This window comes from Verrucomicrobiia bacterium, from assembly GCA_035946615.1.
Taxonomy (GTDB): domain Bacteria; phylum Verrucomicrobiota; class Verrucomicrobiia; order Limisphaerales; family UBA8199; genus DASYZB01.
Genome location: DASYZB010000105.1, coordinates 1 through 115,026, shown reverse-complemented (window position 1 = coordinate 115,026; position 115,026 = coordinate 1). Strand labels below are relative to the sequence as shown.

The following is a 115,026-nucleotide window of genomic DNA, read 5'->3' as shown; positions in this document are numbered from 1 at the left end:
CTGCCTCGTCGGCGCATTGGCACTCACCGATTCTCGAATCGGCGGGTTAGTCGATGAGTTCGCGTCGGCAGTCGCCAGCGTGAACCACAGGGTTGCTTGCGGAAAAGACCCTAACGGGGTAATCCAGGAGGACGCTTGCGGGAAAGTCGCGAACACACCCCACTGGAGATCGGCATACCCGTCCGGAAAAGCCTGAGACAATTGGGCGGGGTTATAGGAGGTGATGTTCAGACTCGAACCCTGCGCCATTGCCAGGAAATTCGTTATATTCCCTATGTTGGCCACCATCTCGTACGTCCCTTGGTGGGTTCCTGTCTTTCGAAAAGTGGCCACCAGGTCCCCGGTATAGATGCCAAATACCTGTGCATTTGCTCCATCGCCCCGAGCGAGAATAGCCACCAGAACCACCAAGCTCGACAGGCTACGAAGTTTTCTATAGTTCTTCTTCATGTTAATACGTACCTTCCATGTCCTTGTTTTTGCGCTTTGTTACAGTTCAGTTTGCCGATAAGCTTTCGTAAGGTAACCCAAATGCAATGGTGTGACGGCCTGAGATAGGACACAGGCCATACGCAAACGGACTTTGTAATGGGGAATTGCAACTAGTTTTAAATGAAGTGGATGCATAGGAAACGACGTGAGTGCTGTCAAAGCGTCCTTTGATTATCGATAAACCGTAACAATCGCCGTTCGCTTTGCGACCATTCGTCCGGGAATTGTAACTTGCAGCCACTTGAGCGTCCTGCCAACTTTTGCAGTTCGATGAAGAGAAAATCGTCAAGTGAATACCGACAAGGCAGAAAGCCATGTTCGCCGCTATCGAACAAGCCAGCCACTTCTTCATAGCAAGAGGCCAGCGCGGGGCAAATCCCGCGCTGGCGATTGTGACCGAAAACAAGCCTAAGCCAAAGCTTATTGGGTCGGATAGCCGAAGTCACTGAAGCCTGGCCGATTAGCGACCATCTCGCTCAACGCGATACCACCCGCAGTGGTGTCCGCTGCGTTAAATACCCCGACGAGGTAGGTATTAATCCCGCTCGCCAAATGGCTTTCGACGGTGTTGGCGTCTCCGCTGGGGCTGGGTTGGCCGTAAATGTGCTCATAGCCGAAATACGGATAGAGACCTAGCGTGACCGCCCCAACGCTGTAAGAAACGCCGTTGAGGGTCAAACGGACAGCGCCATTGGCTTCAGCGCCCAACGCGTCGCTGACGCCCATGTAGCCCAAAGCGACGTAGCCTGTGTTCGCCCAATCCAATCCCATATTGCCTGCCACACCGCTACCCGAGTCAAACCCATCACCACTGGGGGTGTTGCCGGGTTGATCGGAGGAATTGGCTGTGATCGCTGCGGCCACTGAGGCATGGGGCGAGCCCGTAAACTTCAGTTGAAGGTTCGGAGAAGTCCCCTGGTAACTTGAGTAAGCAGCCCACTGACTGGAGGGGGCAGGGTAGGTGCCAACGTCGATGAAGGTGTTCTGGTGAGTGCCCGATCCTTTGTTGCGGCCAATCAGCAAGACTGCATCGCCATCAGCCGAATCGCCCGTAAAAAACGAGGCACTGACAGCGCTGGCAACGGCGTATTGAAGCTCCGGCAGCGTCACGTTGTGCAGGTTGTTCCACGAGGAGTCCGGAGTGCTCTCATAGCCTTTATCCCAGGCGAACGTGACTACAGCCACTTGGCCGTACTCATGGGTGAGACTCGGGTCAGGGGTCAATGAACCGGCCCGGGAGGTATCAGCAAAGGCAAGGTCCGCAGTCCGGGGAGTGGCCTCGAATGTTGTCCCGTTACCGGCGGGATCGAGGAATGTGTAGGGAACACCAGGCATGTTCTGAAATGGGTCCGTCGGTCCAGTGCCGCCGGTGGTTTGGCCGGCATAGCCATTCCAGTTCTTTGGCACTTTTACGTTGGCCAGCGAGGTCTTGCCCGCCACATTCGCGATGCCTGCTTCCGAACCGCTCCAGCCGCAGACCAGTTCGTAAGCGACGCCACCAATGTTGCCCTTATAGATGATGTTCCCAGACCCGCTCCCAGCCCCTGTCGGCAGGACGGTCGCCGGTGCGTCGAAGATATCGCTTGTCGCAGTCGCAGCGGTGAAAACGGTGGCCCGGAAGGCAGTGGAGCCTGTGACATAAACAACGTGCTGCGCGCTGGCAGCGGTTATGAAACCCGCAGCGAGCAGAACAGTGATAAACAATGATTTACGATTCATATCGATTCAATTTTTGCTGTCGATGAGATGGATGAACTGAGGTCCAATGAGCCCGATCCTGCGGTGATCTGGCCCAGATCGACAACGTAGTCGTTGGCTGATGTTCCTGAAGTGAAGCCAAGAACGATATCATTCGGATTGGGATTGGATTGCGCCTGGGCAGTCAAGATGCTCAAGGCTACCCCCGCCGGTGCTAATGCAGCTCTTGTGATTTTGTCCATACGTTTTGAGATTTGGTTGCTGTGCTGTGTTACTAACTGCTCAACTTTCTGTTCTTGTTCTTTTTACTCTCTCTTTTGAAAGCCCGGCGACCCGTGGCCCAACGAGGATGACTCTACGGCTTCGATGCATATTGCACGTCCTGAGATAGGACACGGCCTGTTGCTTTTAAGACGTGTTTGGTTGTTGTGTAAGTTGTTAATCCACAGTGCGTTGAAGCGCTAATTCACAGACGGACCAAAGCGAAGGAGAGTTCGACGCGAAAAGGTAACAGGAGAAAAGCTAAAAGGGGGAGGAAAAAGGGGAGGCAGAATCAGGGGAGGGCAGAATCATGCGGAAAGACAGGGGGTTTTGAACCGCGGAATACGCGAAATACGCGGAAAAAAGAGAGGAATTCCGCGTCTGCGTTAAACAGGTAACAGGAACGTAACATTCGCGACATTTAATAGTCACATTGCCTTCTTAGCGTGCGCCGGATGCCGAGCCAATCCAGAATGAACCATACTCAAAAATGCCTTCAGGAGGCGCTGTTTAGGCCATTCTCTGGCCGTCTGATTGGATTGTTCTTCAGTGTGTATCTGGGGCTGGCCGCCACAACAGGAAAATGCGCCGATCCTTCCGATCCCATCCTGAATTTACTGCTGCAAAAGGGCATCGTTACTCAGGACGAGGTCCAAAAGGCCAAAGCCGAGGCGGAGGCCATCCGAACCAACGAGTTTGCGAACGCCATGCCGTCGATGGCGTCCAAATGGAAAATCAGCAACGCCATCAAGAATATCGAATTGTTTGGCGACGCCCGCATTCGCTATGAGTACCGCAAAGCCACCGCGCCGGACGACAGCCGGCTCGAACTCGACCGCGCCCGCTTCGCCCTGCGCGTGGGATTGCGCGGCGAAGCCTTCGATGATTTTTATTACGGACTGAGGCTCGAAACGGCCGCCAACCCGCGCTCGCCGTGGGTGACCATGGGCACCTCCAGCAGCGGCGTTCCTTATCAGGGTCCCTACGGAAAATCGACTTCGATTATTTACCTGGGCCAGGTTTATCTCGGGTGGCGGCCTGGAAACTGGTTTGATATTACTTTGGGCAGGATGCCCAATCCGCTTTATACCACCCCAATGGTCTGGGACTCAGATCTCAACCCGGAAGGAGCAGCGGAACAGTTTAAATATACCATTGGCGAGGCCGATTTCTTCGCGACCTTTGGTCAATTCCTTTACCAGGACACCAATCCAACCTACGCCTCGCCTGGGTATGGGTTTAATGGCTTCCTGGGGCAGCGGACTACCCCGATTTTCCAACTCGCATATGAGGCGGGCATGACCTACCACTTCCCCAAAGACGTCACTGCAAAAATGGCCGCCGCCATTTATCAATATGTTGGCATGCAAACCAACGTCTCTCCGTTTTTCGGCGATCCCTTCGTTGGCGAGGGCGCTTTCACCGGTAACTCCTCCGCCAACCCGATCAATGGCGCCAGCGGTTACGGGACCTCGAATACGCTCCTGGGCAACGAGAGCCTTGGGTTCCCCAACAACCAGGTCGGCCTCAACCACCTGCTCATCCTGGAGATTCCGGCCGAGGTCAATTTCCCGATCTGGAAGCTGAACGGGCGATTGTTCGGCGATTTTGCCTACAACCTCGAAGGCGCTCAGCGTGCTGAGGAAGCCGCCGCTGGCTATGCCAGTTATCTGTCTTTTCAGAATTCGATTGCTCCGGTCTCAGTTAAATCCTTCTCCCCCCAGCGCAACGATGTGAAGGCCTACCAAGTCGGCCTCGGCGTCGGCAACGCCGGGCATGTCTATGGGCCGATGCAGGGCCTGGTCTATGGAACCTCCTCCAAAAAACATAATTGGGAAGTCAGAGCTTACTACCAACACGTCGAACAATACGCCTTGGACCCCAACCTGCTCGACTCGGACTTCTTTGAAGGACGCGGCAACCTCGAAGGTTTTTACACCGCCGTCGCATATAGTCTAACCGACAACGTCATCGGCACTATCCGCTACGGCTATGCCACACGGATCAACGACAAGCTCGGCACCGGCGGCAGCAACCAGGATATTCCCCAGGTCAACCCTATCTCGCGTTACAACCTGATACAATTGGACCTGACACTCAGGTTTTAAGTCGTATATGGATGCCCCACCAACCCGCTAAATCGACGCACACCACAACCGCACAAACCTGCGGGGGCGCTTGGTTTTGCGTCCGCACGCATCCCAAGCGCGAGCACATCGCCGCCGCCCAACTGCGCCACGACGCCGGTATCGATGTGTTCCTGCCCCGAATCCGCTACCGGAGGAAGAGGCGGACGGGTCTTTCCTGGGTAACAGAAGCTCTGTTTCCGAATTACCTTTTTGCCCGCTTTGACCTCGCGGCGTCGCTGCGGCGAATTCAAGGCGCCAGAGGGGTGCGCGGGGTGGTCCATTTCGGTCTGCGCTGGCCGACCATTCCGGAAGCCGCAATTGAGGAACTTCGCGAGGCGATGGGGCTCGAGGAAATCCGTGTGATGCCCACGCGCGTCCAGCCGGGCGATGCCGTCGAGATATCAACGGGCGCGCTCGGCGGCCTGCAAGCGGTAATCTCAAAAGTCATGTCCAACGGCCAGCGCGTTGCGGTTCTCCTGGATTTTTTAGGGCGCCAAACGAGCGTGGAATTACCTGCCGATCAGGTGGTTCCGGAGGAAGGATTCCATCGGCTTAGAGCTATAGGGGAAAAGGCTAAAGGCTGAAGGCTAAAGGCTAAATAAAAACGTAATACTCCATCACTCCGTTTCCCCGTTTCCGCTTTCCGCTTTTTCCTGTTTCCCTTGTGGCTGGTCACTGAATGGTGAGGCGCCGTTTGTGCCTCCGTTGCCCACAAAAGTGCTTCAAAAACCCCCGTTTCCTTCTGTTCCTCTTTCCTCTTTCCGCATGTCCAGAGATCATCGACAGCCCCGATTCAGTCATTGTAACCTCCGGGGCGATTCATGGGCATATCGGATATTCGAAGAGAATACAATCTGGCGGGCCTGCGGCGGCGGGACCTGGACCCGGATGCTATTACCCAGTTCAAAAGGTGGTTTGAACAGGCTACAGGCCAGCAGACGAGCGGACGGGTGCTGAAGTTTCTCATCCGTTTGTACAAATCAGTGATGCTCATCAGCGGCACGGAACAGGTAGATGTGAATGCGATGACATTGGCCACCGCCGACAAGGATGGCCGGCCTTCGGCACGGGTTGTCCTGCTCAAAGGCGTGGATGAGCGCGGGTTTGTTTTCTTCACCAACTATAATAGCCGCAAGGGTCAGGAACTGGCCGAAAATCCCAATGCGGCGCTGGCGTTTTATTGGCCCGAGTTAGAACGGCAGGTTACCGTGTCCGGAAAGGTCGCCAAACTCCCTGCCAGCGAGTCGGATGGTTATTTTAACAGCCGTCCGCGTGGGAGCCGCATCGCTGCCTGGGCTTCCAATCAGAGCGAGGTCATTGGGGACCGCGCGGAGCTCGAAAGGAAATGGCAGGCAATCGAGCGGGAGCACCCCGGGGCGGAGGTGCCGCGGCCACCGCATTGGGGAGGTTATTTGCTGGTTCCAGGCCGTTTGGAATTCTGGCAGGGCCGTCCCAATCGGCTGCATGACCGGTTTCGTTACTCCCGGCAGGCGGATGGCGTCTGGCTCATCGAGCGGCTCGCTCCGTAAAGTTTTTTTGATGCTTTTTAGTTGCTTTCCCGCTCTGAGGGGCGGATGTTCTTAATGCCTGAAGAAGGTCGGGCACATCGCTCGATGCCGGCAGGTAACGGGGAGAAGTTGAGATATGAGAGCAACACCGTCGATAGTGGTCGTTTACGAAGATAAAGAAACGCGGGAACGCGCGGTGGCTTTCTGCGATCATTTGGTTGCTAAGTTCTGGAGCCGGCTTGGCCTCGACGTGAGCTGGTGGTCGTTCGACCTCCTCAACGAATCTGCCCCTTCGGAGCAGTCGGCCAACAAGATCGCCGAGGCGGACGTAGTCGTCTTTGCAACCCGGAGCGATAAAGAACTGCCCCGCCACGTGTGCGCCTGGACGGAGCGCTGGCTTCACCGCAGAGGCAAACGGGAAGGGATGCTCGTCGGATTACTTACGTCCGGGGAGAGCGGCGAGGAAAGCCCCAGCCACCTTTATTTACGGAAAGTGGCGCATCTGGCCGGCATGGACTACCTGACGCAGGTCCCCCAAAGCATCACCGACCCGTTGCCTGAATCGCCTGAGTCCTGCTGCGCCCGGGCCCAGCAGGTCACGAGCGTTCTGGATGAGATTCTGCATCAGGCTGTGGCCCCACCGCACTTGATGAGGTAAGGGGTGCCCGGCCAAAATCTCTCGCCGGTTGGGCTTTTGAAAAGTTTCCGGCAAAGGTGTGAGAGCAGCAGGTTGGAAACTCTTGTCATCACCCTCATTTTTCCACATTTTTCCATGTGCGCATTTAAATGAACTTGCGGCGCCAAGTCCCAAAACCCCCGCTATTTGGCGGAAGGTTGCTCGGCGGCGGCGTCCTCCTGCTGCTCGCTGATGACCGGCGCAATGGCCTGCAGCTTGTCGCTTGCCCCCAGTTCGATGAGCTTTACTCCCTGTGTCACCCGGCCAGTTTGGCGGATGTCCTTTACAAATGTGCGCACCATTTGACCGGCGGTCGTAATGAGCATGATCTCGCTCTCCTCCCGGACCGTCAATGCGCCGACTACTCCGCCGGTTTTTTCGGTTGTTTTCATGGTAATAATGCCCCTGCCGCCTCGGGACTGCAGGCGGTAAACCGGCTCCGTAGTCCCATCCTCCAGGACCATATCGAAGGGCGTCCGCTTCCCGATTCCGTTTTCGCCGGCCACGAGCAGCGTGGCATCGCGCACCACGATGGCCAGGGCCACGACCGCGTCGCCTTTTTCCAGATTGATCCCGCGCACCCCGGCGGCCGGACGGCCCATCGAACGAACGTCTTCCTCGGAAAAGCGGATGCTCATCCCGCCGCGCGTGATGAGCACGACCTGGTCGGCGCCGGAGGTGAGCTTCACATCGATGAGCGTATCCCCCGGATCAATCCCAATGGCGATGATGCCCCCCTTCCGCACGTTGCCAAAGTCGCCCAGCGGCGTCTTTTTGACTGTTCCATGCTGCGTCGCAAAAAACAGGAACCCTTCCTGCCCCCAGGTGGTGTCTTCCTTGTTGGGGCCGGACTTGGCCTCGATGCGGATTAGCGCGGCAATGGTCTCCCCCTGCTTGAGTTCGAGCAAATTGGCGATGCTCCGGCCTTTGGAGGCGCGCCCCATGTCCGGAATCTCATGGACCCGCTCGACATAGGCGCGGCCCATGTTGGTAAAGAACATGAGATAATCGTGGGTGCTGGCGGTGAACAGATGCTCGATGAAATCCTTGTCCTCGTCCGCAGGCCCTTCGCGTGTGGCCATGCCGATGACCCCCTTGCCGCCGCGGCGCTGGGAGCGATAGGAGCTGATATTGGTGCGCTTAATCAGGCCGCCATGGGTCAGCGTAATGATGACCCCTTCGTTAGCGATCAAATCCTCGATGGCCATTTCGCCTTCATCAAATACCAGCTCAGTCAGGCGCGGCGTGGCATACTTTTCTTTAATGGCCAGCAGCTCGCTTTTTATTATAGCCAGCACGCGGGCCTCTTTAGAAAGGATGTCCAACAGGTCCTTAATGCGTTCCAGCAGGTCCCGATACTCGGCTTTGACCTTGTCAATTTCCAGCCCGGTCAACTGGTAGAGGCGCAATTCCAGAATGGCAACCGCCTGGGCCTCACTGAAGGAGTAGCGCCCGCTGCTCAGGCGCGCTTCGCTGCGGATCAAAACCCCAAAGGCCTCGACTTGCGCCCGCGTGAAGTCGAAGGCGAGCAATTTGATTTTGGCCTCCTCGCGTGTTGCGGAATGGCGAATGATGCGAATGAACTCATCCAGGTTGGCCAGGGCGATGAGGTAACCATCGAGCGTTTCGGCCCGCTCCTCGGCTTTGCGCAGCTCGAAACGGGTCCGCCGCACGATAACATCCCGGCGATGCTCGATATAGGCATTGAGAAGCTCTTTAAGGCCGAGGGTTTTGGGCCGCCCGTTGTCGATGGCTAATGCATTGACCGCAAAGCTCGATTCCAACGCCGTGTGTTTGTAGAGGTTGTTGATGACCACCTTGGGAATCGCATCGCGCCGGATTTCGATAACCACCCGGGTGTTTTCGTCCGACTCATCCCGCACACCCGTGATGTCCGTTATGATTTTGTCATTCACCAACGCCGCGATGCGCTCGACCAGCACTGCCCGGTTCACATTGAACGGGATTTCGGTAATAATGATCTGCTCTTTGCCACCTTTGAGTTCTTCGATGCCGACTCTGCCTCGGACCTTGATTGCCCCGCGCCCGCTCTTAAAGTAATGGCCGATGCCCTCCAGCCCGCAAATCATGCAACCGGTGGGAAAATCGGGTCCTTTGACATGCTTCATCAGTTCCCTCAGGGTGATGTTAGGATTATCAATCTGAGCGCAGATGCCATCGATAATCTCACCCAAATTGTGCGGCGGGATGTTGGTGGCCATGCCAACGGCAATGCCGGTGCCGCCGTTGACCAGCAGATTGGGAAACGCTGCGGGGAAAACGGTCGGCTCAGTGAGGCGCTCATCATAGTTCGGGACAAAATCGACGGTGTCCTTTTCCATGTCCTGCATGAGCGTGCCGCCCAGCGGTGATAAGCGGGCCTCGGTGTAACGCATGGCCGCCGGTGGGTCGCCTTCAACCGAACCGAAATTGCCTTGTGGATCGATCAACCGCTCGCGCATGGCCCAGGGTTGGGCCATGTGAACCAGGGTGGGATAAATCACCGCTTCTCCATGGGGGTGATAGTTGCCCGATGTGTCGCCGCATATCTTGGCGCACTTCATATGCTTTCTGGGCGGGTAAAGGCCCAGTTCGTGCATCGCATAAAGGATGCGGCGCTGCGACGGTTTGAGCCCATCGCGCACATCGGGCAGCGCTCGCGAAATGATGACCGACATCGAGTAATCCAGAAACGAGTTCTTGATTTCGTCGGCGACATTGACGTTGGCTATCTTCTCGTTAGCGGCAAATGCAGGGACGCTGCTCGACTGGATGTCGTTGCTTCCCTGTTCGGGTGGAGTGTTCTCTTCAGGCATAGAAAATCAAAAGTGAAAGACTGCGGTATGGGAATGCTGGAGTGTTGGCGTTGCGCTTTATGGTTTTGGGGGCCGGCGATTCGGGCGCTCGTTCAATGCTAGAGCATTCGGCTGTTGCGCCTGCAATTCCGCTATCTTGCGGTTGAGACGGTCGAGGTCGGCGAGCAGTTGCTTTTCATACGGCTCGGTCTGATCGGGCTTAAGGGCCGTGACGCGGTCGTTCTCCCAAATCACGTAGTCGGTGCCGTAACGGCGCGCGCGATAGATTGCATCGAGAGCAGCGTTAGTCGCCGCTCGTTCAACCTGATAATCTTCGAGGTCTAGAAAGGACTCATCCCAAGGCTCAATTCGACTCGTCATAAATGAAGGTCGGCTGCGCGGCAGATAGATTCAAACCTTAACCGATCTCGAACCACGAGCCGGCCCGACTTCTCTACTGCGAGCAAGCGGGGCCCGGACGCGTCATTTTCGAGAAGCTTCCAGCTATGCAGGAGCGGCCGATAAACATCAAAAAAGTTCTGGATGGCTTTCATAAACCGCCGGCGAGATACTTCTTCTCGAATGTTGTGGCCGCCCTCTGTCACCCGTTGGCGCACTCGCTGCATCGCGATTTCAAGGTCGCGCACCCAAAGAAAATACGCCTTCAGCTCATAACCCACCTGGCGCGCCTGCCGCAGCCAGGTCACAGCGGTTTTTCCGCTCAGGGTCGTCTCCCAGGTGAACCCGGCGCGCTGCTCGATGAGTTCGCGGATTCTTCTCAGGGCGATTTTGCCTGCCTCAATGGCAACTGAGTCCGGGTCGTATGGCGATAACCCGCGCGCTATTAAATCCACATTCACAAATTCCAGTTGTTTGGCCTCATCGGGCAGGTAGCGATCTGCAAACGTCGTTTTGCCAACGCCATTCGGCCCAGCAATGATATAAAGGATTGGCATCGGTACCCTTCAGCCCTTGTCACAACATCAAGCAAAATCCCATTCCGCTTATTCACACATCCAGGTTGCGCACGTTCAAGGCATTGTCCTCGATGAACTGGCGGCGCGGCTCGACCTCTTCGCCCATCAGCTTGGTAAACATCTCTTCGGCCTCGACCGCATCAGCCAGGTCGATTCGCAGCAGCTTGCGCCGGACAGGGTTCATCGTGGTTTCAAAGAGTTCTTTGGGGTTCATCTCGCCCAGGCCTTTGAAGCGCTTAATCTGCAACCCGCGCCGGCCGACTTCTTTGATGCTCGAAAGGATTTCCGGGATGGAAAACAGCGGCTTGACCTGCTCCTTGTCGCCTTCGCCCTCGATAATCTCGAAGAGGGGTTTGTCCTGGGCGGAATAGTGCTCGACCTTGAAACCCTTGCGAGCGAGCTTTTCAAGCAACTCCTGGATCGCATGGCTCTCGTAAAGTTCTTCGTGCAGGGCTCGGCGAGTCGTGCCATTCTTGGCTTTTTCGATCAGTGTGGTGTCGCTCTCTTTCTCCCCCGAAAGGCCCAGGTCCAGGTCCGGGTTTTCCTCCGCAAAGACCGCCAGTTCTTCGTTATCATGGAAATAGCGGACGCTCTCTTCATTTCCCTGGCGAATCTTTACCAGGTGCTCAGGCAACTCATGGCTCTGGGGGTGACGATGTTCCAAGTACACAGCAAAATCCCCGCCTTTGCGCCGCAAACCATTGGCGTATTTGTCCAATGCCTCGAGCAACTCCAGGATTTCGCTCAGTTGTTTTTCGGAAAGCTGCTTCGCATCCTCGACGTTGCGCAAGCGGACTTCCTCGGTTCCAAGCTGAATCAAAATCCGGTTTAGCTGCGCGTCATCTTCGACATACTCGACCCGCTTTTTGCGCGCAATTTGGTACAAGGGCGGCTGAGCAATATAAACGTAGCCACGCCGAACCAGCTCGGGCATTTGCCGGTAGAAAAAAGTCAGCAACAGCGTGCGGATGTGGGAACCGTCCACGTCGGCATCGGTCATGATAATGATTTTGTGATAGCGCAGCTTCTGGAGGTTGAACGCCCCTTCGCTATCGCCGTCGCCAATTCCCGTGCCCACAGCGGTAATCATCGTCCGGATTTCATTATTCTGCAGGACTTTGTCCAAGCGGGCCTTCTCGACATTAATCAGTTTGCCGCGAATCGGCAGGATGGCCTGAAATTTCCGATCCCGGCCTTGTTTGGCCGAGCCGCCGGCGGAATCGCCCTCAACGATGTAAAGCTCGGTATTGGCAGGGTCGCGGTCGGAGCAATCGGCCAGTTTGCCCGGCAGCCCCCCGCCAGTGAGCGCCCCTTTGCGGACAGTCTCGCGCGCTTTGCGCGCAGCCTCTCTTGCGCGCGCGGCAAGGAGCCCTTTTTCAATGACCTTTTTGGCCACCGACGGGTTGGCGTCGAAGAGGGTCATCAAGCCGTCGTAAATAACCGAGGAGACCAGCCCGTCGATTTCGGTATTGACGAGTTTGACCTTGGTTTGGGACTCGAACCGGGGATTGGGCAGCTTAATGCTCAACACACAGACTAAACCCTCGCGCACGTCATCACCGGAAATGGCAGGGTCCTTTTCTTTGAGCAACTCGTTCTGTTTTGCGTATTGGTTGATGGCCCGGGTCAGCGCCGAACGGAACCCAGTCAGGTGCGTGCCGCCGTCCGGGTTCGGAATGGAATTGGCAAAACAAAGGATTTGGTCGTTGTAGCTGTCGTTATACTGCATGACGCAATCGACGAAGACCTCGTCCTTTTGCCGGCTGATAACAATCGGCTTGGGATGCAGGACTTGCTTGTTGCGGCCAAGCTGTTTGACAAATTCCTCGATGCCGTCGCGATAAATGAACTTCTCATTCTTTTCGGTCCGCTCATCGGCCAGGACGATCTCAATTCCAGGGTTCAGGAACGCCAACTCGCGCAACCGGTTGGCCAGCAACTCGAACTTAAACTCGGTCGTGATGGTGAAAATCGTCGGGTCAGGCTTGAAGGTGACGAGGGTGCCTGTGCCTCTGGATTTGCCAATGATCTTGAGCTTCTCGGTGGTGACCCCGCGCTCAAACTGCATGGCATACACCTTGCCATCGCGCGAGACCTCAACCTTGAACCAGTCCGAGAGGGCGTTTACGCATTTGGCCCCGACTCCGTGCAACCCACCCGAGTACTTGTAGGCGCCCTGGCCGAATTTCCCGCCGGCATGCAGATTCGTCAGCACCAACTCGACCGCCGGCATGTTCCATTTCGGGTGCATATCGACGGGGATGCCGCGGCCATTGTCGCGAATGGAAACCGACCCATCAACGTGAACGGTCACTTCAATCTTGCTGCAAAAGCCGGCCAGGTGTTCGTCGATGGAATTGTCGAGCACCTCAAAGACGCAATGATGCAAACCGCGCTCATCCGGGTCACCGATATACATCCCCGGTCGTTTGCGCACCGCCTCCAACCCCTCGAGCTTATCGATCTTTGACGCATCATATTTCTCCCCTGCGTCAGGGGTTGGTTTTATGTTCTCAGTTGCATCCAAAACGTGTTCCTCAGGCATAAAAAGCATTCGAAAAAGGCGGAAACTGCCACCGGGTCACCATGCAGGGATTGTAGGAAAAAAGGCTTCCAAACACAACTCCAAATCTGGGTTTGTTCGAAGCGCCAAAACCACAATTAGTTGTGGAACTGACCTGGTCTAAATCCTACAGCTTGGGGCTTTTTCGGGGGTCTCTGCGCTCCGCATAATCTACTTTTTTCCCACCGAAAATCAATCAGTTTTAGGATTTAATATCGCGGGCCTGGAAGGCGGCTACCCCCACCAGAAATGTGGTCAAATTGAAGGCCAGCAGGATGCAGAGCGAGCCCAAAACGCGTGGCCAGGGAATGGGCTCGGCAAAGGTCAGGAGCCAAGCCCGAAAGTGGTATGGGAGAAACCATTCTTCGTAGCGCTCGAAGAAGGGGATGTGCTCCATCACAAGATTGATGAATAGGAAGGAAAGGGCGAGGATCGTGGCGGCGGCTGGTTTCATATTGAAACACGAAAACATGAAAGCCAGCCCCACTACCACCGAGGCGTTGAGGGTCATCAGCAACTGCGCATAGATGTAAAGTTTCAAGCCTTCACCCGCAGTTACCAGGTTAAAGATCGATTCGGGCCACACTGATAATACGAACATGCCGCGCCAGGGAAACCAGAGCCGTGCAAACCCCAATGCTGTGGCTCCCAAGACAAGCACCAGGACCGCAGCGAAGATAACGCCGGCCAGCCATTTCACAAAAAGCAGCCTGAACCGCGAGATGGGCCGGGAGAGAATCATCCGCAGGGTGCCGTCCTCGGCTTCCTTGGCCACGAGGTCGCCCCCGACCAGGGACGCATACAACGGCATGAGCAGCAGGATTTGGGGAATGAGCATGATCAGGGCAACGGTCAGCGCCGAGATGTAATCGCGCGCCAAATAGCCGTTGCCGGCGAGCATGCGTTCCACGTCGCTTTGCCAGCGGGTGAAATGAAAGGCAATCAGGATTGCGTTTTGGGCGACCAGGAATGCGCCAAACCCAATGTAGGTGCGCTTTTTGCCGAACAGCTTATAAAGTTCGTTATGGAGATGGTGAACGAACACGGGTGATTAGGCTCTAAAGCCGTTTGGGCGAAAGGGGCACTACGCTGACTGTGCCGTTTTGCAATATCAGGCTCCCTGACCGGAGATGCAGATCGCGCTGCGGAAAGGGAATCTCTATTTGGTTCGCCTCAAGAGCCCTGTGCATCGCGAAATAGAGGGCGCTTTTAAAGCGCAATGGCTTGTCCAGGGTGATGGTGTTCCACACAGCCAGTTCGAAATTAATCGAACTGTCGCCATAGCCAACAAACAGCAGTTCGGGTTCCGGTGTCTTCAGGATGTCCGGATTCTGGGCCGCCACGTCCAGCAGCAGGCCCCGCAGTTTCTCGATGTCCGTTCCATACGCCACGCCCACCGGCAACCGGGTCCGCACCTTGGGGTCCCCGTGGCTCCAGTTGATGACAGTGCCGGTAATCAGGTTGGAATTGGGAACGATAATGCAAATGTTGTCGTTGGTGATGACTGTGGTGCTGCGCAAGTTGATTTCCGTTACCCGCCCCACTGCGCCGTTGACATCAACCCGGTCCCCGATGGCAATCGGTTGCTCAGCCAGGATGATAAGCCCGCTGACAAAATTACTCACGATGTTTTGAAGCCCGAATCCCACGCCAACGGCTAAGGCGCTGGCCATGAAGGCCAGTGAACTCAGGTTGATGCCAATTGCGCCCAGAGACAGATAGATTCCAAAGGCCAGAAACGTGTAACGGACCACCTGGCGGACGGCGAATTGAACCGAGGGCCGCAGCCGGGTCCGCCCCAGAAGGCGAGTGAGAAAGATGCGCCGCAAAATGACTTCGGCGATGAAAACCAACGCCAGGAGCAAGGCCAATTCGATGACATGGCCCACCGTGAACTGAATCCCCCCTGCCTTAATGAGCGGAAAATCCAGGATGCCTTTCCAGGCGGCAATCACTTCTTTCATGCGACTTTTTTGAAATAACGACTTTTTCTGCTCTGCCATTACGCGCACAATTTGCGGCAAGGATCAATACCGCAGGCGAGAGATTTGAAGTTCCCGCCGATTTTTCAAATAAAACGGCCCCTGGCACGTCTGAATCTCAGAGACCAAATGCTCCGATGAAAGGCCATTTGATTTTATTGTTGATGCTGGCGCTCGGCCCGCTCCAGGCGTCCGAGACCAGGGCAGGCCCCACGACTTATTACGTTCAATTAATTCGTGGCGTCGATTCGGACCAGAGCCCTATGCCCGGATGCAAACGCATAGGACCAGCTCTGGCCAAAAAATTCCATGCCGTTTTCAAGTGGAAGCATTACTGGGAGGTCGCCTCGCGCCGGGTCGAAGTGGCTCCCGGCAACTCGGCTCGAGTCCGTCTGAACACCGAGCGGGAGGTCGAAATAAACCTCACCGACCCGAAGACGCGAACGGTGGCGGCCTATCATAAGGGAACAGTCATGGAGCGGACGATTTGCCCGCGTGGCCAGGCGATGACCTTCATTGGGGGTGACGAACGGAAAAGCGCGTGGTTCATCGTGGTGCGCCGGGATAAGCCGGGCGGGTAGAAAGCGTGGGAGCATGGAGCGTTGGTAGGGGGCCGGTTCGCCGAGCCGCCCGGCCGGTGCAGCGCCCGCGCAGGCGGAACGCAGGGCCGCAGAGGCCGCATAGAGGAGGCACCCGAAGGCCGTTTACGAGGAGCGCCAGTTAGCGCCCGTAACGTCCCCGTCGGAGCCGAGTGGGAGCAAGAGCAGGAGCAAGAGTAAGAGTAAGAGCGAAGACGTGGAGGCAGCGCCAATGACAAGGTCAGTTCCAAACCTTTATAGGAGACGTAAGGAGTCTCTGATCAAGATTGGCCAGGCCGCCTTTGGTTCACCCGGAAGTTGCTGATCAGAGACTCCTTACGTCGTCTCCTACACTCAGGAATGGCGGCTCGTTGCTCCGATTCTGTCATTAGCCCCCCGGACATGGAGGCGGCGCGAGGAATGAGGATGGAATAGCTGGGTCCCTTGCCTACTTTATTTTCTGGGTCATCACCCTATTGGTAATTCTACGGAGCAGTGCCAATTTGAAGCGGGGTTAGTATTGGGGTGGTTGAGGCGGCCCGTTTTGAAGCGGGTCGCCTTTTTTCCCCGCAGCCCAGGGGCGGTGCCAGACAGCGCGTGACTGTGGAACAAAACAGCCGCTTTTTCCTGGGGTGGACAACCCATTGAATGCGAGGAGCCAATGTTAGATTATCCGATTGAAATCAATCCCGTGAGCGCCCACGCCATTCTTCATCTCGAGGACAATCCTGACGATGCGTTTCTTCTGCGCACAGCCGCGGAGTTGGCGCGGCTTCCGGTGGCTTTCTTCCGTGTCCAGGATGTCGAGCAAGCTATTGCCTGGCTGAGGGGCGAGGGGCCGTTCTCCAATCGCGAAGAGTACCCCTTTCCCGTTGCGGTGCTTCTGGATGCCAGGCTCGCCCAGGGCAGCGGATTGGACGTGCTTGCCTGGGCGCGCCGCCAGAAGCAAATGAAGAATCTCCCGATCTTCATTTTGACCGGTTCTGAGAGACCTGGCGAAAAGCAGCGCGCCCAGTCTTTGGGGGCTACCGGTTACGTTCAAAAGCAACCCCTTTACGGGGACCTGCTGGAACTGCTACGCCACAACTTGCCTCCGGAAATCCATATCCCCCAATGAACCGACAGCGCTGACCGTGCCGGAAGCCGAAAAAGATGCCCAGGCCGAGCCCCAAACCCGCCAGAGATGAGGGTTCAGGCACAGGGGTCACGCTCATATTGTCGGCCATAAAGATGGGACCCCAGTCTCCTCCGGTTGGCGGCGCGGCGTCATAATGAACCACAACGCTGTTAAATCCCTGGGGAGCGCTGATGGACAAGGTCGCCGAAGGCCACGTGCCGGGAGGGTCTGCGGTCATAACGCTTGTTCCCACGAAGGCGCTGTCCACATAGGCCGTTACCCTCAGTTGCGCCGAGGAATCGCAAGCATACTCCTCTGGCGCATAGAGGATTGAGAAACCGCTCAGCGCCTGGGAAAAACTCACCTGTAGGTCAGAGGCAAACACGCTGTTGGGATAAATGCAATACCCTGAAAAACCTGTCGGCGTGAACCCAAGACTGTTTGCCTGTTGAATGGAGAACCCCTGGCCCGTTGCAGAGAACTGGGCGGTGACACCGGCCAAAGTGAGGCTGAGCGGCAGGGAGGAGTGCAGCGGAGCGTTATCAAAATCAAACAGCAGAGGTTGGGCGGCCAGGGAACCGGCCAGAGATCCCACACCGGCCATCAACAGCAGGGCTTTCGTTTTCATAGGGTCCTTTCCGAGCGCCAGACCCTGAGCTTCGAGTCCGTCGCTTGGCTTTATTATGTGACATTAGCTAAAGCATGGCAACCTCCATAAGCTAAGTATTATATCTGATTATATGGCCCATTAACTCTTCCTGCCCACACGCAGGGACTTTATTGCCTCCGGCTCTCTCTCAGCGGCCAAATTCCCACCTTCGAGAATAACCAGCGCACTTCGGACCCGCGCGAGGACTGGTCGTTTCAGAAACGGCGGCACCGAGGGAGCGCCCGGGGCGGGCGCGCTCACCGCTGTACTGCGTCAAATCGGTGAATGGTTGAGGGCGTAATCGCACATGGCGCGGAGGTTTTCCGATGTGGTGTCGCGCGGCACTTCACAACCGGCGCCAACAATAAAACGGGGGCCGGCTTGCTGGTGACAATCGGCCACGGCGGCGGTGACGTCCCGCGCACGGCTATTTCGCAAGACAGCCACCGGGTTGAGGTTTCCCAGCAGCACCTGCTCGGGACCCATCTTTCGCCGGGCCTCGGAGAGGGGCGCCAGAGAATCCAAATCGACGATTTCACATTGCAACCTGCCGAGCCCTTCGAGAATCGGGCGCGTGTTGCCGCAGATATGCATCCGGACTTTGGCTCCCAGCGCGTGGATGCCATCCACCAACTTCTTCTCATAGGGCCATACGAATTCGTTGTATATCTGCGGTCCCACCAGCGAGGCGGCGGCATCCCCCACGCCAATTACGTCCGCCCCAGCCTCGATTTGAGCGCGGGCAAACCGGAGTTCCATTTCCACAACGAAAGCAAACAGGTCGCGCACGAACGAGGGGTCATCAAAGAAATCCATCATCACCGTGTTGATGCCGCGCAAATCCGCCGCTTCGGCAATGGGCCCTTCCACCCAGCCTTCGACGATCTTTTCGGCGCCGGCTTTTTCTTTTAAAAGCGCCAGGGCCTTAAGGGCGTTGTGCATGCGCCCGCCAGCGTACGGGTCAGGTACGTTGAGCGAAGCTAACTTGGCTTTGTCGGCCAGGAGCGCCTGGTCTTCAATAATCGCTACCGGCTGATTGTCGAAGTATTCCACCGTAGCCCCGCAATCGGCCGCCTCTCGAGCCGGGTCCGACATCGTATTGACATAATCGAAACCAAAAGTTTCGGCGGTGCGGATTTGGCCTTCGACCAGCAAACGGTAGTCGGTGCAATAATCGCGGTAACGCGCGCCGATAAGGTTTGCGGCGAACATCATGGTGATGGGCATCAGAGGCAGGTGATCGACTGGCTGGCCGGCCAAGTGCGCCAGGACTCGTTCGCGAGAGGTCATAGATGACTGTAAGTTGGCGATGCCAGGCGCCCCTCAGCGCGCCGGGTTTTTGCCAGGACATCTTTCATTGCCGCAATAAAATCGGGTCGTGTGCCGCAGCAACCCCCGATAAAATTCGCGCCCGCCTCGAGCAGGGCCGGGACAAAAGCGGCGAATTCAGCAGGCGATGTATCGTAATGCGCCCTGCCATCGCTAAGCCGCGGCAGACCTGCGTTGGGTTTAATCCAGATTGGGAGCGGGCTGGCCGCGCGCAATTGGCGGCAAACGGGGATGAACCCGCTGATGCCCTGGCCGCAGTTGGCGCCGAGGGCATCGGCGCCGGCTCCTCCAAGCGCGCGCGCAGCCTGCTCAGGAGTTTGGCCCATGATCGTACGGGTTTTGTCCTTGCCGCTGTTGAATACCATCGAGGCAACCACCGGGAGACCCGTCTCTTTGGCCGCGCGCACGGCGACGGACGCCTCTTCGAGGTCGGACAAGCTCTCGACCAGCAATGCGTCAGCGCCCGCTTCGGCAAGGGCTTGTGCTTGTTCGGCAAAGGCGCTTTGCAATTCGCCAGGGTCGATATCACCAGTGACGAGCAGTTTGCCGCTGGGGCCAATCGAGGCAAAAACCAAGGCGCGCTCGCTGGCTGCCATGCGCGAAATCTCCACCCCGCGCCGATTGATCTGTTGCACATCAAAAGGGGCGTTCTGTTCGGCGAGCCTAAGCCGGTTTGCGCCAAAGGTGTTGGTGAGGATAACCTGGCTTCCGGCCGCAACATAAGCGCGAGCCACTTCCCCCACCTGCTCCGGATGCGTCACGTTCCAGGTGTCGGGAAACTCACCCAAACCCAGGCCCCGACACTGCAACTCGGTGCCCCAGGCGCCATCGGTCAGGACCGGGCCGGAAGCGAGGAGCTTTTGAAAAAGCGAATGCATCAAGCGGTAAAACCTGCCTAGGCCTGAGGCGCCGCGACGGCCCTTTTGGCCAATGCCACCGCGCCCACGGCATTTTCAGAGTAGCCATCGGCGCCGATTTCGTGAGCAAATTTCTCCGTCAGCGGCGCGCCTCCCACAAAGACCTTCACCTGCTGGCGCACCCCGGCGCGTTCGAGGGCTTCGATGGTTGTTTTCATCGCCGGCATGGTAGTCGTCAGCAAGGCGGACATGGCGATGATATTGGCGTGCTTCTCCTTGATCGTCTCGATGAATTTCTCGGGCGGCACATTGACGCCGAGATCAATCACCTCGAACCCGCCTCCTTCCAGCAGCGAGGCCACGAGGTTCTTGCCGATGTCGTGCAAGTCACCTCGGACAGTTCCAATGGCGACGCGCCCCACCGGTTGCTCGCCTCGGGCGGCCAGCAGCGGGCGGATCAGTTCCAGGGCGGCTTTCATCGCCCGCGCCGAGATGAGCAGCTCCGGCACAAAATATTCGCTGCACTCGAACCGGCGTCCCACCTCGTCCATGGCGGGCACCATCTGTTCGTTCACAAGCTTGAGCGGGTCGATTCCCTGGGCCAGGGCTTGTTCGGCGGCGCCTCGAGCCAGCAGGGCGTCCCCATTGATGATAGCCTCTTGGAGTTGGTTCAGTTCGGGCATAGGAGCAATTCGGGTCGGCGGTTGCAGCGACCACCCATTTATAACCTGCGCAGGTTTGGAAAGCAAACATTGCCGTGGTGAACGGGCGCGAACTTTTCTGCTGCGGCCATGGCAAAAAATGGTAAGTTGCCCCAAAAGTAAGTTATGAGCGCCCACCAGCCGCATCGTTCTCTGCCGACCCTCGCCGGGATTGCCACTCTGCAAAAAGCCATGAAACCGGGCCTTGCCGTCGAGGAATGCGTCCGCCGGCTGAAACGGTACCATTACGCTTTCAAGCGGCTGCACGGAATCTTCATCGCGCGCATCACGGCCGAGCCGCTCTATGAGCTCAAGATGGGTTTCAGTTATCATGGGCATTTGTGCGCCGAGCACGTCACCGCCTTGCGCCAGCGGGTCGGTGAAATGCGCGAACCCCCGCTCGGGCTCGAGGCTGTCCCGGATGCAAACCTCGAAATTTTTTGGGATGAAATTCTGGGGGCCCCCACGACAGGCGAGCTTCTGGCCGGGTTGTATGAGAAAGCGTTGCCTGCGCTTCAACAGGCGCTCGAACAGCATCTCCAGGACACCAATCCGCTCGCCGATCAGCCCAGCGCCAGGGTGTGCCGCATTGCTTTGATGGATATCGCCGATATGCTTCAATTTGGGGCTCAGTGCGGCGAGGCGCTGGTGGATGCCTCGGGGCGTGAACAAATGAAAGAATGGCTGGGATTGCTGGACACGTGCCTCGATGCGGCAGGTGGACTGGATGGAACGGCCAAGCCCAGCGGCCAGGCTGTAGCGCGCCGGCATTCCGCCGTTCCGTATCGTTACGAGGGGGTGCCCAAACGCGATGAACGTTTTCCTGACCCCTACAACATGGGCGTCAACGCCGAAGTCTTCCTTTATGACGAAAAGTTCCCGCCGCAGCCCAAAACGCTGATGATGTTTTACAAGCGGCTGCGCGAGATCGATGTGCCCGAGATGATGGCCAGCATTATCACAGAGACCAAGAGCAAGCCTTGGGACTATTACCGCGACATGACCCGCCAGCTCTGGGACGAGGCCCGCCACGCCATGATGGGTGAGGTCGGTTTTGCCAACCTCGGAATTGAGTGGCCCCAAAAAGTCATGGTGAACTATACCTGGTCCTTGGCCCTCAATACCCAGCTCAAACCCATTGAACGCCACGCGGTGCTGTACTTTATCGAGCAGGGATTGATGCCCAAAAATGGCAAGCGTTTCGAGTGGGAAGTGGGGCGAGCCTCCCAAAATCCTTTGGCCGCCCTGTTCCAGGATTACGATTGGGCCGATGAAGTCCTTCATGCGCGCATCGGACGCGATTGGTATCTCAAGGAATTCAAGGACCCACAACAAGCCGTCCGCTACGGTGACCAGTGCTGGTCCCGGGTCTTGATGGATTGGGAAACCTGGCGCCGCCAGGGCCTGACTGAACATCGCAATTGGTGGCCGGACCTTTACCGGGCCGCCTGCCAGCGCTGGGGTATCGAGCCCGACCCGGCGGTCCTGGCCTACTCGACCACCTATCAAACCGTTCGCGCCGATCTCAAAGAACTCACCGGCAGCGCATGACCGCGCAAACTCCAGTATGCTTCCACACCCCGTAATAAGAACCCGATTTGAGGCCGCCGAGCAGAAGCCCGATTTCGTAAACCAGCTCTTTGATCGCGGCGCGCAATATTACGATGGCATTGTGTCCTGGGGTTTCCTCAGGAGCGGCAGCAGTTACCGCCGGTGGGCGTTGGGGCGGCAAGGTTTGCGCCCCGGCCAACGGCTGCTGGATGTCGGTTGCGGCACGGGCCTTGTGGCGGTCGAAGCAGCCAGGCTCCTGGGCACCGCGCAGAGCATTACCTGTCTGGACCCGAGCAGCGGTATGCTTTCAGTGGCAAAACGCAAACTCAACGCGCGCTTCCTCCAGGGGCGGGCGGAAGAGATTCCGTTGCCGGACGGGTCGTTCGATTTTCTGACGATGGGTTACGCGCTGAGGCACGTGACCAGCCTGGATCAGGCCTTTCAGGAATACCACCGGGTGCTGGCGAGCGGGGGCAAGGTGCTGCTGCTCGAAATTACCAAGCCGTCCAACCGGCTTGGCGCCGCCCTGTTGAAGACCTACTTCAACTCTTTATACCCCTGGCTCACTCGGATTTTCACCGGAAGCCAAGCCGCACAGGACCTGGTGAAGTATTACTGGGAAACGATCGAAGCTTGCGTGCGCCCCGAGCTGATCCTGGAAACTTTGCGTCGAGCAGGATTCAGAGAGGTAAAACGGGATAGCCGTTTTGGCATACTAAGCGAGTACTCGGCGGTGAAATAGGAACCGGCGAACGCGGCCTCACATTTTGGAGTGCAGCCGCAAACAAAGCACGACGCCGTTTTGGAGTTGACTGGCCGATCCGCGATTTCATTTCCTCATTCGAAATCAGTCGGCCCTGCTCAATGTCGCCCTCTGCCTCCTGAATAGCTGCAAGAAGGGCATCTCGTCCACCACGTCGCGAAAGTCAATGTCGTCGGGCAGGCGCTCCGCGTCCAACAGCGGGCAACAACCTGCATCCGCAAAGCAGCTCGAATTCACGATTGGACGAACGAGTCAGGAGTCTCCGCGAGGGCGGCGTACAAGCATAGCCAAGTCGTGACCCTCCTGCTGCGAATTCTCGATGCGAATTTACACTGTCTTGAATTCAGTCCGGATTCGTTCACACTGACGCCAATGAAATTCAGCCGAAATATCCATCTACTAAGGACATTTATCGCAGCCTTGGCTCTTTCATCGACGGCAAATGCGCAAACCGGCGCAGCCGAACAGCCGCCGGCAGAATCCATGGCCGCCCTGCCCCTGGAAGAATCCGCGAGCCGGGGAATTGTCACGCGCGATCCTTCCGACATCGTAAAGTGCAAGGGTGAATATTGGGTCTTTTACACCGGGCGCGGCGTGCCGTCTTATCATTCCAAGGATTTGGTGAAATGGGAACGCGGGCCTGCGGTATTCAAAACGGCGCCGGAATGGATCGCCAACACGGTTCCCGAAAACCGCCACATGTCCTATTGGGCGCCGGACATCATGAAAGTCGGCGACCGGTATCTGCTCTATTATGCCGTTTCCTCGATGGGAAAAATGACCTCGGCCATCGGGCTGGCCACGAATGCCACCTTAGACCCAAACGACCCGGCGTATCAGTGGACTGATGAAGGTGTCGTGGTGCGGACGCGGGAGGGTGACAACTACAATGCGATCGATCCAACTGTATTTCGTGACACCGACAGCAGCCTGTGGTTGACGTTTGGTTCCTATTGGAGCGGCATCAAGCTGATTCAGCTCGATCCCAAGACCGGCAAACGCATCGCGCCGGATTCGGAGATATATTCACTGGCCTACAATGAATCAATCGAGGCGTCTTATCTGTGCAAGCATGATGGCTACTACTATCTTTTTGTGAACTGGGGTTCTTGCTGTCAGGGCCCCAGGAGCACTTACAACATCCGGATCGGTCGGAGCACGAAGGTCACCGGGCCGTATCTTGACAAAGCCGGTGTGGACATGTTACACGGCGGGGGCAGCGTGTTTTTGGCCACTACCAACGGGCCGTTGATCGGACCGGGCCATGCGGGAACGCTGCTTGCGGAAGGCAGGACTTGGTTCACGTCAGATTTCGAAGGTGACCTTCGGATGAATGGAAAAGCAACCCTTGCGATCATGCCCTTGCGATGGAATCTGGACGGATGGCCGGAGGCAACGGTGATTGATGTCAAACCTCCCAACCTTGCCGAACCTGCGTCGAGGTAAATCCTTTGGGAAAACAGTGCGGTGATTCAGGGGCTAGAAATGCGACTTACGAAGAAAGATACGGGGGACGCAGGGGGAAACGGCACGAATTTCACGAATTAGCACGAACCGGGCTTTCGGAGATTAAGTTCTGCCAGTTTGGGGTTTTTCATGGCGCGGCGACGGCGACATCCGAGATGATGGTCATCGCCGCGTCCAGTGCGGGAGGATAGTTGGGCTCTTATTCCACATATCCGATCAGTAGGCGCCCGTTCGCGGAGTCGCAGAGCAAGGCGGATCTCCACAACACGGTCAACTGCTCATACCGGGTGAGAACATCCCGCCAGTGGATGTTCTCCAGATCGGTTAGCTCGCCCAAGCGATGGGCGGTTTTGGCTGGCAGCTCTCCGCCCTGGTCGGCTAAGAGCGCGAGGAGTGTGTTCATCGAATAGACACGTGTGAGTTCCGCCAAAGCGGCGCTGCGCTCCGGCACATAAAGAAAAAATATCCCGATTTTCCGCAGCTTCTCCGGATCATAGCAGTCGATGAGGTCTGCCCCTTCGCCTCCAGGCACGAACGGGCCAAATAGTCGGTCGAAAGCGCCTCTATCCGAGCGGAGCAGGGCCTCGCGAAACAGGATGTAGTCGTGACCAAAGCACGCTGCCGTAGTCCCATCAATCGCAGGCCCAAGAATCCCGGACAACCCCTCAAAAGCAGGTCCACCACCGGCATGGTATAGCGTGTCGAGAAACGTTTTTGCTTGTGGAACCAGATCATAAGAGCTGCTGTCGCGTAATGCGTTGGCAGGAATCTCCGCCAGGCCTGACGACTGCCATGCTGCCTCCACGGCTCGGGGTGGCGCAAGGATAAGCGAGATGTCAGAAAGGGACATTGCGTGTCGCGGCCCAACGGGCCGGATGACCTACTGCCGCTGAGAATACTGGCGCCCGCATCGCCCCTTCCCTTTCGAAAACCAAGACGCTGGCGGCGGTTAGCTCCGTCCGGTTATTCGGCTCGTCTGGACCAAGCGCGTCGAAGTGGCTGAAACCTGGATGTTGCTGTCAATCAGCTGGGTGACTGCCTGTGCGTCGGCTTCACAGCGTCCGCGACACGCTAAACTCTTTGGAAGCTCGACGGCGCACTCTCGGCACAAACCTCTGCCGCAAGACTTGCAGGTGCCGACCGCTTCTCTGTCTTGGTGATAGAAACAACGCATAAATTTGTGCGACGCTCGATGTGGCTTAACGGTAAAACTCACTCGCGCCGGGCCCCTGGGCTCGGATATGAAACAGAAAGCTCATCGCGGCGTCAGTGAAGTGATTGGTTAGCGCTCATGTGTTGATCTATTCCAGGATTTCTTGCCTTGGGTGGTCGTGCCCGTTTCGGGATTGTGCGCCCGAGCCAATCACTGTCCGCATCCGGATAAGTGACGGCTGTAAAATTCAGGGTTTTCCTGCGCATCGTCTCATGTTGGTCCGCAAATCAGTTTAAATCAAGCGCCCATTACCTCCTCACCAGCACCATCACCTCGGAAATGACCAACTGATACTTGCGACGATGTTCGCGAATCAAAAATGGCAGGTCCACCCGCTTCGCCAGCTTGAACCCGGGGCGCAACAGGGACTGCACCCGGCGGCTGGTGAGCCACTCATTTTTTGGCGTGAATTCCTCGAGCCATGAAAACGGCGAGGCAATCACCAGTTGACCGCCCGGGGCGACCACCCGCTCAAGCTGGGCCAGGAAACGGGCCGGATGCGGCAGCCGGCACAGCAGATTGATACATGCGACAATCTGGAACGGGCCAGCCGCGTAGCGGCTCAAATCCATAGCGTCACCCGCCCGAAATTCCACTGAGCTTTTGCGCAGCCCAGCGGGCAATGTTAATCGGAGCGAGCGGAATTGTTTGCCAGTCTCCTGGAGCCGAATCTGAATCTGACGCTCCGATGCCATCCGGCGGGCGGCGCGAATGAAGCGCCCGGAGAAATCTATCCCCACTGCCTGGTCCGCAAGGCGCCCCAGCTCGAAGGTGAAGCGGCCCACACCGCAGCCCAAATCGAGCGCCGCAATGTGTCCCTTGCGGCGGATTGGCAGCAGGCATTCGGTCCGTATTCTCTTGTGGAATCGCAGCATCTCAGGCGCAAGGCAACCAAAGGCGCGGAGCTGCGGCGCCGTCCCGTAGTGGAACAGGAGATATTCGCTTAAGTAACGGTTGCTCTCGTAAGGATTGGAGGTCACAGAGCGACCTGTTTTACAAAATCGGTGGGCTGATAATCCTTGAGCAAAAGGACCTCCTGTTTGTCCTTGCGCATCCAGAGGCCGTTGAGGTGAATCTCGGGGGTTTTATGAGGGGCAAAGAGGATGTCCTCGTGCGTGGCGTGGCGTTTGTCTTTGAAACGAGCGAGGCCCAAATCACCGCCCAAATGATCATCCCGTCCGGTGGCCAAATGCATGGTGCCGAGAATCTTTTCATCCTGGATATCGGCGCCGGCCACCGGCAAGACCTGCGTGCCCAAACCGAGTTCACCCAACTGGCCCGTAGCCGGGTCCTCTTTGAAAAGCGCCAAGGCGCGCTCGAGACTTTCCGCGTTGCCTTGCAGTAATCTCCCATCCCGAATTCGCCCCCCGCTCACTTCCATCAGAGCCAGAGTGCCGTCTTCTTTTAGTTTCATTGGAAACTGCCCATCAGCGCCCGTAGGGACCCAATAGATTTCCCCTGCCGGCAGGTTAGCAATTTCGCCGGGGGTGCGGCAGAGGCCATGGCTCTTTTGCGCCTCCTGTCCTCCCAATTGGAGCGTCAGACGGTATGTGCCGCCAAGCGTTTCGAATTCAACCAGCACCTCCTCACAGCGGGTCAGGGCCTGGCGAAAGCGCTCGGCTTTGAGCGAGACCTGTTCGTAATCCTTGGCCAGGCCGCTTTGAAGAATAATCGGGTTGCACCCGTGCATGGTGGCGCCGCGAAAGCCCATTTTCCTGGCGAGAGCTGTCAACGGGGCTGTAGCGGAGTAAGTGGAGAAGTACAGCACGATGTCGAGGTGGGCCAGCGCGTCCTCGACCAGCCGCAGCCTGCGGCCCTCCGGATTCACGACGTCAGGCGGCAACTCCAGGTTGCTGCCGCCGGTGGGCTCGTAGGCATAAAATTCGATTGTGGCGAAAGGCAACTCCGCCCGGCGCTGCTGCAGCCCTAAATAAAATACCTCATAGGCAATGCGCTGGGTAATGAACGCCGGGTTTTGCTTGAATTTCCAATTATCGATCTCGGATAATTGGGGCAGGTCGATAAAAACACCCACCCGCTCGGATGCTTTGGGGTGGAACACCGTTTTCATGAGGCGAACCAGATCAAACCCAGGGATTCCCATGGCTCTTAGCATAGCGCGTCTGCAACTTTCCGCAACCCGCCTAATACTTCAGCACCGTTGCCAAGAACCTCCGGCATTGCTCGGTCGTGGGGGAGTCGAACAGCGCCGCGCCTTCGCCCGTCTCGACAATGCGCCCGTCGGCAAGGAACGCGACGCGGTCCGCCACCACCCGCGCAAAGCCCATCTCATGAGTGACCAGCACCAGGTCGGAGCCTTCGGCGCGGAGTTGCCGTATCATATCGAGCACCTCGGCGGTCATCTCCGGGTCCAAAGCCGAGGTTGGCTCATCAAAGAGCAGCACCCGTGCCTTGATAGCCACCGCCCGCGCAATGGCTACCCGCTGGCGTTGGCCCCCGGAGAGGGCGGCCGGTCTCTTGGCCTCATGCGCTTGAAGTTGGAAGCGCCGCAGCAGCCCCCGGGCGGTCTCGATAGCCTCCGCCGCCTCGTAGCCATGCACCTTCTGGAGCGGCAGCGTGATGTTCTCCAATGCGGTTAAGTGCGGGAAGAGGTTGAATGCCTGAAAAACCACACCCACACTGCGGCGATGGCGTAGCAGCGACTCTTCATCGAACCGCACCCGCTCCCCGTTCAATGTGAACTCCCCGGCATCGGGTGTTTCCAAACCGGCCAGGATTCGCAACAGGGTCGTTTTGCCGCCGCCCGATGGCCCCACCAGGACAAGGCTATGGACCCCGGACAACTCGAGCGACACGCCATCCAATGCTCGGTGGGGTCCAAATGCTTTGCTGATATTGCGGATGCTAAGTTTCAAAGCGGAGTCTCTTTTCCAGGGCCCGTGTCCAGAGGGAAATCGGCAAGGTCAAAACCAGGTACCCCAAGGCCAGCGGGATGTAGGATTCGAGGGTGCTGTAAGTGACCGAATTCACATCGCGCGCGGCCTGAGTGAATTCGTTTACAGCAATAATCGAGAGCAGCGACGAATCCTTAATAAGCGAGACGAACTGTCCAACCAGCGGCGGCAGCGTCAAGCGCAGCGCCTGGGGGAAAATGATGTATCCATACGTTTGCGCGCGAGTCAGTCCGATGGCTTTCGCGGATTCGACTTGGGATTGGCCGATGCTCTCGATTCCAGCCCGCACCACCTCGCTGATATAGGCCCCGCTGAAAAAGGACAGTATCAACACACCCGCCACATACCGGTTCTCGATGCGAAAGGCATCCGCCACAATGTAGAAAAAAATCAGAATTTGCACCAGGAGCGGCGTGCCTCGAACCAGTTCGATGTAGAGCTGGCCGAAATAGCGCATGGGCAGGAAACGGGAGCGGCGCACCAGGGCGAAAACCACGCCAATAATGGTGCTGAGGCCCAAGGAGACCAGCGAGATGGCAATCGTCACCAACCACCCCTCCAGGAACGTGCGGCGGTACTTGTAAACGGCGCCCCAATTCCATTGGTAGGCGACCTGGTGGAACGAAAAGTAAAAGACAAAGGCCACCAGCAACAGCGCCAGCAGCAATCCAATAACCCGTGAAGACCACGGCGCCGAGCCGTCGGCCGCGCTAACTGGTGCAAAGAGAATTCTCCTCAAAGGAATCAGAAATAAAATGGTATGCCCAGTTTTTTGAACTCTTCCTTTTGGCCGGGGAGATATTTCTCGCCCAGAGCCTCAAAGCCGCCGTGAGCGCGAAACTCGGACAGGAACCGGTTCACCTGGGTCTTGAGAGCGGCGTCTCCTTTGCGCAGACCGATGGCCCAGGCCTCCTCCTGGAAGGGCTCGAGCAGGGCGCGGGTGGCATCGGGATGCTGCCGCCAATGCTTGAAGACAGACATCTGGTCATAAATGAAGGCCTGCGCTTTATCCTGAACGACCTCCAGCACGCAGGCATCCTCCTTGTCGAACACCAGCACCTGCGCCCGCTTCAGATGGGTTTGGGCATAGAGCTGGCCGGTTGTCCCCTGCTTCACCGCGATATGAAAGCCGGATTCATCCGCGTCGGCAATAGAGCGGATCAGGGCCGACTTGTTGACCAGCAGGCAAAGCCCGGTCCGCAAGTACGGCTCGGAAAAGTCAATCGATTCCGCGCGCTCCGGAGTCTCTGTCATTGAAGAAATAATCAAATCGATCTTGCCGGTCTTGAGCGCCGGAATCAAACCGTCAAAAGGGATGTTTTCAATCCGCACATCGCGTCCCAGAAATTTGCCCAGCGCCCCGGCCATTTCGACGCTGATTCCGAAGGGCTTGCCCTGCGGATCAATCATCTCAAATGGGGGATAGTTGAGTTCCATCCCGACGACAAGTCGTGCCGCAGGGTTGGGAGCGCAGCCCGGGGCGGCAAGGCAAAGAGCCAGCGCCAGCAACCACTTCACAGAAGCAGCCGGTGCGGCGATTGGGCGGTTGTTCATGCGCCCGGCATTGTAGCACGGAGACCGTTTAATACTCCACATTTGCCTTCTTCATATCCCGGGACTAGGTTCTATTCAGGTTTTTTCGCAGTGAACCCAAGACATGCCCAAATTAGCTTTTATGAAAACCATCACTTCTCATCAGCGATCGAAGGCCGGCGCCATTAAGAACCAGCGCGCCTCAACAACCGCCGGTCACGGCAACGGTCACAGCGCAGCGCGTGGAAATGGCCATGGAATCCGGGCGGAGGTGGCGGCCTGGCTGGCTCGCCCCAAACACAACCTTATCGGCGGGCGATGGGCGCCCAGCGCGGCTGGGAAGAGCTTCAACACAGTCAATCCAGCCGACGGTTCGGTGCTCGCCCGGGTGCCCGATAGCGAACGGGAGGACATCAACCGCGCTGTCGCGGCTGCCCGGCGCGCCTTCGAATCGGGGCCTTGGCGCAAAATGACCCCAAGCGAGCGGGGCAAATTGCTATGGCGCATTGGCGACCTGATTCTAGGACATGCGGACGAGCTGGCGGAATTGGAATCGCTCGATAACGGCAAACCGTGCGCGGTGGCGCGTGTCGCCGATGTCCCCCTCGCAGCCGATCTGTTCCACTACATGGCGGGATGGGCCACCAAGATTGAAGGCAATACCATCCCCATTAGCGTCCCCTACGCGCCGGGCGCGCAGTTTCATGCCTTCACGCTGCGCGAACCGCTCGGGGTCGTTGGCCAAATCATTCCGTGGAATTTCCCGCTCCTGATGGCGGCCTGGAAACTGGGCCCTGCCCTGGCGGCCGGCAACTGTGTCGTGCTCAAACCGGCTGAGCAAACCCCGCTTTCGGCATTGCGCCTGGGCGAATTGCTGCTTGAAGCCGGGCTTCCTTCGGGCGTCGTCAACATCGTTACCGGTTTTGGGGAAACCGCCGGAGCCGCCCTGGCAGCCCATGATGATGTGGATAAGGTCGCCTTCACCGGCTCGACCGAGGTCGGCAAGCTCATCGTGCGGGCGGCGGCTGGAAACCTGAAAAAGGTCACGCTGGAACTGGGAGGAAAGTCTCCCAATATAGTGTTTAAAGATGCCGGCGATCTTGAGGCAGCTATAAACGGGGCAGCCAACGCGATCTTTTTCAATCACGGCCAATGCTGTTGCGCCGGTTCCAGGTTATTGGTCGAACGCGAAGTTTTCGATGATGTGGTCTCCGGGATTGCGCAACGCGCCAAGAAGATCAAGCTGGGCTCGGGATTAGCGCCGGAAACCGAGATGGGGCCGCTGGTTTCGGAGGAACAACTGATGCGCGTCACCCGCTATCTGCACCAGGGCAAACAGGACGGCGCCTGCTTTGTCACCGGAGGGGCGCGGGTCGGCGAGCAGGGCTACTTCGTCCAGCCCACCGTGGTCAAAGACGTTAACCCAAAAATGAGCATCGTCCGGGAGGAAATCTTCGGGCCGGTCGTGGTGGCCGAGCCGTTTACGGATGCGGAGGAACTGATGCCGCGCGCCAACGGGACCGAATATGGTCTTGCGGCAGGTGTCTGGACCCGGGACATCGCCAAGGCCCATCGCGTTGCAGCAGCACTCCGAGCCGGCACGGTCTGGATTAATTGCTACAACGTCTTCGATGCCGCTCTGCCGTTCGGCGGATACAAACAATCCGGCTGGGGCCGCGAAATGGGCCACGAGGTCCTGGAACACTATACCGAGACCAAAGCAGTAGTGATTGGTTTGTAAGAAGGAGGACTGGCACAAGAGGGTGCGCCAGCGCTTTGGACTGCGGTAGTCCTCTACCGCTTTGAAAAAAAAGAGAGGCCCGGGTCCTCCAGGCCTCCAGAGATTGACGAAACAGAAATTCAGTAGCGTTCGCGCCGGCCACCGCCACCGCCACCGCCGCCGCCGCCACGAAACTCACGCCGGCCACCGCCGCCGCCGCCGCCGGGGCGCTCTTCACGAGGACGGGCAATATTGACCGTCAAGGCTCGGCCGCCTAGTTCTTTGCCGTGCAACGCGTCGATGGCCTTCTGGGCTTCCTCGGGCGTGCTCATAGTGACAAAGCCAAAACCCCGTGGCCGGCCCGTGGCGCGATCCATCATCAGGTTTGCTTCCAGGACCGTGCCGTGTGCCGCAAAGGCATCCTGCAGGTCGTTTTCCGTAATGTTGAAACTAAGGTTTCCAACAAACAATTTTGCACTCATCTATTAACTATTTCCCTGTCCTTGACTAACTCTTGCTTTCTCCAGACTGTTCCCGCCTATCGGGTTTCAAATCGTCACTGAACCTGTGTTCACCTGAAGATTCACCATGGCCGTGGAAGCGACAAGCTATCTGACAGATTGCCGAACAGTGCGCCCTTTTGGAAAAATTGCAAGCCCTATCGACGAAAAAAGAAGTAGGGTTTAACCCCACTGCGACGCAGTTTGTTCATGCACAGCTATTTACAACTACAAAACCTGGCGGGCAATGGACACATTTTTCAATCCAGCGTCGGGCTTTGACCCCGTTCCAGTTCCAAAAACTCAGTTTACTCAGCAAAGGTCAAATCGGTGAATATCCGAAGGGTCGAACCTTGTTGTGGAGAATTCTATGGTCCATCCAGGGCTGAGGGTGTGGAGGGCGTGTGCCACTCGAGGCGAAATGACAGCTAGGTCTCCGGCCTTAAGCGTGATGGATTCCCGCGCGCCGGACTCGATATCGCCCACAACTAACTTCAGTTCGCCTTGCATGAGATAAATCTGCTCCTCTTTGACTCGATGAAAATGATTCCCGCGCGCACTGCCTGCTTGCAGTTCGACCGCCGCCATGTAGCAGATGCCCTCGGTTCCATCATAAAACTGCGCCAACTCGCCTTGGGACAAAAACAAGCGCTTCAGGCGGGGCGCTTCCGGCCCGGGCCGGCCATGAACGGTAAAAAGCGACTGCACATGGACTTTGCCGGACAAAAGCGTGGATTCAGGCATTTTGGTGGGACCTATAGCACACCGGGTTTGCTTTGGCGAGCATGGTACAAGAGAGCGCGCCAGCGTCTTGGACTGCGGCAGTCCTCTGCCGCTTTTGGATGTCCTCCCGCTCCGACGCCGCCGCCCAAATCCAAGGCCACAGGACGTGGGGACTCGAAACCCATCCACCATACCCCTTGCAACCGAGTCATTATTAGCCTATTCTGGACGGGTGGTGAAAAGACAACCGCGTCAAAATATTTTCATTCTCGAGGGCCAATGCGCCGGGCCGGGCGTTTGCCCCCTGAGCCGGGTCCAGGCGGGCATGACAGTCTGCATCAAACGCCTTTCTACCACTCCAGAAATGAGCGACCGCCTCCGTGAAATGGGTTTTTGCGAGGACCAGCAAATCAAATTAGTTGCGTGCGAATCCAGCTTTATCTGCCAGGTCTGCAACGCGCGGCTTGGCATCAGCAAAAAGCTGGCTGACTCGATCTTTGTTCAGGCTGTGCAGGGCTCGTTCACCGAGGAGTAATTTATGCCGCCGGTTCTTCAGCCCTTGAGTTCTGTCCCTGCAGGCCACTCGGCAACCGTCGCCGAGATCAAGTTGCCGCCGGCCAGGCGTCCGCGCCTTATGGAAATGGGACTGCTCGTCGGAACGAAAGTCGAGCTGGTTCGATTTGCCCCGCTGGGCGACCCAATTGAAATCAAGGTTCGCGGTTACAATCTGACCCTGCGGAAGCACGAGGCCGAGCAGATATTCGTTCAACCCACCGAATAGGCGCTCGGGAGCAGAGGTCAAATGAGTCCCGGAACTCCCAGCGCCCAGGGGCAGCCCGTTTTACCTGTGGCAGCGACCACTGCCTCGCCTGCAGTCGAGCCGTCAGGCGGGGCCTCGAACCTCCATACCGGCATCGCGCCCTCACACGCTGAGCCACCCACCTCTCGACTCTCGGCCAAGCTCCCGTTGTTCATCGTCTTAACCGGCAACCCAAACTCGGGCAAAACAACACTATTCAACGCGCTGACAGGTTTGCGCGCCAAAGTCGGCAACTACGCCGGAGTCACCGTCGAACGCAAGGAGGGGCGGCTGCTGGGCGCCCCTGCGGACTTGAACGCGCGCGTGCTCGATTTGCCCGGCACTTACAGTCTCAGTCCTCAATCGCTCGATGAACAAATCTCGCGCGATGTCCTGCTCAACCGTCTGCCCGAGCTGCCCGCTCCGAGCCTGATTGTTGTGGTAGTCGATGCATCGAATTTGCAGCGCAACCTTTATTACGCAACGCAAGTCATCGAGCTGGGCTATCCCACCATCATCGCCTTGAACATGGTCGATGTAATGGAAAGCAACGGCCTGCTCATCGACATCGAGAAGCTCGGCGCTGAGTTGGGCGTGCCGGTGCTTCCCATTATCGCCAGTGAAGGCAAAGGAATCAGCGACCTCAAACAGCGCATCATTTCGGTAATCCGCCAGAAGCCGGCGGCCCGGGCATCCGCCCTTTTTTGCGACCTGCCTCAAGCCATCGAAAAGGAAACATCGAACCTCGCCGCCCTATTGGGCCGCCTGTTCCCTGAACGGCGGGCGCAGGCAGGCGCCGAGGCCATGCTCATCCTGAACAATGAAAACGCGCTGACATCCAGCGGCGCGCATTACCCGGCCGCTGTGCAGGCCGATGTCCTGGCCGCTCGCGCCCGGCTCGATGCGGCCGGAGTGGATTGGCGCGGCGCAGCCATTGAAGGACGCTATACACGCATCTCGGCCATTCAGCGCGCTGTCACCACCGAGTTGTCGGCTCCCGGCCAGACCTTCAGCGACCGGCTCGACCGGGTGCTGACCCACAAGGTCTGGGGCACAATCATTTTCGTCGCCATCATGCTGGTGATGTTCCAGAGCATCTTCACCTTCGCGCAAATCCCCATGAACGCGCTGCAATCCGCCGTGAACTGGCTGGGTGGCGCCACCAGCCGGCTCATTCCGCCAGGGGACCTCAACAGCCTGCTGGTCGAGGGAATCATCGCCGGGGTAGGGGCGGTCATTGTGTTCCTGCCGCAAATCCTTTTGCTCTTCCTGTTCATTGGCTTTCTCGAAGACACCGGGTACATGGCGCGCGCGGCGTTTCTCATGGACCGCCTCATGAGCAAGGTGGGGTTGCACGGTAAAAGCTTTATTCCAATGCTCAGCTCCTTTGCGTGCGCTATCCCGGGCATCATGGCCACGCGCACCATCGAGAGTCCCAAAGACCGCCTCGTCACCATCCTGGTGTCGCCCTTGATGAGTTGCTCGGCGCGCCTGCCCGTTTACACGCTGCTCATTGCCGCTTGCATCCCCGACATTACCGTCCTTGGATGGCTCAAGCTGGCGGGCCTGACCATGCTCTCGATGTATCTCCTGGGCATTGTCGTCGCGCTGTTGATGGCCTGGCTATTCAAAAAGACCCTGCTCAAAGGCGAAACGCCGCTGTTGATTATGGAGTTGCCCCCCTATAAACGACCGCTGGCGCGCGTCGTGGTGCGGCACATGTGGGACCGCTCGAAGCTCTTTGTGCGCCGCGCCGGCACGGTCATTCTGGGCATCAACATTCTCCTGTGGTTCCTGGCCACTTACCCGCACGACCCCCATATTACCAGCCAATACGCCGCCCGCCGCGCCGCCATTCTACTGGATGCGCGCCAACAACCGGGCGCGTCAGCCGCCATTCCTTCCGCTTCTGCGCAACTGGCCGCCCTGGACACCGAAGAGGCCGGCGCAAAACTGCGGCAGAGTTATGCCGGCCATTTGGGACGGCTGATCGAACCGCTCATTGCCCCGCTCGGTTTTGACTGGAAAATGGGCATCGGCATTGTCTCCTCTTTCGCCGCGCGCGAAGTATTCGTCAGCACCATGTCCACAGTCTATAACGTGGGCAATTACGACCGCTCCGAGTCCAGCATGAACAGCCTGGCAAAGACACTCAAGGCCCAGACCCGCCCGGACGGTTCACCGCTCTACACGCCTCTGTTGGCGATTACCTTGATGGTCTTTTATGTCTTTGCGCTGCAATGCGTCAGCACCGTGGCCATTGTCCGGCGCGAAACCAATTCCTGGAAATGGCCCCTGTTCCAATGGCTGTATATGGGAGTGCTGGCTTGGGGCCTGGCCTTTGTCACCTACCGCCTGGGGCATTTATTTGGGTGGGGGTGACGTTCGATGTTCGACGTTCGCCTGTTGGAGTTCGTTCCGGTCGCAAGTCTCTTTCCCGCAAAGAGATAATTCTCTTGCCTTGTCTCCATTATTTAAACTATATTATCCTGCACAGCCAAGCCTTGCAGAATTGGCGTTCAATGAATTCGGGTCAGTCAATTCGGCGCCGAGGTTTCACGCTCCTCGAGCTCCTGGCGGTAATTGCAACCATTGCGATCCTCGCCGCGCTCCTCTTGCCTATCCTCGGGCGAGCCAAAATGAAAGCGCAGCGTACTGCCTGCTCTTCCAATCTGCGCCAACTCGGCCTGGCGTGGGTCATGTATTACAACGACAACGCCGGCGCCTTGGTTCCCTCTTCGCCCGATAGCCCCGACGTGTGGGTCCAGGGCGACATGTCGATTTCCAACCAGGCCGTGAACCTCGATCTCATTCGCCAGGGCAAGCTCTATCATTACAACCAGAGCCCCTCCATCTACCATTGCCCAGCCGATCAAGGCAAAATCATCGACGGCAACCTGGTTCATGCCGTGCGCAGCTATTCGATGAATTGTTTCATGGGCGCCCGTAACGACCAGACCGTCATTCCGCCTACCGCTGTCGATTACGTCCCGTTCTTTGCTAAAGATGCCGAAATCCGCCGCCCCTCTGAGATGTGGGTGCTGCTCGATGAAGACCAACGCAGCATCAATGACGGCTTCTTCATCACCGACCCCAGCGGCCACATGTGGTTTGATTTCCCCGCCGTCTCCGAGCAGCGCCACAACTTCAGCTACAGCCTCTGTTTTGCCGATGGCCACTCGGAAGTCTGGCGATTCAGCGACCAGCGGTCCTTGTCGGTTAGCTCCAACAACGTCGAGCAATCCGGCAACATGGACCTCGCCCGCCTCGCCCACGCCACCACGGTGCCCAAATAGCGGACGCGTTTTAGAGTTGTTGGAGCCGGCGCGAGAGGGCTCTGATTCTTCCTCCCTTTCATGCAGCCGGTTGCAACCGGCGTGCACGCTCACGTCCCCTACCTCGTTCGCGCCGATTCCTTCAATCTCGCAACCAGGTCTTTGAACTGGCCGCTCTCCGGGGCCACCCTTGCCGCCGCGCTTGCGATAACTAAAGCATCCTTCGGACGGCTCTCCTTAACCAGGAAATCCGAATAGCGGAACACGACTTCCGGGCTGTCGGGACAAATTGCGAAGGCCTCGCGAAAGGCAAAGTCCGCCTCCGCCTCCATGCGCTGTCGCTCTGCGGCGTTATTTGAGTGGGCGACCCGCCACGCATAGACCCCGCCAATCGAACTGCGCAGCTTCGAGGCCCATTTCTTGGCATAATCGTTCCCGACGAACTCCGGGTCGCCCCTGAACCCATGGAAATTCCGGCGGACATCAATGCGGTCCACAAATGAGGCTACTTTGTCCACTGACGTGTTGTCCTCTAACCAATTTCCGAGCATTCCGGCCACCAGGCTGCGCCAATACTCGTGATCCCGGGCCACGATCTCCTCCGGCAACCCCGCCAAGGGCTGGCGGTTGATTCTCAGGATCAGTCCGTGGGGCTCCAAATGCGGATACATCCAGTCCAGTGGAAAGCTTTCCTCGATAAAAAAGTAGCGGGTGGGGTTCCGGTCGAAAATGACCTTGGCAATTAAGGCATTAATACTCATAACGGCGACCTGCCCGGAGACCTGCACTGCCCCATTCTTGACCCTGACGTCTTCTCCCGGTTTGAGCTGATGCTCCTCCAGCCGGTGCTTGGCGTCTTGGAGATATTCATCAAAGCATTTCTGCGAATCGTCTTGCGTGGGGATGTAAAGCTTTGACCCATACATGGCGCGCAGGTACTCCAAATACGTGCCGTCGGCCAGGGCGTTCTGTGTTACCGTGAAAAACGGGTCGCCATCCGCCTGCGACTTGCAAAACGCCGTCGGCACCCCGCGCCCCGGGTCCGTGCCGCCAAAGTAAATGCTGCCGGGAGGAATCGAGTTGATGATGCCATCAGCGAATATCTTGGTGTATTTCGGTTCGCAATTAACGACGTGATCGTAGGCGAGGCAAATCTCCAAAACCGGCGACCAATAAGCGGTGCGAAGTTGCGGGATGGAATTGGCGCCGTTGGCATATTGAGGGTGATGGCGTTTGAAGAATTCGTAACGATTTGTTACCATCCGCCAATCCCCCTTGATGGCTGCCTCGAAAAAGCGCTGAAAGTCCGGAGAAATGGTTTCGCCCGCTATTGCGGCCAAGCGTTCCGATTGCTTCTCCTTTACCGCCGCGAAGGATTCAAGACGCGCAATCTGCTGCTCGCGCAACGTCGAGTTTTCCGCCGCTTCTCGCGCGGTCGTTCCGCTTGTTGCGGCCAGGCAACCCGTCAGGATGCCAAGCAGTCCCAGAACGACTATTGCAGTTATGGGATGAGGCTTGCGCGGGCGCGAGACATCTATGATCGCCTCTATGCGCCCTTGCAATTGCCCCCGGCGCGCCATGGCGATGCCGGTTGCGCATCGCACGGAACGAAAAGTGTTGGCGATGTCGAGCAGTTGCGCGGCATAATCCGAAGGCTTGCAACCGCGGTTGAGGACAAAATCATCGCAAGCCCGCTCGCGTTCGATGCGCATTCGGCGGGCCGCAACCCAAACCAATGGATTGATCCAGAACAGCGCGCACACAATCCGCGTGACCGTTTGCGTCAGGCAATCCCATCGTTTCACGTGCGCTAATTCATGCAGCAAAACCACCCGCCGCCTCTCGATAGCCCACCCCGTGGCCGCCGCCGGCAAAAGCACCACGGGCCGCAAAGCCCCCCACGTCAACGGAATGCAGTTTTCTGCCGATTGCATGATTCGTGGCGCCCGCCGCAAACCCAGCATGGCGCGCGCTTCGTGCAAGACGAAACCCCAATCAGGATTGGACAACACCTTCGATTTTCGCGCCAATCGACCGAGCTGAAGCTCCCCTGCTAATAGGGATACCAGGCCCAGCACAGCTCCACCGGCCCAGGCGAAAAATAGAATGAAGAACCATGACGCGCTGAATCGCGCAGCGATGGGTCGGTCGGCGGTCCGAGCCAATGAATTATCAGAAGCGGAACCCGTTTCCGGCGAGGATGCTGGCAAAGCGGCCTGCCCGCTTTTGCCCAGCGGCGCCAGGCTGAGCGACACAGAAACTTGATTGCCTGAATCAATGCCTGTCGAAACAGACCAAAGTGGTTTCAGCAACATATGTGGCGCCGGACTGAGGCAAAGCAGCAAACCCAGGCAAACAATTGCCGTGAACCAAATGCGATGTTTAGTGCCGGCAGTCGCGCGCCTGCAGAACAGGCAACCTGCAGCCACGACGGCCAGCAGCAGCACACTCTCGATGAGCACTTCAATCAGCAGGCCAGGATAAGAAGAGCGCTGAAGAAATCCCGCAACGGGCTCGAGCCATCCGTTCATCTTACCGGCCATCCTTTCGGGCTTGTTCAATCAGGCGCTTGAGTTGCTCAAACTCGGAATTGGCGAGCCGGGTGTCGGCTGTCTCCAATAACGCCGCCACGGCCTGCGCCACCGAGCCTTCAAAAAAGGTCGAGACCACCCGGCGCAGTGCCGAACGGCGGGCGGTTTCCCGCGATACCTTCGGCTGATACACATAGCGGGCGCCGTCTTTGAAATGTTTCAAATGGCCCTTCGCCTCCAAAATCCGCAGCAGGGCGCGCACGGCGGAGTAGCTGGGCGCCCGAGGCAAAGCCGCCTGCACCTCGGCAGCCGTGGCGCGGCCACTCCGGTGCAAGACATCCATGATCTGCCGCTCGCGTCGGCTGAGGTGTGTTTCGGCGTTCATAATGCTAAAATATTAGCATCAAAACGGAGGGCGTCGATAACAAAATGCTAAAAAGTTAGCACGAAGGAGCCGGTAACTGCTCAGACCGCCTTTCCAAGGCATGAGCTTCACAACAACCCCCCGCACGGCGCGAATACAGAAGGGTAACCCTTGAAACTTTTGACCCCTTCCCGTTCGAGTCGCACGGCCTTGAGAAACGTCTTCTTGATGATCGGTGCCGTCCGGTTGATTTGGCACTTCCATCCTGAACAGAATGGAGCAGGGATCAACGATTTCGATACCACAGGAGCCTCATTCCGGTTGAGGACTTTGACAGTTTTGGACTCATGCCGGTCTGTGGTTTTCAGGCAATCGCGTTTCTGTTTGCCGTTCCTCTTTGCGAGAGCATAATATTTTCCGTTGGGTCGATAGCGGTAAAGGCATTGGCCAACCCTTTTGAAAGGGTTCTGGATTAGCTTGCCGTGGAGTTCACGGCAGCGGGCAGGTTGCCCCCATAGCTCAAATGGATAGAGCTGGCGTTTCCTAAACGTCAGATCCCTGTTCGATTCAGGGTGGGGGTACCAGCCATATTGGTTGTCCCAGGGAGCATGTGTATCATGTCCATCATGCAAACAGATAGTGACGAACTGCATGATATGAATGATATGAATGATGCAGGGCATATCGGGAAGCTCTGGGCAGGCAACATGTTGGGCACCTTGAATACAAATGCTCCTGCGGAAACAGTGATGCAGGCGTGGTTCGATGCTGGCTCCAAGGCTTACACCGCCGGCGAAACAAACCACCTTGTCATCACGTTCCGCGTAGCTGGTTGGCCGGATGCGTTCAGCGAGCATCTCTCGGACGTGAATAATACCCCAGGTACGGGCAACCCCGCCGATATCACGAAGCAGGACCAGACCGTTTTTAACAACCCGTGAGAAAGGCGGCCGTCGCATTATTGGTCCTCGTAGCCAGAGCGGCTTTTGCTGCCGACGGCCCTTCATTCGCTGGGTATCTGAGATTTCAGGTTCCCCCCGACACTGAAATCAAATGGGCTGCGGCAACAAATCAGTTGCCCGCGGCCCTCTGGATTTACAAGGTGGTTCCGCAGCACTTTTCAGCCGCTGCGGTCTCCAACCTGGTGGCTTTAGGGGCATTAACACTGAGGGATGAGCGCCGTCGGCACGGTGGCTTTTCGAACACCAATGAAGACCCGCTGGTGTTCTGCAATAAACAACAGACACGCACGTTGACCGTTGTGCCCTCCCAGGGCTGGATAAAATACCACGACGAATACGCTCCTGCGAACCACTACAACAAAACGAATCACACGTGGGAGCCCGTGAGAGACTTGCCCGGTGGAAAGCGGCTTGAAGATGGTGCACTCAAGTTTGTAGAGCAGTTCGGCATACATCGCTGCGACCTCGTTACGAAGCCATCAAGCACGAACCTTTTGACGTTTGGAATAAAGCGAACGCGAACCTACTTCGACAGGGAGAGGGGACGAGAGGTCAAGGATGAGGAGTTTTATCGCGGCGTCTTCTTCGTGCGACGAATCGCCGGAATAGGCTTTGCAGGCATCGGGACAGGAGCTGGCTGCGAGGTGTGCTTTGGGAATGACGCCAAAATCGCGGATTTTGAACTGGTCTGGCGAAATATGCAACCGGGCGAGCAGCGTTCGGTTGCATCTCCGGCGGAAATCGTTAAGTATGTCCGGGCAGGCGGGGCAGTCATGACGCACCGGGACAGCGTGAACCCACGGGACGTAAAGAAATTGACCATCACAGAGGTCGTCCCGTTCTATATGGGGGCCACTGGCGAAGAAATCCAGTCGCTGGTTTATCCTTTCGCCCAGATTGAGGCCATTGCGAGTTTGGGCAGCACGAATTTGAATGTGCAGCTTTACTGTCCAATTCTTACTCAGAGGGCTTCGGCACAGAAATGATGGTCACGCACCTCAAGGACTACGGAATGCCCGCGTTGGGGTTACAAAAGTGGGTTACAAGGTTCCCCGCCTCATCCTTGGCAAACGCACAGAAACGCAAGCAGGCCAGAATGATTCTGGTCTGGCCCCAGAAAAGGAGCAGAAGTTTCCTAAACCGTAAATCCCGGTTCAATTCCGGGCGGGGGTACCATGTGGAGTGTGGATTATGCACTCGTCTTACGTATGGCACTCAATCAAGAACCACCCGCGATGACCACCCGCTTGGAACGAGAGGAGATGCCGTCAGGCAGGCGAACAGTCCAACGCCGCTCGCTCTGGTCCACGCGAAGTACGATGCTGCCCTCAGAGGGCGGGTGGTCGCTAGGAGCGTCGAGCAGCAGAAAGCCTGGTCCCAGTTGAGCCACAGGAATGGAACGTCCGTTGAGAAGGAGCTCGATTCTAACGTCTGCGGAGTGGCCGCAGTGGCTGCTGGACTGGAAATCAATGAGTGACATTGCTCTGACAAACGCCGCCGCATAGGCCGCCCGCTACCACTGCGGTCGGTCGAACGGCTCGGTTTCGGAATCCACGGCACCGTACACGTGGCCGAGCACGAAGGCAAGCCGGCCAGCTCGCGCAGAGCGGTCAAGGAATGGTTCCCGCTCGAAATTGAAGGTGTCATCCTCCCGCTCCTTGAGTTGGAACAGCCGCACGTAGCGGAAACAATAGCGCGTGGCAGGATGGGGGGATTGCCTCCCGGCAAGGACCCTAATGCAAAGAGGTGGGAGCGTCACTAGAATAAAGCAAGGTAGCGGTTGAGTTTTGTGGTCTCACCCGCGCGCGACTTGGAAAGAGTCGGCCCCAAAAGTCCACGCGTCAGCGTGGGCTTTTCATTTGAGGAAAGACTCTATTGGACTTGAGGCAGCTCGATCCAGAAGCGGCTGCCTTTGCCGGGCTGCGATTCAAAGCCGGTGGCGCCGCCCATGCGCTCGGCGGCTTTTTTGACGATAGCCAGGCCGATGCCCGTGCCTTCGTACTTGGCGCTCAGACGCTGGAAAATCTCGTAAATCCGGTGTTGCGCTTCGGGTTCGATGCCAATCCCGTTGTCTTCAACCCACAGCCGCACCCGGCCATCGATCGGCTGGGTGAAAATGCGCACGCGCGGCCCGACGCCAGGGGCGACGAATTTGACGGCGTTGCTCAAGAGATTGGTCAGGCATTGGTTGAGCGAGGGGGCATGGCCCTGCACGGGCAACAGCGGATGCTCGATATGGATTTGGGTCCCGGCAGACTGAAGCTCGGGGCGTTCGAGGGCTATCTCCGAAACCAACCTGTCCAAATCGACACGGCCCAATTCGATGGGCTGGCGCGAGATGCGGCTGAAGGCCAGCACGTCCTGCATCAACTGCTCCATTCGCCCGGCGGCGCCCAACACTTTGTTGAGCAACTCTGCGGGCTCTGGCGCCAGCGTCGAGCCGTAATCTTCCAGCACGATTTGCGTAAAGTTGCTGATGGCGCGCAACGGCGACCGCAGGTCATGCGAGAGCGTATAGGAAAAAGCCTCCAACTCGGCGACCGTTTCCCGCAGTTGGGCCGTCCGCTCGGCAACCGTTTTTTCCAACCCAGCCGCCTGCTCCGCCAGCAGCCCGCGCGCTTTCTCGAGCTCCGCCTCCGAGCGTTTCCGCTCGCTGATATCCCGCGCGATCTTTGAAGCCCCAATCACCACACCTTTCGCATCCCGGATTGGAGAAATCGTCAGCGATACATCGATGCGCCGCTTGTCTTTAGTAACCCGCACGGTTTCGAAATGCTCGATACGCTGCCCGCGCCGGAGCGATGCCAGGATTTGTGCTTCTTCGGCCTGCAGTTCCGGCGGAATGATGCGCAGAATGGGCTGCCCGATTATCTCCTCCGGCGCATACCCAAAAAGCCTTTGGGCCCCGGCGTTCCAGCTCGTAATGGTTCCCTGCAGATTCTTGCTGATGATCGCGTCTTCCGAGGACTCGACTATTGCCGCCAGCATCGCTTGGGCTGGCGCCGCCAGCTTGGCTGCCCCGGCTTCAACGGCTGGGCGTTCTCTGCTGGATCGCGGCTTTGGGGGTTTGGAATGGCCCATTTCAACACTTGGTCCGCCGGGGACCGGCCCGCCATGGAAACCTCACGCCATTCTCCAGGGCCGGAAGCGCCGACGTTGCGCGCAGCTTACGTAACCCACAACGGGCGATTTGCCAAGTCAAAAGAATCTATTATCATTTCCAAAAGCTAATCTTACCCACCGCCGCCGCTCTCGCTCAAAGCATCCAGAATGTCCGGACCCTTCAAGGGCTCCGGCGTCAGCGCGAAGAGCGAGGGCTGCCACGCAGCGAGTGTAAATTGGAGTCGAGCGGTGTGGCCGAGGTACTTTTGCGCGCGCAGGTCATAGACGTGCATGGGCGTTTTGAGCGTGGCCTCAACGTGTACCGGTTGTTCGAGAGCCTCGTTGCCCCCGGCTTGCTTCAACTCTTCGCTCATTTGGTAATCGATATTGTGTTCGAAAGCGAGGAGCTGGCCTTTGGCAACCCGGAAGCGGTGGATGCGGGCGCGGGCCTCCAATGGGACCAAAACCTGGGGTGCAATCGACCCGAGGCGGGCTTGAATCCAGCGGGCCCATTCGAAATCGGGTTGGGCCTTGAGGCGGTCCTTTAGGCCGGCGCTGATGTCACCCGGTTTGAAGCTGGGCCGCTGCGCTGGGGTCAATGCGAAGCAACTCTGGAGCGGGGCCGTTTCCAGGCCTTGGAACTCCTTTATAGGGGCGAAAGTCCGCAGCTTTCCGTGTTGGTCAAACGCTCCGGGCGGGCCGCCGCTGCCCAACAGTGTGTGGCCATCCGAGAGGAAGGATTGAATCTCCTCCTCCTCCTTTTGTGAGAGGGCCAGCGAACCGGGCAGAGCCAGCACTGCCCCGGGGACCTGGCGCAACTGGCCGGCTTGGATTTGTTCCGAGGAGAGGAACTGCGGGCTGAAACCGAGGTCCTGAAAGGCCTTGAGCCAGCTATCGCGGACCTTGGCCAGGCGATTGTGGTCGCTCTCGAAACTCGAGAAGCGCCGCAGCCAGGTTGGGCCGTCCACAGTGGATTCGAGCAGCCAATCGGCTTGGATACTCGGTTGCGAGTAATGGATAAAGACAGGGTCGCGTACGGGTTGGGCGCGAAGAAACAGGCGCGCCAAAGGGGAGGTCATTTCCTTAAGCACCGGTTCAAGCGCCCGGGCTTTGGGTTTGAGCGCGTACTGCGGACTCTTCCAGTCCAGGCAATCTTCGCTCCACCAAATGATGCAGCCCCGGTCGCCTTCCAGCAACAGATGCCATAGCCTGCGGCGCGCCGGTTTGGTCTCCTTTTCAAAGACGGTGGTGACAATCGGCTGGCCGGGCATAAAGGACCCGAAAATCTCGCGCGAACAGCCGATGTCATAAGGCTCGACCCAATCCAGCGCCTGGGAAAGCCGCCACAGATCGTAGCCGCCAAAGGCGTGAGGCATCTGCGTGCCTTCGATGCCGACGGGGGTCGATGGGTCCGCCTGGTGCGCCGCCTGGCGCAAGCCGTCCAACGTGCGCGCCAATGATATGTCCATGTAGGTGCGGAAATCAGCCCACGGCGAAAAATTCCACCGCGCCGGATTCTGACGCGCCTGGACTGGATCGAAATTGATAGCCGCGACTTCTCCCCAATCCGGCTTGCCGCGTGGGAGCGATTGGCCGCTGGCCATGCGCTCCTTTATCTGGTCTGTTGTGAAAGGCTTGACCTGGTCCCAAGTTTCGAAGCGCGTGTCCCATTCGCTGTTGAGCGCGGCCAAATCCTGGTACTGCGTCTGAAGCCAGCGCCGGAAGCTCTCAAGGGCCAACGGATTGAAATCATAATCAAACGGGTTGGCCGAAAAAGTAACCGAGAGCTCGTCACGAATGTTATATGCAACCGGCTGATGTTCCCTGTTCTTGCGCGCCAGCTTCTGCATCTCGGTTTTGGCCCATCCAGTCCATTCTGGATCGTCCAGGCAATAATCTCGCACCAGGCCCGACTCGGGCCGCCCCGCCTTCGACCAGTCCGTGATGAAGTTATCCCAGTCCCGCACCTTCGAGTTCCATTTGAGGCACAGGCCCCGATTAATCATGTTCTCGACGTAATAAGGGAAATGGTTCTCCAGCAGCGGTTGGAGGTCGCCATCCCCATAAGCCATCGCCGTGTTGACTCCCATCTCCCGCAAGCGCTGAAAAAACAGAGGGAGCTTCTTCGGCTCGTGATACGCGCTGTCGCCCACCCACATGATGGTCCGGTACTCGAGCCAGGGCCGAAGGTGATTGGTCTCGGCGGCACTCAGACCCGGTATGGCCCACAATAGGAAAAGGCCGGCAATGCAGGTGCGACGCATGGACTGATCAGTAAAGAGTGTTGGCAAAACAATCAATAGAAGAGGGAAGAGGAATGAAGGACGAAGGGCCATTTCGTTTTCGTTTCATTCGTCCTCGAGTTTTCAGGGCTTTCGTGAACGAGGACGAATGGCGCAATTCTATTTTTTGAAACAGGCCCTGACTAAGCCAAGTCCCTACGGACGGGGATATTCTTAGCCGGCAGGGGACGAGAGACTTCAGGGGCTTTGCTCATCCAGAGCCAATAGCCACGGAGGGCCTGACTGATCTCGACGAACCGGTCGAAATCGACGGGTTTAACCAGAAACGAATTGGCGCCAAGCTGGTAGGCCAGATTGACATCGCGGATTTCATTAGAGGAAGTCAGCACGACAATGCGCAGGGCCTTCAGACTTGGTTGTTGGCGGACCCAAGTCAGCACATCAAAGCCGCTCTTACCGGGCATCTTGAGGTCCAGCAATACCAACTCCGGCAAAGGAAACTCGAGGCGATTGGCGTATTTGCCTTCGCCCTTGAAATAAGCAATCGCTTCGTCGCCCGAGCGGACGACTTGCAGTGGATTGAGGATGTTGCCCTTGGCGAAGGCCCGCCGTATCAGAATCACGTCGTCCTCTGAATCGTCAACCAGCAGAAAGATGGCATCGTCAGGCATATCTTTATGATTGTCGAAGGTAGGGATTGTTCTTGCTATGGGGTATTCACCCCGGTTATGGAGATAATGGCCGCTGACCTGGAGGATTTTGCAGGCCGAGTCCCCGCGAAACGGCGCAGATACTTGTGCATCCGATCGCCTTACAACTTGGACGGCTCATCATCACCTCCTACGGAGTGATGATGGCGTTGGCTTTTCTGGCCGGAATATGGACTGCTGCCAGGCTGGCGCCATTTGGCGGAATCCCGGGGGAGAAGGTGCTGGACCTTGGACCGTGGCTTATCGTCGGGGGTATTGCAGGGGCGCGTCTGCTGTATGTCATTTCCTATTGGCCCGAACGGTTTGCCGGGCAACCGCTTTGGGAGTTGTTCATGGTGTGGAACGGGGGGTTGGTCTATTATGGGGGATTCATTGGCGCTGCATTGGCTTGCATTGTCTATGCGCGGGTGCGAAAGCTCCCGTTATGGAAATTGGCGGATGTGATGGCGCCCAGTGTGGCCCTGGGCAGTGCTTTTGGACGCATCGGCTGCTTCCTCAATGGCTGTTGTTATGGGCGAGCCTGCCATCTGCCCTGGGCAGTGACGTTTCCTGAAACCGCTCGCGGCGCCCCTCCGGGTGTGCCGCTTCACCCGACGCAGATTTATGATTCGTTGCTGAATCTGGCGTTGTATGGCGGGTTGGCCTGGCTTTATCGCCGAAAGAAATTCGACGGCCAGGTTTTCGCCAGCTACCTGGGCGGCTACGCTTTGCTGCGCTCCTTCGTCGAGGCCTTTCGCGGCGACTACCCGGTTTATCTAAACGGGTGGGCCACACCCGGCCAAAAAGTCAGCCTCGGCATTTTTGCTGCCGGCCTCCTGTTGTGGTGGGGCTTGCCGCGGCTGTCCCTCAGGCAAAAAGCATCCGGAAAGAGATAAGCCATGAGGCAAGAAAACATGGGTTCAGAGCTTCATTGCCGTATCGTGCTGGCAGCGGGGCCGACCGCAATCGGCAAATCGGAGATAGCCCTGCTGTTGGCCGAAAAAATTGGCGGCGAGATCGTCTCGGTCGATTCGATGCAGGTCTATCGCGGCATGGACATTGGCACTGCCAAACCGTCTGCAGCCGAGCGCGGGCGAGTGGCGCATCACTTGATCGATGTCGTGGGCGTAAAGCAGCCTTTCGATGCCGCGCAATTCGTGCGGTTGGCCCAGATTGCCATTGCCGATATCGAGGGGCGCGGGAAAATTCCCATTCTATGCGGCGGGACGGGCCTTTACTTTAAAGCATTATTCGAGGGATTAGGCCAAAGCCCGCCAAGTGACGCGACATTGCGAGCCGAATTGGAGACAACCCCGCTACCCCGGTTACTCGAGGAATTGGAGCAACGCGATCCTGTCTGTTATGGCCGGATTGATCGGCAGAACCTGCGCCGTATCATTCGTGCCGTCGAAGTCATCCGTTTGACAGGCCAGCCCTTCTCTCAACAGCAGTCCGCGTGGGAAAACAACCCCAGCCCGGCTAGGCCGGAGTGGTTGTTTGGCCTGGAGCGGGCGGCAGGCGGCTTGCATCAGCGGATTGAAGCGCGAGTGGAGGCGATGTTCCGCGGTGGGCTGGTCGGCGAAACCCAAGGGTTGCTCGACGCCGGGCTGGGCGAAAACAAGGTTGCCTCACAAGCCCTCGGATACCGACAGGTAATCGAGCATTTGCGGGGCGTCCGCTCGCTGGCCGAAACCGTCGAGCTGGTGAAGATTCGCACACGTCAATTTGCAAAACGCCAAATGACTTGGTTTCGCAGAAAGCTGCGGCTGCGTTGGGTTCGGCTTGGGCCAGAGGAACGCGCAGAGGCCACAGCGGGGCGGTTGGCGTGTTTGTGGAAGGAGTTCATGTGTCTCAAAGAATGACAGGGCTGGATTCTTCCTGGGCTGAGGTTTTCCGTCGCTCATCGTTCACTTTAACGGCACCGTTTTTGCTGATAAAGCGTTGTGTACTTGGACTATTACGGGCTGACGGAGCCGCCATTCGACATCACGCCGAATCCCCGGTTCCTCTTTTATAGCGCCAAGCATCGCGAGGCCTACAACCATTTGCTTTATGGCATTCGCGAGCGCAAAGGCTTTGTCCAGCTCACCGGGGAAGTGGGTGCGGGCAAGACCACCCTTTGCCGGGCGATGCTCGAACAGCTTGATGGCCGCTACGCCACCGCCCTCATCCTCAACCCCGTGATGAGCCCGGATGAGCTGATGAAAGCCATTGCCTTGGAGTTTGGTCTTCCAGTCAATGGGCTGGACCGCCTGGACACCCTGGCTGTCATTAACCAGTTTCTGTTGCAGAAAGTTGAAACCGGGCAGGAGGCGGTGCTGATTATCGACGAGGCGCAGGACCTGACCGAGGAATTGCTCGAACAGGTGCGGCTGCTTTCGAATCTCGAGACAGACAACCGCAAGTTGCTGCAGATTGTGCTGCTGGGCCAGCCCGAACTGCGGGACCGTCTGAATAACCCCAGGCTGCGCCAACTCCGCCAGCGCATCACGGTCCGTTATCACTTGCTCCCGCTTAACCGCAACGAGGTTAAACAGTATGTTCAACACCGGCTTCATCTCTGCGGTGGGAATGGAATTCCTTGTTTTACGCGTCCGGCCTTATGGCGGGTGTTTCATTACACGCAAGGCGTCCCGCGGTTGGTCAACGCGCTATGTGACAAGGCGCTGCTGGCCGGGTTCGTCGAACAACGCTCTGAAATCGATTTCCGCCTCGTCAATCGCGCTGTGCGCGAATTGGAAGGGCACATCCACGCATGAGCCTCATCAATGACGCACTCAAACGCGCCAAGCAGGCGCAACAGCAAGGTCCTTCCGGCGAACTAACCGCTCTACAGCTTCGTCCAGTTGAAGCTTTGTCCTCGGCGCCTCGGCCCTTAAGCCCCGTTCTTCCAATCGCGGTTGTGGTGCTGGTATTGCTTGCATTTGTGCTGGTCTGGATGGCATCACGCCCAGCCGGTTTGCTCGCTTCAAAGCCTCAGATTGCCCCTCTACGAAAAGCTGTGATTGAAACGCCTGGTTCGCCGGCTGGAGTCTCGTCCACGCGCATGCCCGCTGCCTCGGCCCCTGTTACGTCAGCCTCGGTTCCACTCACCAGGGCTGATATGGGCTTTGCCCCCAAGCCGGGGCTCGATAACATGACGGCCACCGTGCCCGCTCCCACGCCTCTCGCCGGGTCCGCCTCCGCTTCGGCCCAAACCGCTATTGCACAGGCCGGCTCAAATCTTACTTCCCAGGCCCAGGCGCCTCCCAAGCCCGCGCTGCTCAAATTGCAGGGGATTACCTATAACCCCCGGCATCCCTCGGCTGTTATCAACGGCAAAACCCTTTTTATCGGTGAGAGGTTAGGCGAATTCCGGGTAAAGGCCATCGGCCCGGACAGCGCCACCCTGGTCAGTGGTGGCCATGCGACCGTGCTGGTGCTGGAGCCGTAACCTTGCCTCACTTTTCGCTTGGCGCGGCAGGCCGCTCTCGGAATGATGGCAGGCCCATGAAGTTTCTCCCCGCTAAATTCGCCGCCTCGCCGGAGTTGGCGCGCATCGCTCCATTCGCAGTCTATGCGGTCCTGACTCCGCTCCAAAGCCAGTTCGGCCCCGAATCGCGTTATTGGGTGTATCTGGCGAAAACGCTGATCGCTGCCTGGATGCTTTGGGAGGTTCGCCCGTTCGTTCCCGAGATGCGTTGGGCCTTCAGTTGGGAGGCGGTTGCCGTGGGCATCGCACTTTGGGCGATTTGGGTCGGGCTCGATGGCTTGTATCCGAGGTTGAGCGCGGTGGGCGCAGGCGCAAACCCCCATCGGGAATTTGGCCAGGCGCTGGCGTGGTTTCATGTGGGTGTTCGCCTGGCAGGTTCTGCCATTGTTGTGCCACCGGTCGAGGAGGTGTTTTATCGCTCCTTCCTTTACCGGTATTTTGTCAAAATTGATTTCCGCGCGATGCCTCTTGGACAGTTTCACGGGTTATCATTTGTAGTCACCTCGGTCATCTTCGGCCTGATGCATCCGGACCGGTGGGTGGCGGGTATTCTGTGCGGCCTGGCCTTTCAATGGCTGGTGATTCGCAAGAACAGGCTCGGCGACGCCATGACAGCCCATGCCATCACGAATTTCCTGCTCGGCCTTTGGGTGATTTACAAGGGGGCTTGGACCTTTTGGTAAGACCCCTTCCAAGCCATACGGAGAGGACGATAATTTCACGAATTAGCACGAAATTTCGTTTGCGTTCTGCTTTGATTGCCCGGTGTTGCCGTGCCTGATTTTTGAAGACGACCATTTGCTGGTGGTGAACAAACCGCCCGGCCTGAATACCCATGCGCCTGCCCCCTTTTCAGGCGAGGGCATTTACGATTGGCTGCGGCACCGGGAGCCGCGCTGGGCTTCCTTAGCTATCATCCACCGGCTGGATAAAGAAACTTCGGGTGTGCTTCTTTTTGCCAAAACTCCCCTTGCCAACCGCTCGTTGACCGAGCAATTCTCCCAGCGCGCTGTCCGCAAAAAATATCTTCTGCTGACGGACGCCCTCGGGCCGGAGCGTGAATTAACCATCAAAACGTCTCTCGTTCGGCTTGGAGCAAAGTACGTGAGCAAGCCGGCAGGCATTGGAGGAGAGTTGGCCATAACCCGCTTCCGGCATTTAGGCGCCCTTGGCTCAGGAGGACCGCCTGCCGGTCTTGAGCGCGCGGGCACTTTTCCAGCGGGTTTGCCCGCGGCGTTTCAGGCCTGTTCTCTGGTCCAAGCCGAGCCGCTGACAGGCCGCACCCACCAGGTTCGCGTCCATGCCGCCAGCAGCGAGTTTCCAATTCTCGGGGACAGCCTCTATGGCGGCTCACCCGCCTCACGCCTCTTTTTACACGCCGCCGAACTGAGCATTAAGCACCCGGTCTCAAATGAGGAAGTGACATTCCGCGCGCCGGTCGATTTTGCGGCAGACCCGCGACTGGCGCTGAGGCGGGCGCTGATCGATCAATCCTCGACCAACGCGTGGCGCCTCATTCACGGCGCCGCTGATGGCCAGCCCGGCTGGTATGTCGAGCGGCTTGGGGAATTCCTCCTCTCTCAAGCCGCGCAGCCGCTGAGCCCCGAACAACGTGAGAAATTACGAGACTGGGTCGAGCGACTCCGATCTCGCGGCGCCTACCATAAACTGTTCATCAGAAATGTTCAGGAGACTGGCTCTCATGCATTGGCTTGTCCGGTCCTTGGCGAGGCTGCCTCCGAGCGGTTTAACATCCGCGAAAACGGCCTGCAGTTCGAGCTTAGTCTCAATGAAGGGTATTCGTTCGGCTTATTTCTCGACCAACGCGACAACCGCCACCGTCTTCTGCGCAGCCATGTCGCGGCGGGTTTTTCGCTTTTCCCCGGACGTGACCCAAGCCGGCCCATGGAAATTCTCAATGCCTTTTCCTATACCTCAGCCTTCTCGGTTTGCGCCGCTGCCGCTGGCCATCGAGTTACGAGTCTCGATTTGTCCCGGAAATATCTCGATTGGGGCAAACGGAATTTCGAACTGAACCGGCTCGACCCTGGCGCCCACGAATTTATTTTCGGCGACGTATTCGATTGGTTCGGGCGCCTGGCGAGAAAGAGGCGCCGCTTCGACGCAATAATTCTAGACCCGCCTACTTTCTCGCGATCAAAAGGCTCGGGGGTGTTCCGGGTTGAAAAAGATTATGGAAAGCTCGTAGCCGCAGCCCTGCCCTTGCTGGCTTCTCCCGGGGTGCTTTTGGCCTCGACCAACGCCGCCGGCTGGCCGGCTGAACAATTCGTCCTTTCGCTGGAAACCTCCATCGAGGGCTCGAAACGAACCATCCTCCAAAAGCATTACGCCCCGCAACCACCCGATTTTCCCGTCACGCGCGCCGAGCCCGCTTACCTTAAGACGGTTTGGTACCGGCTGAAATAATCTTTTGCAGCGCGCGGCAAAGCGCAGCGACGACAGCGCTTTCGGACCCTGCGGCTCTGCGCCCCCTCTGCTGAGCGCATCTTGACACTGCCACCGGGAACTTGTTGTAGCCGCCGCGGAACGTCGGCTTTAGCGGGCAGGGGTGGTGAATTACACACTGCTGCCGGCTGAAGCCGGCGTTCCGGTGGCAGTGTCAAGATGCGCTCCCTTCTGCTCAACGCCTTCCTTGCGACTTGCTCTGCGCGTGGTTGAGAGTTAGAACTTGGTTTTTGCGCGTACAAGAGCGACAGAAGCCCCGTGGAGAGCGCGGAGCGCGGAACTCGGAACTCGACCGCCACTGGGTTTGGCTCGGGTATGTCTTGATTGCAGCGCTTTTGGCGGCCCGTCTCGCCTATATTGCCTCTGGGACCATTGAGTTGAGCACCGACGAAGCTTACCAGTGGCTTTGGTCGAAACACCTCGCGCTTTCCTACTACAGCAAACCTCCCGGCATCGCTTTGATTCAGTTTTGCGGCACTCATCTGTGGGGTGATACGCAATTTGGCGTGCGGTTTTTCTCACCCGTTTTGGCGGCTATTGTGAGCCTGGTTATCCTGCGATTTATGGCGCGCGAAGTCGGCGCGCGCCCGGGTTTTCTTCTGCTGCTGATTATTACGAGCGCGCCGCTTATGAGTGTCGGCGCCGTATTGATGACAATCGATCCTCCGCTGGTGGCCTGCTGGACCCTGGCCATGATTGCAGGATGGAGGGCGCTGCAACGCGATGGGACGACAAGCCAATGGCTGCTTGCAGGGCTGGCGGCCGGCTTGGGGTTCCTTTGCAAGTACAGCGCGCTTTACCTCATCGTCTGTTGGGCGCTGTTCTTTGTCGTCTGGGCGCCGGCGCGCGCGCATCTCAGAAAACCCGGTCCTTATCTTGCCTTGCTGATCATCGCGCTCTGCACGGCGCCCGTAATCATCTGGAATTCCGAGCACGGCTGGATCACCGTCCGCCATGTCGCCGATAGCGCGGGCCTGGGCTCCCCCTGGCATCCCACCTTGAGGTTCTTCAGCGAATTCTTGTTCGAAGAAGTGGCATTGCTGAACCCGATTTTCTTTGCCGGCGCTTTATGGTCCATGGCGGCGCTCTGGAGGGGTTGGCGGGAAAGGCCGCTGGAATTATATTTCTTCTGCACGGGCGGGTTCGTGTTTTTGGGGCACCTCGCGTACTCGCTTCACTCCCGGGTTTTGCCGAACTGGATTGCGCCCGGCGTCCTGCCGATATACTGCCTGATGGTGTGTTATTGGGAAAGGCGCTGGCAGGAAGGCCCGGGGCACATCAAAGGCTGGCTGATCGGCGGCCTGGTCTTTGGGTTGACAGCGGTGATCATACTGCACGACACCGACATCATCGGAACGGTGCTCGGGCGAAGACTGCCAGGTGATGTGGACCCCCTGCGGCGCGTGCGCGGGTATGAGAAAACCGCGGCTTACGTGGAAGGGATGCGAAGGAAGCTCGCCATGGAGGGCAAGCCGGCATTCATCATCTGCGACCACTATGGTATCACAGGTTTGTTTACGTTTTACCTGCCGGCGGCCAGAGCGGGGCTGCCCACCAGGCCACTGGTTTACTACAGGACCTCGCCAACACCGGATAACCAGTTTTTTTTCTGGCCGGAATATCGTTACGAAAATTGGCGCAAGGGGGAGAATGCCATTTATGTGACTGAACCCGGTTCTTGCCGGTTGGAGCCGGATTGGCCCTTGAAATGGCTAATTGGGAGGGCGATACGTTTTGCCAAAGTGCCGCCACCGGTTGCGGCGCCGCCGGTGCTCTTGAAGGAATTCGAGTCTGTTACAGATCTCGGCGTTCAGGAGATCAAGGTCGAGGGCCGCGTCATGAAACGTGTGCAACTGTTTGAGTGTAGCACTCTGCGCTGACACCCATCCCAAGGGCCTCAGGCGCCGGGGAGTCTGTTTCGTTGGCCGCCCAATCCAGCCATTCGCTTAATACCAACAAAGTCCAAAGGGCCCGGGCATGATCGGCCTTTCGCTGACAATGCTCGGAGAACAGGCTCATCGCTCCGGCGGTTTCAATGCCAACGCGTTCGAGACGCCCGCTCACTAAAGTGTCGCAAGCCCATTTGCGCAGTGGGCCGCGCAGCCAGCGGGCGATTGGGACTGAGAGTCCGCGCTTGCGCCGCGTGACGATTGACTCTGGCAGGTAACGCAGAGCGTAACGTTTGAGAAAGACCTTGGTCTTGAATCCCCGGACTCGTTCGGAAACAGGCAGTGATAGGGCCGACTCCATTACGGCGGCATCCAGGAAGGGCGCGCGAAGCTCGAGGGCAGAACTCATGCTCGCGCGATCGCCTTTGGTAAGAAGCCCCTCGGCCAGCAGGGCCTCCAAATCCCACCGCTGCACTCGGTCCAGTAGAAGTCCCTTATCCGTATTGGGGCTTTCCTCGACTGCGGGGAGCAGGCCCAGTCCCGGAAAGAGCGCGGGGGGAATATTCGAGGCCCAGAGCCGGTGACGCGCGAAGCCTTCGAGACCGGCCCCCTGGACAAAACGCTTCAGGAGAAACGAAATCGTCATCTTCTTTTCAGTGAGAGGAAGCGCTTCAACCAATCGACGAATTGTAAATCTGGCCCATCGAGGTAACCGGGCAAAATGCTCGGCCAAGCCCGCGCCAACGTAAGTGGGATAGCCTCCGAAGAGTTCGTCGGCTCCCTCCCCAACCAGAGCAAGCCGAATATCGCGCGCCGCCCGCCGCGCTAAAAGCGCCGCCGGCAACCACGCCGGGTCCGCTAACGGTTCCCCGACCAACCGAACCAGTGTCTTTAATTCCCGTGGCACATCCTCAGGCTGAACCCAAACGGCCACCGGTTCCATGTTCAACTGGCGCGCGACCGTTTCGGCAAACGCTCCTTCATCATAAGATTCCTCTTCGAAGCGAAGAGTGTACGCTTTCAAAGGGCGCTTCGGGTGCAGCGCGCGAGCCACGGCTGAGACCAGGGAAGAATCCAGGCCGCCGCTCAAGAAAACGCCAAAATCCACCTCCACATCACTCTGGCGGGCGACTGCACCGCGAAAAACCTCATCGAAAGCAGCCAGGGAAGGCGGCTGTTTGGCGGTCTCGGCATTTCGCCAGCGCCAGTAAGATTTGTGCTGGATGCCCCCGGCGTCCAACACCACCATTTCGCCAGGGGCGACCTTTTGGATTTGGCTAAAGGGAGTGTTGGGGGAAGGAAAGATGCCGAACTGGAGGTACGTTCGGAGAGCTCTTTGGTCGAGATGAACCGGCAAGCGGCCATGCGAAACCACCGCGGCTATCTCGGTCGCGAAAACGACCCGCCCTTCACGCGCTGCAAAAAACAAGGGACGTTCCCCAGCCCGGTCTCGCGCCAGGACCAGCCGCCGGTTCCGCGGGTCCCACACTGCCAGAGCGAAAGCGCCGGTCAATATGGAAACGAAATCCTCGCCGAGTTCGAGGTAGAGACCGGGGATCACGGCGACATCGGTTTGAGCCTGCACGAGATGCCCGCGTTCTGCCAGCCAGCGGCGCAACTCACGATGATTGTCAATCTCGCCGTTGCAGACTGCGATGACGCCGGTCTGCTGGTCGAGCATCGGCTGGTGGCCGTCTTGCAGACCACGAATGGCAAGGCGGGTCGCGCCCAAGACACCCAAATCCGTGGCGATGCGGCCCGCTGCGTTGGGGCCGCGATGAGAAAGGGCTTGCAGCATGGCATCAACGAGCGCGCGAGTTGCCTCGGGGTCCGGCAGGCCGGAGAAAGCGATGCTACCGCAGATGCCGCACATAATGAGGGGCGCCCTCCGGGGCTGAAAGATGAGCAACGAGGAAATCCGGCGAGAGAGCCCGAACGGCCGTGAGGCGGGAAGCAGCGAGCGTTTCGACCCTCGCGAGATCGGTCCGGCGAAGGATCAGGCAAACCGGCTCTTTTCGCGAGGTCAGCCAATCGTCAAAGTCCGAAAGCGGCACAATTTGCTTCGGCCACTGTTTTTTCTCGAGGGCAGAAATGATGTAGTTGCTGGTCAACTCGCGGCCATCACGAGAAATCACTGTCGCCGTGCGACCCAGGTAAAAGGACAGGCCGTTGGGAAAACATTCGAAGCAGGCTAATTCTGTTCTTCCAGGAAGACCTGAGAGTTGGGAGGCGATTTCCCGGCCAGATTTGGCATCGAAAACAGTATTCAGAACCCCCGTATTGAGGTGAATCAACAGTGGCGGGAAAACTGTCAGACACAAAATGCACAGGGCGGGGCTGCGCCGGTAACGGGCGACCGTTGCTACGAGACTGAATCCGGCAAGCAACAACGCCAGCGGGAGAGCCGATTGGCCAAGCTGCTTCGCCGCAACCACGCTGATGCGCAGCGGTTTAGCCAGCAGGGGCGCGTGGGAAACCCCCAGCGCTGCCACCATTGAAGCCAGCAGGCACATCACCGCAAAAATACTCGTCGCGCGGACCAGCACCCGCGCGGCCCTTCCTTCGGGCGCCGTGAGCGCCGCTTCCAGCAACCGCGCCAAGAGAATCCCGCAAGCAACGGTCACGGTGAGGATATAGCCGGGCAGCTTGGATTGAGAGAGGGAGAAGAAAATAATGACCACAACCGACCAGAGCACGCACAGCCGGTCGGCGGGGTGTTTGGCCCAACGTTCCTTCCAGGTGGCCAGACTTGCTTCGGGTAGCAGAAGGCTCCAGGGGAAAAAAAGCCCGGCTACAATGAACAAATAAAAATAAACCGGCTCGGAGCGATGAAATCTGCTGGCGATGGTAAAGCGGTGGAAAGATTCCTCAACCACGCCGTAATGGAAAAAGTCCCGGTGCGCTAAGCAGAGCCCGATGAACCAAGGCAGAGTGATACCAAAGAACACGGCCAGGTTCAGCGGCGCAAACAACCGTTTCCACGAACCGGTCCGGCCCTCCAGACGATTAAAAAATAGCAACACCAGCACAGGGATCAGGAAACCAATGGGCCCCTTCACCAGCGTAGCCAAACCGGCCGATGCAGCGCCCAACAAATACCAGATTCGCCTTGGCTTGCCCTCAGTCGTCTCGGCCAGGTAGCCGGCGAAAATCGCGCCACAGACAAAAAAAGCCAGCGCGATATCGAAGATAACGGTGCGGGCATTGGCAAAATAAAGGGGCATGGTGGGGACAATGATGGCCGCCAGCAGGCCGCAACGGGTGCTGTGGACTTTTCTGCAAAACGCCAGCACCATCGCCACAAGCCCCACGCCAAATGCGGCGGAGGGGAGTCGCGCAGCGGTTTCATTTTGGCCGAAAATCGCCAATGAAAAGGACACAGCTTTGAAGTAAAACGCCGGCTTGTCGAGGTAATCAACCCCATCATAGGTCGGTACCAGCCAGGCCCCCGACTCCTCCATTTCGCGGCTGACCTCGGCGTTGCGCCCCTCGTCGGGCGCCAGCAATGGCAGATGCCCTAAACGAAAACAAATCGTCGCGAAAATGATCGCCATGGCCAACACGGCCAGGGCGCGGTTCGATGGCATGGAAGACGTTGACGCGCTTTGCTCGATGAAACCATTTTACCAAATGTTCCCCGCGAAGCAACCGGGTTCTCCTTGAGCCAACGCCGTTCGCGCAATTCCGCAATGCTCGCTGACCTTTCCGCTATCAGGCTGGTGTTTCTTTGCGGGGAAACAGGGGAACAGGGGAACCAATGAGATGACCCGCGGGCAGGCGGCCCCATTCGGCGGCGTCCAGTTTGTCCGGCGCTCCGGGCAGACCGAGCTGGGCGTAGATTTTCGATGCGCTCCCGGGCACGAACGGCCAAAGCAGGATGGCGAGCAACCGGCACACCTCCGCCAGATTGTACAAGACCTCGTCCAGGCGCGCGGCCTGCGTGGGGTCTTTGGCCAATTTAAAAGGCGCTGTGTGATCGACATACTGATTGGCACGGGTTACCAGGGACCAAATCGTCAGGAGCGCGCGTTGTAATTGATTTTGCTCGAGCAAGGCGCGGGTTGCAGCAATCGCTTTTGAGGCCTCGGCGGCCAATTCATTCGAGGGTTGAGGCACCCGGCCATTGCGATAGCGCTTGAGCATCGAGAGCGAGCGGTTGACGAGGTTGCCCAGCCCATTGGCCAACTCGGCTGTGTAACGTCCCTGGAACCCGGCATCAGTCCAGTTTCCATCGGCGCCAATGTCCAGTTCGCGCAGGACATAAAAGCGGAAGGCATCCACCCCCCACTCGTCGATGACGGCGACCGGGTCCACCACGTTGCCGGTGCTTTTGCTCATCCGTTCGCCATTCTTTTGCCACCAGCCATGGGCCAGGACTTGTCCGGGCAAGGCGGCGCCCATGGCTTTGAGCATGATCGGCCAGTAAACGGCGTGGAACTTGATGATGTCTTTGCCGATCACGTGGATGTCCGCGGGCCAGACCGGCCATTCCGTGCTGGCGCTGACCCCTTCCGGGAGCAAGGGCTGGGGCACACCGGTGTCGCCCAGAGCCGCCGGGATGCTGATGTAATTGCTCAAGGCATCGAACCAAACGTAGTTGACGTAACTCGCGTCGAAGGGAAGAGGAATGCCCCAATTCAACCGTGCAGCCGGGCGGCTGATGCACAAATCTTCCAGCACATTATTTTTCAGGAAACCAAGGATTTCATTGCGGCGATAGTCCGGAGCGATAAACGATGGATTTGCCTCGATATGATCGATCAACCATTGCTGGTGGTGCTTGAGTTTGAAATAGTAATTCTCCTCTTTCAACCGGATGACCTCGCCCCAAGCCGGGTCAAACGTGCCGTCGGGGCGCCGATCTTTTTCGGTCAGAAAGGTTTCCTCTCTTGTGGAGTAGAATCCTTCGTACAGACCCTTGTAGAAATGGCCTTCCGCGAACAGGCGTGAGAGAATTCGCTGCACAACGGCCTTATGGCGCGGCTCGGTGGTGCGGACAAAATCATCGTTGCTCAAGTCGAGTTTGGCAGCGAACTTTTGCCAGACGACGGCCAGCTCATCGCAATAGGCCTGGGGCGTCTTGCTGTCGGCAAAAGCGGCCTGCTGCACCTTTTGCCCATGCTCGTCCAGTCCCGTCAAAAAGAACGTCTCGATGCCCAGGCTGCGCCGGGCGCGGGCGATCACGTCGGCAATGACTTTTTCGTAGGCATGGCCCAGGTGCGGCTGGCCATTGACATAATCGATGGCGGTGGTGATGTAAAACCGCTTGCTCATGTCCGGCTACTGTGACGGAGGCGCAGCTCATTGGCAACTGGTACGATTGACTGACAGGAATTGCGAGTCACCAACCACTCCGCCGACACGCCTCCCTCTCACCTCTTTCGACCTCGTTGTGTCCCCCCATACGGTGACGCGGCTTCCGCCAGCATAAGGGCCATTTGTTCTTGGGGCATATCTCTTTCCACATTCCCATTCAGCTCGATCTCTATTTCCTGGCCTTTGAACTGGGGATACAGAGCGGCAAGCCGTGGAATCGATTTTTCCACCAGCCGGAAATATTCCGTGTCAATCTCCAGGCCTGTTGAGGCGTAACCGACTGCCTCGGCAGCGGCGACGGTCGAACCGGAACCCATAAACGGGTCTAAGCCCAGGGGGAGCAGCGTACGAACCAGAATCCGCATAAAGTGCTGTGGTTTTAGACATGGATGGTCCGAAATTGCTTCCTCGCGTTTTGGAGTTCGGCCACTGGGAATCGCATCCGGCAACGGCTTGTCAATTGAAAGCCGGCGCAACGCGCCCGTTTTCCACTGCCGGAGGTTCTCCGCGACGGTTTTGGTCTCGATGGGCTTGCGAAAAAGCATCCATGGCTCGTAGGCGCCTTTCGGGCTGACGCACACTTCCGGAAACTCGCTCTCCGCGTTTTTTGGCCGGTCCCCTCCGCGAAAGCTGAAATAAAGCCGCATGATGGCTGGGCGCACCTCGAAACCCGCCTCGACCATCGCACCCTGCACATGATGTTGCAGAATCGGATGCCCCGCGACGCAGACATGGGCTCCAGGAACCAAGACATGCAACAGGAGCTTGCCCCAATCCCGAAAGTATCCCCCCAGGTGCTGTTTCTGTTCCTGGGTCAGGATGGTAAAACGCGGCAAAGGGTCACGGTGACTGCCGCCGACCTTCGGCGGCAGCCGCCAAACACCCCCTCGGCCGGCGCGCAACTTCGTCAACTCTTTTTCCGTAAATTCCAGAATCCCATAGGGCGGGTCGGTGCAAACGGCCTGCAACGAAAGCGCCGGGCACTGCCGCAGCCACTCAAAACAGTCTGCCTTTTCAATCCGGTACACGCATATCCTTTTCAACTATAGGCGGGCAAAGCGATTGGGAGACAAACCCCCTCACGCGCCTCCCTGAGCGCTTGCGGAAGTCGGCCGAGATGTGTGGTCATTGACGTAATCGATGCTTTGCATTCCTATAGACATCGAAGAGTTGTCTAAAGATAGCGGCGCAACGGGCCCGGTTTGAGGCTGCCATACCACTCTGCCTGGATTGACCGCGCAGAAGCTGCGTGGACCTTTGGCCAAAGCGCCATAGGACCAGGACCAAAAAAGCGGTACTTTTCCCTTGACCAAAGAAAAGCAACTCCTTTCACTAATTTCCAGTGGCTTGGTCTCCTCCCGCGGTGTGAGCATTGTGCGCGAGACTCCAAGGTTGCGCCGCTCGGTCGTTTAGGCCGTTATCCCCCGATGCCACCTGTCAACGGCCTCTGCACGGTTCCGCGCCCGAAGCTTCTTGAAAATTCGGCGCTGGAGTTTTCTCATCACGCCGCCACTGATGCGCAATTGTTCCTGAATCTCTTTGTAGAGAAGACCCTGTTCAAAGTAACGCAGCACGCGTTTTTCACGCTCGTCTAAGGTCTGTCGTGGAGTCCGCCAAATTATGGGGGGCGGCGGGGTGATCGGTTCGGTGGTCGATGCCTTTAGCGAAGGGCTAATGGAGGAGATCGGCACCGACAGCGCACTGCCAATAGCTACCGGCTGGCGGACACGTAAGGGGCCGCCTCTGCCCAGCGAGCTGTGTCCTTTGCTTGTCATGGCCGTTCTCACACAAATGTAGTGAATTTCACTCGCCGCGTCAACAGCGAGCTGTGTCCTTGTGTCCTTTTGTGTCCTTTGCTTGTCATGGCCGTTCTCATCGTGTCATCAAGACCGATAACAGAAGACTAAGAAGATTAAACTAAGTCTCCCATGGAACCTTCTTTCACTCCAATTTGCCTGGGTGCGAGTTTGACCCCGTGCTATTGCTCTCCCCGAAAGGGCGAACGCGGGATGCACAGGGGAGCGTGCCTCCGACATGTATGATCGCTGGTCTGACCGCTATCCCTCTCTGAGCCAAGGGGTGGCGCCACTCCCACGTGTCCGCACGTTCAGCGCTGCTGCGGGGGCGGCCGACGCCCTCGCTTGCCCAAAGGTCTGGCCGAGCGGACAATAGGTGCGCCTCGGGATTGCCGCACAAGACTTGCATTGCGTAACCGATGGAATGGGAAATGTCCACCGGTAATCCGGTGCCCCTCGCACGATGCCAGAAACCCAGTGCCAACTCGTAAACGTGGTCGATTGCGTCGTGATGGATGATCCAAAAGGCACTTTCAGAAAGATAGGCCCGGTTTGCGACCCCCTCGCGACGAAATGCGTCGCGCAGTTTGAAGATGGACACCCCACGCCAGGAAACGTCCTCCTGTATCCCTGAGAGGGGGACTTCCAAAGGGACATGCAGGGGGCTTCGCCCAAGCGCTTCAAGCACCTGAGAAGGATTGCGCATGAACAGGCTATCAGCATCGACCCAGATGAAGTAATCAAACGACAGTTTGGTCATTCCCGCTTTCAGGTAGTGCAACTTGAATAGGCCGGCCTCTTTGTCGCACTGACAAGCGTCGTAGCACATGCAGCCCTCCACAGGCCGATCGGCAAGCACGTGAAATTCCTTAAACACCCCAACTCGGCGGGCCGTTTCGACGCACTTCTCCATCAAGGCACCATATGGTCCGTCGCAGAATGACCAGTAGCAGTATGTTGGGTTGCGTGTCAGGCCATGTGAGGTTTTAAGATTAGAAGGTGAGCGCCTCCACCCATTTCTTACGGTGATCTCCAGGGCTGCACAAGGTGTCGCGGGCAAAACAGGAAGCCCGCCGACCCAAAGTCATCCGGCGGGGGTAATTCTCGTATAGTTCGTGAACGGCGGCGTTGAAATCCGAGAACTCCTGGCATATAAAGCCGGTCTCGCCACTGACAATGAAATTCTGGAACTGGTGCCCCGCTGGGACCACGGGGACGCAGCCAGTCAGCATCGCCTCGACGACTGCCCGCCCCCAAGACTCTTTAACACGATGGCCGAGAGGGTAAAGGAAGACATCCAGGCTGTAGAGGAATTTCAAGGCCGGCTCCCTCCTTTCTGACAGAAGTTCCCATTCGGGACCGAAGTGGTGCCATCGATACTGTTTTTCGAGATCTCTGTTCCAGGCCATAACACGATAACGCACATCTCCCAGTCCGAGTTCCTCGTAGAAGACAGGGAAGTCGAGTGGATATTTCTTCGGGTCGGCGCGCGAAAGCCGGCCAAGAGTAAAAGTAGGATTTTGCCGCTGACGGAAGGCGTAATCGTCGGGGTCGATGTAGTTGCCAACATGGAAGGCCGGAACACCTTGGTAGATCTCGGCGAATGCGGCTGCTTGGAACTCGGAGACGAAAAGCACTCGGTCGATAATGCCGTTCCGCGCGGCTTCCGCTTCCCCGTCGAAGGCCCACATCATCTCGTTGGACCAGACGAGCTTTAGTCCACGTCGTTTGATTTCCAGGGATCTCCCAGACGAAAATAGGTCGCGCTCACAGACGGCCAAAGCCACCCCCTCGAGGCGGCCAGGGAGGTCCTTCAGGAGAGAGATGCCGGCCCCGAAAGGCTCGATGAGGCGTCGAACTTCCTTGTCCTTGCAAAAAGCGACGTGCGGCGGAACCACCGTTATCTTGAAGACGTTGGAGAGCAGCCTGATCAAATGCGCCACCTTGGTCGACGCCCCTCCGATGGTTCCGGGGGCGCTGAACAAGTAGAGTGGGAGCCCACCACGGGGCGGTGTGTGGGACATAAGACGCTATTTGGGTTAAAACCAAATCGTTGGCGCATGCCCGGTTACTCGCCTAATGGGCGCGAAACGCAACCCGCGTCAGGGTGCCCGCGGCATGGGCGCTACAAGCACCAGCCGCAGCCCGCCCCTGGGGCCTCGCAGCCGTTCTTGCCGCCATCATAGGGCGCATAACTTCCACAGGTCTCGGTCGAACCGCAGCACCAATAGTAAACAAAGCTAGGGTCGTTGCACACCCTAGCGCAGGATGACGGACAGCCTGGTTGGCCAAACGAGCATGCGCTGACCAACTCACTTGCGAGGGCGTTGACGGCAGAGGCGGCCAGCAGGCCTGTAGCAACCGTGGCTGCCAGGGTCGATGGACTAAACAGTTTCTTCAGTTTGTTCATATGGTCCTTTCTATCGCGGGATCGGTCACATGGGGACGCGAGGTCCAGCGAAATCGTAGCGGCTTAGTCTCATTGCAGGCCGGGCCGTTTGGTGGGGGGTTGGTACCCCCTGTGCCAGTAAAGCTGCCATAGGTTCTCCAATGGCACCAACTGAGCGTGGCCGTCAAAAAAAGAAATGTTGATTGCCCCGGGCAAGCGCTGGTTGGCGGGCCACCAACCTGGCGGCTGGGTTGGCCGATTGCCGTGACGCGCAATGAGGTAGGCGCAGATTCCGGCGTTGCCTGCCCCGTGCTTGATTGCCAGAATGGGTTCGCTAAGATTAAACGGGGGTCCGTCGCTAGCCGCTGGGTTCGCAATGCAGGCTAAGCCGGAATCTCCCAGCACCGGCACGAGCGAGGGTGAAGGAACCGAACTTTCGGAGCCGAAGTACCGGTCGGCAAACCCGAAATCGGCACAGGTGAAAACAGGCGGAGCGAACACAAGCCACAGATTCACCGAATAGCTTGAAGCTAAAAACCTGGGCTTGTTGGGAAGATCCTGGTAACCGCGCAACGTTGTTGCCCAGGGGACTGGGATGCTTGGGGCGCTTCGCCACGGACAAGATACGGACCCGCCGTAGGCGCCGCTCGCTACGGAGTTGGTATTGGACAGGGGTGCATCGGGACAAATCCAGCCCTCTTTCGGCTGGGCCATATGGTAGGCCACCCACTCTCCCACGGACGCTTTTCCGAGGCTATCACCCGTATCCTGATCCAGTGCTTGCCTGTAACTGAGGTAAATTTGCCGTTCGTTGCTGAGGCATTGTATTTGCCTGGCTTTCTCCTTGGCGCGCCCGAGGACCGGCAGCAGCAGCGCCACCAGAACGGTAATGACGGCAATCACGACCAGCAGTTCGATGAGCGTGAAGGCTAGCTCCCGCTCGGGCTCAAAACTGTTAAGTTCACCCTTCATTTTATCGCCCGGATTTCGCCCGTTCGTCCGCGCATGGTGGCATCGAGCCAGCGGATGTCGCGGTTATCTTTCAGCACCCAAAATTGGACAGTCTGCGGCGACGACTTCTCGCGAGCCGGGCGTGTCGCACCCGGCCGAGGGGCTCTACAGGCACCAACCACAGCCATCTCCGGGAGCCTCGCAACCGTTTTTGCCACCATCGTAGGGCACATAGCTCCCGCACGTCTCAGTCGAACCGCAGCACCAGTAGTAGACACCAGACTCATTGCAAACCGTGGCACATGTAGGCGGGCAGTCAGGCTCTCCTCGTTGGCAAGCGCTGACTAGCTCGGTTGCCAGGGCGTTGATGGTCGAGGCGGCGAGCATGCCCGTAGCGACCGTAGCCGCGAACGTGGATGGGCTGAACAGTTTCTTTAGTTTATTCATTTTTTTCCTTTCTCTCGCAGGAATCGCTTGCACGCGGGGCTTGCGATGTCTGTACAGAATCCCCCCTCGTCGGGTGTGCTGATCGCCTGCGAAAATCGCACTGTGGAACATTCATTGCAGTCCAGGCCGCTTGGCAGGGGCCTGGTAGCCCCGGTGCCAGTAAAGCTGCCAAAGGTTCTCCAATGGCACCAGTTGGGCGTGTCCATCAAAAAATGAAATGTTGATTGCACCCGGCATCCGCTGGTTCGCTGGCCAGGGGCCAGGTGGCGGATTCGGCCTGTTGCCGTGCCGGCAGATTAGAAAGGGTTTTATCCCCTCCTTACCCCCGCCGACCATCGCCAGTTCCGGCTCGCTCAGATTAAATGGGGGTCCGTCATCGGCTGCCGGATTGCTATAAAGAGCGGTTCCCGAATCTCCGAGCACCGGGACGAGCGCAGGTAGAGAGACCGCACTCTCGGAGCCAAAGTACCGGTCTGCCAAGCCCAAATATGCAAAGGTGAAAACGGGCGGGTCGAGAACGAGCCATTGGTTTACCGAATAACTTGTCGCTCGAAAAGCTGGCTTATTGGGCAGGTTTTGGTAACCGCTCAGTTTGGTTGTCCATGGGTCCGCGTCCGGGGCCTCTCGCCAGGGGGACGACACAGACCCTACGTACGGCTCCTCATTGGTATTGGACAGGGGTGCATCGGGACAAATCCAGCCCTCTTTCGGCTGGGCCATATGGTACGCGACCCATTCTCCCACAGAGGCCTTACCCAGGCTGTCTCCCGTGTCCAGGTCCAGCGCCTGCCTGTAACTGAGGTAAATCTGCCGCTCGTTGCTTAGACATTGTATTTGCCTCGCCTTCTCTTTGGTCCGCGCGAGGACTGGCAGCAACAATGCGACCAGAATGGTGATGACGGCAATCACCACCAGGAGCTCAATTAGCGTGAAGGCGTCCACGCAGCATTCGTTCGGCTTTAAATTGTTGGGTTCAGCCTTCATGTTGCGGCAGGCTCTCCGGCGGCTGAAGCGGGAACCGTGCTCCGAGGAAGCATGTCGTGGGCGATCTTGAGCATCCAAAGGATCAGACAGTTGCGACCCACCCCAAAAATTGCCGCGTGCCGGCTCGAGTTGAAGATTCCAGTCAGGCCGGTGCAGCCGCATGCCGGCGGGTGAGCCAGGGTCGAGAGGTAGAAAAGGTACGCGGTGAAAATCGACATCATGACTATTGAAAACGTGATCGTATAGCGCAAGTCTATCCCAAAAATCAGGAGAAGGCCGACATAAATCTCTGCCGCCGTGGCAGCAGCGACCATCGGTTCTGCCAGGCCGGTTGGCAGACCGAGTGTTTCCAGCGCCGTCGTTGCCTCTCCTGGGAAGAAGAACTTGAATCCACCTGTGTACAGAAAAAGAAAGCCAAGGAGCACGCGCAGGAGGTTTGGGAAGGAGTGGTGACGCATGGTGGCTTCAAAACATGGTATTTAGATTGAGATGAACGTCGCTGAGCATCCGATTTAGGGCCCAGTTCGCGTCGGGGTCAGACCAGACAAGGGAAATATGAACCGGACCCGGATTAGTCGAAACGTTGGATCGCGCGTAAAAGCTCAGGTTTAGAAACAGTTGGCTGGGGAGCGCCTGATGGCCCGCTGGCGGTCTGTAGTGAAAGCCGGGGTTCAAGGCATCATAGGCAATCGTCATCGACTTGAAAAGCCTGCCGCCGAGCATTGTCGGCACGCTGTTTGTGCTGCTGGTGACGGCTGCGACATTGTCAAGGCACACCGCAGTCAAGCGGGTCGGCCACTTAGTTTTGGTCCCCCTGGCCAGGGCGCCCCAGAGATCTCCCACCGTCTGGCGTGCAGTTATGGAGGGGCTTCTGGCGCCGGCCTTGCCCAAGACGCGAATCGCCCTTGGGGTAAGGTTAAAATCATATCGGAGGTTCTCAGTTTTGAGGCGGTAGTACTCGTTGAGGGACGGGTTGCAAAGGTAAACCAGGATTTGCCTGAGGCGCTCCATTGCGGCCTCCCTCTGCTCTTTTCTCAAATGAAGGGATGCCCAGTTCACTCGGCCGACAAATGCATCTGGGATCTGCTGACCCTGGGCAAACGTCAGCTTCCCCCAAAACGCAAGGAGTTCTTGCGTACGTTGGTCACGGGCTCTTTTCTCCACTTCTCGGCGGTCCCGCTCGTAGTGGCTGCTGAAGGTGAACCGAGCCGAGACGGTGACTAAGGAGACAACCAGCAGCAGATACAGGTGCAGGCGTCTCCGAACGTGGGGCTCGGCGTCTTGACAGGCATCCAACCATTTGCGAGCGCCAAGGACGGCGTTGCTCGCAGCGCGGTGGCTGCTTCCCGGCATAGCACTGGCCTCGGACACAAACTCATAATACGCCTCCGCCAGAACCTTGAGAAGGTACCTAAAAGGCTACCCCCTCACCGATCCTGCGCCGCCAACGACCGTGTAGCAAGGAACCCCGCCCAGCCCGCCCTTTAAAAGAATTGCATGCCCCCCAGGCTGCGAGCTGCGATTAGATGGCCTTCCAATGATAGATATAAGCTGCGCTGGGCCTCGTCCTAACCCTTTCCCTTTGTGGCGCTCAGCAGCGTTTTGTAAGCCGCGTTAATGGCTTTGGCCCATTCCTCAGCCAGTTGCTGGTATTCCTTGCCCGCGCTGGCGAAGCGGTCGGGATGACACTCTTTCATGCGCTTGCGATAAGCCATCAGAGTTCCCTCTGCCCCGAATCTTTTTTCCGCTTGGATACCCCCCGTCGCTGAGGATTCCTTCCCCTCGGTTTCCTCCTGTGCTCTTCGTTCCCTTCGTTTCCTTTTGTAAAAGCCCTTTTGTGCAGCTCAGAGCCTCTCGATGCGGAGATTGCGCCAGCGGCATTGGGTTCCGGTGGGCCACATCGCTTTGCCCCCATGCACCTGCAGGCCAATCGACCCTTCTCGGCCCAGAATCTCAAACACTCTTTCCTTTTTGTATTCGGGCAACGGACAACTCTCCCCGTTCCAATGGCATATCTTCAAATCATTGATCCAAGTGGTGATTTGAGGGTACTTGCCCGTGCATCGAATCCGGGCGGTATTCCAGTCCTTCAGGCGCCAGGTCTTGAGCCATTGCTCGGAGGTGCAGGCATATTCGTAAACGCCGGAGGGCCATTTCTCAGCGCGCGGATCGGGCCGCGTGGTGAAACCAACCGGCGCGCGGTCCGGACCGAGTTTGGCAAAAATCTGAAAGGGTTTCATGGCAAAAGCCCCGGGCATCTCCCCGCGCAGGTGGCCCACATTTCCATTGTTGTGATAATCCACATACATCTGAAAGCCGTACCCCTGGTCTGTGCAGCGGAAAAAAACCCCGCTGTCGGGCCCCCAATCCGGGTCCATCTCGAGTTCCAATTCGAAATCGCCGAATCTTTCGTCTGTGAGGAATATCCCGCCGTTGCCCGACCCGGGCGGGTCTTGCTCGCAAACGAGCAGTCCGTCCCGGACGAACCAATGTCCGCCGGTCCCATGCGAGATGCGTTTGGGCGGTTTGTGCCAACCCTTGAGCGAGCGGCCGTTAAAGAGTGCCTCGGGCTGAGAGGCGGCCCAAGCCGGGGCGCACAACGCGAGGCTGGCGGCGGTGCAGGTCTTGAGAAAGCCGCGGCGCGGTAGGGATTGGCTTTGCAGAATGCCAGCGAGAGAGGCAACAGAATTCTCGATTGGTCCCTTAGGGTGTTTCACAGTCAACGGCTGGCATTGTCCACAGAGCGCCATTTTTGTCAAATCGGTCTCTCTGAAATCCCGGTGAAGCCGTAAAAGGCTTACCTCATTAATTGGCCATCAACCATTCTCCAAATGCCCAGCGGATTGTCGTCTCTGAGGGTAGCCGGGAGCAGGGCAGCCGGAAAATCCTGGTAGCAGACCGGGCGGACAAAACGGTAGAGGGCGGCGGTGCCGACCGAAGTGAAGCGCGCGTCGGTCGTCGAGGGATAGGGACCCCCGTGGTGCATGGACGGACACACCTCGACCCCGGTGGGAAAGCCATTGATAATAAGGCGGCCCGCTTTGCGCTCGAGCAGGCGCAGCAACGGCTGGGCTTGCTTAAGGTCCTCGCCAGTCCCGTGCAAGGTGGCGGTCAATTGTCCCTCCAGACCGCGGGCCACCTCTTCGAGCTCGGGCAACGTGCGCGCAGATATCAGAATAGCAAAAGGCCCGAAAACCTCCTCGGCCAGCTCAGGATGCTCGCGGAAGTTTTGCAGATCGGTCCGCAACACTGCCGCTTCGCCTTGAGTGCTTGTCGGATTCGCCGTTGTCCTGGATTTGGCCAGCGGATTGACACCGTGAACATCTGAGAGACGGGCCAGGCCGTCATGGTAGGAATCGCAGATTCCGGCGTGCAGCATTGTTGCGGGCAAGACCGCCTCGAAAGCGCCGGCTAAAGTTTGCTGAAACTGATCGAATTCGGTCCCTGCCAGGCCGAATACCAGTCCCGGTTTGGTGCAGAACTGGCCCACACCCATGGTAATGGAGCCGCGCAGTCCTTCCGCAATCCGCGCTGCCCGCGTCCGCAGTGCGTCGGGCAGCAGAAACACGGGGTTCAGACTGCTCATTTCGGCGAAAACGGGTATGGGATCGGGCCGCGCGGCGGCAGCATCGAATAAGGCGCGGCCAGCAGCGCGCGAGCCAGTGAACCCGACCGCCCGGGCAAGCGGATGCCGCGTTAACTCCAGGCCGATGACCTTGCCTGAACCCTGGAGCATCGAAAAAACGCCGGGCGAAAGGCCGCAACTTTTAACCGCGCGTGAAAGGGCCGTAGCCACCAGTTCGGAAGTGCCGGGATGCTCGCTGTGCGCCTTAACTACCACGGGATTGCCTGTCGCCAGCGCTGAGGCGGTGTCGCCACCCGCAACCGAGAAGGCGAGTGGAAAATTGCTCGAACCGAAGATTACCACAGGCCCCAGCGGCATCAGCATCCGGCGTATATCGGGTTTTGGGGCCGGCTGCCGGTCGGCAATCGCATGGTCAATCCGGGCATCCACCCACGAGGCGTCCCGGGCGACCTGAGCAAAGAGCTTGAGCTGGTTGACGGTGCGACCGCGCTCGCTGGTGAGACGGGTTTCAGGAAGTCCGGTTTCGAGATGAGCCCGGGCAATCAAATGCTCGCCCAGCGCCAAAATTTCCTCCGCGATCTGTTCCAGAAAAGCGGCGCGCTGAGAACCGGTCGTTTGCCTATAAATCTCGAAGGCCCTCTCTGCCGCCTGCAATGCCTGGTCCACTTCCTTTGCCCCGGCTTTACAGAAGGCGGGCGGCAGCGGCGTGCTGTTCAGCGGGCTAACTGGGCTGAAGGTTTCGCCGGTGCCCCGGCTTAGCTGGTCCCCGATCAGACTTTGGCCATGAAGCGTCATAGGATGAGATGGGCTTGAATGAACTCTTGAGGGGAGATGGGTCGAGGTTTATACCCGGAGCCGTTGAGCGCCGCAAGATGGTGGTCGGTGGTGATGATGTAGTCAGCCTGTGCGGCAATTGCGCAATCAACAAACTTGTTATCGTCCACGAGAACATTCGTGTCGATGCAAACCCTCATCAGCGATAGGGGTGTTCGGCACGCACCTGTGCGATAATCCCCTGAATACGCTCATTGCTGAGCTTCCCCGCCTTGCGGTCCGCGTCGAAAGCCTCGTCAAGATTCGCCGCCAATTCCTCAGCCTCCAGTTGTAGCAGGACGCGATTAAGAAGGCTGAGTTTGCTCACGCTCAGTTGCTCGATCCTCTCGTGCAGAACCTTCTTCAAACTCGGTGCATCGGACGGAATATCCATCGGCTTAACCATGAACCGAAGTTAGCTGGCGACGCTGCTACCCGCAAGCGAGGCGTTGCGGTCGCCCGAGGCAACGATCTGACGGTGCGGGTCGGTGAGCCGATGGATTTCAGCCAGCCAACCGCGCAATTGCTCTTCTAGGGTCACGATGGTTCAGGATAGGCTAAAGCTCGCTCTCTTCAACCGCCACCGCGTACTGTTGACCCGTGGAATTAACTTTACACCACCTGGGCCGTGTTGCGCAAAAGGCCGATGCCGCTAATCGCAACCTCGATCTCGTCGTCTTCCTGCAGGGTGAACAGGTCCGGCGGCACAATGCCGGTTCCCGTCAGCAACACCGCACCGTGGGGAAAGGTCTGACATCGGAACAGAAAACCGGCGAGTTCTTCGAAGCCGCGTTTAATCTGGCCGACCGGCGTTTTCCCCTCGAACACCCGCGTCCCTGCACGGCTTATCGTGAGCTGAATCTCCCAACCCCGGGCTTCCGATTCCGCGGCGCCAAGCCGGACCCAGGGTCCCAGCGCGCAGGACCTGTTGTAAATCTTGGCTTGAGGCAGATACAACAGGTTTTCGCCTTCGATGTCGCGCGCGCTCATATCGTTACCGGCCATGTAACCGGCAATCTGGCCACGAGAGTTCAGGACCAGCGCCAACTCCGGCTCCGGCACGTTCCAGCGAGCATCGCGACGGATGCCCACCGGCTGGCCAGGCCCAACCACTTTCTGCGCCAGCGACTTGAAAAACAGCTCGGGCCGCTCCGCCTCATAAACCCGGTCATAGGCCGTGGCGCTGAAATCCGATTCCTCCATCCGGGCGGTCTTGCTGCGCAGGTAGGTCACCCCGGCCGCCCAGACTTCCTGCTGTTCGACGGGTGCGCACAAGCTGACTTCAGACAACGGAAAGTGCGGCAAATGTTCGGCGGCGAGCCTGTTCAACTCTATGAGCGGGTCTTCTTGCTCGAGCAGCAAGTGCATTTGAGTCACTCCTGCCGCTGTCAAATCCACGAGCAGGTCATCCTCCTTGACGAGCCCTATACAGACTGTGCCTTGAGGCTTCACAAAGCGGCAGAGTTTCATATCGGCTGCGCAGGCTCGAAGTAGTGTCTCACAAATACCCGGTGCGATTTTTTACAGGAGGAACCGGAGAAAGCAGAGTTTTTGGCTCTGTTCCCTCTGTTTTCTCCTGCTCAAATAACTCCCGTTGGCCCGTTTTTAGGCCTTATCGGTGGATTTGGCGTTGTCGCCGGTGCCATGGAGCTTGCTCCACGCGTCAAAGCTGATGTACTGCTTGCTGCCCGGGGGGTCTTCGACCTCACAATTCCTCGGCTCGACGGGTGACATAACGAGAAGTTCATAGATGCGGCCGGGACCCTGCTCGAGGCAGATGACCGCGATCATCGTCGAGCGGGCCAAATCTGCGTTGTCCGTATAGAGGAAGCAGTTACCCACACACTCCGCCTGATAGGGAAAGCCGACCTCATCCCAGTTACGGAGATGCAGGCCGCGAGTATCAAAGCGGTAAAGGAACGGATAGGTATCGTACGCATCTTTACTGTTCAGGCCCGTGCTCAGAAAATACCCATCTTCCTTGTCTTTCTTGACCTGCCAGTTGTAGGCGACCGTTCGCAAAGGGGCCGCGGGCGTATTGGCGAGGTTCTTCAGCGAAGACTGCGCCAACTCCAGGTTCTTGATGAGATGGGGGAGAAACCCACCTCGCTTTCGATAGACGTTGGGGTTGCTGCCAACGCCCCGATAAGCATAGGGATACTTGATACCGAGAGCAGGTGGCGGGGTCCTTCTTGCTTCTTGAGCCAGCCTCAGGAGCGCCAGCTCGTTATCTACCTGTGATTTTTGCGACGAAGAGCCCGTTTCCAGCGGTTTGAGCAGCGGCTTCTCGACCTGGGTTGGGGCGGCCGGCTTCACCAGGGTTATCGGCTTTACCGGCGCAACCGTTTTCACCTTCACTGGGGTGCTTTTCATTGCCGGGGAGCTTGGAGTGGCGCCGGAGGACACTGCTGGCTCCGATTTTAATTTGGCGGCCACTTTCGCACACACCAGGCATTTTCGCCGTCCGTATCCCGGCTCGCCCTCAGGACCAATGCACCAGGCCTTATTGTCCACGCATTTCATTTTCGCGCCTCCATTGCAATCAGGTTTATGTTCGGTTCGTCAGCCGCATCCTTTTCGTCTGCGGGCGCAAAAGCGCCTCTATTGACTTTCGTAAGGTGGGCCACGCGGAAATCTTTAGCCCTTGCGCGGATAATTTCAAGACTTAACACCCTTCATCATCCTTTTCCTTCCGCTCGCTTCCCCCTCGTCAACCCGCCCTTTTTCCGTAAGATTGGCTTGTGCTGTTTTATAGCGACAGACGATTCATTGCGGAATTGCACCAGTTCTTCAGGCGGCACTGGCAGCGGGCGCTGCGGATTCGCGAAAAGTTCCGGTTCAGTGAGCAGGCCTTTCACCTGGTTCTGGCGGGCGGTGTAGGCGTGTTAGGCGGGCTGGTGAACCTGTTTTTTTATTATGCCACCGAATCAATCAAAGACCTTTTCCTGCGGCATCCGGGCCGGCCAGAGGAAGTGGCCGAGATGATGGTGAAGTGGCAGCGAGTCCTGACCCCCACCCTGGGCGGCCTGTGCGCCGGGTGCGTGCTGTATTGGGGTTTGCGTTTGGCCGGAGGGCAGCGCTCGACCAACCTGTTGGAGGTGGTGGTGGCCGGTGATGGCCGATTGCCTTTCCGTAGCGGGCTCGTGAAGTTCTTTTCGTCTCTCATTACGATTGGTTCGGGCGGCTCGATTGGGCGGGAAGGCGGTATCGTGCAATTGTCGGCAAATCTGGCGTCGAAATGGGGACAATTGGCCAAGTGGCATCCGTATCGGCTGCGGTTGCTGGTGGGTTGCGGGGCGGCGGCGGGGATTTCGGCGGCCTATAACGCGCCGATTTCCGGGGCGGTTTTTGCGGCGCTCATTGTCCTGGGCAATTTCTCTATGAGCCTGTTTGCGCCGCTGGTTTTTGCTTCGGTTGTGGCTACGATGGTGTCACGCAGCTTCTTTGGCATTCAACCTTGGTACACCGTGCCGCCCTTTGAGTTCACCAGCGTGACGCAACTGCCCTGGTTCGTATGCCTGGGCGTCCTGAGCGGGGTGATGGGAGCGATGTTTTTGAAGCTGCTGAATCTGGCGGAGGAGTTTTTCAAGGGCCTCGCTGTGCCGGTCTATGTTCGATTGACCATCGGAGGTTTTATCGTAGGTCTTATTGCGCTGCAGTTCCCGCAGGTCTGGGGCAACGGTTATGTCATTACCAATCGGATTCTGTTAGGCGATTACCCAGCCGAATGGAGGGGCTTGCTGTTCCTGGCGTTGCTGTTCCTGGCCAAGCTTCTGGCTACTCTGGCCACCGTCGGCTCCGGCGCAGTGGGCGGGGTTTTTACCCCAACGCTCTTCCTGGGCGCGGGTTTGGGGGCAATTTGCGGTGTGGGCCTGCGAGAAGTACATGTGGCGCGCGAATTGCCTGTGGCCGTTTTTGCCGTGGTCGGCATGGGGAGCATGCTTTCGGCGACCACGCGCTCGCCGTTGCTGGCGATGATTATGGTATTCGAAATTTCGCTCGATTACTCGCTGATGCCGCCTTTGATGCTGGCCTGCGTGGTCTCGGTCCTGGTGGCGGGCAAACTGCACCCAGCCTCCATTTATACCGAGCCACTGCGCCGCAAAGGAGTGACGGTTTCGCACGACGCCACCGCCTCCGAGTCGGCCACGGAACGGACGGTCAGCGACTTGATGCGGGCGCCGGTGCCCCCCTTGCGCGAGACGGCCACCCTGGGCGAGATAGTGGACCGGTTTCTGACCAGCGCCAATAACTTCCTGCCGGTCGTCAATGCCAAAGGGCAATTGCTGGGCATTGTCGCCTTGCACGACCTCAAGGAATATCTGGGGACCAGAGAGGAACTGTTGGGAATTATCGCGTATGATGTCATGCGCCCGCCCCCGGCGAGCGTGACGCCTAATCAGCGGCTGCTGGAGGTCCTGCCCGTCGTTCTGGCCAGTGAACAGCGGAATATCCCGGTCGTCAATACGCTGAAAGAAAACCGCCTCATCGGCGCGCTGGTGCGCGGCGAGGTGTTAGGCATCTTCTCGGAAGTCATCGCCGCCAGCCGCAAGGCCGAGGTGTGAGCAGTTGACACATCCACGAAGGGATTTTCAGCACATTGGCTCCAGCCCGGCTCGGCAGTTCGATTGGCTCACCCCTCTCGGCGGCGACATTCGGGACCCGATGAGACCGGGTGCTTTTGTCCGGGGGACCACTGGTTGTGCGGGAACTGAGCTTCCTTAATCGGAGGGCGGCCGCTGCATCCTGAATGCCCGAACCAAGCACCGCAATGGCCATAACCAAAAGCGTAAGCCGCAGAGCAACCGGGGCTCCAATCGGAGTCCAAACGAGATGGGTTGGCGCGGTGAACCTCACCAGCGCGCCGAAGATTATCGCCATCAGCATGTGCAGCACGTATTCGCCGCTGGGAACTCGAACAACGTGTGCCGGAATCCCAGCACAATGGGAATTAACCCGGCAACGGTCACTTCGACCCAGGTTTCCGCACCGACACGGACTTGGTTTTCATGGTGCAGAAGCCGGACTTTTGACCAGCCGGCGTGAAGCAGATCAAGTCGTGCCGGGTTTTGGAAGAACCGAAACACGCTGTCACGCGATGCCGGCACAAGATGTTCAAAGCAAAAGCGCATTGTGGCCACCCCTATTCATCCGCGTTCAGCCTCGCTGGTTGGATTGGTTCCTGCGCGTTTTCTGAGGTCTCCAAATGCCTCTCGGCTGGTCGGGAACTGAAACTCAAAGCCGGACTTGAGCAAGCGCCCGGGGATCACACGGCGGCTTTTGATGAGCAACTCCGTTTCGGTGCGCAACACGAACGCGCCGATTTCGAGCATCCAATTGGTCGCCGGCAATCCAAAGGGAACACCGCAAACCTGCCGAAGAGTCCGCATCATCTCCGCATTCGGGAGAGGATTGGGGGCAACCAGGTTGGCCGGACCCTGCAAATCATTGTGCGAGATGAACCACTCCACTGCCCTGCAAAAATCCCTCTCGTGAATCCACGACACGAACTGCCGCCCGCTGGCCATTCGGCCGCCGAGTCCGAGTTTGGTCAGGCGACGCAGCACCGGGAACACGCTGTTCTTTCCTAAGCCCAGAGCCATGGCCATCCGCATCAACCTTTCGCGTCTGCGGAGTGGAGGTTTCGTTGAGGGCCCGTTCCCAAGCCCAGGCGACTTCCACTGAGAAACGGTCTTTCGCCTCCGCCGTCGCTTCGGTAAGACCCGTTTCATCCCAGGGAGCGCCAAAGGTGTGACGGTAAACCGTGGCGGTGCTCGCATTCAGCCAAACTTGCGGTGGTTGATGACACCTGCCGATAACCTCTCCCAGGACACGGGTTGAGTTCACTCGTGAATCGAGAATTTCCTTCCGGTTCCGCGTGTTGCAACGACAGTTGACCGATTTCCCGGTGAGGTTAATCACGGCGACAGAGCCCTCCACCTCCGGTGCCCAGTCGCCAAGCGTGCAGCCATCCCAGCCGACTTGCCGACCGACCAAGCCGCTATCGCCAGGCGACCGGGTAAGAATCACAACATCCCAGTCGGCCTTCAGAAAATGAGATGCCAGTGCCTGGCCGAGAAAGCCAGAGCCGCCGGCGATCATGATACGTTTGATATTCGCTTTCATGGCATTTCGAAAAAGACGCGCTTGGCGTGATTGTGGGCGAGACCGGTGGATTGGCGCGTGCAACACCGCAAGTCCCGCCAGGTGAAGGGGCCAGGCTGGGGCAATCCTTTCCGGATCTGGTCGGGGGTGAACCGAGTTCGTGGAGCGAGGTCCGGCGGCATTAACTCGCATGCAGGAGCTGGCTCGGCGAGACCTTCATGAAGCATCCGCACCTGCGCGCTGGAGACCATCGGGACCTTCATCATCCGTTCGAGGCACCAGGCCAGGACCTGATGAAACCAGACCGGCATGGGAAACATGATTGGATGTCGGCCGACGACTTCCGCTACCCGGCGGACAGCTTGTCTCAAGGTCAGTTCCTCAGGTCCAAGCACGGCCACTGTTTTGCGAGACAGGGCACCGTCCACGACACACGCTTTGACAATTCGCGCGACATCTTCGACGGCATTTGGCCGGATTGGCTTATCGCGCAAGCCAACGAACGCAAACAGCCGGAAGGTGTAAAACGCATGGCTGAGGTGATTGAGCATGTGATCGCCTGGGCCATAGATGACGCCGCATTTGAGGACGGTGTAATCCAGGCCGCTTTGCCGAACGAGTTCCTCCGCCGCCCATTTGGATTCATGGTAGGGCGAGCCACAGTTTGGCCTGGCTCTCAGGAAGCTGATGAGCACGATTTTCCGAGCGCCAACTTGTCGGGCCGCCTCCAACACGTGGCGCGTGCCTTCGATGAGAACTTTCCTGAAGGTTTGGTCTCCCTGTTCCCGGTTAATTCCCGCGCAATGGATGACCGTGTCACTCCCGGCAATCGCTCTAGCCAGCTCGGGGGTGCTGTCCAAATCGAGTGGCGCGAAACTGGCCAGGCCTCGAATTGATGCATCGGTTCTGTCCAATCCGCGAGCGATCAGCAACACCTCGTGGCCTTCGGCTGCAAGCTGGCGGGTGATATTCCGCCCAACAAATCCCGTCCCGCCCGTAACTGCAATCTTCATGGCCTCGCTCCTTTCCAAGCCGCCGGCAAATAGATTACTGGCAGGTAAGCAAAAACCAGGTTGATGGCGTGATAACCGATTCGCTTGGGGAAATTGGTCAGGTATGGAACCAGGTCGAAAACAAACGTGGCCGCGATCAACCTGAGCGTCCAAAACGCAGCCAAAAAAAGACCCAAGGCTCTGGCCAACGTCCCGCCCGCAGCCAACGTGCCGGCGAGGGTAAAGGTGAGGAGCCCAAAACTCACCAGGCAAAGGCCAATAAAGGAATAGTAAACCCAGAACAATTGGCGGATAAAACTCGGCAGCGTTACCAGGTGCTCCCGCAAGCCCACAACTTTCGGCATCAACAAACCGGCGCAAATCAAACCGAGGTGCAGCAGGCCGGCGATTTGGAGCAGGAGGGTCAGTGTATTTGTGTTCATGGTCGTTTCCTCAGGTTGCGCCGATGGCGTGGAGCATCGGCAAAATGACGTGGTGAATGAAAATCGGGTGGAACAGCCAAAACGCTGGTACGCCGGCAACCAGCGCCACGAAGCACCAGCCCTTTACCCCGGAGCCGAGGCCCAGGTTTTGGCCACGTTTGCTACGTTCGAACAGGAGGGCCAAACCCTGGAGAACAAAGTAAGCTGTCGGCAGTCCGTAGCCGCCCCGCGCGGGAACCGAGATGACTAACTCGTGCAGGGTGGCGGAAATAAGGAATACCAGCAAGAGTGCTCCCCAACGTCCGACGCTCTTGGTCAGAGGCTTGAAAACGCCCCCATGCATGAGGTCGCTGAAAGCAGCGTTCCAGTCCTCCCCCCAAAACCCGCTGAGCGAAGTCGCTCCGGCAGGCGAGCGCATAATTGGACGCGCGTTGATACCGAGAGCACGCCACAATGCAGAAAGGAGGTGAAAGAGTCCAAAATGAAGGAGTAGGACGACGCCGACCATTCCCACCCAGCCGGTGATCATAGGATGTGTTGCTCCGACCAGGGGCACTCCGACCCACACCACCGCAGCCCCGAAAAGTGTCTTTGCAGCCGCGGCAGCCCACTCGCAACCAGCCGGTGGACGAATAGGGTTTGTTCCACAGAACGCCCGGAGATCCATTCCAGGCCAGAGAAGTCCATAAGTAACCAGCCGACCTGGACCTGCTCTCTTCCCGGATTGCAGAAACCCTTGAATCGTGACCCACTTTGCTCCAATGAACAGAGCGAAGGCGATCTCCCACATCCATATCCAGGCAGGCAGGGCTCTCCCCAAGCGGAGGACAATAGCGGTTGGCAACAGCGCAGAAATCCAACCCACAGCACCAAGCCCGGAGCTCCTCGGATGCGCTGCGATGTGGCAAGTTCCCGCGAGGCAGGTCCGATTTTGGGCAACCCATCGGTAGCCTCTGCGCAACGAGAGTTTGACCGGGGGAACAATCGAAAGCCAGAACACCGGCTTTGCCCACCAGACACGACGTGCGATTTCAATCAGTGCGTCAGCTCCGCCGTGTATTTGACCGCCAGCAGTGATCAGCCGCAACTCCGACAGGAGTTCCTCACCGTTGTTGGTCAGATGGTCCTTCACCCAGGGTGTTTGCAGGGGCACCAATCCGAACCGATACCTGCGTAGCAAGGCCCCAAAGCTACGGGCGAGATTCACGCAAAGGCCGCATTGGGGCATCAAAGCACACCCAGCCGTTCGCGTTCTTTATATCTGTAATTTCTGTATTCACAGAACTAGCATTCCAAAAAAAAGAGACGACTCTCTACGATCTCAGTCCAATGCTCTTGAGGACCTTGTCCCCTGCACTCAAAAACTTCACCAAAGCCGAAGCCGGCAACCTGGCCACCTGCATATACCAGTTCGTCGTTGTTTGGAAAAAACGGTGGAGTTCGCGGAGGCGCTCTTCGGTGCTGTTGTCGGTGTCCTTCTCCTTACCCGCTTCGGCGATGCATTCCTCGAGGATGGCCATGGTCGGATCAATCTCACGGCGCTTGCGCTCATCCAGCACGATGCGGAACATCTCCCAAACATCCTTCATGGATTCGAAATGGTCCCGCTTATCGTCCAGGACGTGGACCAGTTTCACAATCCGCCAGCCTTGAAGCTCCCGCAGACTGTTGCTCACGTTCGAGCGGGCCACATCCAGCGTCTCGGCAATCTCCTCCGCGTTCAACGGTTTGGGCGAGATGTAGAGGAGCGCATGGATTTGCGCTACCGTGCGATTGATGCCCCAGCGGGTTCCCATCTCCCCCCAATGGAGGACGAATTTTTGTTGGACCTGGTTGAGCTTCATATTCTGTCATTTCTGTTGGTTCAGAAATAACATACATACTCTGCTCTGTCAAATGAATCGTTGCCTTTGCACCTTTGCATCCGGTTTCTTCCCAGCTCTCGCGAAGCAATTCGACCTCCGTTTTCGCCACAATCTGCGGGGTCAAGGCATCAGCGCCTCTGTCCCCCGTCTGGACAATTCTGGCTCTGCCAATTCCGGTTTTAGTGCTTGGCGAAAACGAATTGTGGCACTTATGCTGGCTTTTGTTGCGATTCGCACAGCTAAAGCCGCGTCACGGATTATGAGCAAATTTTTCCAAATCATCCCGGCGGCGCTGGCAGCATCCGCGTGGTTGCTGTGGCCATGGCCTTGTCCCGCGCAAACGAACCTGGTAAACGTCACGAATATTGGCCTGGGTCCAACTTACGGCGCTGCTGTTTTCAGTCATTACCTTTACGTGGCGACTGCGAGTGGTCTGCGGATTCTGGATATTTCCAATCCTGCCAACCCTGTCGATGTCGGTTACAGCGACAGTGTGGGCTTCGCCACGGGGGTGGCCGCATCCGGCCAATATCTGTATGACCTCCATTCAGACGTGAGCGTGTTGGACATCGCGAATCCGCCAAACCCCGTCGCCGTCGGCCACATTTCCGGCAATTGGCAGTATGTAACTGCCCTTGGACAGTCGGTCTATTTATTCGCAGGAGGCGGCGTGACCATGTACAACGTCCCCGACCCTGCGAACCCAAGAGAGATGGGGACTGGTGGGCCGGTTTCTTGCGGTTATGCCGGCGCGGTGTCTGGCAATTATGCCTATGTGGCTGGCTGCTATAGTGGCTTGTTGGTTTATGACCTTTCTGAACCATTGAACTTTAAGCAAGCGGGAGAAGAGAGCGGTGGCGTCTTCGCATTCGCAGTCGATGCAGCAGTGGCGGGGAAGTTCGCCTATCTGGCTTCCTACACGAATGCACTTCGAATTTTCAATGTTTCCAACCCGACCAACCCCATCCTCGTGTCCATGCCAAGTGCGTATGGCAATAGCGTAGCGCTTTCTGGCAATTACGCCTATGTGGCGGGAAGCGGAGGAGCCAGCATAGCAGGTTGGCCAGCTAATTTGTTCGTCGTCGATGTCTCCAACCCTACAAATGCGACTGTCGTTGCCTCCAGCCCTATCGAAGGTTTTGTTGATTTTTATGATCGAGCGCATCGGCTGGAAGTATCAGGCTCCAATGCTTATATGGCCACTGACAACGGGCTGGCTGTCTTCTCGCTCGGGGTGCCAGCACCGCCTCAGCTTGGCATCAACCTGTCCAGCACCAATACCGTGCTGGTCTGCTGGCCAGCACCAAACCCGGCCTTTGCGGTGCAAGAAAATCCTGACCTGAACCCCGCCCACTGGACCACGCTAACCAACACGTCGTTTGTGGTCGGCTCACAAAACCAAGTGACGCTTCCCAATCCGCCGGGGACCATGTTTTATCGGCTGGCGGCGCAGTAGTGGCAATGGCCTGGAGTGCCAGCCTCCTTGCCCGTCAAACCGCGGTACCTCCCGTTTCACGAATTCGGTTCATACTCCTTATGTCCAGGCCACCCGCAGCACGCCCGGGAGCTGGCTGAGATCGTTGACAAGACGATCCGGGGCCTCGAATCGATCCGAGCGTTTCAGCTTCAAATCGCAGGTTATCGTCTTTTGCTTCTTCTCGAGGTCGTAGTTCAGTTTCAGGGTCTGGACAAGCGGCCCTAGGGATTCGATTTTGGTTCTGAGCGCCTGGTCCGCCGGCCCTTCGAGCGTCGCGCTGATTGTCAGAGTGGCGTACCAGTCAGCTTGCGCGTACCGCTCGACGCGCGGCAGAATGAATAAAGTAACCATCGCCAGCCCGACACCCAATAAAGCCAAATCATACATGCCGCTGCCAAAGGCGAGCCCCAGCACCGTGACAAACCACAGGCTGGCTGCTGTGGTCACACCCCGGATGATGTTCTCGTGACGCAGGATGGCGCCGGCCCCCAAAAAACCAATCCCGGTCAGGACGCCCGCCCCCAGCCGCGCCGGGTCCGAGCGAACGGTGCCGGCGGGGTTGACCGAGACGCTTTGGACGAAAAGGATTTCAGAAACAATCATCGCCACCGCGGCGGCTACACAGGCAAGGATGTTCGTCCTCAATCCGGCGGGGCGCCCGTGGCATTCGCGCTCCCAGCCGATGGCAAACCCAGCCCCAAATGCCAACACAACCCGCAGGAGCATCTCCGGAAAGCCGATGTGCGACATGACTGAATATAATCAACGCGGAAAGAAATCCAAATGGAGGGTGGCCCGCACACGACTGTCTGGCGTGAAGGTAACGCGCTTATGCTCCACGACGAATTGGCTCTTCCCGGCCAGCGCGGCGGCCTCGAGGGCCTCCCAGCCGGTTAAATTCCAGGCGGCGAAGCTGTGCCGGTAAAAGTGCCAGGATTGGTCCAGGGAATGACTCCAGGGCCGGATGTCCACCCGGAGCGTCCATCGAAGGGAAGGTTGCAGCCAGTCCCAATCGGCATCCCGGGCGACAAGGTGAGGCAGGAAGCGGCAGGATTTGAGCCGGATGACCGTTGGCGCATCGCGAACGGTTATCGCAGGGTCGAGCGGGTCTTCATCAGTATGAAGCAAAAGAAAAGGAGGCTGAAAGGTGGACCGAATAAAGGTTTGGTTGGTGAGCGCCTCGACGGCATCCAGCAAAGACGGCGAGGCGTTTGTCAGGATCGCCCGGGCCCGTCGAAAAAGGTAAAACTCGTCGGTAGCGCCAGGCATGAAAATGAGGGCCTTAACGAACTGGTTGGATTGAAAGGAGGCCAGCATGAGCGGGACACAATTGGTCAAGTCCAGGCAATGAACGGGGGGTCTTAGCGGCATAGCGTCCAGCGCTTCCGGCCAGGATTGGGCAGCGCCCAGGCTGTTGGCGAGCAACTCGAACGAAAGCGCCGCAGCCAATCCAAGGTGTTGCATGATTCAAAATGAAAGCCGGACGAGCCGTTCCTGCACCTGAGCGCGCCACCGCGCCGCATAACCAAACAATTGCGACAGCTCTTCCAGGCGGAGCAGCGCGGTTTGCTTTGTGGACGGAGTCTGGTCCGTGTTCCACTGGGCGTCCAGCGATTTCAACTGGGCAACCAGTTCTTCGCGCCAAGCCTCGAGTTGCTTTCCAAGCGAGCCGAGTTTGTCCACCCATTCCTGGCCGCGCTCGAACATCTGTGCCAGGAGCAGCGGTGAGGTGGTGGCGGCTTTTTCGGCCAGGAATCCGTCTGCTTCGCGGCACAGGCGGCTGACCTCCATGAAGCGGTCCATCAGCTCCGCGGGAATCTGTTGAACCCGGCGGGGTTTCTTCCCAAGCTCGAGTTCCAGCAAATGCACCAGCCGTTCCCGGGGTTCTCGCAGCCGGTTGTAAGCCGCATTGAGCTCTGTGTAACCTTGCTGAGCTGCTCGCTTCTCATTGTCTGTCGCCTGGTGGAGGCGGTCGGGATGCATGGCCGTCGAAAGTTCAATGAATTTGTGCTTAAGTGGCTCGGGGTCCAGCCAGGGACGCCGCGGTTGCTCCAGCAACTCAAAGCAATCGGTCACGTTTTCAGGCGCTGAAGCTCTCGCCGCAAGAGCAACTGGTGGCCGCATTGGGATTTTTCACTTTGAACCCGCCGTCGAGCGCATCCAGATAATCCAGCTCGCTGCCGGTGACATAGAGGGCGCTCTTGGGATCGACCACTACCCGCACGCCTGCCGTTTCAACCAGGATATCGCGATTAGCCGGTCCATCCTGCAAATCCATTTTGTATTGCAGCCCGGAACAGCCGCCGCCCACCACCGCCACGCGCAACACCCCGGCGGGCCGGCCTTGCTTCGATAGCAGTGAGCCGACTTTGGCGGCGGCGCTCGAAGTGAGTTTAATGAGCCGTTCGTCCCCCACCCGGAAGGCAGGGGCAGCGGTTGATTTGGCGGCAAGGTTTGCGATCATCGATTCGACAGGCAACGTAACTCGCCTAAAGGCCGCTATCAAGGAAGAGAATCCAGAGAATAGAGAATTAGAGAATTAGGGAATTAGGTGTCGGATTCAAGGCTCCTGTGAACTGGGGGATGGCTTGTCTGATGCGCCCCGAGCAGCCAGCGCGCGGCCCAGATTGGTGCGGGCCTCGCTGTTATCTGCTTTGAGCTCAAGCGCCCGTTCAAACTGATGAATGGCTTCTTCCATCTTCCCCTGGGAGGCCAGAGCGACGCCTGAATTGTTGTGGGCTTCGCTATCGTCCGGTTTGATCTCCAGCGCCCGCTCAAAATTATGAATGGCTTCCTCCCGCCTTCCCTGCAAGACCAGAGCGATTCCTAAATTGTTGTGGGCCACATAATCTCCCGGGGTGCAAGCCAGGCAGTGTGTCCACAGGGAAACACTGTCTTTCCAATAGGCCGTTTGAAGGTGGGCCGCAGCGGTGGCAATTCTCGCCGGTCTGTCAGCCCCCGGGTGTGGCTGGATTATCGTAAACACAAACACCATCGTCGTAGTTGACAAAACCGTAGTAAAGGGTCTGGCCGAAAACAGCCCAGATCGCCAAAGCCAGAAAGATGCAGATGGCCAAAGCGCCACGCTGACTGTCCCAGCGCGATTCGGCTGGGAATGCCCTGCCACTGGTGCCGGCAATAGGACCGGAAAGCCACGCCAACTCTGCTCCCTCGGAATGTCTGAGTTTAGAGCGCCGGCTCATGGGATTATCCAGCTAACGGTATTCAGACAGCCCTATTCGTCAATTCTGAAAAATGCCATTTAGGTGCGGGTTGAAACCTGAAGGCGGGAATCTTGCTGCGACCGGGAAATTCCTGGGTTGCACGGAGAACAACGGGTGCGAGGTTGGCGTAGCAGGAGAGGAATCCTTTGGGAATGTGAGTTTGCTGCAAGGAGGGACGTATGACTTGGAGCAAGACAGGCAAGGAAATCGAAAAGCTGCGAAACCGGGTGCGAGACAACCAGCATCGACTGGGAAGGCTGCTGGTCAAAATCGAATTGTTCGGCGCGAGTTGCGAGCAACGGCACGGCCAGATGGTCGATGATGCCAAAGATGGCTGGGATGCTATTGCAACCCCGCTTAGGCCGTTTCCAACCCGCGCATCGTTCCGGTAGCGGAGGCAAATTTATCCACTTCCAACTCCATTCGCTGGAGCATCGAAACGAACAGGTTCGGGAGCGGGTAATTATGGTCTGTGTCGAACATGAGGTGCTGGCCATGTTTGAACCCGCCACCGGCAAAGATAGTGGGCAGGTTGGTGGTCACATGGGTGTCGGCGTTGCCCAGATTTGTCCCATAAAGAATCATCGTCCGATCCAGCAGGGTTTCATCCTCCTCATGCGCAGCTTTTAATTCTCCGAACAAATTCCCCAGCAGCTTCATGTGCCAATGGTCAATGGCCTTGAGTTGGGCGAGTTTCGCCTCGGACCTGCCGTGATGAGACAGGTTATGGTAGCCATCGGTAATTTTTATGTCCTCAATCTCGATGGCCGGCGAGTTGACGCTATCGAGCAAAAGGGCCACCGACCGGGTCGAATCCGTTTCAAAGCCAAGCCGCGCCATGTCATACATCAGCTTAACTTTCTCCATGTACTCTCGAGGGCTTTCAGGGTCCAGCGGCACAGGCACATTCACCTTGGGTTTGGGCCTGTGCTCCCACTCCCGCGACATGCTCATGCGTTTCTCCAATTCGCGCACGCTGGTGAAATACTGGTCGAGCCGGTCGCGGTCGCGCGCCCCCACATCCCGCTGCAGGGCCTTTGCCTGGTCCGCCACCGCATCCAGGATGCTTTGGCCTAATTCCAACCGGCGCACCTGGGCGTCCGTTTCATCCTTTGTTCCTTGGATGAACATTCGTTTGAACACGTCAGAGGCTTTTTCTTCACAGGGAATGAGCACTCCGGAGCTGGTCCACGCCAGGCTGCGGGCGCCCTGCTGCACGTTGACGCCCAAATTGAGCGAGGGGAACCGGGTCAGATGCCCGATGCGCTCAGCGATGAATTGGTCCAGCGAAATCGTATTGCGAAACCCGCCCCGCCCCGGGTGCGGCGCCGCTGTTAGAAAACAGTTGTCGGCAGGATGCCCCCCGTCCACGTCCGGGTGTGAGACTCCGCTGAATACTGTAAAATCATTCCGGTACTCGGACAGCAACTCAAGGTATGGCGAGAGTTTGTAATCCCTTCCTGGGTCTTTGGGAAAAAACTCGGTGGGCAGCAGGCCCAAATTGTTGCAGATGGCAAGCATTCGACGCGGCTTGGCCCCCGGGCCGTCCGCCGCTGCCGGCGCAGAAGCGAAAGCGGGAAGCATCGCGTCCAGCAGAGGCAGCGCCAGCATGATGCCGGTTCCTCTGAGAAAGCGCCGCCGCGAGAGGGCGCCTTGCGTTGAAACAAAAGGGCTGTTCATGGTCCGTTTGGTTGCTTGCTCTTTCATAGACGTCTGGTTCGGGTCATTTATTTAAGAAGAGATCGCTCTGGACGATTTCATGGATCAGGCTCCGCACACCGTATCCTCCGGCCAGGGTATGCTGCAACATCCTGGCAATCTGCGGGCGGTCCGAGAACTGGATGCCAGCCCCGGTAGCATAAATTGCCAATTGCTGCGCCATATTGCGGGCCAATAGCTGCCGGTTCTGAAGCAATTCCTGCTTGAGTTGCACGACGTCTTGGAACTTCCGGCCATCCGGCAACTCACCACTCGGGTCCACAGCCGGCCCCAATCCGAAATGAAAACGCAGTCCATTATGCCCGATGCCCTTGACCGGCTCGCCTCCGCCGATGGCCCGGTAGCGTTCGCGCCAGCCGCCCATGACATCGAAGCTTTCCAGGGCGAATCCGGGCGGGTCGAAGTTTCGGTGGCATGCGGCGCACGTTTCCTGAGAGCGATGTTTGGCCAATTGCTCACGGATGGTGGTGGCGCCGCGAGTATCGGGTTCGAGGGCCGGCACCCCGGGCGGCGGCGGCGGCGGCGGTTCGCCTAAAATCCGGGACATAATCCAGGCGCCGCGCTTAACCGGTGAAGTCGTCGTGCCATTAGCCGTCACCTTTAGCACGCTGGCTTGCGTCAGCAGACCGCCCCGCACACATCCTTTCGGCAATGGCACACGCCGCAGCGCCACTCCCTCGATGCCGTTAATGCCGTAGTGCCGGGCCAGCCGCTCGTTGAGCACTGCAAAATCCGAAGCGACGATATTGGTTACGCCAAGGTTGCGTTTCACCAACTCGCTAAAGAACAGTTGCGTCTCGCCGATCATCGACTCGACCAGTAAATCGTCCAATTGATATTCCGGGTAAAGTTCGGCATCGGGTGCAACCCCCTCGATGAATCGCAGGTCGAGCCAGTAATCCAGGAAGGCCTCCACGAACCGGAAGGAGCGCGGGTCGTTCAGCAGCCGGTCCGTCTCCTCCCGAAGCACTTTGGGCCGATGCAACTGCCGGCTCTCAGCCAGCCGGCGCAATTCGAGGTCCGGATCTGAATTCCACAGGAAATAAGAAAGCCGCTCGGCCAGCGCCAGATCATCCAGCCGCCCCGGCTTTTGACTGAAGTACAGAAAATCCGGAGAACTCAAAACGGCGGTGTAACCGGCAAGCATCGATTCGGTGAAGCTCTGGCCCGATTGCAGCGCATAGTGGATAACCGACAGAAAAAGCTTCACGTCTTGCTCCTGGACTGGCCTGCGATAAGCCGCTTGCATAAACCCCCGCAAGAGCCGCTCGGCATCGCTCTGCGGATTCTTTGAGATAACCTCGACGGTGCCGTTGGCCCTGCGGCGCCCGCCTCCAGAAGGCGCGACGCGATCTTTCATCGGCAAATCGCCAAACATTAGCCGATGACCAGCCGGCGGCCATTGCTCGATGAGCGGCCCTTCGACTTCCATCCAACGGAACGCCAGCCCGGGCATCCCATCCGGGCCGGCCAGCGGGTTCTGAAAATCCGGCGGACGCGATCGAAAAAAACGGGCGGCATCGGGCCGGATGGTTTCGCCGGCTAATAAATAGACCTCCAGCTCGCGTGTTGCGGGCTCAGGGTCCACATCGAAGCTGCCTAATTCTCGCAACAGGCGCGGCGGGGTATCGGCGTAAATTGTTACCGGCTCGGGGCGGCGCCCAGGGGAGGCTGCCTTGTACTGCGGGTCCATCCAAATGCTGTACGCGCAGAATCTGAGCCGGTATTTGCCCGAAACCGGCGCGCGAAATCTGTTGAAGCGAATCTCGGTCGGTTCATAAGTGCTGACCACAACGGCCAGGGCCTCCTGCTCGCGCCGTTGCGGGTCAGGCGCTCCCCGCTCAGGAGACTTCATCGCCATTAAATTCGTTTGCAATTCGTAACCCACCAGCGGGAATGTCCTCCTGTTCAAGGGGCCTTCGAGCTTGATGGCGCCAAAAAATGCCCCCTGGTCCCACGTGTAATAACGGTTCGTTGTGGTTTGCGGCAAGGTGGCTTGCGGCGCCATGGCAGACCGCAAGGCAAACTCGGCCGCGCTCAAATAACGCGCCATTTGGACGTGCGAAACATCCAGGGCATCGCCGACTTTGTTGAATCCGAAGGCCTCACTGTCCTCGGGCAGAAATGATTTCACTTCAAGATACGGCAGCGACAACAAATCCCGCAGGGTATCCTCGTATTCGTAGCGGTTGAGACGCCGCTGGGTGGCCCTGCCCTCTCTCGCGATGCGCTGACGGTCGGCTGCCAGCAGCGCCGACGCCAATACATTGGTAAACCCCTTCAGCTCCGCGAAAGCCGGTCGGGGCTTCTTCCTGGGAGGCATTTCTCCAAGGCTTACCTTATCATGCACTTTCACCCACTTCGCAAAAGTGGCCGGGTCATTGAGGGTGAAACTCAGGGCGCTGAGGTCCAGCCCGCCTTTTTTGAGGTCCGGGTCGTGGCATTCCACGCAATGCGACTCAACAAAGGCGCGAACGTCCTTCGGAACGGTCTGCCCCCGCAGCATGAAGGCAAAGAAAAGAACGATGGAGGAGGCAAGCCGCACTGGCTGGAATCGTGTCATTCGAGTTTAGACAATAGAATGAACACCATTCAACAGCCTGTTGCAAGCGCTTCGGCAAAAGGCGCAACTCTCAATGCATCAGGTTCCGCAGCAGGAACGCATACGCATCCGCCGTCTCGTCGATGTGCTGGCTGGTGGTGGGCCCGCCGCCATGGCCGGCCGACAACTCGACGTGGAGGAGGATGGGCGCGGGTCCGGCCTGGGCGGCTTGCAAGGCTGCCGCAAACTTAAACGAATGAGCGGGCATGACGCGGGTATCATGGTCGCCTGTGAAGATCATTGTGGCTGGGTAACGAGCCCCGGGCCGCACATTGTGGTAAGGTGAGTACGCATAAAGTGCTTTGAAATCCTGCGGGTTTTGCGGCGAGCCAAAATCGCCTTCCCAGCCTGCGCCTTGGCCGAATTGATTGAACCGCAGCATATCCATGACGCCAACGTAGGCCAGGGCGGCGCCGAAAAGGTCTGGCCGCTGTGTCACGCAGGCGCCGACCAGCAGGCCGCCATTCGACCCGCCCATGATCGCCAGGCGCGGCGTCGAGGTGTAGCGCTGGGCAATGAGCCATTCGGCTCCGGCGATGAAGTCGTCGAAGACCGTCTGCTTATGCTCGCGGGTGCCTTGCTTGTGCCAGGATTCGCCGTACTCCCCTCCACCGCGGATATTGCCAATCGCAAAGACCCCGCCGCGCTCAAGCCAGGCCATGCGGGCGGGGTTAAAGGTGGGCAGGATGGAAATGCCGAATCCGCCATAGCCATAGAGCAGAGTGGGGTTGGAGCCATTGCGTTTTAGTCCCTTTTTCGAGACGACGTACATCGGGATGCGTGTGCCGTCCTTCGCCGGATAAAAGACCTGTTTCATCTCGAGTTGCGCCAGGTCGAACGCCACTTTGGGCGCCCGATAAACCGTGCTCACGCTAGTCTGCAGATCGAGCCGGAAGATAGTAGGCGGCGTAACTAAATCGCTGTAGAGATAAAACGTCTCGTTGTCCTCAGGCTCGCCAGCAAAACCCGAAGCCGCCCCCAAACCCGGGAGTCCGACCTCGCGCCGCAAGCGCCCATCGAGACCGTAGATTGTCACTCGGCTATGCGCATCGTGCAGAGTGCGGACAATCAGTTCGTGATTCACCAGCGTCACGCTGCCATAGGCCAAGTCCATCGAATCGGGACCCTGTGGTACAATTTCCTTCCACGAGGACCGGTCCGCGGCTTTTGGCTCGATAGCGATGACCCGCCCGCGCGGGGCATCAAGTGTTGTTTGGAAATTGAGCAGACCCTCATCATAACCGGCGTAGAAATAACCGGCGTTAAAACCCTCAACCAGCGGCGTCACATCGGAGTTGGTCGAACTGATTTCCGCGACGTAAATACTCTCCAGCCCCTTATCTCCGACCTCGCCTTCTCCCGCCAGGAGCACCAGGAAGCGGCCATCGGGCGTCAGGCGCGGGTCGAATTGCCAATCCGGATGGTCTGGGCGCTCATAAATTTTCCGGTCCGACGCAGCCGGCGTGCCCAAGGCGTGGTAATAAACGGCATCATTCAAATCGCGCGCGCTGAGTTCCTGACCCGGCTGCGGGGCCGGAAACGCGCTGTAGTACAGGCCCTTGCCATCCAGGGAAAAGGCCGGCCAGTAATATTTGGTCCAACGCACCACGTCGGGCAAGTCCTTGCCGCTGGGCAGGTCGCGGATTCGCCAATCCGTCCAATCTGAGCCGCCCTGTGAAACGCCGTAAGCCAGGAGAGTGCCATCGTGGCTGGCGACGTAGCCCACCACAGCGAGGCTGCCATTGGTAGAAAGAAGGTTCGGATCGAGCACCTTCTTTGGGGCGCCGGTCAGGCCATCGGCCGAATAGAGCGGGCTTTGCTCCTGAAGGCCGCGGTTATACGTGTAAAAATAACGTCCGGCTTTTTGAAAGGGGATTCCATACTTCTCGAAATTCAGCAACGTTGTCAACCGTTGCTTGAGCTCCGCGCGAGCAGGCATTCGGCGCAAATAAGAATCGGTGAGCTTGGCTTCGGCGGCCACCCAGGCGCGCGTTTCAGACGAATCTAACTGCTCGAGCCAGCGATACGGATCGGCAACCTTTACGCCATGGTAATCGTCCACAGCACTGTCCTTTCTGGCGGAGGGGTAGGCTAACTTGGGTCCTTCAGCCGGCGCCCAGGGTGTGTCATTGGCAGGTGTTTGGGGGATAGGGGAGCAGGCCGCAACCATGCACAACAGGGCCGTTCCGCTTTTTGCGGCTCGGCTCAATAAGGGCGCGCAGTGTGTCTTCAATTAATCCCGGGATCCCGGGAACTGGGGCGCCGAAAAACTACCATAGGACCTTCGTCTTCGGCGAGGCAGAAGTGATTCGGATTGGCACCGCACCGGTGGTATCGCCGAGGCTTTTCAAGCGCAAATAATTGTTTGAATAAAGGGTGTTACTTCTGCAGCCGGAAAAACTGGGATTCGCTGGGAGCAACCACGATAACGCTCACTCCGGTTGCGTTGGTGCTGAGAGCAAGACCGGAGGGCGCCCACCCCGCTGGACTGATCGAGCTGGACTGGTCCAATTGAAAATCCTGCGCAAACAACGGCCAGTTCAACACGACATTGGAGCCCGTGACCGAGGCAGCCAGCATCGGCCGCGGAACCGGATCGTAGGGCCCGATGGGGCTGCTGGTGCTGGTGCTTTCGAACGAGCCCAGATCCCGAGCGGCTGAGCGAATCCGCCAAAAACGATTGGTAATCTCGTTGCGAAAGTACTCTTTGCCGGGCAGGCCATACACCGAGGGGCTGGCCGCGCCGATGCAGGCGCTTCGTGTGCTCAGGGTGTAGTCCTTCGTTGCCGCGTTGCGAAATCCGGGCGCGGCGGATTGAATGGAACCGCTTAACATCCCGGGCGCCGCGTTGGTCTGCAGCCAATTGTTCTGGCCTGATAGTGAAGCGAAGCCGGCGTTCTCAATCAAATACGGCTGGGTTGTGCCGAAAAGGATATTGTCGGACTCCTCCACATTCATCCGGGTTTTGTCGGCATTGGACAAGTGAACGAAGGCGGCGTTGCCGCCGTTGCCGATGAATGTGTTGTACGCGGCCCGCAAAGAAAGAGTCAGGTTTGTGACACTGCTATTGTCGTTGTAGAGGGCGATGACCTGGCCATGATTGCTCGGCGCCGCCGCCTGGAGGATGACATTGCCACGCAGGGTCATCGCCTGGCTGTAAGGACCCGCGCCGGTAAAATCATCGTCGGTCATCAAATCGCCCTCGTAATTCTTTGCCCGGGCGAACCAGTTATACTCGAGGGTCACGTTTCGCGAGCGGATATGGAAATTCTCGGCCTGAACGCTGTCGTGAACGTAGCAGTAACGCATCGTGAATGTCCCTCCATAGATATAAAGGTTATGGGTGGGAGAACTGGCGCTCGCATTGGTGTTACCATTGGCGTAAATCTCGCAAAATTCGACCGTCAAAGCGCTGTCCTGGCTGCCGCCTGTTATCCCGTTGTCATTCTGTGTGAAAACACAATCCTTCACATAAATATTGGTGCTGCCGTAGTAATAGCGGATGCCGGCGGAATTGAACGATGCCGTGCGGCAATTGCGAAAAACGATTCCTGAAATCGAGTAATTCTTCGCCCCGCTGAACTGCCATCCGCCCCGGCCACGGTCTCCCGCTGTGTAACTGCCAGGGGCATTTTCAACGAGGGTGGTTCCGAAGTCCCACACTGGCGGGTTGGCCGGGTCCTGCGCCTGGATGACAATGGGATTGGTGGGGGTGGCCTGCTGGGTCAAATAGACGCGGAAAGCGTAAGACCCCGGGGCAATGAGAACCTGGTCGCCTGGATGCGCCGCCTCGATCTTCGAATAATTGTCTCCTGGTTGGACATTGATGACTGCTCCGCGAGCCAGGCAGCCGGTGAAAAGCAACAAAAGGAGAGGCAATGCGCGCGGGATCAATCGGTGCCTTTTCGATGCGCTAAGGCCTCGTCACTGCTGCCGGCAACCTCGACGACCAGTTCCGGCCCGCCTTGAAGATAACCCTTCGCATCCAGGCGCGTTTGGCCTCCCCGCTCGGTTACGATGCGCAGGAGACCGTCCGGTTGGGGTACGTCATCGACACCGAGACGTATGGTGGTGTTAGTTGACGACTCTACCCCCGGAGTGGCGATGGCATAGGTGCCGAGCCAGGTTTGGATCAAACTATCGGGCTTTCCATGCCTATCGTGTCGCACAGGCGATGCCATATAAACGATGCCATTGACCAATTCGGCCTTTCTCACCTCCGGCATGCCCTCGTAGCGGCGCAGGAACTCGGCAGCGCTCAGATGCGCGCCATTTTCGAGCGGCTCGGGGGGCTCATTGTCCTGCCGGCCCGCTTGGGATAAAGTCGCGCTCTGGCTCATGCCAGGAACTTACGGCATGAGGTGTTCATATCCAACTCGAATCTATTCCGAAAGCCGCTTCCAGGCTCTTACACCAGCGGTTGCCGGTGCTTCAGTTCGGCGTATCCGGGCTGGGGTACCAGTGGAATTTGCGCTCGACCGCCCATTCGGATTTGGCGTTGTTCGATACGGTGGCGTCGAACTTAAAATCATTGGTCCGCCCGCTGCGCACGCCGCCGTCGCACATGGCCATGTTTCCGCGCTGATCGTGGCGCGCCACCGAGTATTGGCTGGTGACATTAGACTGGGCGACATTGTCGTTCTCTTTAGAGTTCGGGTCGGTTTCGCCGATGAGGATGGTTTCGGCCGGTTTCAGGACCTGGCTGATTTTGGTCTGGCCTACACCGCCTGGCCGGGTGGCTTTGTTAATGCAGAGGCGTCCATTTTCGCCGTACATGAAGAATGCCTTTTTGACAGTCGGCGGGTTCTCAAAGCCGTTGGCGGGGTCCGGCGGGGCGCAGGTGGGACAGGCAAAGAGCGACTGGCTTGCGGGCACCGGAGAAGCGATTGGATTGGCGAGGTAGAGATTGGTTAGGGGCGGCTGCTTCATGGTAGGCGGGATTGCGTTGTACCAGGCATCCACATTAATTCGATCGGTGATCGGCACCACGACATCCCCTTCCTCAGGGACTTTGTCCCCGGCATCATCCGCGTACATTTTAAAGGCCAATCCCCACTGTTTTAATTTGCTGACGCACGCGGTAGCCTGGGCCTTTGTTTTGGCCTTGGAAATGACCGGCAAGAGCAACGCCGCCAGTATTGCAATGATGGCAATGACGACCAGCAGTTCGATTAACGTGAAGGCGTGAAGGACACTGTGGCATCCTTGCTTCCTGAAAAGAGGAACAGGCTTGCCGATGAGACACGTCTTGGCCAGATAACGCATAGGTTTCCCTTTGGGAAAAAAAGCATAACACATCTCACTAGTAAATCAAGAAAATGTGACAGACCCACCCCCCAGGGTTCAAACCTCCAGCAGAAATTCACCCCCTAAAAGTGGTGGAGGATTGGCGCAGTCCACGACGCTTCGCAGGACCGGTACGCAAAGATGCGCCTGGCCTTTTCGGCTTGACGTGTTCCAGGCGCCTGTTAAACGTTTCAGCATTGTTCCGCAGCGGCGGGACAAGGATGGCTTCCCATCACACTTGGGGAAGGGCTTTTTCCTTTGAGCGTACGATTTTGGCGATAGAAGGCATGAAAAACTTGTTATTGGCAGCGGCGCTGGCCCCTCAGTTCCAATTCAAGGGCTCGAGCAAAAAATTGCTTCTGGCCCTCCTGCCCATTTTGGCAGTTGTTGTGGGTTATTTTTGTTGGGAGTACTACAAGGAATGGAAGATCAAACGCTTTTACGCTTCCAAGCCTTGGAAGGGACGCAAGGAGTAGGCGTAACCGGAGGATTCTGAAGTCCAAAGCCGACAACCATGCAGTTCGGGCCTCAATGGAGAGCCCGCCCGGCTAAATCTTCACCTTGAACCCCTCACCTTTTTTCAACGATAAGGCAAAGGCCGCGAGCAATTCGGGGATTTTCTCCAGGTCCGCCAGGCTGACGACCTCGACGGGCGAATGCATGTAGCGGTTGGGCAGGCTGATGAGGGCGCTGGCTATCCCACCGCGCGTCCAGAAGATCGCATCGGTATCGGTCCCGCTGCTGGCGGACATCGCCTCGTGTTGCAACGCTATCTTCTTGCTCCTGGCGGCCTGTTCGATGCGGGCAACGACTTCGGGATGATTGCAGCCGCCATGCGTAATGGCGGGGCCTCTTCCCACTTTCACATCTCCGTGCTGCGGTTTGTTGACCGTAGGGTAATCGGTCGCATGGGTAACATCCACCACCAGCGCAATGTCCGGCTTGAGCGAGTAGGCTATCTGCCGCGCGCCCAATAGACCCACTTCCTCCTGCACGTTGGAAACAGCGCAGACCTCTGCCTGCAATTTGCGCTTGGATTCACGTAATAACCTCAGCGCCTCCGCCACGGCAAAGGTCCCAACCCGATTATCAAACGCGCGAGCGACCGCCAAATCATTGCGCAACAGGTCAAATTCGTCCGCCAGGGTAATTGGGTCCCCGACTCGCACCAGTTTCTCTGCTTCTTTTCGACTGCTGGCGCCGATATCGATGAACAGCTCGTGTATTTTGGGTGGTTTGGCGTCCTTTTCCTCTCGCATCAGATGAGGAGCGACATTGCCGACCACGCCCTTGAGCGGCCCGGTGCGGGTGTGGATCAACACGCGCTGGGCCTTGGTGATCGCCGCGTCCACACCACCCATCTTTCGCACATAAACAAAACCCTCGTCATTGATAAAATTAACAGCCATGGCGATTTCATCGGCGTGGCCTGACAGCATCAGGCGCGGGGCCCCGCCCTTATTGAGCACAGCCACGCAGTTGCCATAAGTATCAGAGAAGGTCTCATCGGCAAACTCGCGGGCGTAATCGAGCCAAACCCGTTGCCCGCGCGCCTCGTGGCCCACAGGACTGGGCGTATTGACCAGTCTTCTCAGAAAATCAAGTGATGGTTCGCGCATGGATTCGAACGCTAAGAAAATCAGGGCGGTCGTCAATGTCAAATTTGCCAGACAAGCGCCTCGACAGGGCGGCAGGGCTTTGTTAGCAAACAGGGCGTGCGTTCGAGCCTCGTCAAAAGCGCCACGCGCATCGTGGTCAAGCTGGGTACCGGTGTTCTGACCGACAGCCGGAAGGCGCCGGACCTGGCCCAAATGGAGCAGTTGGCGGGTCAAATCGCCGACCAGCGAAAAGCAGGCAAAGAAATCGTGCTCGTCTCCTCGGGGGCCGTGGGTTCGGGGATGGGATTGCTGGGCTACGCGAAAAGGCCCTCGGAGTTGGCCGAACTCCAGGCCTGCGCCGCGGTGGGCCAATCCCGATTGATGGCCACTTATGAAAAGCTCTTTGCCGCCTTTGGGCTGGCAGTTGCTCAAATCCTTCTGACCCATGAAGACCTCGAACATCATGAAAGGCACCTCAACGCGCGCAATACCCTGGTCAGTTTGTTGCGCCACGGGGTCATCCCTATCGTCAATGAGAACGATGTCGTTTCCTTTACTGAATTGAAATTCGGCGACAACGATAAACTTTCGGCGCTGGTTGCCTCGTTGCTCCCTGCCGACCTGCTGGTCATTCTAACCACCGTGGACGGCCTGATGGAGAATTTCGGTGGGACTAATCCTCGAGTGCTTCATCTCGTTGAAAAAATCGACAGCAAGATCGAGAGAATAGCCGGAGGCACTGACAGCGCAACGGCTGTGGGCGGAATGGCGTCCAAAATCCAGGCTGCCAAAATTGCCGTGCGCTCGGGCATCCCGCTGGTTATTGCATCAGGAAAGAAGAAACAGGCTCTGGCTCGGGCACTGGCCGGCCAGGAGGAGGGCACGCTTTTCCTGCCGCATCCCACCGGCCTGCAAGGGCGCAAACGGTGGATAGCCTTTTTCCACTATCCCAAAGGCGCCTTGTTTGTTGATGCCGGCGCAAAGAAGGCCCTGCGCGAAAATGGCAAGAGCCTCCTCCCTCCCGGCATTGCGCGATGCGAGGGGGAATTCAACGCCGGAGAGGTGGTGCGCATCTGCGACTCCGACGGCACAGAGTTTGCCCGGGGAATAGCCGGGTTCGATTCCGAGCAGATCGAAGCCGGCGGACTGAAACGAGTCGAGGTGGTGCACCGGGATAATCTGGTGATACTGTGAAGAAACCGAAAGGAGGACCGATGGGAAAGCGGATGAATAGCGTGGAATCAAAACGTGCTCGGAAATACACACTTCCCGCTGCAAGGCACAAACAGGAGGCCAGCGCCCTCGACGACCTGCTGCGCATCATGGCGCGATTGCGCGCCCCTGCCGGTTGTCCCTGGGACCGAGAGCAGGACCACCACACCCTGCGCTGGCACGCCGTCGAGGAGGCCTATGAACTCATCGACGCCATCGAATCCCGCGATGATCACGAACTCGAAGAGGAGTTGGGCGATTTGCTTCTGCAAGTTGTGTTCCATTGCCAACTGGCCCGGGAACGGGGCGCTTTTGATTTTGAAAACGTCACGCGGCACATTGCTGACAAATTAGTCCGGCGCCATCCGCATGTATTTGGCGATGCCCAGGTCAAGGATGTGGATGAAGTCTGGGCCAATTGGGACAAGATCAAACGTGCCGAGAAGCACGGGACGGTTCGCGCGCGGCCTTCGGTTCTCGATGGAATCCCCAAACATCTTCCTGCTCTGATGCGGGCTGAAAAGCTGGTGAAGAAGGCGCGCCGGGCCAATCTGGCGCCTGCGGCACCCGTAGCCAACCGTTCTCGGCGCCGGTTAGCCAACGAGCTGTTCGAGTTGGTCACCTGCGCCCAATCCAAAGGCTGGTCAGCAGAGGACCTGTTGCGTTCTGAAACGGAACGCCGCGAGCGCGCCTGGCGCAAAGTGGAATCCGCCAGATTATCCAATCCGCAACGCTGATCATTGAGCGCTCGCAGCGTCTTGGACTGCGGTAGTCCTCTTAGTCCTTTACCGCTTTTGGTATGGTCTCATGGCTCATGAGTCCCAGCTCTATTGTCCTATGATCCGGTAAAATCCCGCGGCGTTGCTGGGGGTTAAGACCAAATTGGTTGCGCTGAACATCGTCAGGATGGTTTGCCAATTCGGATTATCCAGGTTGGTAGCCATCTGGATGCTATAAGGTCCAATCCCTCCGTTCCAGCTCAGCAACAGATTCGTGGTTTCGAGGGAAAAGGCGGCATTGATCGGCGGCCCCGGATTAACCGCAATGTCGAGAGTGGCGGTGCTGCTCAATCCGCCAGGGTCCGTGGCGCTCACCAGGAAAACATTGGTGCCGATGTCGGCTGAAAGTGGCGTGCCCGAAAGCGTCCCATTGGCGGCAACGCTGAGCCAACCGGGTCCATTAGCTTTGGCGAATGTGATGGCGTCGCCATTCGGGTCCGAGGCGTTCGTCGAAACCGTGCCTGAAATACCTTGGCCGGCATCCAAGGCCGGCTGGCTAAACGGATTCACAGACCAAACCGGGGGCCGATTCGTCGCCGCTTTGAAGTGGGCCTGCACCCGCGTCGCGCTCAGGGCGTAATTGTAAACCGCTACTTCTTCCATCGTCCCCACAAACTGCAGGTCATAAGCCGTTGCCGCTCCGGATTGCCGGGAACCGATGCTGGCTGGATTGACCGAGGCGAGCAAGCCGCTGCCGGCGGTGATTGTGCCGCTGGCGTTCGAGACGCCATCCACATAAAGAATGACTTTTGCGTTGATTTCGTCGCACACGCCCACCAGGTGGCGCCATTTGTTATTGGGGATAGCCGAGCCGTTGGCCAGATGCGCACCGCCCCCGGCATCTCGTACAAAAAACCGGAAACCATGATTGGCTGCGCCGCAGTCCAGGTTGAACTGTTCGCCTCCGGCCCCTGTGCCTTTAGTGACCAGCCCGTTGTCGTTATTCTGAGCCCCCCCGTTGACCCAGGCCTCGACTGAGAACGCGGCGTTGGCCGAAGTCGCGAAATCGATGGGGATGTTTGTGACGCAACTGTTGTACGAAGATAGTCCGCCGAATCGCGCGGCGGGGCGCGTATCGATCAAATTATCCCCAGGCTGGTTGAGCAGGACCCGGCTATAGACGCCATTCTTTCCGCCGACATAATCGTGGGCCACCGCTCCGCTGAGTTCATCCAGAGGCCAATAAGCAATCGGGTGGTCTGCCAGCACAGCCTGGGCCAAGGGATAAGTTGGCGCAGCCTGAACAACCAGAGACACCGGACTGCTGGTTACTGCGCCGAAGGCATTCGTCAGCACAACGCTGTAAATCCCTGAATTGATAGTTTGGACGGGCGTGAGTGCATAGCTGGCCGAGTTTGCGCCGGCAATTGCCGTTCCGTTGAAATTCCAGGAATACGCGAGCGGTTGTGCGGCATTGGCCGCCACAGTGAGCCGAAGAGTTTGACCGGCAAATAACGCCAGATTGGCGGGCGCAGGCTGCCGGGTAATCACCGGCGCTCTGAAGATGGTGAGCGTCGCGACGGCACTGGCCACAGCGTTATAGCTGTTGGTGACCACCGCGTAGTAGCTGCCGGCATTATTGGTAGTCAGGACGGGATTGAGCGCCAGGCTGGCACTGTTCTGACCACTCATCGTTGCGTACGTACCCGGGTATCCACTGGGGCTGAAGTACCACTGATAAGCCAATGCTGCCTCGCCCATGGCTGTCACAGCGAACGTCACGCCTTGCGAGGCCACGGTGTTGGTTATCGATTGCGGCTGCTGGGTGATGTTGACCTCGGCCGGCATGATGGCCCCGCTGACCGCCAGCACTGCTGTGTCCAAAGTGGTCCCACCCGTCGGTTTGGTGAATGTGATGGAGGCGACCGGTTGGTTGAGTCCCAGCGCCGCGAGGTTGACTGTCGTCTGATACAGGCTCGGATTGTAGGCGCCTGGGTTCTCGGTCGAAAAGGGATTCGTCCCGAGCTTGAGGCGGCCAAAACCCTCGAGGGCGACATTGCCAGTGGCATTGTACCAATCCTGCGCGTTGAGATTAAAGGACTGGCTTGAAGTGCCATCAGTGAAATGAACCACCAACGCGCCCAGGCTGCTTGAATTCGCATTAGCCGACGCGGCAAGAATCGCCAGTGAGTTAAAGGACTGCGGATTGGCCAGCGCAAGCGTTCCGGAGTTCGGGTAAGTGTAACCGAGCATCAGGGCGTTTGTAGCGCCGTATGGGCCGAACTGGAAGACGGTCATGTTATCAAGCAGACTCGTAAATGAACCGCTTTGGGGGAAACCCTGCCCCCCGCTGCCGCTGGCAACGCTGGAATTTGTGTTGAGGCCTGCTTGATAAAAACAATAGCCGTTTGCGATATCAAATCCAGTGGCCTGGGGATTGGCCGGCGTCGCGTTATTTGGAACGATGATACCGGCATTAAAACCGGTCATCATGAGCGGCCAGTTCGCCGAGGACACCACCAGCGTGAACAAGCGGCTTTGCACAATCCCGCTTGAAAGATTGGTGAACCAGACGTTGGCGTAGTAATTGCCGGCCACCATGTTGGTTGCCGTTGCCGTCTTCAGGGTCACTGTCACCACGCTCGCGGGCCCGCCTGCCGGAATCGTGCCGCCTGGTGAAGAGGCATTGAGCCAAACGGAGGTATTGCCAAGTGACCAATCCAACGAGGCCGTTCCGGTATTGGTTAGAGACAGGTCCAAGCTCACCGGGCGGAATGGGCTGCCATAAGGCGTGGCGGCGACAAACCCGATGCCGGGCGTAATCTGCAGCGGATCGTTGGGGCCCGCCAGGGCATTAATGAAGTTGGCTCCATTGGGAGTCCCCCAGCCGGTGCAAAGATCGTAGCCCGCAACGGCATAATAATTCGTCGGGCTTCCGGCATTGGTGTTCTGACCGGCAGTGATGTCGTGGAAGCTCGCGGCATAACCGGCGCTCCGGCCGAGCGAATAAATGACCGGGTTTAAAAAACCGAGAGGCGGTTTCCCATTGGCCGCCGCCTGCTGATTAACCAGGGCCATGAAACCGCCCCACAATGGCGAAGCGGCGCTGGTGCCGCCCACGGTCCCGCTCTGGCCGTTTTTAAAGACAAAATATATCATCGGTTCAGCCAGCATGGCCACATCGGGCAGGTTGCGCCGGGTAGTCGAGCCGTGGTTGGCGCTCATATTGAGCCCCTGCTGCCAGGTTGGAATCGCGTAAGCCGCGCTCCAACCGCCGCCGCTGCCGCCCCAGGCGCTCTCCGATTGCCATGGACCTCCCGCCCCGCTGGTTGTCAGCGAAGTGCCTCCCACCGAGGTGATGTTCGGATCGTCGGCCGGAGAGAAAATGGTTTGGGAAGAATTATACGCGCCACCGTCACCCGAGGCCACGAACAAGGTTTGGCCCTGGGCGGCGAACTCCAGAAAGATATTGTCCATTCCAGAGGGCGGAGGGCTGAATCCCCAGGAACAGCTCATCTGTTTGGCGAGGTTGTCGGTGGCCATCCGGTTAAAAATGTCGTACGCGCTGTTGCCTTCATAGACGACAATCACCGCCCCGGGGGCCATGCTCATCGCCATCTCAATATCGAGGGCTTCCTCCCCGTCATCGGCCCCAGGCGCAGGGACGCCGGTAAAGCCGTCCAGCAGGACATTCGTCACGATGATCGTGATGGGCAGGCCGGTTGCTTGCTCATATACAGGGATGTCATTTGAAAAGTACGGCCCGAATTGAAACAGGCCAATGACCTGCCCCACGCCAGTGAGTGAAACGCCCGGGGCGTAGGCGGCGCGGAAATCTCTTCCCAGGAAATCGCCGCCAGGCCCTGACCCTGTGGCGTTCGAGACAACCTGGTCCAACGGCGCTGGTTTGAGGTCCATCGGATGGGGCAGAACGAAATTATCCAGCCCGCTCACATCGAGGATCGGCACGCTAACCGGCACCGAAGGGTTCGCGTCCGGCGCATAAAAGGTCCGCGCTTCACTGGGGTGCTGGTAAACATTGAGCCGGATTCCGAAAGCCTTCTCGATATCGGCCACCGGCGCTGTGACATCGAGCACGAGCCGATTGGGATGCGTGGCCATCACGCTGAACCCATTGGTCCTGGCGAACTCGATGACCCTTTGGTAATCCGGCAAAGACGGGCCAAAACGCTCTGTAAACTGCTCGGCAGTCAGGAATTGGCCATAACGCGGGCTGACTGGATTGTAAAGGTCTCGAAGGAAATTGGTAAGGCCCGCTTTGTCCCGCAGTGGCAAACCAAGAGCCAATTGTAATCGCTCCTGGCCAGCCAATGCCCGCTGGACCTTGAGCCTCGATACCGCCGGCGGCACATGCCCGGGCAGCACCTGCCGTTCCGGGCCGCCAGAGGCAAAAACCGCGAGGCTTGCCGCAACCAGAACAGCGCCAGATGCGCTTCTCCAACCGGGCATGTTGAACATCGGCAATTTATGGCAGGCGGTCGGAGAAGAGGGAAGCCTTAACTAGAGAAAGCAGAAAGCTGAAAGAAATTGCCGCCATCGCGCTCGTGCTCGTTGTTGGGGAGCCGTCCATTTTCAAAACATGCCCTTTTAGATATTTCCGCTTTCAGCTTTCTGCTTTCTGCTTTAACCAATGGACGATAATGACTCTTTACGACCTGATCCCCCGGGGCGAAGACCTCAGCAACAACATCCTGCTGAGCCGGTTTCTCGATTATACCCAGGGCAAGGGCCTCCAGCTCTATCCAGCCCAGGAATCCGCGATTCTCGAATTGTTCGAGGAAAAGAACGTCATCCTCAATACGCCGACCGGCTCGGGCAAATCGCTGGTGGCTGCCGCGCTGCATTTCAAGGCACTGACCCAGGGCAAGCGCTCGATTTATACCTGCCCTATCAAGGCGCTGGTGAATGAAAAATGGCTCGCTCTGTGCCGCGAATTCGGGCCCGAGAACGTCGGATTGAGCACGGGTGACGCCACGGTCAATCACGATGCGCCCATCTTATGTTGCACGGCTGAAATCCTGGCTAATATCGCTTTGCGCCAAGGTCCCACCGCCCAAGTGCAAGAAGTCATTATGGACGAGTTCCATTACTACGCCGATCGCGAGCGCGGGGTGGCTTGGCAAGTTCCTCTGCTTACCCTGCCCCAGGCGCGTTTTCTTCTAATGTCCGCCACGCTCGGAGACACGGCCTTTTTCGAGCAGGAACTGACCAAACTCAATGGACGGCCCACGGTAAGCGTCTCATCAACGCACCGTCCGGTCCCTCTCGACTTCGCCTATTCGGAGCTGCCGCTGGCGACAACGCTTGAAACGCTGGTTCGGGAACAAAAGGCGCCGGTGTATGTGGTACACTTCACCCAACTCGAAGCGGCCCAGAGCGCGCAGGATTTCACGAGCATTAATGTTTGCACGCGCGAGGAAAAAGCCGCTGTCGGCAACGCGCTGGAAAACTTCAAGTTCAGCAGCCCATACGGGCCGGAAATCCGCAAATGGCTCAAGCATGGGATAGGTCTCCATCATGCCGGGTTGTTGCCCAAGTACCGGGTGCTGGTCGAGCAATTGGCCCAAAAAGGACTGCTCAAAATTATTTGCGGCACCGACACGCTGGGAGTCGGGATTAACGTCCCGATTCGGACGGTTCTCTTCAGCCGGTTGTGCAAATATGACGGCGAGAAAACTGCCATCCTGAGCGCGCGCGATTTCCACCAGATAGCCGGGCGTGCCGGTCGCAAAGGATTCGACGAGCGGGGCTGGGTGGTAGCGCAGGCGCCGGAGCATGTGGTCGAAAACCTGAAGCTCGAACACAAAGCCGCCCGCGACGGCAAGAAGGCCGTCAAACGCAAGCCGCCTGAGTGGAATTTTGTCAATTGGGACAAAAACACGTTTGCGCGGTTGATGGCGGCACAACCGGAGCGACTGGCCTCGCGTTTCCAGGTTTCACATGGGATGTTGCTCAATGTATTGAGCCGCAAAGGCGACGGCTGCCGCGCGATGCAGACGCTCATCCGGGACTGCCACGAAACGCCGAAAGCCAAAAGGGCCCATCTCAAGCGGGCCTGGCAACTCTTCCGGTCACTGGTCGAGCGCAAAATCGTCGAGTTCATTCCGCGCACAGCCGAAGGGGCTTACCTGCGCGTCAATATCGAGTTGCAGGAAGACTTTTCCATGGACCGGACGCTCTCGCTCTACCTGCTGGAAACCTTGCCGCTGGTGGACCCGCAGGCGCCGGATTACCCGCTGGTCCTGCTGACGCTGGTGGAATCGATCGTCGAAGACCCGGACCTCATCCTGCGCAAACAACTGGATAAGGTTAAAGACCAGAAAATGGCGGAGATGAAAATGGCCGGCATCGAATACGACGAGCGAATCGAGGAGTTGGAAAAACTCGAATACCCCAAACCGAATCGTGAATTCATCTATTCCACCTTCAACGCCTTTGCGGACAAGCACCCCTGGGTTGGCCAGGAGAATATCCGGCCCAAATCCATTGCGCGCGAGATGTTCGAGAATTTCAGGTCCTTCTCGGATTACATTCGCGACTACGAACTGCAGCGGGCCGAGGGACTCCTGTTGCGCCACCTCAACGGGGTCTATAAAGTGTTGGCCCAAACTGTCCCCGACACCGCCAAGGGCGATACCGTCCGCGAAATGGAGATTTATCTGCGGACCATGATCCGGCAGGTGGATTCGAGCCTGCTGGATGAATGGGAGAAGATGCGGTACCCCAACTATCAACGCGCTGAGGAGAAAGAACTCCGCCCGCCGGGCGCGGAAGAAGCGGCCCCGGATGTCACGCGTGACACGAAGACATTCACGGCTGCGGTTCGGAATCGCATTTTCTCCTTCTTGCGTGGTTTAGTGAATGATGACGCCGGCCAAGCCCTCACTTATCTCAGCTCGGACCTGGATTGCGAAGGGCAACCCTGGACTGCCGGGCGTTTGCGCCAGGCCCTTGACGGCTATTACGCGGGGCATGAGCGGATTTGCCTCGACCCCGAAGCGCGCAACCTGCGGCACACCCACGTGCTGCCCAGCGAAGACAGGGCCTCGTGGCGTGTCCAGCAGATGCTCGTCGATCCAGAGGGCCACAATGATTGGGTTGCCGAGTTCGAGATTGACCTGGGCGAATCGCGCAAAGCGGGTGAACCGGTCCTGCGCTTGCGCCGGGTTGAAGGGCTGTGACCGGGGCTGCGAACAGTGACGAAGGTTTGTGCGTTGGCATGAAGAACGCGCAGATTGCGCTTATTCATGACGCAGGGCCTCGACGGGGTCCATGTTGGCGGCGCGCAGAGCAGGGTAGAGGCCGAAGACCACACCCACAATAGCCGAGATGCTGAAGGCCAGAAAGGGCGACCAGACGGTCACGATGGTCTTCATGCCGGCGGCGTGGCTGACAATGAACGGGATGGCCAGGCCCAGGAAGACCCCGAGAATCCCGCCTGCCCCCGAGAGCAGCACCGTTTCCACCAGGAATTGCAAAATAATGTCCCGCCGCCGGGCGCCCAACGCGCGCCGGATGCCGATCTCCCGGGTGCGCTCGGTGACGCTGGCGAGCATGATGTTCATGATCCCAATGCCGCCCACCAGCAGCGAGATAGCGGCTATCGAGCCGAGCACGATGTTGAAAATCTCTTTCGTCCGCTCCGCCCGCCTGAGGAGTTCGAGGGGGACAATCACTTCATAATCGACCTTTTTATGGTTCCGTTGCAGGACCTCCTTAATGGCGTCGGCTGCACCGGTGACCTCTTCGAGCGAGGCCACCTTCACGGTCGCCTCGTGAAGTTGCACCCGTTCGGCTGCGAAACTGCCGCTGCGCCGGCGCAGGAGAATTTCGCCAAATCGCAGTTTCGCAGTTTCCAGCGGGATGAACATGCGATGGACGGCCGCTTTCGTGTTATCCTGGCTGCCGTCGGCATTGGCCTCCGGCCCGCGCGGCTCCATCACGCCAATCACTTGGTAATATTCCGAACCGACCCGAACGTGTTTGCCAAGCGGCGATTCGAGCGGAAAAAGGGCCGGGACCATTTCGGCGCCCAGCACGCAAACACTGGCCTTGCCGTCCATGTCGGTATCGGTGAAGAACCGGCCCATAGCGACCTGATGATTGCGCATCTGAGGGTACCAGGGGACGGTGCCGACGACCTCGCAATCGACGCGGCGGCTGATGTTCCAGACATACTCGCGGATGTTGCGAGCCGGCAGCACCACCGTCACCCCGGGAATGGTCAAGCGTATGCGTTTCACGTCGGGGTAGGTCAGGCCGTACTGGAGCACATAATTCTCGCTGCCCTTGTCCGAGACTTTCTGCTCTTCGGGCGGTTTGACGCTGCGGATGATAATGTTTTGGCTGCCGAGGTTTTTAATCTGTTCCTGGGCCTCGAAGCTGGCGCCCTCGCCGATGGCCAGCATTGCGATAACCGAACAAACGCCAAAAACAATGCCCAGAACGGTTAACAGCGAGCGCAGCCGATGCAGCCACAGGCTCCGGATGCCCAGGCGCATTGAGCGCCGGAAACGGGCCAGCCATGAACCGGAACGCGGAGGGGATGATTTAGGGGGGTGGTTGTCCATTGACATCCGATTCGATCTCGCCGTCGCAAAGGCGAATGGCCCTTCGCGCGTGGCGCGAAATCGAGGTATCGTGAGTGACCAGGATGAGGGTCTTTCCCTGGCTGTTCAGGTCGTCAAACAGGTGAAGGATTTCACCCCCGGAAGTGGAATCGAGGTTGCCGGTGGGTTCGTCAGCCAGCAAGACCAGCGGGTCGTTGACCAGCGCCCGGGCGATGGCGACGCGCTGTTGTTGTCCGCCAGAAAGTTCGAACGGTTTATGCTCCAATCGCGCATCCAAACCCACGCGCTCGGCCAGGCAACGGGCGGCCTCGCGGCTCTCTTTCTCGGGCCGGCCCTGATAATAGAGCGGCACTTCGATATTCTCGAGGACCGTCAGTTGCTGGATCAGGTTATAGGACTGAAATACGAAACCGAGCCGGGTGCCCCGAATCGCCGAGAGGGCATCATCGGACATAGCGGAAACGTCTTCACCACCCAGCAGGTAGCGTCCCGAGGTGGGGTGATCCAGGCAGCCCAAGAGGTTCAGCAGGGTCGATTTGCCGCACCCCGATGGCCCCATGATGCTGATGTAGTCGCCGGAGTGGACATCGAAGGAAATGCCGCGCAGGGCCTCGACGGTAACCGACCCCATCCGGTAGGTCTTGCGGACATTTTCGAATTGGACAATGGGGGGCATGGTTATGCGTGCGGTAAAGTACTGAGAGGACCGGGGGATGGACTATACACAGAGGGACCCCTCTCCCCCGGCCCTCTCCCTTCGGGTATCTGTTTAGCCGGCAGGAACTCCGAGTAACCGCACGGTGGAAAGCTCGTACGTCCTCTAATTGGAAATCTGCGATATGGCAGGCTGGAAGTTTGCGCGACGCTAAACAGGTTCCCCTTCGGAAGGACAGAGGGAGACAACGAGGAGGATGGCGATAGTTTAAAATGTGCTTTCATGCTTTTCTGGCCTGGACTGGCGGGCTGGCAGGGAGCGTTGCGGGGGAAACCGCCGGGCCGGAGGGTAGCTGCGGCTTGGGTTTCTCAGGTGGTTTGCCCGGCAGCGCCGGGGTTTGAGGCTGGAGCCCATCAGGCGCTTTAAGCAAGACGAGTTCCCCCTCTTTGAGGCCGCTCTTAATCTCGATGAATTCATCGTTGAAACCCCCAATTTGCACTTCACGCCTCTCGGGCTTGGCGCCATGGGGCAGAAAGCAGACCTGCCGGTCGCCATCCGGGGAGACGGCCTGGACCGGCACATAAACGCAGTTGGAAATCGTATCCACCAGGATTTCCACCTTGGCGCTCATACCCGGTTTGGCCCAATCCTGGGTTCCATCGACAGTTATCGTCGTGAGATAGACTTTGAGGTCGGGGTTGAGCCAACGATTTTGTGAATCCGGCAGAACGCCCACCTTGCTGACCTCTCCAGTCAAGGCCTTGTCCGGGAAAGCATCCACCGTAATGCGGACCTTTTGGCCCTTTTTGATCTTCTTGATGTAGCTTTCGTGGATTTTGACTTTGACGGACATGCGCGTCATATCGGGAATAGTAATGATAGCCTGACGCTCGCGGACGGTGGCGCCTTCGCGAATCTGTTCCTGGCCGCCGTAATAGAACATGTCGTCGCCGGCGCTGCCGTACACAACCAGGCCGGTTTTGGTGGCGTGGATGGTGCATTTATCAAGTTGCTCCTTGAAATCGTCCCGCTGGCGGAGTTGGACCTGGTGCTGGGCCTGTGCGGACTTCAATTTCGCCCTGGCCTGAGCCATTTTCGAGATGGCAACCCGCCGGGCCTTATCCAATTCGCGGACGCTCTGGGCGAACTTCGAGAGGGTATCCTCGGCGGATTTGAGGAAGTCGTATTTGAGGAACAAGTCCCTGGCGCTGCCGGCAGTTTGCACTTTGAGCCGGCTGTTTTCGTAGGCGATGTCGTCCCGTTCCAAATCAGTTTTGGTGACGAAGCCCTTTTCAAAAAGGCGCCGGGTCCCCTCCAATGTCGATTTGGCCTGGCCCAATTCCTTTTCGGCAACCTGGAGGTCATCCTCGAACTGGCGCACTTTCTGCTTGGCCTCGCCATCGCCCAGCTTATCCAGGCTGGCGTAAGGTGAGAAATCGACCATCATGGAGTTGGTGGAGTCCATTTCATTCGGGTCGTGGTTGGCAGAGGGGGCCTGGGCAACGCGCAGGGGTTGCGCCGTGTTTGTCATTATGGGAGTGGCCTTGGAAGCAACAGCCCCGTTCACGAGCCGAATCTCCGCCGTTTGAATGGCGGCCGGCTGGTTGGTGGGTGAGTGATTTGGGCCGGGTTCGGGAGCGGCCATTGAACCGGTGACGGGCTGGTCTGGAGCGGCCTCATCGGCGCGGGTTGTCTGCTCGACATCATTGGTGCTCGCAGCGGCTAATAATTTATCGAGTCCAACCTGCGCGATGATCTGGGCCGTAACGGAGTCGCCGAGGAACTTATCGAAATCCATGCGGGCGAAGCGCGCCTTGAGTTCGGCATCCTTGATGTCGCTTTCATTTTGGCTCACCTGGATTTCATAGCTTTGTTGGGCGTCAATGAGGCTGGCCAGAGCGGATTGGTATTGGATTTCCTGTTGAATGAGCTGCTTCTGGAGGTCCGAAGAGTCGAGTTCGACCAGGACCTTGTTGGTTTTGACATCGTCATCCGTGACGAGATAGCCCTCTTCGACGATCTTAAGGATTTTTGTGCCTTGATAGCCGACGCGCACCTCGCATTTGATCTCCTGCGATTCGAGGGCTTGGAGGCTGCCTCCCTCGAGAAGGGTGATTTCGAGCGGGCCGCGCCGAGCGGCAAACACAGGGCCATTGGCGCCCGATTTTGAGCCGGGCGGCCAGAAAACCAAGGCCGCCGCTGCCAGGGCCAGGCCCGCCGCCAGAAGCCACCAGCGTGGCCGGCGCCAAAACGATGTAACTAGGTTACTTGCTGTTTGCATCGTGCGTTTCCTCCCACTGGCCGTTGTCTTTGATATAGAGAATGCCCAGGTTGTCCCAAAACTGGAGTCTGGCAATGGTATGGGTGACGAGGGCCTGCGTGCGCTGGTTTTTGGAGTCGTTTAATGAGTTTTCCGCATCGACCTGGTCCAGGGCCTTGGCGCGTCCGAGTTCGGCGAGCAGATTTTGCTCCTCGACGCGGCGTTGGGCGATGGTGACACCGATCTCGCTGATTTCGTAGTTGCGTTTGGCCTGGTCCAGCGTGCGCCAGCTATCGCGGACCTGGAGTTTAATTTGGTCTTCCTGCTCATCGACGGCGCGCCTGGCGCGTTCGCGCGTAATCAGGGCCGTCCGGTAGTTGTTGCGCTGGGGCAGGCGGTCCAGACCCGGATCGACCAGCGCCCCGGCGCTCCAACTGTATCGTTGGGGATCGGGCATCTGCAAGCCGCCGGTGCGGTCGGGGTTGCTGCTCATATTGACGGTTGAGACAAAATCGACTCTGGGCTTGAGGGCGCTGATGGCGACATCGACTTTGCGTCCCGCATCGCCCAGCTCGTCCTTCACGTTCAGGTAATCCAGGCGGGCAACCAGTGCGATTCGGATGGACTCATCGACGCTGAGTTTGGGGTCCCTGATTTGCAGACGCTCGAGTTCCCGATCTTCGAGGACAAGGTTGGCATCGACGCTCAAGCCCAGTTGGAGTTTGAAATTGTCGAGGGCCTGCTGGTAATTGCGGATGGCATTAATCCACGAGCTTTCAGCGGTGAGTTCCTGCTGTTCGAGCCGGCCCAAATCGGATTGGGTAATGCGGCCCTCCTGGGCCAGGGCCCGGCTGCGCTCGGCATTTTTCCTCGAGCTTTTGAGGTTCAGAAAGTTGTTGCGGGCGGCGTCGCGGCTGCCCAGGACGCCATAATAGGCGGTGGCGATTTGGACGGCGAAATCCTTGCGGTACCGGGTAAAATCGCGCAGGTCGTAAAGGACCTGCCGTTCATCCTGGGTGAGGGCTTCCATCTCGGCTTTGAAGGCGGCGTTCTGCAACAGGGGACGGGTGAAGCTGGCATTGAGCTGGGACTGGGAGAGGGTTTGGGGACCGCCGGTGACAAACCGGATAAAGTCAGCCGTCAAAGAGGCGCTGAGTTCGCCCACGCCGCGGATGAGCCAGTCAGCCCCAAGCAATGTCCCATTGGCGGCGATGCGCTGCTGCTCGACCAGCGAGTCGCTCACCACTGGTTCGAGCAGACCCGTGGCCTGGTTGAGTTGGTAGGCGACTGCGCGTTCGGTTTCTCCGCCGTAATTGATGTTGCCCTCGGCGTTAAAAATGGGGGTGAAGCGGTGGCGGGAGAGCGTCAGGTTCAGCGCGGAGAGATAAAGCTGCTCCTTGCGCGATTGATAGCTGCGGCTGTAGTGAATTGCCAGGGCGAGGGCCGATTCGAGGCTCAGCGCCCGCGCCCCGCGCTCGCGTTCACCATAGGCGCCAAGGAAATCGGGGGCATTGGTGGAGATGGGCAACTGCTCGAGCAGAGGGGAATTGGTCTGCTCGATGGTAAAATGGGGGTCCATGTTGGGCACCGCCGGTGATTTATTCCTGACGATGCCATAGACCTGCTTGTCGGCCGATTTGCGAAAGTACTTTGTCGTGCAGCCCGCTGCTCCCAGCAGGATCAGCAGCCCTACCCCCGCCAGAAATGGCGCCGTTGATTTCATCTGATTAGCCCGCCGCAAAAAAGGAACCGGAAATCGCTACATCCGGTTTTATTTTACTTTACTCAGAAAGGTTGACCAGCACCAAAACGTGCCGCAGGGATTCGTGGCCGCCGGCGTTTCAGACCTACCCATGCCCTCGCCGGCGGCCACAACCCGCCCTGGGGCCCCGCAAATTGTGAACCGCGCTTGCACAGTTGCTTACCCCGGGCAGCCCCAATAGTTGCGCGGATCGGTCTGCGCCAAGCGACCTCGAGACTCGCAACTCCGTGAAAAGCTGCAAAGAACTGTTAGGCGGCCAAACATTGGACAAGACAGACGCCTGGTGCTCACGGGCTTGGGAGGGAGAATCAAAGGCAAAGGGCTCGTCCTGGACTGTGGCCAAGTTTTTTTTCACCGCGAATAGGCGCGAGTCAGCGCCCGGAGCGTGGAGCGCGTGGGAAGTCATGCTGCGCCGACGCCGCGGGTCGGTTGGGTCCCGCGGAGTGGGCCATTTGGCGCAGATTAAATTCCAACGTGAAGGCCCGGAGCGCGTCGGCGTTCCGGACATCCACTCCGGATTCGAGGGCCGCCATGACGAAGGACTTGGCAGGCCCCCAGTTGCTGCGATCGCCGACGGCGGCAAGGGCCTCGTCCTGCACTGTCTGCGCCGTTTGGGCCAGTCCAAGCCCCTCTGAAAGCAGGGCTGTCTCGCTCAGAAACGTAAAGAAGGCGCTCAGGACCGGCGAGGTCGCTTCAAAAAAGGCCGGTTCGGCCGATACCTTCCTGGGGAATATCTCTGTGAGGCACTCGGCCACCGCCGCTTCATCCCATTTGTCGGGCGTCAAACCCAGATAGTCGAACGCATGCTGCGCGAAGAACCCCGTGATGGCGCTGGCTTTGCGCCGCTGAGAATCGGTTAGGCCGGCGAATCGCGGGCTTTTGTGAAAGGCCTCGAACCATTTGTCCGCCAGAGCCAAAGCGGCTTCGCGGTTTTCAAAATTATTCACGCTCTCCTTATCGTTGAAATCGACGATCGGGAAAAGAGCGAGTTGTTAGAGGTTATGGAGAACTTATTAACAGAGTTATTCCCCGTGAGGCGCTCACGGGTTGGCAGGCGCGGAACTCCAGGGTCAGCCCAGGGTCGGCCGCATTTTCGCCGCGTTCCTCATGGCCCCTTTTCTGAGAGGGCAGTTGCCTTAGTCGCTCTGCTCTGCCATCTTGAGTTTGGTTTTAGTGTATGCCTGTAGCCGCCGCAACAAGCGAAGCCGCCATCCTCAGCCGCGTTGTCCGCCCCAACACGGGGACATGGTCACGAGAGGCGGCTGAGTCCCTTTTGGAGTTTGATTTCCCTCCTTCCGATGTGCGGCGCATGAATGCCCCTGCAAGCAAGGTCCGCCGAGGGGCATTATCCGTCGCGGAGGAGGCCTTCGGACGAGGACGGGTCGTGATTGCGACGAAGTTCGCCTAGGTCAGTTTGGCGAGGGTCTCTTTGACTTTGTCGAAGTGCGGCAGGTCTTTAGGAGTGGGGGTTTGTTCGCTGTATTGGACGACGCCGTTTTTATCGATGACAAAGGCGGCGCGAGCGGCGGTGTCGCCAATTCCGGCCAGCATTGGAAAGACGACGTCGTACTTTTTGATGACGTCCTTATTGAGATCGCTGGCGAGGGGGAACTTGATATGCTCCTTTTGCGCCCAGGCCTCTTGAGCGAAAGGGGAATCGACACTCACGCCAATGACGTCGGCGTTGAGTCCGGAGTAGGCGTTGAGTCCGGCACTGATGTCGCACATTTCGGAAGTGCAGACGCTGGTGAAGGCTGCCGGGAAGAAGAGCAGAACGGTATTTTTCTTTCCGAAATTATTGCTGAGCTTCAGGTCAACGAGGCCGGAGGCTTGTTTGGATTTGAGGGTAAAATCAGGGGCTTTGGAGCCGACGGAGATAGCCATAATGCGTGTTGATTAATAGTTAAACGGTTAAGACATTCCAGTGCGGATATAGTCGCACATCAGGGTGGGGTGTCAATGCAATGACAGGGGCGGCGCTATTGTTTGGCGGGCGAGCTGGCGGGATGGGCGCTGAGTTGGCGGCTGCCGTCCCACACATAGAGCAGACCGGAAATGCCAGTGCACAGGGCCGTGCTGAGCGTCCAGCCAAAGAGCCAGCGTTTGTCCCACTTGAGCAGAATCCAAAGGATAACGATCATCTGCAAAAGGGTGGCGAGCTTGCCTAGCATGCGGGGTCTGACGTTGACCTTGCCGACGGTCCACTGAATGACGATCAGGCCGGCCAGCAAGAGGATGTCCCGGCCAATTATGGTGCCGGCAAGCCACAAGGGGAGCACATCGAGGTACGGCCGGTGATCGAAGCTCAGGACAATAATGCCTGAGACCAGCAAGAGCTTGTCGGCAAGGGGGTCCAGGATGGCCCCCAGTTCGCTGCGCTGATTGTAGCGGCGGGCAATGTATCCATCGACCCCGTCGCAAATGGAGGCAACGGCAAAGGTGAGCAGGGCCAGAAGCCGGTTGACCTCATTATGACCATTGCCATAGTAGAGCACCTCGACCACAAAAAAGGGGATTAAAAGAATCCGCAGGATGGTGACTTTATTGGCAGTGGTCATGGCTTGATCTGCGCCCCAATGTTGTGCGGGGGCGCTTTTTTCGTCAACCGCCAAGCTCGTTCAGGTGGCATGGCCCTATGACGTTGGGGTTCTCCCTTTTTTGGCTCAAATGGCATTTGACTAATTCATGAGTTGAGGCATTCTTATTAACAGAAAAACCATGCATGACAGGATCCCGTCAGTTACTTTGGCTTTTGGGGAGAAACTTCCGCAAAAGCGGAACTCTGGGAGTTGTGATGCTTCTGAGCTGGCAAAGTGGTTTGGCTTTTGAGAGGCCGCCGGCAGGGCAAGTCACAGGTTGGGGCAGTACTTTCATATCGAGAGTTGAGCGTGGAACGGGGATTACTAACATTGCATCGGGGTGGACGCACAGCCTGGCAATCACAAGCCGGGGAACAGTTGCGTGCTGGGGCGACAATTTCAACGACTACGGGTACGCCATCCTGCCAGAGGGTTTAAGCAACGTGGTCGCTGTGGGCGGGGGACAATACCACAGCGTAGCGTTGAGGAGTGATGGAACAGTGGTTGTTTGGGGAGCAAATAACGACGGGCAACTGATGGTGCCCAACGGGCTGAGCAACGTGGTAGCGATCTCGGTGGGAGCGTTTGATTGCCTTGCGCTGAAAGCCGATGGCACAGTCGCCGCCTGGGGGTACTCTCCCGACAGCACCCCGCCAAGCGGGTTGAGTAACGTGGTGGCGGTTGCCGCCGGAGGTTTTCATAGTCTAGCGCTCCTGGGCGATGGGACAGTAACAGGATGGGGAGTCAGTACTTACGGCGAGGCGACTTTGCCGAATGGGGTAAGCCATGTGGTTGCTATTGCGGCGGGGCTTAATCACAGTATAGCTCTGAAAGCTGATGGAACTGTCGTGACGTGGGGGGATAATAGCCGTGGCCAAACCAATACGCCGCCTGGTTTGAGCAACGTCGTGGCTATCGCTGCGGGGCCTTATCATAGTCTCGCACTTAAACAAGATGGAACGGTGGTGTCGTGGGGACTTAATAGCGCTGGACAAACAAACGTGCCCAGTTGCCGTTTGGGGCGATAAGGTTGCGTCAATAAATAACATTTACAAGTCCGTAGGAACCTGCTACCTATGGCGGCGGCATGGTTCCTATCCGTGACATTCGAGACAAGTTGATGCGAATCTGGCCCCACCTCAACGAGAGATCCCAACCAGAGGCGA

107 protein-coding genes and 1 tRNA gene (1 of these 108 only partly in view) are annotated in these 115,026 nt (G+C 58.0%); 34 read left to right on the top strand and 74 right to left on the bottom strand.

Annotated elements, in window-relative coordinates:
• From VG146_15000 to VG146_14990, 3 genes are all read right to left on the bottom strand, one after another.
• Window positions 1-450 carry the start of a hypothetical protein gene (locus tag VG146_15000; protein ID HEV2393658.1) on the bottom strand. The gene continues 624 nt to the left of window position 1, outside the view, so only the first 450 of its 1,074 coding nucleotides appear in the window; it begins with the start codon at window positions 448-450; the stop codon falls past the left edge of the window.
• Window positions 451-912: 462 nt separating this feature from the next.
• Window positions 913-2,211 carry a hypothetical protein gene (locus VG146_14995; protein HEV2393657.1) on the bottom strand — a complete coding sequence of 433 codons (1,299 nt, stop codon included), beginning with the start codon at window positions 2,209-2,211 and terminating at the stop codon, window positions 913-915.
• Window positions 2,208-2,432, bottom strand: coding sequence for a hypothetical protein (locus VG146_14990; GenBank protein ID HEV2393656.1), 225 nt, complete (start codon window positions 2,430-2,432; stop codon window positions 2,208-2,210). The genes VG146_14995 and VG146_14990 overlap by 4 nt, the downstream gene beginning before the upstream one ends.
• Before the next feature lie 492 nt (window positions 2,433-2,924).
• On the opposite strand from VG146_14990, the gene VG146_14985 reads away from it, so the two are divergent.
• From VG146_14985 to VG146_14970, 4 genes are all read left to right on the top strand, one after another.
• Window positions 2,925-4,559, top strand: coding sequence for a putative porin (locus VG146_14985; GenBank protein ID HEV2393655.1), 1,635 nt, complete (start codon window positions 2,925-2,927; stop codon window positions 4,557-4,559).
• Window positions 4,560-4,570: 11 nt separating this feature from the next.
• Complete coding sequence (locus tag VG146_14980) at window positions 4,571-5,164, top strand: transcription termination/antitermination NusG family protein (protein HEV2393654.1); 594 nt, start codon at window positions 4,571-4,573, stop codon at window positions 5,162-5,164.
• 237 nt (window positions 5,165-5,401) lie between these two features.
• The gene (gene pdxH / locus VG146_14975) at window positions 5,402-6,109 is read left to right on the top strand and encodes a pyridoxamine 5'-phosphate oxidase (protein HEV2393653.1); all 708 of its coding nucleotides are present in this window, start codon (window positions 5,402-5,404) and stop codon (window positions 6,107-6,109) included.
• Window positions 6,110-6,224: 115 nt separating this feature from the next.
• The gene (locus VG146_14970) at window positions 6,225-6,746 is read left to right on the top strand and encodes a hypothetical protein (protein ID HEV2393652.1); all 522 of its coding nucleotides are present in this window, start codon (window positions 6,225-6,227) and stop codon (window positions 6,744-6,746) included.
• Window positions 6,747-6,907: 161 nt separating this feature from the next.
• On the opposite strand, the gene gyrA is transcribed toward VG146_14970, so the two are convergent.
• From gyrA to VG146_14940, 6 genes are all read right to left on the bottom strand, one after another.
• A complete protein-coding gene (gene gyrA / locus VG146_14965; GenBank protein ID HEV2393651.1) occupies window positions 6,908-9,580 on the bottom strand; it encodes a DNA gyrase subunit A in 2,673 nt (890 codons plus the stop codon).
• A 57-nt stretch (window positions 9,581-9,637) separates the two neighbouring features.
• Complete coding sequence (locus VG146_14960; protein HEV2393650.1) at window positions 9,638-9,940, bottom strand: hypothetical protein; 303 nt, start codon at window positions 9,938-9,940, stop codon at window positions 9,638-9,640.
• Window positions 9,937-10,515: an AAA family ATPase gene (locus VG146_14955; protein HEV2393649.1), complete on the bottom strand. Its 579-nt coding sequence runs from the start codon at window positions 10,513-10,515 to the stop codon at window positions 9,937-9,939. The genes VG146_14960 and VG146_14955 overlap by 4 nt, the downstream gene beginning before the upstream one ends.
• A 52-nt stretch (window positions 10,516-10,567) precedes the next feature.
• A complete protein-coding gene (gene gyrB, locus VG146_14950) occupies window positions 10,568-13,081 on the bottom strand; it encodes a DNA topoisomerase (ATP-hydrolyzing) subunit B (protein HEV2393648.1) in 2,514 nt (837 codons plus the stop codon).
• Window positions 13,082-13,301: 220 nt separating this feature from the next.
• The gene (locus tag VG146_14945) at window positions 13,302-14,144 is read right to left on the bottom strand and encodes an ABC transporter permease subunit (protein HEV2393647.1); all 843 of its coding nucleotides are present in this window, start codon (window positions 14,142-14,144) and stop codon (window positions 13,302-13,304) included.
• A 13-nt stretch (window positions 14,145-14,157) separates the two neighbouring features.
• The gene (locus VG146_14940; protein ID HEV2393646.1) at window positions 14,158-15,063 is read right to left on the bottom strand and encodes a mechanosensitive ion channel domain-containing protein; all 906 of its coding nucleotides are present in this window, start codon (window positions 15,061-15,063) and stop codon (window positions 14,158-14,160) included.
• A gap of 155 nt (window positions 15,064-15,218) precedes the next feature.
• Between VG146_14940 and VG146_14935 the strand changes: the two genes are divergently transcribed.
• A complete protein-coding gene (locus tag VG146_14935) occupies window positions 15,219-15,662 on the top strand; it encodes a hypothetical protein (protein HEV2393645.1) in 444 nt (147 codons plus the stop codon).
• A 658-nt stretch (window positions 15,663-16,320) separates the two neighbouring features.
• Window positions 16,321-16,776: a response regulator gene (locus tag VG146_14930; GenBank protein HEV2393644.1), complete on the top strand. Its 456-nt coding sequence runs from the start codon at window positions 16,321-16,323 to the stop codon at window positions 16,774-16,776.
• Here the strand turns inward: VG146_14930 and VG146_14925 are convergent.
• The 4 genes from VG146_14925 to VG146_14910 all read right to left on the bottom strand — a co-directional run bounded on the left by VG146_14925 (window position 16,685) and on the right by VG146_14910 (window position 20,294).
• Window positions 16,685-17,404, bottom strand: a complete 720-nt coding sequence (locus VG146_14925; protein HEV2393643.1) for a PEP-CTERM sorting domain-containing protein — start codon at window positions 17,402-17,404, stop codon at window positions 16,685-16,687. The two genes, VG146_14930 and VG146_14925, sit on opposite strands and share 92 nt — an antisense overlap.
• A 294-nt stretch (window positions 17,405-17,698) precedes the next feature.
• Window positions 17,699-18,715, bottom strand: coding sequence for a uroporphyrinogen decarboxylase family protein (locus tag VG146_14920; protein ID HEV2393642.1), 1,017 nt, complete (start codon window positions 18,713-18,715; stop codon window positions 17,699-17,701).
• Complete coding sequence (locus VG146_14915; protein HEV2393641.1) at window positions 18,712-19,632, bottom strand: homocysteine S-methyltransferase family protein; 921 nt, start codon at window positions 19,630-19,632, stop codon at window positions 18,712-18,714. The genes VG146_14920 and VG146_14915 overlap by 4 nt, the downstream gene beginning before the upstream one ends.
• A gap of 17 nt (window positions 19,633-19,649) precedes the next feature.
• Window positions 19,650-20,294: a corrinoid protein gene (locus VG146_14910; protein ID HEV2393640.1), complete on the bottom strand. Its 645-nt coding sequence runs from the start codon at window positions 20,292-20,294 to the stop codon at window positions 19,650-19,652.
• Window positions 20,295-20,438: 144 nt separating this feature from the next.
• Here VG146_14910 and VG146_14905 point away from each other — a divergent pair, with 144 nt between their 5' ends.
• From VG146_14905 to VG146_14895, 3 genes are all read left to right on the top strand, one after another.
• Window positions 20,439-21,863 carry a hypothetical protein gene (locus tag VG146_14905; protein HEV2393639.1) on the top strand — a complete coding sequence of 475 codons (1,425 nt, stop codon included), beginning with the start codon at window positions 20,439-20,441 and terminating at the stop codon, window positions 21,861-21,863.
• Between the two features lie 16 nt (window positions 21,864-21,879).
• Entirely contained in the window at window positions 21,880-22,605 is a 726-nt protein-coding gene (locus tag VG146_14900; GenBank protein ID HEV2393638.1) for a class I SAM-dependent methyltransferase, read from the top strand.
• 393 nt (window positions 22,606-22,998) lie between these two features.
• Window positions 22,999-24,072 carry an arabinan endo-1,5-alpha-L-arabinosidase gene (locus VG146_14895; GenBank protein ID HEV2393637.1) on the top strand — a complete coding sequence of 358 codons (1,074 nt, stop codon included), beginning with the start codon at window positions 22,999-23,001 and terminating at the stop codon, window positions 24,070-24,072.
• Between the two features lie 220 nt (window positions 24,073-24,292).
• Here the strand turns inward: VG146_14895 and VG146_14890 are convergent, their stop codons facing one another.
• From VG146_14890 to VG146_14865, 6 genes are all read right to left on the bottom strand, one after another.
• A complete protein-coding gene (locus VG146_14890) occupies window positions 24,293-24,943 on the bottom strand; it encodes a hypothetical protein (GenBank protein ID HEV2393636.1) in 651 nt (216 codons plus the stop codon).
• A 611-nt stretch (window positions 24,944-25,554) separates the two neighbouring features.
• Window positions 25,555-26,286 carry a methyltransferase domain-containing protein gene (locus VG146_14885; protein ID HEV2393635.1) on the bottom strand — a complete coding sequence of 244 codons (732 nt, stop codon included), beginning with the start codon at window positions 26,284-26,286 and terminating at the stop codon, window positions 25,555-25,557.
• Window positions 26,283-27,377, bottom strand: coding sequence for a hypothetical protein (locus tag VG146_14880; GenBank protein ID HEV2393634.1), 1,095 nt, complete (start codon window positions 27,375-27,377; stop codon window positions 26,283-26,285). The genes VG146_14885 and VG146_14880 overlap by 4 nt, the downstream gene beginning before the upstream one ends.
• A 73-nt stretch (window positions 27,378-27,450) precedes the next feature.
• Window positions 27,451-28,182: an amino acid ABC transporter ATP-binding protein gene (locus tag VG146_14875; protein HEV2393633.1), complete on the bottom strand. Its 732-nt coding sequence runs from the start codon at window positions 28,180-28,182 to the stop codon at window positions 27,451-27,453.
• Window positions 28,172-28,960 carry an amino acid ABC transporter permease gene (locus VG146_14870; GenBank protein ID HEV2393632.1) on the bottom strand — a complete coding sequence of 263 codons (789 nt, stop codon included), beginning with the start codon at window positions 28,958-28,960 and terminating at the stop codon, window positions 28,172-28,174. Before VG146_14870 ends, VG146_14875 begins: the two co-directional genes overlap by 11 nt.
• Before the next feature lie 5 nt (window positions 28,961-28,965).
• Window positions 28,966-29,775 (bottom strand): transporter substrate-binding domain-containing protein, encoded by an 810-nt coding sequence (locus VG146_14865; protein ID HEV2393631.1) that lies wholly within the window; start codon window positions 29,773-29,775, stop codon window positions 28,966-28,968.
• Between the two features lie 121 nt (window positions 29,776-29,896).
• Here VG146_14865 and VG146_14860 point away from each other — a divergent pair, with 121 nt between their 5' ends.
• The gene (locus VG146_14860; GenBank protein ID HEV2393630.1) at window positions 29,897-31,495 is read left to right on the top strand and encodes an aldehyde dehydrogenase family protein; all 1,599 of its coding nucleotides are present in this window, start codon (window positions 29,897-29,899) and stop codon (window positions 31,493-31,495) included.
• 119 nt (window positions 31,496-31,614) lie between these two features.
• On the opposite strand, the gene VG146_14855 is transcribed toward VG146_14860, so the two are convergent.
• Window positions 31,615-31,956, bottom strand: coding sequence for an RNA-binding protein (locus VG146_14855; protein ID HEV2393629.1), 342 nt, complete (start codon window positions 31,954-31,956; stop codon window positions 31,615-31,617).
• Between the two features lie 330 nt (window positions 31,957-32,286).
• On the bottom strand, window positions 32,287-32,718 hold the full coding sequence (locus VG146_14850) for a cupin domain-containing protein (protein HEV2393628.1): 432 nt from the start codon (window positions 32,716-32,718) through the stop codon (window positions 32,287-32,289).
• 214 nt (window positions 32,719-32,932) lie between these two features.
• Here VG146_14850 and VG146_14845 point away from each other — a divergent pair, with 214 nt between their 5' ends.
• The 4 genes from VG146_14845 to VG146_14830 all read left to right on the top strand — a co-directional run bounded on the left by VG146_14845 (window position 32,933) and on the right by VG146_14830 (window position 36,792).
• Complete coding sequence (locus VG146_14845; protein HEV2393627.1) at window positions 32,933-33,232, top strand: FeoA family protein; 300 nt, start codon at window positions 32,933-32,935, stop codon at window positions 33,230-33,232.
• 3 nt (window positions 33,233-33,235) lie between these two features.
• Window positions 33,236-33,478 carry a FeoA family protein gene (locus VG146_14840; GenBank protein HEV2393626.1) on the top strand — a complete coding sequence of 81 codons (243 nt, stop codon included), beginning with the start codon at window positions 33,236-33,238 and terminating at the stop codon, window positions 33,476-33,478.
• A gap of 21 nt (window positions 33,479-33,499) precedes the next feature.
• The gene (gene feoB / locus VG146_14835; GenBank protein HEV2393625.1) at window positions 33,500-35,878 is read left to right on the top strand and encodes a ferrous iron transport protein B; all 2,379 of its coding nucleotides are present in this window, start codon (window positions 33,500-33,502) and stop codon (window positions 35,876-35,878) included.
• 257 nt (window positions 35,879-36,135) lie between these two features.
• On the top strand, window positions 36,136-36,792 hold the full coding sequence (locus VG146_14830; GenBank protein HEV2393624.1) for a hypothetical protein: 657 nt from the start codon (window positions 36,136-36,138) through the stop codon (window positions 36,790-36,792).
• Window positions 36,793-36,890: 98 nt separating this feature from the next.
• Here the strand turns inward: VG146_14830 and VG146_14825 are convergent, their stop codons facing one another.
• On the bottom strand, window positions 36,891-39,302 hold the full coding sequence (locus tag VG146_14825) for a M56 family metallopeptidase (protein HEV2393623.1): 2,412 nt from the start codon (window positions 39,300-39,302) through the stop codon (window positions 36,891-36,893).
• Between the two features lies 1 nt (window position 39,303).
• Window positions 39,304-39,687 carry a BlaI/MecI/CopY family transcriptional regulator gene (locus tag VG146_14820; GenBank protein HEV2393622.1) on the bottom strand — a complete coding sequence of 128 codons (384 nt, stop codon included), beginning with the start codon at window positions 39,685-39,687 and terminating at the stop codon, window positions 39,304-39,306.
• Between the two features lie 487 nt (window positions 39,688-40,174).
• Here VG146_14820 and VG146_14815 point away from each other — a divergent pair.
• The 3 genes from VG146_14815 (at window position 40,175) to VG146_14805 (ending at window position 41,614) form a co-directional block, all read left to right on the top strand.
• Window positions 40,175-40,250, top strand: a tRNA-Arg gene (locus tag VG146_14815).
• Window positions 40,251-40,292: 42 nt separating this feature from the next.
• On the top strand, window positions 40,293-40,607 hold the full coding sequence (locus tag VG146_14810; protein ID HEV2393621.1) for a hypothetical protein: 315 nt from the start codon (window positions 40,293-40,295) through the stop codon (window positions 40,605-40,607).
• Window positions 40,604-41,614, top strand: a complete 1,011-nt coding sequence (locus tag VG146_14805) for a hypothetical protein (protein HEV2393620.1) — start codon at window positions 40,604-40,606, stop codon at window positions 41,612-41,614. The genes VG146_14810 and VG146_14805 overlap by 4 nt, the downstream gene beginning before the upstream one ends.
• A gap of 233 nt (window positions 41,615-41,847) precedes the next feature.
• On the opposite strand, the gene VG146_14800 is transcribed toward VG146_14805, so the two are convergent.
• The 5 genes from VG146_14800 to VG146_14780 form a co-directional block, all read right to left on the bottom strand.
• A complete protein-coding gene (locus VG146_14800) occupies window positions 41,848-42,018 on the bottom strand; it encodes a hypothetical protein (GenBank protein HEV2393619.1) in 171 nt (56 codons plus the stop codon).
• Window positions 42,019-42,141: 123 nt separating this feature from the next.
• Window positions 42,142-42,387, bottom strand: coding sequence for a hypothetical protein (locus VG146_14795; protein HEV2393618.1), 246 nt, complete (start codon window positions 42,385-42,387; stop codon window positions 42,142-42,144).
• Between the two features lie 113 nt (window positions 42,388-42,500).
• On the bottom strand, window positions 42,501-43,709 hold the full coding sequence (locus VG146_14790) for a PAS domain S-box protein (GenBank protein HEV2393617.1): 1,209 nt from the start codon (window positions 43,707-43,709) through the stop codon (window positions 42,501-42,503).
• A gap of 152 nt (window positions 43,710-43,861) precedes the next feature.
• Window positions 43,862-45,994, bottom strand: a complete 2,133-nt coding sequence (locus tag VG146_14785; GenBank protein HEV2393616.1) for a beta-galactosidase — start codon at window positions 45,992-45,994, stop codon at window positions 43,862-43,864.
• A 161-nt stretch (window positions 45,995-46,155) separates the two neighbouring features.
• Entirely contained in the window at window positions 46,156-46,644 is a 489-nt protein-coding gene (locus VG146_14780) for a response regulator (protein HEV2393615.1), read from the bottom strand.
• Between the two features lie 125 nt (window positions 46,645-46,769).
• Here VG146_14780 and lgt point away from each other — a divergent pair, with 125 nt between their 5' ends.
• The 7 genes from lgt to VG146_14745 all read left to right on the top strand — a co-directional run bounded on the left by lgt (window position 46,770) and on the right by VG146_14745 (window position 54,480).
• Entirely contained in the window at window positions 46,770-47,558 is a 789-nt protein-coding gene (gene lgt, locus VG146_14775) for a prolipoprotein diacylglyceryl transferase (protein ID HEV2393614.1), read from the top strand.
• Between the two features lie 3 nt (window positions 47,559-47,561).
• Complete coding sequence (gene miaA, locus VG146_14770) at window positions 47,562-48,524, top strand: tRNA (adenosine(37)-N6)-dimethylallyltransferase MiaA (GenBank protein HEV2393613.1); 963 nt, start codon at window positions 47,562-47,564, stop codon at window positions 48,522-48,524.
• An 81-nt stretch (window positions 48,525-48,605) separates the two neighbouring features.
• Entirely contained in the window at window positions 48,606-49,421 is an 816-nt protein-coding gene (locus tag VG146_14765; protein ID HEV2393612.1) for an AAA family ATPase, read from the top strand.
• The gene (locus tag VG146_14760; protein HEV2393611.1) at window positions 49,418-50,095 is read left to right on the top strand and encodes a hypothetical protein; all 678 of its coding nucleotides are present in this window, start codon (window positions 49,418-49,420) and stop codon (window positions 50,093-50,095) included. The genes VG146_14765 and VG146_14760 overlap by 4 nt, the downstream gene beginning before the upstream one ends.
• Before the next feature lie 56 nt (window positions 50,096-50,151).
• Entirely contained in the window at window positions 50,152-50,817 is a 666-nt protein-coding gene (locus VG146_14755) for a CAAX prenyl protease-related protein (GenBank protein HEV2393610.1), read from the top strand.
• An 85-nt stretch (window positions 50,818-50,902) separates the two neighbouring features.
• Window positions 50,903-52,561, top strand: a complete 1,659-nt coding sequence (locus VG146_14750; protein HEV2393609.1) for a pseudouridine synthase — start codon at window positions 50,903-50,905, stop codon at window positions 52,559-52,561.
• A gap of 269 nt (window positions 52,562-52,830) precedes the next feature.
• The gene (locus tag VG146_14745; protein HEV2393608.1) at window positions 52,831-54,480 is read left to right on the top strand and encodes a glycosyltransferase family 39 protein; all 1,650 of its coding nucleotides are present in this window, start codon (window positions 52,831-52,833) and stop codon (window positions 54,478-54,480) included.
• Here VG146_14745 and asnB read toward each other — a convergent pair.
• The 4 genes from asnB to VG146_14725 all read right to left on the bottom strand — a co-directional run bounded on the left by asnB (window position 54,437) and on the right by VG146_14725 (window position 60,848).
• Window positions 54,437-56,362 (bottom strand): asparagine synthase (glutamine-hydrolyzing), encoded by a 1,926-nt coding sequence (asnB, locus tag VG146_14740; protein ID HEV2393607.1) that lies wholly within the window; start codon window positions 56,360-56,362, stop codon window positions 54,437-54,439. The genes VG146_14745 and asnB overlap by 44 nt on opposite strands.
• Window positions 56,343-58,076, bottom strand: a complete 1,734-nt coding sequence (locus VG146_14735; protein ID HEV2393606.1) for a glycosyltransferase family 39 protein — start codon at window positions 58,074-58,076, stop codon at window positions 56,343-56,345. Before VG146_14735 ends, asnB begins: the two co-directional genes overlap by 20 nt.
• 124 nt (window positions 58,077-58,200) lie before the next feature.
• Window positions 58,201-59,763, bottom strand: a complete 1,563-nt coding sequence (metG, locus tag VG146_14730; GenBank protein ID HEV2393605.1) for a methionine--tRNA ligase — start codon at window positions 59,761-59,763, stop codon at window positions 58,201-58,203.
• Between the two features lie 98 nt (window positions 59,764-59,861).
• Window positions 59,862-60,848, bottom strand: a complete 987-nt coding sequence (locus VG146_14725) for a DNA methyltransferase (protein ID HEV2393604.1) — start codon at window positions 60,846-60,848, stop codon at window positions 59,862-59,864.
• 384 nt (window positions 60,849-61,232) lie between these two features.
• Between VG146_14725 and VG146_14720 the strand changes: the two genes are divergently transcribed.
• A complete protein-coding gene (locus VG146_14720; GenBank protein ID HEV2393603.1) occupies window positions 61,233-61,400 on the top strand; it encodes a hypothetical protein in 168 nt (55 codons plus the stop codon).
• A gap of 346 nt (window positions 61,401-61,746) precedes the next feature.
• Here VG146_14720 and VG146_14715 read toward each other — a convergent pair whose 3' ends face one another.
• The 15 genes from VG146_14715 to VG146_14645 form a co-directional block, all read right to left on the bottom strand.
• Complete coding sequence (locus VG146_14715) at window positions 61,747-62,514, bottom strand: hypothetical protein (GenBank protein HEV2393602.1); 768 nt, start codon at window positions 62,512-62,514, stop codon at window positions 61,747-61,749.
• 79 nt (window positions 62,515-62,593) lie between these two features.
• The gene (locus VG146_14710; GenBank protein HEV2393601.1) at window positions 62,594-63,586 is read right to left on the bottom strand and encodes a glycosyltransferase; all 993 of its coding nucleotides are present in this window, start codon (window positions 63,584-63,586) and stop codon (window positions 62,594-62,596) included.
• A gap of 140 nt (window positions 63,587-63,726) precedes the next feature.
• A complete protein-coding gene (locus VG146_14705; GenBank protein HEV2393600.1) occupies window positions 63,727-64,011 on the bottom strand; it encodes a hypothetical protein in 285 nt (94 codons plus the stop codon).
• A 69-nt stretch (window positions 64,012-64,080) separates the two neighbouring features.
• Entirely contained in the window at window positions 64,081-64,962 is an 882-nt protein-coding gene (locus tag VG146_14700) for a type II secretion system protein (protein HEV2393599.1), read from the bottom strand.
• Between the two features lie 537 nt (window positions 64,963-65,499).
• A complete protein-coding gene (locus VG146_14695) occupies window positions 65,500-66,372 on the bottom strand; it encodes a type II secretion system protein (GenBank protein HEV2393598.1) in 873 nt (290 codons plus the stop codon).
• Window positions 66,369-66,830: a DoxX family protein gene (locus VG146_14690; protein HEV2393597.1), complete on the bottom strand. Its 462-nt coding sequence runs from the start codon at window positions 66,828-66,830 to the stop codon at window positions 66,369-66,371. The genes VG146_14695 and VG146_14690 overlap by 4 nt, the downstream gene beginning before the upstream one ends.
• Window positions 66,831-66,837: 7 nt before the next feature.
• The gene (locus VG146_14685) at window positions 66,838-67,383 is read right to left on the bottom strand and encodes a hypothetical protein (GenBank protein ID HEV2393596.1); all 546 of its coding nucleotides are present in this window, start codon (window positions 67,381-67,383) and stop codon (window positions 66,838-66,840) included.
• 557 nt (window positions 67,384-67,940) lie between these two features.
• Complete coding sequence (locus VG146_14680; protein HEV2393595.1) at window positions 67,941-68,069, bottom strand: hypothetical protein; 129 nt, start codon at window positions 68,067-68,069, stop codon at window positions 67,941-67,943.
• A 147-nt stretch (window positions 68,070-68,216) separates the two neighbouring features.
• Complete coding sequence (locus tag VG146_14675) at window positions 68,217-69,089, bottom strand: DUF1080 domain-containing protein (GenBank protein HEV2393594.1); 873 nt, start codon at window positions 69,087-69,089, stop codon at window positions 68,217-68,219.
• A gap of 80 nt (window positions 69,090-69,169) precedes the next feature.
• On the bottom strand, window positions 69,170-70,753 hold the full coding sequence (locus VG146_14670; protein HEV2393593.1) for an aldehyde dehydrogenase (NADP(+)): 1,584 nt from the start codon (window positions 70,751-70,753) through the stop codon (window positions 69,170-69,172).
• Window positions 70,750-70,932, bottom strand: coding sequence for a hypothetical protein (locus tag VG146_14665; GenBank protein ID HEV2393592.1), 183 nt, complete (start codon window positions 70,930-70,932; stop codon window positions 70,750-70,752). The genes VG146_14670 and VG146_14665 overlap by 4 nt, the downstream gene beginning before the upstream one ends.
• On the bottom strand, window positions 70,932-71,177 hold the full coding sequence (locus VG146_14660; protein HEV2393591.1) for a hypothetical protein: 246 nt from the start codon (window positions 71,175-71,177) through the stop codon (window positions 70,932-70,934). Before VG146_14660 ends, VG146_14665 begins: the two co-directional genes overlap by 1 nt.
• 9 nt (window positions 71,178-71,186) lie before the next feature.
• Complete coding sequence (locus tag VG146_14655; protein ID HEV2393590.1) at window positions 71,187-71,312, bottom strand: hypothetical protein; 126 nt, start codon at window positions 71,310-71,312, stop codon at window positions 71,187-71,189.
• Window positions 71,313-71,383: 71 nt separating this feature from the next.
• A complete protein-coding gene (locus VG146_14650; GenBank protein HEV2393589.1) occupies window positions 71,384-72,241 on the bottom strand; it encodes a fumarylacetoacetate hydrolase family protein in 858 nt (285 codons plus the stop codon).
• 135 nt (window positions 72,242-72,376) lie between these two features.
• Window positions 72,377-73,144 (bottom strand): hypothetical protein, encoded by a 768-nt coding sequence (locus tag VG146_14645; GenBank protein HEV2393588.1) that lies wholly within the window; start codon window positions 73,142-73,144, stop codon window positions 72,377-72,379.
• A gap of 368 nt (window positions 73,145-73,512) precedes the next feature.
• On the opposite strand from VG146_14645, the gene VG146_14640 reads away from it, so the two are divergent.
• Window positions 73,513-75,336 (top strand): ClcB-like voltage-gated chloride channel protein, encoded by a 1,824-nt coding sequence (locus VG146_14640; GenBank protein ID HEV2393587.1) that lies wholly within the window; start codon window positions 73,513-73,515, stop codon window positions 75,334-75,336.
• A gap of 582 nt (window positions 75,337-75,918) precedes the next feature.
• Here VG146_14640 and VG146_14635 read toward each other — a convergent pair.
• From VG146_14635 to VG146_14610, 6 genes are all read right to left on the bottom strand, one after another.
• The gene (locus VG146_14635; GenBank protein HEV2393586.1) at window positions 75,919-76,164 is read right to left on the bottom strand and encodes a DUF1731 domain-containing protein; all 246 of its coding nucleotides are present in this window, start codon (window positions 76,162-76,164) and stop codon (window positions 75,919-75,921) included.
• 52 nt (window positions 76,165-76,216) lie between these two features.
• The gene (locus VG146_14630; GenBank protein HEV2393585.1) at window positions 76,217-76,897 is read right to left on the bottom strand and encodes an NAD-dependent epimerase/dehydratase family protein; all 681 of its coding nucleotides are present in this window, start codon (window positions 76,895-76,897) and stop codon (window positions 76,217-76,219) included.
• Window positions 76,894-77,889 (bottom strand): NAD(P)H-binding protein, encoded by a 996-nt coding sequence (locus VG146_14625; protein ID HEV2393584.1) that lies wholly within the window; start codon window positions 77,887-77,889, stop codon window positions 76,894-76,896. Before VG146_14625 ends, VG146_14630 begins: the two co-directional genes overlap by 4 nt.
• Window positions 77,886-78,311 (bottom strand): hypothetical protein, encoded by a 426-nt coding sequence (locus VG146_14620; GenBank protein ID HEV2393583.1) that lies wholly within the window; start codon window positions 78,309-78,311, stop codon window positions 77,886-77,888. Before VG146_14620 ends, VG146_14625 begins: the two co-directional genes overlap by 4 nt.
• 10 nt (window positions 78,312-78,321) lie before the next feature.
• The gene (locus tag VG146_14615; protein ID HEV2393582.1) at window positions 78,322-78,729 is read right to left on the bottom strand and encodes an MBOAT family protein; all 408 of its coding nucleotides are present in this window, start codon (window positions 78,727-78,729) and stop codon (window positions 78,322-78,324) included.
• Between the two features lie 895 nt (window positions 78,730-79,624).
• Window positions 79,625-80,155 (bottom strand): MarR family transcriptional regulator, encoded by a 531-nt coding sequence (locus VG146_14610; protein HEV2393581.1) that lies wholly within the window; start codon window positions 80,153-80,155, stop codon window positions 79,625-79,627.
• Between the two features lie 280 nt (window positions 80,156-80,435).
• Between VG146_14610 and VG146_14605 the strand changes: the two genes are divergently transcribed.
• Entirely contained in the window at window positions 80,436-81,632 is a 1,197-nt protein-coding gene (locus VG146_14605; GenBank protein HEV2393580.1) for a hypothetical protein, read from the top strand.
• A 78-nt stretch (window positions 81,633-81,710) separates the two neighbouring features.
• On the opposite strand, the gene VG146_14600 is transcribed toward VG146_14605, so the two are convergent.
• The 6 genes from VG146_14600 to VG146_14575 all read right to left on the bottom strand — a co-directional run bounded on the left by VG146_14600 (window position 81,711) and on the right by VG146_14575 (window position 84,856).
• Window positions 81,711-82,403 (bottom strand): MgtC/SapB family protein, encoded by a 693-nt coding sequence (locus tag VG146_14600; protein HEV2393579.1) that lies wholly within the window; start codon window positions 82,401-82,403, stop codon window positions 81,711-81,713.
• Window positions 82,404-82,415: 12 nt separating this feature from the next.
• Window positions 82,416-83,117 (bottom strand): hypothetical protein, encoded by a 702-nt coding sequence (locus VG146_14595; GenBank protein HEV2393578.1) that lies wholly within the window; start codon window positions 83,115-83,117, stop codon window positions 82,416-82,418.
• A 3-nt stretch (window positions 83,118-83,120) separates the two neighbouring features.
• Window positions 83,121-83,729, bottom strand: a complete 609-nt coding sequence (locus VG146_14590) for a hypothetical protein (GenBank protein HEV2393577.1) — start codon at window positions 83,727-83,729, stop codon at window positions 83,121-83,123.
• 4 nt (window positions 83,730-83,733) lie between these two features.
• On the bottom strand, window positions 83,734-84,117 hold the full coding sequence (locus tag VG146_14585) for an iron-sulfur cluster assembly accessory protein (protein ID HEV2393576.1): 384 nt from the start codon (window positions 84,115-84,117) through the stop codon (window positions 83,734-83,736).
• Window positions 84,118-84,213: 96 nt separating this feature from the next.
• Complete coding sequence (locus VG146_14580) at window positions 84,214-84,639, bottom strand: tetratricopeptide repeat protein (protein ID HEV2393575.1); 426 nt, start codon at window positions 84,637-84,639, stop codon at window positions 84,214-84,216.
• Window positions 84,605-84,856: a hypothetical protein gene (locus VG146_14575; protein ID HEV2393574.1), complete on the bottom strand. Its 252-nt coding sequence runs from the start codon at window positions 84,854-84,856 to the stop codon at window positions 84,605-84,607. Before VG146_14575 ends, VG146_14580 begins: the two co-directional genes overlap by 35 nt.
• 200 nt (window positions 84,857-85,056) lie before the next feature.
• On the opposite strand from VG146_14575, the gene VG146_14570 reads away from it, so the two are divergent.
• Window positions 85,057-85,269 (top strand): hypothetical protein, encoded by a 213-nt coding sequence (locus tag VG146_14570; GenBank protein HEV2393573.1) that lies wholly within the window; start codon window positions 85,057-85,059, stop codon window positions 85,267-85,269.
• Here the strand turns inward: VG146_14570 and VG146_14565 are convergent.
• The 6 genes from VG146_14565 to VG146_14540 form a co-directional block, all read right to left on the bottom strand.
• Window positions 85,235-86,584 (bottom strand): DUF1552 domain-containing protein, encoded by a 1,350-nt coding sequence (locus VG146_14565; GenBank protein HEV2393572.1) that lies wholly within the window; start codon window positions 86,582-86,584, stop codon window positions 85,235-85,237. The two genes, VG146_14570 and VG146_14565, sit on opposite strands and share 35 nt — an antisense overlap.
• 16 nt (window positions 86,585-86,600) lie before the next feature.
• The gene (locus tag VG146_14560) at window positions 86,601-89,159 is read right to left on the bottom strand and encodes a DUF1592 domain-containing protein (GenBank protein ID HEV2393571.1); all 2,559 of its coding nucleotides are present in this window, start codon (window positions 89,157-89,159) and stop codon (window positions 86,601-86,603) included.
• A gap of 70 nt (window positions 89,160-89,229) precedes the next feature.
• On the bottom strand, window positions 89,230-91,368 hold the full coding sequence (locus VG146_14555; protein ID HEV2393570.1) for a prolyl oligopeptidase family serine peptidase: 2,139 nt from the start codon (window positions 91,366-91,368) through the stop codon (window positions 89,230-89,232).
• Between the two features lie 209 nt (window positions 91,369-91,577).
• Window positions 91,578-93,077 (bottom strand): hypothetical protein, encoded by a 1,500-nt coding sequence (locus VG146_14550; protein HEV2393569.1) that lies wholly within the window; start codon window positions 93,075-93,077, stop codon window positions 91,578-91,580.
• An 11-nt stretch (window positions 93,078-93,088) separates the two neighbouring features.
• Complete coding sequence (locus VG146_14545; GenBank protein HEV2393568.1) at window positions 93,089-93,538, bottom strand: Uma2 family endonuclease; 450 nt, start codon at window positions 93,536-93,538, stop codon at window positions 93,089-93,091.
• Between the two features lie 91 nt (window positions 93,539-93,629).
• Window positions 93,630-94,463 (bottom strand): prepilin-type N-terminal cleavage/methylation domain-containing protein, encoded by an 834-nt coding sequence (locus VG146_14540; protein ID HEV2393567.1) that lies wholly within the window; start codon window positions 94,461-94,463, stop codon window positions 93,630-93,632.
• Between the two features lie 308 nt (window positions 94,464-94,771).
• Between VG146_14540 and VG146_14535 the strand changes: the two genes are divergently transcribed.
• Window positions 94,772-94,960, top strand: a complete 189-nt coding sequence (locus VG146_14535) for a hypothetical protein (GenBank protein HEV2393566.1) — start codon at window positions 94,772-94,774, stop codon at window positions 94,958-94,960.
• 72 nt (window positions 94,961-95,032) lie between these two features.
• Here the strand turns inward: VG146_14535 and VG146_14530 are convergent, their stop codons facing one another.
• Complete coding sequence (locus tag VG146_14530; GenBank protein ID HEV2393565.1) at window positions 95,033-96,103, bottom strand: M42 family metallopeptidase; 1,071 nt, start codon at window positions 96,101-96,103, stop codon at window positions 95,033-95,035.
• 96 nt (window positions 96,104-96,199) lie between these two features.
• Between VG146_14530 and proB the strand changes: the two genes are divergently transcribed.
• Together proB and VG146_14520 are read left to right on the top strand one after the other, a co-directional pair.
• Complete coding sequence (gene proB, locus VG146_14525) at window positions 96,200-97,276, top strand: glutamate 5-kinase (protein ID HEV2393564.1); 1,077 nt, start codon at window positions 96,200-96,202, stop codon at window positions 97,274-97,276.
• A gap of 41 nt (window positions 97,277-97,317) precedes the next feature.
• Window positions 97,318-98,031, top strand: coding sequence for a MazG family protein (locus VG146_14520; protein HEV2393563.1), 714 nt, complete (start codon window positions 97,318-97,320; stop codon window positions 98,029-98,031).
• Window positions 98,032-98,121: 90 nt separating this feature from the next.
• On the opposite strand, the gene VG146_14515 is transcribed toward VG146_14520, so the two are convergent.
• The gene (locus VG146_14515; protein HEV2393562.1) at window positions 98,122-102,483 is read right to left on the bottom strand and encodes a protease pro-enzyme activation domain-containing protein; all 4,362 of its coding nucleotides are present in this window, start codon (window positions 102,481-102,483) and stop codon (window positions 98,122-98,124) included.
• A 191-nt stretch (window positions 102,484-102,674) separates the two neighbouring features.
• Here VG146_14515 and VG146_14510 point away from each other — a divergent pair, with 191 nt between their 5' ends.
• Window positions 102,675-105,215 (top strand): DUF3516 domain-containing protein, encoded by a 2,541-nt coding sequence (locus VG146_14510; protein ID HEV2393561.1) that lies wholly within the window; start codon window positions 102,675-102,677, stop codon window positions 105,213-105,215.
• 60 nt (window positions 105,216-105,275) lie between these two features.
• Here VG146_14510 and VG146_14505 read toward each other — a convergent pair whose 3' ends face one another.
• From VG146_14505 to VG146_14485, 5 genes are all read right to left on the bottom strand, one after another.
• On the bottom strand, window positions 105,276-106,535 hold the full coding sequence (locus tag VG146_14505) for an ABC transporter permease (GenBank protein ID HEV2393560.1): 1,260 nt from the start codon (window positions 106,533-106,535) through the stop codon (window positions 105,276-105,278).
• A gap of 49 nt (window positions 106,536-106,584) precedes the next feature.
• A complete protein-coding gene (locus tag VG146_14500) occupies window positions 106,585-107,280 on the bottom strand; it encodes an ABC transporter ATP-binding protein (protein ID HEV2393559.1) in 696 nt (231 codons plus the stop codon).
• 259 nt (window positions 107,281-107,539) lie between these two features.
• Complete coding sequence (locus VG146_14495; protein HEV2393558.1) at window positions 107,540-109,540, bottom strand: efflux RND transporter periplasmic adaptor subunit; 2,001 nt, start codon at window positions 109,538-109,540, stop codon at window positions 107,540-107,542.
• Entirely contained in the window at window positions 109,524-111,242 is a 1,719-nt protein-coding gene (locus VG146_14490; GenBank protein ID HEV2393557.1) for a TolC family protein, read from the bottom strand. Before VG146_14490 ends, VG146_14495 begins: the two co-directional genes overlap by 17 nt.
• Before the next feature lie 410 nt (window positions 111,243-111,652).
• Entirely contained in the window at window positions 111,653-112,228 is a 576-nt protein-coding gene (locus VG146_14485) for a hypothetical protein (GenBank protein ID HEV2393556.1), read from the bottom strand.
• Window positions 112,229-112,458: 230 nt separating this feature from the next.
• Between VG146_14485 and VG146_14480 the strand changes: the two genes are divergently transcribed.
• Window positions 112,459-112,689 carry a hypothetical protein gene (locus tag VG146_14480; protein HEV2393555.1) on the top strand — a complete coding sequence of 77 codons (231 nt, stop codon included), beginning with the start codon at window positions 112,459-112,461 and terminating at the stop codon, window positions 112,687-112,689.
• Here the strand turns inward: VG146_14480 and VG146_14475 are convergent.
• Window positions 112,686-113,165 (bottom strand): peroxiredoxin, encoded by a 480-nt coding sequence (locus VG146_14475; GenBank protein HEV2393554.1) that lies wholly within the window; start codon window positions 113,163-113,165, stop codon window positions 112,686-112,688. The genes VG146_14480 and VG146_14475 overlap by 4 nt on opposite strands.
• A gap of 95 nt (window positions 113,166-113,260) precedes the next feature.
• Window positions 113,261-113,839, bottom strand: a complete 579-nt coding sequence (gene pgsA / locus VG146_14470) for a CDP-diacylglycerol--glycerol-3-phosphate 3-phosphatidyltransferase (GenBank protein HEV2393553.1) — start codon at window positions 113,837-113,839, stop codon at window positions 113,261-113,263.
• 236 nt (window positions 113,840-114,075) lie between these two features.
• Between pgsA and VG146_14465 the strand changes: the two genes are divergently transcribed.
• The gene (locus tag VG146_14465; GenBank protein HEV2393552.1) at window positions 114,076-114,888 is read left to right on the top strand and encodes a hypothetical protein; all 813 of its coding nucleotides are present in this window, start codon (window positions 114,076-114,078) and stop codon (window positions 114,886-114,888) included.
• Window positions 114,889-115,026 lie beyond the last annotated feature (138 nt).

Excerpts from the sequence above, each read along its gene's own strand:
- VG146_14605 (HEV2393580.1), top strand. The coding sequence starts at position 80,436 with ATGAGCAAATTTTTCCAAATCATCCCGGCGGCGCTGGCAGCATCCGCG.
- VG146_14715 (HEV2393602.1), bottom strand. The coding sequence starts at position 62,514 with ATGGAGAAGTGCGTCGAAACGGCCCGCCGAGTTGGGGTGTTTAAGGAA.
- VG146_14935 (HEV2393645.1), top strand. The coding sequence starts at position 15,219 with ATGAAAGGCCATTTGATTTTATTGTTGATGCTGGCGCTCGGCCCGCTC.
- VG146_14540 (HEV2393567.1), bottom strand. The coding sequence starts at position 94,463 with ATGCGTTATCTGGCCAAGACGTGTCTCATCGGCAAGCCTGTTCCTCTT.
- VG146_14890 (HEV2393636.1), bottom strand. The coding sequence starts at position 24,943 with ATGTCCCTTTCTGACATCTCGCTTATCCTTGCGCCACCCCGAGCCGTG.
- VG146_14645 (HEV2393588.1), bottom strand. The coding sequence starts at position 73,144 with ATGAAAAGCACCCCAGTGAAGGTGAAAACGGTTGCGCCGGTAAAGCCG.
- VG146_14860 (HEV2393630.1), top strand. The coding sequence starts at position 29,897 with ATGAAAACCATCACTTCTCATCAGCGATCGAAGGCCGGCGCCATTAAG.
- VG146_14635 (HEV2393586.1), bottom strand. The coding sequence starts at position 76,164 with ATGATGCGGACTCTTCGGCAGGTTTGCGGTGTTCCCTTTGGATTGCCG.
- VG146_14960 (HEV2393650.1), bottom strand. The coding sequence starts at position 9,940 with ATGACGAGTCGAATTGAGCCTTGGGATGAGTCCTTTCTAGACCTCGAA.
- VG146_14585 (HEV2393576.1), bottom strand. The coding sequence starts at position 84,117 with ATGATCGCAAACCTTGCCGCCAAATCAACCGCTGCCCCTGCCTTCCGG.
- VG146_14570 (HEV2393573.1), top strand. The coding sequence starts at position 85,057 with ATGACTTGGAGCAAGACAGGCAAGGAAATCGAAAAGCTGCGAAACCGG.
- VG146_14620 (HEV2393583.1), bottom strand. The coding sequence starts at position 78,311 with ATGAACACAAATACACTGACCCTCCTGCTCCAAATCGCCGGCCTGCTG.
- VG146_14755 (HEV2393610.1), top strand. The coding sequence starts at position 50,152 with ATGAAGTTTCTCCCCGCTAAATTCGCCGCCTCGCCGGAGTTGGCGCGC.
- VG146_14535 (HEV2393566.1), top strand. The coding sequence starts at position 94,772 with ATGAAAAACTTGTTATTGGCAGCGGCGCTGGCCCCTCAGTTCCAATTC.
- VG146_14665 (HEV2393592.1), bottom strand. The coding sequence starts at position 70,932 with ATGAGGGTTTGCATCGACACGAATGTTCTCGTGGACGATAACAAGTTT.
- VG146_14735 (HEV2393606.1), bottom strand. The coding sequence starts at position 58,076 with ATGCCATCGAACCGCGCCCTGGCCGTGTTGGCCATGGCGATCATTTTC.
- VG146_14505 (HEV2393560.1), bottom strand. The coding sequence starts at position 106,535 with ATGCGCCTGGGCATCCGGAGCCTGTGGCTGCATCGGCTGCGCTCGCTG.
- VG146_14970 (HEV2393652.1), top strand. The coding sequence starts at position 6,225 with ATGAGAGCAACACCGTCGATAGTGGTCGTTTACGAAGATAAAGAAACG.
- VG146_14630 (HEV2393585.1), bottom strand. The coding sequence starts at position 76,897 with ATGAAAGCGAATATCAAACGTATCATGATCGCCGGCGGCTCTGGCTTT.
- VG146_14720 (HEV2393603.1), top strand. The coding sequence starts at position 61,233 with ATGCCACCTGTCAACGGCCTCTGCACGGTTCCGCGCCCGAAGCTTCTT.
- VG146_14925 (HEV2393643.1), bottom strand. The coding sequence starts at position 17,404 with ATGAAAACGAAAGCCCTGCTGTTGATGGCCGGTGTGGGATCTCTGGCC.
- VG146_14685 (HEV2393596.1), bottom strand. The coding sequence starts at position 67,383 with ATGGAGCGCCTCAGGCAAATCCTGGTTTACCTTTGCAACCCGTCCCTC.
- VG146_14545 (HEV2393568.1), bottom strand. The coding sequence starts at position 93,538 with ATGAGCCAGAGCGCGACTTTATCCCAAGCGGGCCGGCAGGACAATGAG.
- VG146_14820 (HEV2393622.1), bottom strand. The coding sequence starts at position 39,687 with ATGAACGCCGAAACACACCTCAGCCGACGCGAGCGGCAGATCATGGAT.
- VG146_14955 (HEV2393649.1), bottom strand. The coding sequence starts at position 10,515 with ATGCCAATCCTTTATATCATTGCTGGGCCGAATGGCGTTGGCAAAACG.
- VG146_14690 (HEV2393597.1), bottom strand. The coding sequence starts at position 66,830 with ATGCGTCACCACTCCTTCCCAAACCTCCTGCGCGTGCTCCTTGGCTTT.
- VG146_14700 (HEV2393599.1), bottom strand. The coding sequence starts at position 64,962 with ATGAAGGGTGAACTTAACAGTTTTGAGCCCGAGCGGGAGCTAGCCTTC.
- VG146_14555 (HEV2393570.1), bottom strand. The coding sequence starts at position 91,368 with ATGGTTGCGGCCTGCTCCCCTATCCCCCAAACACCTGCCAATGACACA.
- VG146_14810 (HEV2393621.1), top strand. The coding sequence starts at position 40,293 with ATGCAAACAGATAGTGACGAACTGCATGATATGAATGATATGAATGAT.
- VG146_14830 (HEV2393624.1), top strand. The coding sequence starts at position 36,136 with ATGAAAGCGCAGCGTACTGCCTGCTCTTCCAATCTGCGCCAACTCGGC.
- VG146_14490 (HEV2393557.1), bottom strand. The coding sequence starts at position 111,242 with ATGAAATCAACGGCGCCATTTCTGGCGGGGGTAGGGCTGCTGATCCTG.
- VG146_14915 (HEV2393641.1), bottom strand. The coding sequence starts at position 19,632 with ATGCATTCGCTTTTTCAAAAGCTCCTCGCTTCCGGCCCGGTCCTGACC.
- VG146_14910 (HEV2393640.1), bottom strand. The coding sequence starts at position 20,294 with ATGCCCGAACTGAACCAACTCCAAGAGGCTATCATCAATGGGGACGCC.
- VG146_14610 (HEV2393581.1), bottom strand. The coding sequence starts at position 80,155 with ATGAAGCTCAACCAGGTCCAACAAAAATTCGTCCTCCATTGGGGGGAG.
- VG146_14480 (HEV2393555.1), top strand. The coding sequence starts at position 112,459 with ATGCCTGTAGCCGCCGCAACAAGCGAAGCCGCCATCCTCAGCCGCGTT.
- VG146_14780 (HEV2393615.1), bottom strand. The coding sequence starts at position 46,644 with ATGCCTGACGATGCCATCTTTCTGCTGGTTGACGATTCAGAGGACGAC.
- VG146_14930 (HEV2393644.1), top strand. The coding sequence starts at position 16,321 with ATGTTAGATTATCCGATTGAAATCAATCCCGTGAGCGCCCACGCCATT.
- VG146_14840 (HEV2393626.1), top strand. The coding sequence starts at position 33,236 with ATGCCGCCGGTTCTTCAGCCCTTGAGTTCTGTCCCTGCAGGCCACTCG.
- VG146_14695 (HEV2393598.1), bottom strand. The coding sequence starts at position 66,372 with ATGAAGGCTGAACCCAACAATTTAAAGCCGAACGAATGCTGCGTGGAC.
- VG146_14880 (HEV2393634.1), bottom strand. The coding sequence starts at position 27,377 with ATGAAAACGGTGTTCCACCCCAAAGCATCCGAGCGGGTGGGTGTTTTT.
- pgsA (HEV2393553.1), bottom strand. The coding sequence starts at position 113,839 with ATGACCACTGCCAATAAAGTCACCATCCTGCGGATTCTTTTAATCCCC.
- VG146_14625 (HEV2393584.1), bottom strand. The coding sequence starts at position 77,889 with ATGAAGATTGCAGTTACGGGCGGGACGGGATTTGTTGGGCGGAATATC.
- VG146_14475 (HEV2393554.1), bottom strand. The coding sequence starts at position 113,165 with ATGGCTATCTCCGTCGGCTCCAAAGCCCCTGATTTTACCCTCAAATCC.
- VG146_14560 (HEV2393571.1), bottom strand. The coding sequence starts at position 89,159 with ATGACACGATTCCAGCCAGTGCGGCTTGCCTCCTCCATCGTTCTTTTC.
- VG146_14985 (HEV2393655.1), top strand. The coding sequence starts at position 2,925 with ATGAACCATACTCAAAAATGCCTTCAGGAGGCGCTGTTTAGGCCATTC.
- VG146_14785 (HEV2393616.1), bottom strand. The coding sequence starts at position 45,994 with ATGCGTCGCACCTGCATTGCCGGCCTTTTCCTATTGTGGGCCATACCG.
- VG146_14940 (HEV2393646.1), bottom strand. The coding sequence starts at position 15,063 with ATGAAAGAAGTGATTGCCGCCTGGAAAGGCATCCTGGATTTTCCGCTC.
- gyrB (HEV2393648.1), bottom strand. The coding sequence starts at position 13,081 with ATGCCTGAGGAACACGTTTTGGATGCAACTGAGAACATAAAACCAACC.
- pdxH (HEV2393653.1), top strand. The coding sequence starts at position 5,402 with ATGGGCATATCGGATATTCGAAGAGAATACAATCTGGCGGGCCTGCGG.
- VG146_14855 (HEV2393629.1), bottom strand. The coding sequence starts at position 31,956 with ATGAGTGCAAAATTGTTTGTTGGAAACCTTAGTTTCAACATTACGGAA.
- VG146_14465 (HEV2393552.1), top strand. The coding sequence starts at position 114,076 with ATGCTTCTGAGCTGGCAAAGTGGTTTGGCTTTTGAGAGGCCGCCGGCA.
- VG146_14760 (HEV2393611.1), top strand. The coding sequence starts at position 49,418 with ATGAGCCTCATCAATGACGCACTCAAACGCGCCAAGCAGGCGCAACAG.
- VG146_14660 (HEV2393591.1), bottom strand. The coding sequence starts at position 71,177 with ATGGTTAAGCCGATGGATATTCCGTCCGATGCACCGAGTTTGAAGAAG.
- VG146_14895 (HEV2393637.1), top strand. The coding sequence starts at position 22,999 with ATGAAATTCAGCCGAAATATCCATCTACTAAGGACATTTATCGCAGCC.
- VG146_14905 (HEV2393639.1), top strand. The coding sequence starts at position 20,439 with ATGAGCGCCCACCAGCCGCATCGTTCTCTGCCGACCCTCGCCGGGATT.
- VG146_14850 (HEV2393628.1), bottom strand. The coding sequence starts at position 32,718 with ATGCCTGAATCCACGCTTTTGTCCGGCAAAGTCCATGTGCAGTCGCTT.
- VG146_14515 (HEV2393562.1), bottom strand. The coding sequence starts at position 102,483 with ATGCCCGGTTGGAGAAGCGCATCTGGCGCTGTTCTGGTTGCGGCAAGC.
- gyrA (HEV2393651.1), bottom strand. The coding sequence starts at position 9,580 with ATGCCTGAAGAGAACACTCCACCCGAACAGGGAAGCAACGACATCCAG.
- VG146_14565 (HEV2393572.1), bottom strand. The coding sequence starts at position 86,584 with ATGAAAGAGCAAGCAACCAAACGGACCATGAACAGCCCTTTTGTTTCA.
- VG146_14500 (HEV2393559.1), bottom strand. The coding sequence starts at position 107,280 with ATGCCCCCCATTGTCCAATTCGAAAATGTCCGCAAGACCTACCGGATG.
- VG146_14595 (HEV2393578.1), bottom strand. The coding sequence starts at position 83,117 with ATGCAACACCTTGGATTGGCTGCGGCGCTTTCGTTCGAGTTGCTCGCC.
- metG (HEV2393605.1), bottom strand. The coding sequence starts at position 59,763 with ATGAGCAAGCGGTTTTACATCACCACCGCCATCGATTATGTCAATGGC.
- VG146_14680 (HEV2393595.1), bottom strand. The coding sequence starts at position 68,069 with ATGAAAGAGTGTCATCCCGACCGCTTCGCCAGCGCGGGCAAGGAATAC.
- VG146_14615 (HEV2393582.1), bottom strand. The coding sequence starts at position 78,729 with ATGCGCTCGCCTGCCGGAGCGACTTCGCTCAGCGGGTTTTGGGGGGAG.
- VG146_14790 (HEV2393617.1), bottom strand. The coding sequence starts at position 43,709 with ATGGGCCATTCCAAACCCCCAAAGCCGCGATCCAGCAGAGAACGCCCA.
- VG146_14510 (HEV2393561.1), top strand. The coding sequence starts at position 102,675 with ATGACTCTTTACGACCTGATCCCCCGGGGCGAAGACCTCAGCAACAAC.
- VG146_14900 (HEV2393638.1), top strand. The coding sequence starts at position 21,880 with ATGCTTCCACACCCCGTAATAAGAACCCGATTTGAGGCCGCCGAGCAG.
- miaA (HEV2393613.1), top strand. The coding sequence starts at position 47,562 with ATGAGGCAAGAAAACATGGGTTCAGAGCTTCATTGCCGTATCGTGCTG.
- VG146_14865 (HEV2393631.1), bottom strand. The coding sequence starts at position 29,775 with ATGAACAACCGCCCAATCGCCGCACCGGCTGCTTCTGTGAAGTGGTTG.
- VG146_14495 (HEV2393558.1), bottom strand. The coding sequence starts at position 109,540 with ATGCAAACAGCAAGTAACCTAGTTACATCGTTTTGGCGCCGGCCACGC.
- VG146_14670 (HEV2393593.1), bottom strand. The coding sequence starts at position 70,753 with ATGACGCTTCATGGCCAAAGTCTGATCGGGGACCAGCTAAGCCGGGGC.
- VG146_14530 (HEV2393565.1), bottom strand. The coding sequence starts at position 96,103 with ATGCGCGAACCATCACTTGATTTTCTGAGAAGACTGGTCAATACGCCC.
- asnB (HEV2393607.1), bottom strand. The coding sequence starts at position 56,362 with ATGTGCGGCATCTGCGGTAGCATCGCTTTCTCCGGCCTGCCGGACCCC.
- VG146_14575 (HEV2393574.1), bottom strand. The coding sequence starts at position 84,856 with ATGAGCCGGCGCTCTAAACTCAGACATTCCGAGGGAGCAGAGTTGGCG.
- VG146_14650 (HEV2393589.1), bottom strand. The coding sequence starts at position 72,241 with ATGAAACTCTGCCGCTTTGTGAAGCCTCAAGGCACAGTCTGTATAGGG.
- VG146_14990 (HEV2393656.1), bottom strand. The coding sequence starts at position 2,432 with ATGGACAAAATCACAAGAGCTGCATTAGCACCGGCGGGGGTAGCCTTG.
- VG146_14705 (HEV2393600.1), bottom strand. The coding sequence starts at position 64,011 with ATGAACAAACTGAAGAAACTGTTTAGTCCATCGACCCTGGCAGCCACG.
- VG146_14920 (HEV2393642.1), bottom strand. The coding sequence starts at position 18,715 with ATGACCTCTCGCGAACGAGTCCTGGCGCACTTGGCCGGCCAGCCAGTC.
- feoB (HEV2393625.1), top strand. The coding sequence starts at position 33,500 with ATGAGTCCCGGAACTCCCAGCGCCCAGGGGCAGCCCGTTTTACCTGTG.
- VG146_14995 (HEV2393657.1), bottom strand. The coding sequence starts at position 2,211 with ATGAATCGTAAATCATTGTTTATCACTGTTCTGCTCGCTGCGGGTTTC.
- VG146_14825 (HEV2393623.1), bottom strand. The coding sequence starts at position 39,302 with ATGAACGGATGGCTCGAGCCCGTTGCGGGATTTCTTCAGCGCTCTTCT.
- VG146_14600 (HEV2393579.1), bottom strand. The coding sequence starts at position 82,403 with ATGTCGCACATCGGCTTTCCGGAGATGCTCCTGCGGGTTGTGTTGGCA.
- VG146_14980 (HEV2393654.1), top strand. The coding sequence starts at position 4,571 with ATGCCCCACCAACCCGCTAAATCGACGCACACCACAACCGCACAAACC.